This window comes from Pseudomonas sp. KB_15, assembly GCF_052114525.1.
Lineage (GTDB): Bacteria > Pseudomonadota > Gammaproteobacteria > Pseudomonadales > Pseudomonadaceae > Aquipseudomonas.
In genome coordinates this window covers 1-113,659 of sequence record NZ_JBFREX010000009.1, presented here as the reverse complement: position 1 = coordinate 113,659, position 113,659 = coordinate 1, and the positions used below count along the sequence as shown (strand labels likewise).

Here is a 113,659-nt window from a genome sequence, read left to right as displayed (position 1 = left end):
TCCTCGTGGTGCGGCAGAACCAGGACATGGCGCGCAACGCCGTGGCGCTGATGACCGACGGCAAGCTTCAGGCCGAACAGGGCCTGGCACTGGCGGCGGAAGCGGGTACGGTGATTGTCGAGATTCAGGACGGTGCGCAGAAAGTGGTCAATGCGGTGGGGCAGTTTGCCAATCAACTCACTAACTGACCTGCGATCAGCTCTTGGTGGGAGCAAGCCCGCTCCCACAGGGTTACGTGGGCGCTACAATCGGCTTTTTTCCCCTGGAGCAGACTTCCATGAGCGTTTCCCACCGCCGTCCGGTTCCCTTGTCCAAGGCTTATCGTCTGCTCAATCATGGCCCGACCGTGCTGGTCAGCGCCGCCCACGGTGGCCAGCGCAATATCATGGCGGCAGCCTGGGCCATGCCGCTGGATTTCGAACCACCGAAAATTGCCGTGGTGCTGGACAAGTCCACCTGGACTCGCCAGTTGCTGGAAGCCTCGGGCACTTTTGTACTGAACGTGCCGTGTGCTGCCCAGGCCGACATTGTGCAGACCGTCGGTTCGACCTCCGGCCTGGAGTTGACCCAGGGCCAGGGGCGCGACAAGTTTGAGACCTACGACTTGCAGACGTTCACCGGCCAGTCGGTTGATGCGCCGATGCTCGAAGGTTGCGTGGCCTGGCTGGAATGTCGCCTGTTGCCGGAGCCGAACAACCACCAGCAGTACGATCTGTTCCTGGCCGAAGTGATTGCCGCCCAGGCTGACGAGCGCGTGTTCAGCGAAGGGCGCTGGCACTTCGAAGGTCAAGACGCCTTGCGCACCTTGCACCATGTGGCGGGCGGGCACTTCCTGACCATTGGTGAGCCGGTGGACGGCAAGACCTTGCAGGCCTAAGTCGGCCGGTGCTCAGATCCACACATCATTTTCGGCCGTGCGCTCGCCACCTTCGCTGCCCGTGTTGAGCACGCCCTTGGGTTCGATCAGCAGGAGTTTTACCTCCTGCCCGGCACAGGGTTTGTGCTCGACGCCTTTGGGCACCACGTACATTTCCCCGGCGTTCACCAGCACGTGGCCATCGCGAAAGTCGATGCGCAACTGGCCTTCCAGAACGATGAAGGTTTCGTCGGTATCAAGGTGGTCGTGCCAGATAAAGTCCCCCAGCAGCTTCACCACCTTGAACTGGTAGTCGTTCATTTCGGCGATGACCCGGGGCGACCAGTGCGAGTCGATCCGATTGATTTTCTCAGCGAAGTTCAGGCTTTCGTAAGCGTTCATGAAACAGCTCTCGCGGTTGTTTGTGAACCCACGATAGCCAGCGACTCAGCGCGCTTCTTGTACGATTGTGCGTGGCTCAACGGCGCAGCATTTTCATCCAGCGGGCCGGTGACAGGCCGTAGGTTTTGCTGAATTGTCGAGTCATGTGGCTCTGGTCGGTGAAGCCGGCGATCAGCGCGGCACTGACCAGCGTCTGACCCTGAATCAGTAGCGCACGGACCATGTCCAGACGCCGCATGGTCAGGTAACGGTAGGGGCTGGTGCCGAACAACAGGCGAAAATCCCGGGACAGGCTCCAGCGATCCCGACCGCTATGCTGCGCCAGCTCATCGAGTGTCACAGTACGATCGAGGGCGCCGTGGATGTATTCCCGCGCGCGTTGCGCGGCCACGTAATCGAAACCCGAGCGTTTGCCCGATGCACCCGAAACGGTGCTCATGGCTTGCGCCAGATCGAACAGCGCGTCCTGTTCTTCCAGTGGATCGAGCGGGCAATCCAGGCTGCGCAGCAACGCGCCCGTGGCGGCGAAAAGGCGGGGATCGTTCGACAGCCCGGTCTTGATAAATGGCAGTGCTCGCCCGCCGAGCATCTGCTGGATCAGTGCCGGCTCGATGTACATCATCCGGTACTGGAAACCGGACTCGGTACCGGCCTCGCCATCGTGGGCTTCGTCCGGGTGCAGCACGATCGTTGCGCCCGGCAGGCTGTGACGCCAGCCGCCGCGATACTGAAAGCTCTGCACTCCGGCCAGGGTGTGGCCGATGGCATAGGTGTCGTGGCGGTGAAGGTCGTAGCCATGGCCGGCAAAAAACGCCTCGAAACGCTGAAGCCCACCGACATCGGGCGCGCGAAGGAACCAGTCATTTCGAGGCGGACGCTTGGCCATGGTGATGATCGTCTTGAGCTTGATGCACAACACGGTAACCCAGGCAGCGGTTCCCTGTCTTCTGATCGGATTGCGGCTTGCCCGCTAGAAAACCAAGGGCAAATACTGCACTGTGGGGCGCATTCGCTACAGGTCGTTTTTTATTTGTCAGGATGAGGCCAGGTCATGAGCAAGCTGCGCGTGGGGATCATTTTCGGGGGCCGTTCGGCGGAGCATGAGGTGTCGCTGCAGTCGGCGAAAAACATCGTCGATGCGCTGGATCGTTCACGCTTCGAGCCGGTGCTGATCGGCATCGACAAACAAGGCCACTGGCACCTCAACGACCCTTCCAGCTTTTTGCTGAATCAGGAAAACCCGGCGCTGATCGCCCTCAATCAATCCAATCGCGAACTGGCAGTGGTGCCGGGCAAGGCCAGCCAGCAACTGGTGGAAACTTCCAGCCAGGAGCTGCTCGGCCACGTCGATGTGATCTTCCCGATCGTCCACGGCACCCTCGGTGAAGACGGTTGCCTGCAGGGTTTGCTGCGCATGGCCGATCTGCCGTTTGTCGGCTCCGATGTGCTCGGTTCGGCCGTCTGCATGGACAAGGACGTCAGCAAGCGCCTGCTGCGCGATGCCGGCCTGGCCATGACGCCGTTCGTGACATTGACCCGCGCCACGGCGGCGCGTACCGGGTTTGCCGAGGTTCAGTCCCGGCTCGGTTTGCCGCTGTTCGTCAAACCGGCGAATCAGGGCTCTTCCGTGGGCGTGAGCAAAGTCACCGACGAGGCCGAATACACCTCGGCGGTGGAGCTGGCTTTGAGTTTCGATACTAAGGTGTTGGTCGAATCTGCCGTCAGCGGCCGCGAGATTGAATGCGCAGTGCTCGGCAATGAAGACGCCATCGCCAGTGGCTGCGGCGAGATCGTGGTGCGCAGCGGGTTCTATTCCTACGACAGCAAGTACATCGACGACACGGCTGCTGAAGTGGTGGTGCCGGCCAATATCAGCGTCGAGGCCAGCGAGCGCATTCGCGCCCTGGCCGTCGAAGCGTTCCAGATACTGGGCTGCTCCGGCCTGGCCCGCGTCGATGTGTTCCTGACCGACAGTGGGGAAGTGCTGATCAACGAAATCAATTCACTGCCCGGCTTCACCCGCATCAGCATGTACCCGAAACTGTGGCAGGCCACCGGCATGACCTACAGCGAACTGGTAACGCGACTGATCGAGCTGGCGCTGGAAAAGCACCACGTTCGGCAGGGGTTGAAGATCAGTCGATAAGTGAGCGGCTGATTTTCGCTTGCTCATAAACAAAGGGCCTACCAACCGGTAAGCCCTTTCTCATTCCTGCGTGCGACTCAATCCCCCAGCGCTTGCCCCTCACGCCGCGGGTCGGCACCTCCCGTGAGTGACGCTTTCCCCTGGGCGTCCTTCACCCGAACGATCGCCTGGGTGCCGCTGGTCATGTCGATTTCGCTCACGTTGTGCCCTTTGTCTTTCAGCGCCTGAATCAGCATCGGGCTGAACTGTCCCTGTTCCAGTTCGGTCGGGCCGTTGCGGCTGCCGAAGTTGGGCAGGTTGATGGCGGCTTGTGCATCGAGGTTCCAGTCGAGCAGGCCGATGGTGGATTTGGCCACGTATTCGATGATTTGCGAGCCGCCGGGGGAGCCGACGGTGGCGAGGAATTCGCCGCTCTCGCGGTCGAAGATCAGGGTCGGGGCCATGGATGAGCGCGGGCGTTTGCCGGGTTCGACGCGGTTGGCGACTTTCTGCCCGTTTTCCTCGGGGATGAACGAGAAGTCGGTCATCTCGTTGTTGAGCATGAAACCCTGAACCATGATGTGGGAGCCGAACGCCGACTCGATGGTGGTGGTCATCGACACGGCGCCGCCTGCGTCATCGACGGCCACCACTTGCGAGGTGGAAATCCGCAGCGGCGAACGGTCCGGCGCGTAGGCCACTTGAATCCCCGGCGGGGTGCCGGGTTTGGCCGTGCCCATGCTGCGTTCGCCGATCAGGGCGGCGTGGCTGGCCAGGTAAGCCGGTTCGACCAGACCCTTGACCGGCACGGGTACGAAGTCTGTATCGGCGACGTACTGAGCGCGGTCGGCGTAGGCCAGGCGTTCGGCTTCGGAGATCAGGTGCACGGCTTGCGGGTCGGGTTCGATGCCGGCCGGGGCCTTGGTCTTGACCGGTTTCAGCGGCGCCAGCGCCAAGCGTTTATCGCGAGTCTCCAGGGCCTGCAGCGTGCCGAGGATCTGCGCCACAGCGATCCCGCCTGACGAAGGTGGCGGCATACCGCAGACTTGCCAGCGCTTGTAGTCGGTACACAGTGGTGCGCGTTCCTTGGCCTGATAGTTGGCGAGGTCGCTCACGGACAAGCTGCCGGGGTTGGCGTGGCCCTGAACCCTGGCCGCGATTTCCTGGGCAACAGGGCCTTTGTACAAGGCATCCGGGCCTTCATGGGCGATGCGTTGGAACACGGCGGTCAGTGCCGGATTCTTCAAGTTTGTACCGACAGCTTTTGGGCTGCCATCGGCATTGCGAAAATAAGCCATCATTTCCGGGGAACGCTGCATGGACGAGTCCGCGGCGATCAACTGGTGCAGGCGTGGCGAAATGGCGAAGCCTTGTTCGGCGAGCTGGATGGCCGGTTCAAATAGCTGCGCCCAAGGCAGCCGCCCGTGTTTTTGATGGGCCAGTTCCAGGGCGCGCAAAACGCCGGGGGTACCCACCGAGCGACCACCGATTTGCGCCTGGGTGAACCCCATCGGTTGTCCGTTGGCTTGCAGGAAAAGTTTCTCGGTGGCGCCGGCCGGGGCGGTTTCACGGCCGTCGTAGGTGCGCACGGCTTTGCCATCCCAAAGTACGATCAATGCGCCGCCACCGATGCCCGAAGACTGTGGTTCTACCAGCGTCAACACCGCCTGCATTGCAATCGCGGCATCGATGGCAGAGCCGCCCCGGCGCAGCATTTCCCGTCCGGCTTCGGCCGCCAGCGGGTTGGCTGCTGCCGCCATGTATTTTTCGGCGTGTTGGGTGCGCAGGTCGGTGCGGAACCCGGAAGCGCTTTCCGGAGCGAGCGGTAATGTCGGCACCGAAGCGCTGTTGCACGCGGTCAGGGTCAAGGCGCTGGCGAGCAGAACCAGGGCTGGCAAGTGAAAGCGGCGTAAAGGGAAGTTTGAGAACACGTGGGAGTACTCCGTCCATTGGATCTACGATCAATGGACTTTATCGGCCGACCGGGAGGGACGCAAACCAGGTCCCACGGCACCGACGTTTTTGTCCTTCATCAATGGCAGGATTTTCTGTAGGGTCGTTGCCAACAGACAGGCCAGAAAATCAACAAGAGGCAGACATGCAAACCGAGTTTCCAGCCCAACCCGGCTATCGCACCCAGCGTGAACAGTTCCTGGCCGCCGCGACCACGGCAGGCGCAACGCTGACGGAATATCCACACCCGCTCAAAGGTCCGTTCGGCGAATCGCTGAGTACCGATGTGGCGGTGCTCGGTGATCCGGGCGCCAAGCGCCTGTTGATTGCGCTGAGCGGCACTCACGGGGTCGAAGGCTTCTATGGCTCGGGCTGCCAGATCAAATGGCTGCAGGAGTTAGGCAAGCGTTCCCTGCCAGCGGATGTCGCCGTGGTCATGATCCATGCCATCAACCCTTGGGGCATGGCGTGGTTGCGTCGGGTCAACGAAGACAACATCGACCTGAACCGCAATCACCTGGATTTCCAGCGACCGCTGCCAGACAACCAGGCCTACAACGCCCTGCACGAAATCTATGCCTGCCCGCAGTTGCACGGCCCCGCGCGAGATCGCGCCGATGCCATGCTCGACGAGCAGATTCGCCAGCACGGCTGGACGGCGGTGATGTCGATCGTCGAGGGCGGTCAGCATGCTCATCCCGACGGACTGTTTTTCGGCGGGCTGGCACCGAGCTGGTCGAACCGCACGCTRCACCGGATCCTGCAACAGCACGTGGCCCATGCCGAGGTCGCCATGTGCTTCGACTTGCACACTGGCGCTGGCGAGTATGGTCATCCGATGTTGCTGACGATTACCGAGGCAGTCTATCCGGCGCTGGCGGACGCGCAGGCGATTTACGGTCAGTGGCTCTACAGCCTGCAAACCGGCGCCGACACCGTCAGCGAAACCGGCGTGGCGGCAACGGCCACCGGCTACACCTCGCAGGCGTTGATCGATGCGCTGCCGCAGGTACGGTTGATGCCTTTCGTTATCGAGTGCGGGACGTATCCGGGGCCGGACGTTCATCGTCATCTGCGTGATGACCACTGGCTGCATCTGCACGGCAACCCGAGTGACGCCGTAGGGCGCGGGATCAAGTTGAATCTGCTGGAACAGTTCTATCCGGCTGACAGTGATTGGCAGGCGATGGTCTGGTTGCGCACGTGGCAGATCTGGGAGCGGGCGTTGTCCGCTTTGCCGACGGTGTAGGAGCAAGCTCGCTCCTACAGGGATAAAAAAACGAGGCATAAAAAAACGGCCTACCTTTCGGTAAGCCGTTTTTAGTACTTGGTGGCTACACAGGGACTTGAACCCCGGACCCCAGCATTATGAATGCTATGCTCTAACCAACTGAGCTATGTAGCCAAGTGGCGCGCATTATTCACCGGTAACGGGGATGCGTCAAGCACAAATCTAAAATATTTCTCTGCGCTTTCAACCGTTTATCACAATCCCTCCTCTGAGCAGCGGTGAAGGGCAGCGCTGGAACCAGCGACTGGCCTGTTCATAGGCGTGTGCCAATTGCAGGACAGCGAAGTCGGCCTGGTGTCTGCCGATGATTTGCAGGCCCATGGGCAGACCGTTCTGGTTGAATCCCACTTGCACGTTAGCCACCGGGCACCCGGACAAGGTGCCGGGAATCACCACCTCCATCCAGCGGTGATAGGTGTCCATGGTCACGCCTTCGATGGAGGCGGGCCACGGTTGAGTCTTATCGAACGCAAACACCTGAGCGCTGGGCAGCAACAGGTAGTCGTATTGTTCGAACAGCCTGGAGATCGCCCGATACCAGTCGCTGCGCGTCACCGAGGCAGCAAACACGTCGGTGGCCGAGAGTTTCAGGCCGTTTTCGACTTCCCAGCAGGCTTCCGGTTTCAACAGTGCACGTTTTTGCGGGTCGGCATAAGTCGCGCCCAACGAGCCGGCGACCATCCAGTGACGCAAGGTTCGCCAACTGCTCCACAGATTCTCTGGAGCGAATTCGGACTGTACGGGCTCGATATGGCAACCCAGGCTTTCGAAATCGGCAAAGGCCTTTTCGCACAACGAGAGGATGCCTTTTTCCATCGGCAGGTAACCGTTGAAGTCGCCGAGCCAGCCCAAGCGAGTGCCTTTGAAGTCCCGATCCAGCGGCGCCGCAAATGCGCTGCCGGACTCGGCGATGGACAGTGGCGCCCGCACATCGGCTCCGGCCAGCACCGACAACAGCAACGCCGCATCGCGCACGCTGCGCGCCATGGGGCCTTCGTAGCCGAGTTGGTCGATAAACAGGTCGGCACTGTCATCGAACGGCACGCGGCCCTGGGACGGACGGAAACCGAAGATGTTGTTGAAGGCGGCCGGGTTGCGCAGCGAGCCCATCATGTCGCTGCCATCGGCCACCGGCACCAGGTGCATGGCCAGTGCCGCCGCTGCGCCACCGCTGCTGCCGCCAGCGGTCTTGCTCGGGTCGTAGGCGCAGCCGGTCGCGCCGAACAGTGGGTTATAGCTTTGCGAGCCGAGGCCGAATTCCGGCGTATTGCTCTTGCCGATGATGATCGCGCCGGCGGCTTTGATCCGTTCGACCATGATGCCGTCGCGCTCGGGAATGAAGTCCTTGAACAGCGGCGAGCCGAAGGTGGTGCGGATGCCGCGGGTCAGGGACAGGTCCTTGATCGCGTGGGGCAGGCCGTGCATCCAGCCGCGATACTCGCCACGAGCCAGTTCGGCGTCGCGCTGATCGGCCTGGGCCAGCAGGTCTTCCGGCGCTTGCAGGCTCACCAGCGCGTTGACCTGCGGGTTGAAGCGTTCGATATGGGCAAGATAAGTCTGCATCACTTCCCGGCAGGAAACCTGGCGCAGGCGGATACGTTCGGCGAGTTCATGGGCCTGCAACAGGACCAGTTCGCTGATGTTGTTAGAAGTCATTGCAAGCGGCCTTTCAGACGGCTGGAAAAACGCCCCGTCATTGCGCCGGGGCGGCAGGGATCAACGCATCAGGTTGGTCCAGAGACGGTCGGCCAGGCGGATCGCGCCTTCGCCACAGGTCTTGCTGAACACCACCCGGGTGCCTTCGGGAATGTGCAGTTCCGGGGCGTCTTTCAGTCCGGCGTCGAGGAACGGTTCCACACCTTTGATCGGGCTCTGGTGCTTGAGGAAGTTCTGGGTCATTGCCGCATTTTCAGGCTGGCTGAGGAATGCGATGAAGGCCTTGGCGTTCGCCGAGTTCTTGCTGCCGGTCGGGATGACCATGTTGTCGACCCAGGCCAGCACGCCTTCTTTCGGGTACAGGTACTTCAGGCCCGGTTTCATCTCCCGGGCGCGCATCGACGAACCGCCCCAGAAGGTCGACATGTCGATTTCACCCGAGGCGAGGTTTTCGCGGATCGAGCCAGCCTTGGAGCTGTAGGTTTTGACGAACGGTTTCTGCGCCTTGAGCAGGGTCAAAATCTGCTGCATCTGTTTCGGGTCTTCGCTGCACAGCGGAATGTTCAGGTACAGGCTGGCCATGTCCACTACGTCGCTGACCGAGTCGAACATGTTGATCCGCCCTTGCAACTCGGCAGGCGGCTCGTAAAGCACCTTGTAGCTGTCGGCAGGGCCTTTGTAGCGCCCGGTGTCGAGCACCACGCTGGTGGTGCCCCAGATGAACGGCACGGAGTACGCGCCTTCCGGATCCCAGGTGGGTTTTTTCAGATTGTTGACGACGCCGGCGTAGTAGGGCTCGTTGACCGGGTCAAAGCGCTCCAGCAGTTTTTCCTTGATCAGGATCGGAATGAACTGGTGGGACGGGATCGCCACGTCGTAGCCGGCACCGCCCTGTTTCAACTTGGCCAGCAAGGTTTCGTTGGAATCGTAGGAGTCGACGGTGACTTCGATGCCTGTCTGCTTCTGGAATTTGGCGAGAATTTCCGGTGAAAAGTAACCGCTCCAGCTCACCACGTTGAGTTTTTCCGCGGCCTGAACGCTGCCGGCCATGGTCAGCGGCAAGGTCAGGAACAACGAAGTGCCGATGCTTTTAATCCACTTGCTCATGCTATTTCCCCACAGTACGTAGAAGGTTCAGGATTTCTTTTTGCCCAGCAGATAGGAAAGGGTGACGAACAGCACCGAGACGCCCAGGATCAGGGTCGACACAGCGTTGACGTCGGGTGTCACGCCCATGCGCAACAGGCCGAAGATGAAGATCGGCAAGGTCGTGGTGCCGGCCTGGGAGACCATCATCGAGATCACGAAGTTATCCAGCGACACGATGAAGGCGAGCATCAGCCCGGAGAAAATCCCCGGCATCAGCAGCGGCAGGGTGACCTTGCGGAAGGTCCGCCATGGGCCGGCATACAGGTCGGCCGAGGCTTGTTCCAGGGACAGGTCCATGTCGTTCAGGCGTGCCCGTATCGGCAGAAAGGCAAACGGAATACAGAACACCGTGTGAGCGATGATCAGGTTGCCGTAGCCCAGGGACAGACCGATGGTGGAGAACAGCGCGAGGGTGGCGACGCCGACCACGATTTCCGGCAGCACCAGGGGCAACATGATTGCGCCCATGGACAGTTGCAGACCCTTGAACTTCGCACCCCGTGAAGTGCCGAGGGCGGCGAGGGTGGCGATGGCCGTGGCGACCATGCTGGCGCAGACGGCGATCAACAGGCTGTTGCCGGCCGCCTGGCGCAGGGCCTGGTTGGCGAACGCCGCGCGATACCAGTCGAGGCTGAACCCGGTCCACACCGTTGCCGACTGGTTGGCGTTGAACGAGAACACCACCAGCACCACGATCGGCGCGTAGAGGTACAGGTAGAACAGGAGGCTGAAGCCGCCGAAGCCCGGGAAGTCCTGCACGCCCAGCGTATTGCGTTTGAACAGGCCGATCATCACGCACCTCCTTTGGCGATGCGCTGGCGCTCTGCACGCAAGGCATAAACCGTCAGAACCAACATCACCGCCGCCATCAGCACCAGCGACAGTGCTGCACCGAATGGCCAGTTCCGCGCATCGCTGAACTGCCGGAAGATCAGGTTGCCGAGCATCATTCGCGTCCCGCCGCCGAGCAATTCCGGGGCGATCATCGCGCCCAGGCAAGGCACGAATGTGAGGATGGCGCCGGCGAGAATTCCCGGTTTGGCGATCGGCAACACCACTTTGCGCAGGGTGCGCACACGGCCGGCGTAGAGGTCCTGAGCGGCCTCGAGCAAGCGGATGTCCATTTTTTCCAGGGTGGCGTAGATCGGCAGCACGACAAAGGGCGCGTAGGTGTAGACCAGCCCCAGCAGCACCGCGCCGTCGGTGTAGAGCAGTTGCAACGGCTGGTCGATGACCCCGAGGCCCATCAGGCTGTTATTGATCACCCCGGTGTTACGCAGCAGCAGAATCCAGGCGTAGGTGCGAATCAGCAGGTTGGCCCAGAACGGCACGGTGATCAGGAAGATTAGCAAGCCACGGCGATGAGCCGGTTGCATGGCCAGCCACACAGCCACCGGAAAACCGATCAACAGGGTGATGACGGTGGTCAGCCCGGCGATGCCGATCGAGCGCAGGGCAATGATCAGGTAGGAGTCGGCGAAGGCCAGGCTGTCGTCCAGTTGCCGTTCGAACAGCAGCGAGGTGTAGGCATCGCTGCTGAACACTTTGTTCACCCCGCCGTAGGGGTTGGCCTCCATCAGCGAGTAACCGATGACGATCAGGATCGGCACGATCAGAAACAGGCCGATGGCGATCAGCGCCGGGCTGACACCGAGAAAACTCTGGAAGGCCTGCCGACGTTCCAGTGTGTTGGCAATCGGTAAAGCGTGCATGGCAATTCCTCGTGCTCAATCGTGCAGGACGCTGGCGCTACCCTGGTCGAACAACAGACCGGCCTGGCTGCCGACGGCGAAGCGCTTGCTTTGGTCGACGCAGTTAGGCGTGCGCACGGTGAGGCGCGAACCATCGCTCAGGCTGACCTGGTATTGCAGGTCAGTGCCGAGGTAGATCTGCGCTTCGATCCGGCAAGGCAAAGCGCCTTCGGTATTGCCAGGCACCAGATGCAATCGTTCGGGGCGCACGGACAGCGCAACATTGGCGCCGACTCGCACATCGCTGCATGGCTGCGCAGGCAGCGGATGTCCGGACGGGCCGGCGAACCAGGCCAGGCCGTCTTCGACGCGGGTGACCGTACCTTCGATGAAGTTGGTTTCGCCGATGAAGTCCGCGACAAAGCGATTGCGCGGGCGTTCGTAGATGTCTTCCGGGCGACCGACCTGTTGCACTTCGCCTTCGGACAACACGGCGATGCGGTCGGACATGGTCAGTGCTTCTTCCTGGTCGTGGGTGACGAAGATGAAGGTGATCCCGGTTCGCGCCTGGATGGTTTTCAGCTCTTCGCGCATGGCCTGGCGCAGCTTGAGGTCCAGCGCCGAGAGCGGTTCGTCGAGCAGCAAGACTTTGGGATGCGGCGCCAGTGCACGAGCGAGGGCGACGCGCTGTTGCTGGCCGCCGGAGAGTTGCGCCGGCTTGCGGTTGGCGAAGCGTTCCATCTGCACCAGGGCGAGCATCTCGCGCACCCGTTCGGCCATTTGCGTTTTGTTCAGGACTTTGCCCATCGGGTGGGATTCAAGGCCGAAGGCCAGGTTCTCGGCGATGGTCATGTGCGGGAACAGCGCGTAATGCTGGAACACCGTGTTGACCGGGCGCTGGAAGGGCGGGCGGTCGGCGATGTTTTCGCCGTAGAGCAGAATCTCGCCTTCGGTGGGAAATTCGAACCCGGCGATCATCCGCAAGAGCGTGGTCTTGCCGCAGCCCGAAGGGCCGAGAAGGGTGAAGAATTCGTTGTCGCGAATGTCCAGGTCGATGCTTTTCAGTGCCACCGGACCGGTGCGTGGATCACCGTAGACTTTACGCACTGAGCGGATGGACACCGCCAGTGTTTGCAGCGAATGCAGGGCATTCATGCGTTACCTCCGATTCCCCCATCGTCCGCGAGTGCTGTAAACAGCTGAGCCATCGGACCATGGATATTATTTTTCTGGGCAGGATCGAGATTGCGTTCGGGTGTTGTAACCAGCTGTTTTTTTGTTCTGCTGTGGATCGATTATCAGCGAGGGGTTGCGGGGGCGAAACTTCAATTTTAACATAGGGGTTGTTAAAAAATTTAACAGCAAAAGGCGCCCGGAAACCATGCCTGACCACCGTTTGCCGCCGCTCAACGCGGTGCGTGCCTTTGATGCCGCGGCCCGGTTGGGCAGCTATGTCGAAGCCTCCAAAGCCCTGCACGTGACCCAGCCGGCCATCGGCCGTCACGTGAAGTTGCTGGAAGACTGGCTGGGCATCCAACTGTTCGAGCGCACCTCTCGCGGGGTCAACCTGACGGTGGCGGGGGAGAAGTATCACCGCAAGATCACCGCCGCTTTGCAGCTGATCATCGAAGCCGGAAAAGAGGCACAGCCCAAACACGCCGAGCGCTGGCTGCGCATCATGGTGGTGCCGGGGTTCGCCAAGCGCTGGCTGATGCCGCGAATCGAGGCCATGCGTCATCTGCGACCGGGTTTGAAGTTCGCCATCGAACCCAATTCGACCTTCACCGAAGTGGATGGCAAAAGCGCTGACCTGGGCATCGTCTACGGGGTGGATGGCCAATATGCCCACTCCCGCACCAGCCTGATTTGTCCTCGGGTGTTTCCGATCTGTTCCCCCGAATATCTGGCCAGCGTCGCGCCCATTGGCAGCCCCGCGGACCTGGTGAAACACAACCTGATTCACGTCGATGACGGCGAGTGGTGGAACCTGTGGTTCGCCGCCAATGACCTCGACATCCACCTCAATTCGGACATGCTCTACGTCAACAATGACCACGCATTATCGGTGGCCGAGAGCGGGCAGGGCATTGCGCTGGCCAACGAAGTGCTGGTGCGCGAAGAGCTCGATACAGGCAAGCTGGTGCGGGTGGTGGACGCGCAAGTGAAGCTGGAAAGCTATCGGGTGCTGACGCCGTCCGCCGAGCTCTCGGCGGACGTGGCGTGGTTTATCGATTGGCTCAAGACCGAGCTGGAGCAGGACTTCCCGGAAGCGGTCATCCACACCTGAGAAGCACTGCCGGACTCAACTCAAGCGGAAGCGCCCGGTGTTGTCGCTGAGTGCCTTGCTGCCGTGGCTCAAGGTGTCCGCTGCCTGGTTCACCGCACGGGCACCTTCGAGCAGACGCAGCGCCGCTTGATCGACCTGCTGGATATTGCCGCTGACCTCGTCGGCGGTACTGGCCTGTTCCTCCACCGCCGTGGCGATTTGCGCCAGGGTATCGGTGACACTCTGCACCGCACTGGCGATTTCCCCGAGGCGTTCACCGAGGCCGGTGACCGCTTGCGCATCGGACTCTGCCTGACTGCACGCGGCTTGCATCAGGCTGACGGCCTCATTCACGGTATTACGGAGGCTGTCGACCGTGCCGGCAATCTGCGCGGTCGACGATTGCGTGCGTTGCGACAGACTGCGCACTTCATCGGCCACCACTGCGAAGCCGCGCCCTTGCTCTCCCGCCCGGGCTGCCTCGATGGCGGCGTTGAGTGCCAGCAGGTTGGTCTGCTCGGCGACGCCGCGAATGGTGTCGACCACCAGTTGAATCTGCTGTCCCTGCTCGCTGACTCGGCCCAGTGCCGCCGCTGTCTCGTTCAGGCGTTGATTGAGTTGCTGGATGCTCGCGGTGGTGCGCAGGCTGTCTCGGCTGCTGTCGGCGGCAATGCGCCGGGTGTGCTGGGCGCTGCCGGACGCCTGTTCGCAACTGTGGGCCACCCCTTGCGAGGTGGCGGCCAATTGCGTCGCTGCCGCGGCAATCTGGCTGATCTGCAACTGCTGGGCTTCGACTTCGCCCAGAGCGTCGCTGGAGTGATGGTTGAGGGTTTGCACTGCGTTGCTCAGTTGCAGGGTTTCGTGATCCACCCCTTGCAGGCTGCTGCGCAGTTGCACCACGGCGACGTTCAGCGCGGTGCTGATGACTGCCAGTTCGTCCCGCCCCTGAACCGGCACCTGCAGACTCAGATTGCCGTCGCGCAAGGCTTCGGCCAGTACCGTGATGCCGCTGGCGCTACGGCGAATCGAAGCCTGCAAACAGATGAACAGATACAGCGCGGCCAGCAACAGGCAACCCAACACGGTGGCCACCACAGTGAACTGGCGGATCGCCGAGCCGTGGTAGTAATCCAGACGTTGATCCAGCGACACCAGCGACTGCTGGCGCAACGAAGCGAGGTCGGAGAGCAGCGCATCGAGACTGCGCTCGAAGTCATCCGGCTTGAGGTTGATGCTGCCGCCGAACACGCCGTCATCCAGCACCTTCAGGCCGGCGTCCAGGTGCTTGAGGCTGTCATGGTATTGCCCGGCCCAGGTTTGCAGGGCGCTGGGCAAGCGCGCTTCGAGCAAACCTGCGGTTTTAACCAACTGCTCACGGGCGTCGCCAATGCGGCTGCGCAAGTCGCGCAATTGCAGACGGCTTTGCAGGGTGAACTGTCCGGACACCACCGAAGCCTGTCCCACTGCCGCCAGGCGACCAACCCGTTCGATCAGGTCCGGCGCATGTTGAGTGGAGATTTGCGTCAGCAAATAAGTCTCCAGCCACGGCGCCAGTGTCAGACGATTGTCCATGGCGATCTGCTCGCGCAAGGCTTGCAGGGCGCTCAGGGCGTTGGTGAAGCGATCGTAGCCGTCCGGCCACCAGCCGACACTGCTCAGGCTTTTTGAGTCGAGTCCATCGAGGGCGGTTTGCAGGGCCTGGTAACGCGTCAGGCTTTCGCCCTCGGCGCCTTCTTTTTGCAGGGCATTGCCCAGCTCGGAAGTGGCCTGGCTGACGGCGGGCTGAACCGCATCGAAGGCGGCCATCGCAGCGAGTGTGGCTGGTGTTGGCTGGCGATTGGTTTCCGTCGCGCGCCACCGGGCGGCGCGATCACGCTGGGCGGCGAGCAGGTCATCCAGCGTATCAAGAGCCAGCAGTTGCCGCACCCCGGCGCGTTCGCCGGAGATCAGGCTGAGTTTGTCGCGATAGTCCTGGCCGATCATCCACAGGCTGCCCGCCAGCGGCAGGATAAACAGCAAAAACAACAGCTGGAATTTGCGTGCAAAACCAAAACGCCCCAGCAGTCCGATCCCCGGTGATAAAAAAGCCTGCATGCCCCATGACTCCTCTGGACACCACGCACCATTGGCGTGCGTCGAAGGTTGTTGCACCCCCGACTCGTGCCCTCTAAAAAGGCCCCGAAAGTTCACCCATGTCCGCTCTGTAGGCCGACTCTGTGGCGAAACTTCCCATTCTCGGCCTCCTTTGTAAGGGGGCCGCGTTCAAGCAGACAAGCAAGGCAAGATTCAGACCATGGCTTTGCGCTATCACTTTTCCCCGATGGAAATCGAGTTCGTTAGCTGGCTAAGGGGATGGCGCTGTCGCACCGAAAAATGGCACATTGACGCACCTGCCCGTTTGCACCCATCAGTTGTACGGAAAACCCCATGGCTATCAGCAACGCCCAGACCGGCTCAGTGCCGGCGTCCGCTACGCCCCAAAGCAGTCCCCTGGTGATGCGCATCATCGGCGCGGTGGCGCTGGCGCATTTGATCAACGACCTGATCCAGTCTGTGCTGCCGTCGATCTACCCGATGCTCAAGGCCAACTATGGCCTGACCTTCACCCAGGTCGGCCTGATCACCCTGACATTCCAGTTGACGGCCTCGCTGCTGCAGCCGTGGGTCGGTTACTACACCGACCGCCATCCCAAGCCGTGGTTGTTGCCGGCGGGTACGGTCTGCACCTTGGTCGGGATTCTGATGATGTCGGTGGTCGGCAGCTTTCCGTTGATTCTGCTGGCAGCGGGCTTGATCGGCATCGGTTCTTCGACCTTTCACCCGGAAGCTTCCCGCGTGGCGCGACTGGCTTCGGGTGGGCGCTTCGGGCTGGCGCAATCGACCTTCCAGGTCGGCGGCAACGCGGGCTCGGCGTTCGGCCCGTTGCTTGCGGCAGCGATCATCATTCCCTACGGCCAGGGGCACGTGGCGTGGTTCGGGCTGTTCGCGGTGTTTGCGCTGTTCGTGCTCTACCGGATCAGCCGCTGGTACGCCAACCACTTGAACCTGTTCAAGCTCAAGCAAGGTCAGGCGGCGACTCACGGCCTGTCCAAGGGCCGAGTGACCAGCGCGCTGGTGGTACTCGGGCTGCTGGTGTTCTCCAAGTACTTCTACATGTCCAGCCTCACCAGTTACTTCACGTTCTACCTGATCGAGAAATTCGACCTGTCGGTGGCCAGTTCGCAGTTGCACCTGTTCCTGTTTCTCGGCGCGGTCGCGGCGGGGACATTCTTTGGCGGGCCGATCGGCGACAGAATCGGGCGTAAGGCAGTTATCTGGTTCTCGATCCTCGGCGTTGCACCGTTCACCTTGCTGCTGCCCCATGTCGACCTGTTCTGGACCAGCATCCTCAGCGTGGTCATCGGCTTCATCCTCGCCTCGGCGTTCTCGGCCATCGTGGTGTACGCCCAGGAACTGGTGCCGGGCAATGTCGGGATGATCGCCGGGGTGTTCTTCGGTCTGATGTTCGGTTTCGGCGGGATCGGCGCGGCATTGCTGGGCCATCTGGCAGACATTCACGGCATCGAATACGTGTACTACCTGTGTTCGTTCCTGCCGTTGTTCGGGGTGTTGGCGATCTTTTTGCCGCGAACCAAAAAGGCCTGACTCGACACAAATCCCCTGTGGGAGCGAGCTTGCTCGCGATAGCGGTGTATCAGTCAACATCATCGTTGAATGTCATATCGTCATCGCGAGCAAGCCCGCTCCCACATGGGAATGTGGTGTGGCGGATGATTGTTTCAGGCATAAAAAAGCCGCGTATCAAACGCCGCTTTGTACCCGGTTTAGCGTCCGGTATTGAAGCTGCCTTCAATTGCCCGGCAATACCCAATCGCGGAAATATGATTCCGGCGGGGCTGATGCAGAGCGTGTAACACAATGCACATTGGAGGCTCTGTGGGATCTTCACGCAGATACTGCAAGGGCTTTTCGGGCTGGCTCAAACGAGTCGACCATGGAGTGCGAAAAGGTTCAGGCACTGCTGTTGCGGAAGCTGCCGGGTGTGATGCCGACTACTTTTTTGAAGGCCCGGGTCATGTGGCTTTGATCGAAGAAGCCGCAAGTGAATGACGCTTCTGCGAGACTGGACCCGGTGCGCAGCAGTTTTTGGACCTGGGCGATTCTTTTCTGGATTTGAAAGCTGTGGGGGGAGACGCCAACGCTTTTCTTGAATACCCGGATCAGGTAAAGAGGGTCAAGGTTCACCAGTTGCGCCAGTTCTTCCAGAGACAGATGTTTGTCAAACTCGTCTTCGAGCTTCCTCTTGATCTTTTGCACTGCATGCTGCTCAGCTGCACTGGCTGGTTCGATGGGCGCTCCGCTGCGCTCGAAGAGCTGCGTCACCAGATCCAGCAGGATAGTTTCCCGTTCAAGGCTGGAGGGGGATTTTTCAATGATTTGATGTTGATGCAAAAAGGTCCGGGCGAAGTCGGGGGCCTGGCTCAGAGCTGTTTGAAAAAGATGAATATGATCGTCTGAAAAACGCCCTTGAAACACCATCCGATTGACCCATTCGGGGTCGATATAGAGCATTCGATACATCCAGCCCTCATCATGGCCTGGCAAGCCGTCGTGGATCTCCCCGGGAGTAATGGTGACCACACTGCCAGCGACCCCCATGTAGTAACTGCCGCGATAAAAAAGTTTTTCAACACCGCCACTTATAACACCGATAGCATACCGGTCATGTGAATGTCGGCCAAAAGATTGAGTACTGTAACGCGCAGATAGAAACTCACAGTCGCCTTCGGGTATACGCCAGAATTGAACAAAGTCTTTGTCTTTTTGAGGGGCTTTGTTACGGCGATTCTCATCCATGAATTGTCCAGTTTTGTGCAATACGTATGGAAAAAAGGTCGCTAAATTTAGCACCTATTTCATAACACAAGCTAGGGGATGCGATGTCTACAAAATTGGTAGTTGGGGATTTTAATAAGTCTTCATGGTCATTTCGTGCGTGGCTGGTTCTTGTGGCAGCGGATGTTGCATTTGAAACCCTTCAGATCAAACTGGAACAAAGCGACACCCGCCAGCGCATTCTGGAGCTCTCGCCTTCCGGCAAGGTACCGGCGCTGCTGCTTGATGATGTCGTCATCAACGACAGCCTGGCCATCAGCGAATACATTGCCGACACCTATCCGGCCGCCAACCTTTGGCCCCAGGATTCACGGGTCAAGGCCCTGGCTCGAGCTGCTGCGGCAGAGATGCACTCCGGTTTCACCCACCTGCGCACGCAGATGTCGTTTGGCCTGAACACCGGTGACATCCCGGAAAGCCTGACCGCCGAGACCCGAGAGGAAATCATGCGGGTATTCGCTATCTGGAACCAGCTCCGTGAGGTGAGTGGTTCAACACAATTCCTCTGCGGTGACTTCGGCATTGTTGATGCGATGTTTGTTCCGGTAGTGTTCCGCTTCCGTCGTTATGGTATTGCCATCCCTGCACAACTGCAGGGCTATGTCGAAAATATTCTGGCTTATGCGCCGGTACAACAATGGTTGAAGTTGGCCGCGCAAGAAGTTTAAAGAGTTGTGTTGCTGCTAACTTTTAATGCCAGTTAAAAGTTAGTTGTTTTTTTGCACGTGGCAGAAAAGACCTTTGGGGCTTTTCTGCTTTGTCGAGTCTGATATTTGTTGCCCAGAGGGGAAGTTGTGAGTGCTCATAAAGTTAATGCCGGTCTTTATCAATGAGGTTTCTCATGTCGACTAACAACAATCGGGCAATCATTGAATTGACCATCGGTGGACTGATGCTCAGTCTGTCTGCTCTAGCCGTCGCTTTCGCCCATATCGGCGCGGGTGGCGCAGGGTTCTATCGGATGGTGTTCGCCTCGATCCTGTTCTTCCTGCTGCTCAAGGTGCGCAAAACACCGGTACTACTCAAAAGCGCCAAGGCGCAGCTGTACACCGCGTTGGCTGGGGTGTTTTTGGCCATTGACCTGGTGCTTTGGCACCAGAGCATCTATATCGTCGGCCCGGGCATCGGGTCGATCCTGACCAACTGTCAGGTGTTCTTCATGACCCTGCTGGGGTTGTACCTGTTGAAAGAAAAACCTTCGATCTACTTCCTGGTATCCATTACCTTGGCATTTGTCGGGCTCTATCTGTTGTTGCTACCCGAGATGACCAGTGCGGTAGGGATCAAGGGCGTGGTGTATGGCGTGCTCTCGGGGCTGGCGTATGCCATCTGCGTGTACTTCCTGAAGATCAACACCCAGTTGCCTGACGGCGGGGGTGACAAGATCGCACAGATGCTCAATTTGAGTCTTTGGGCGGCACTGGTTCTGCTGACATACGCGCTGGCAACCGGGGAGAGCTTGGCCATCGTGGACGGGCAAACCTTGCTGATGCTGATCATATACGGGGTACTGGTGCAGTTTGTCGGCTGGTTGCTGGTCAACCGTTCGATCGGAGCCATCAGCCTGGGGTTGGCCGGTCTGATCTTGTTGCTGGAACCGGTGATCACTTATTTCATCGATGTCACCTTTCTCGGCAAGACCAGCTCCACGCTACAGATTTGCGGTGCGCTGCTGACTATCTTTGCGGTTTATATCGGTTCAATCAAACCACCTGAGAAAGCGCACCCTTTACCCGAGGCGACCTGACAGTAGGTGTATCACGGCGGTATCGGTCAGCATGCCCTGATCTCCGAATTTCCGTCGTACCCGGTTTTTAAAACCGGCTTCAGGCGTCAATCAACAACCCGGATCACAATGGAGGAGGATGGTGATCCCAAGACGCAAAAATCCCCGTATCAGCGAGTGATTACGGGGATTTTCAGTCTATCGAGTTCCGTGTAAATCCACGGTCACCGTTACACGTTAAAGCGGAAGTGCATCACGTCGCCGTCTTTGACGATGTAATCCTTGCCTTCCAGGCGCCATTTACCGGCTTCCTTGGTACCGGCTTCGCCCTTGTACTGGATGAAGTCGTYGTAGGCGATCACTTCGGCGCGGATGAAGCCTTTTTCGAAGTCGGTGTGGATCACGCCAGCGGCTTGTGGTGCGGTGGCACCGACGCGGACGGTCCAGGCGCGGACTTCTTCGACACCGGCGGTGAAGTAGGTCTGCAGGTGCAGCATTTCGTAGCCAGCGCGGATCACGCGGTTCAGGCCAGGCTCTTCGAGGCCCAGGGCTTCGAGGAACATGTCTTTTTCTTCGCCGTCATCCAGTTCGGCGATTTCCGCTTCGATCTTGTTGCACACTGGTACAACCACGGCGCCTTCTTCTTCGGCGATGGCCTTGACCACGTCCAGGTGCGGGTTGTTGTCGAAACCGTCTTCAGCGACGTTAGCGATGTACATGACCGGTTTGGTGGTCAGCAGGTGGAAGCCCTTGATCACCGCTTTCTCGTCGGTGCCCATGTTCTTCATCAGGCTGCGCGCCGGCTTGCCTTCGGTGAAGTGAGCGATCAGTTGTTCCAGCAGGCCTTTCTGGACCACTGCATCCTTGTCACCGCCCTTGGCATTGCGCGCGACTTTCTGCAGTTGCTTCTCGCAGCTGTCGAGGTCGGCGAAGATCAGTTCCAGGTCGATGATTTCGATGTCGCGTTTCGGGTCGACGCTGTTGGAGACGTGAATCACGTTCTCGTCTTCGAAGCAGCGGACCACGTGGGCGATGGCATCGGTTTCACGGATGTTGGCCAGGAACTTGTTGCCCAGGCCTTCGCCTTTCGATGCGCCGGCTACCAGGCCAGCGATGTCGACGAATTCCATGGTGGTCGGCAGGATGCGCTTTGGATTGACGATGGCTGCCAGGGCATCCAGACGCGGATCCGGCATCGGCACGATACCGCTGTTCGGTTCGATGGTGCAGAAGGGGAAGTTCTCGGCCGCGATCCCGGATTTGGTCAGGGCGTTGAACAGGGTGGACTTGCCGACGTTAGGCAGACCGACGATGCCGCAATTGAATCCCATGGTGTTTTCCCCGAGGAGTGAGTCAGGCCTTCTGGCTGTGCAGGTTTTTCATCGCGCGGTTCCATTCCCCGGCGAGGATATCCGGCAGCACGCCGAGGGCAAAGTCGATGCTGGCATCGAGTTTTTCCTGTTCGGCGCGTGGCGCACGACCCAGGACGAAATTTGAAACCATACTGGCAACGCCCGGGTGGCCAATGCCAAGCCGCAAGCGATGAAAGGTATTCTGATTGCCCAGTTGCGCAATGATGTCGCGCAACCCGTTGTGACCGCCATGGCCGCCGCCCACTTTGAGCTTGGCAACGCCTGGAGGCAGGTCGAGTTCGTCATGCGCCACGAGGATTTCTTCAGGCTTGATGCGGAAGAAACCGGCGAGTGCCGCCACGGCCTGGCCGCTGCGGTTCATGTACGTGGTGGGAATCAGCAGACGAACATCCTGACCCTGATGCGAATAGCGCCCGGTCAGGCCGAAATATTTGCGGTCCGCCACAAGGTTCACACCTTGTGCGTTCGCGATGCGCTCAACAAAAAGGGCCCCTGCGTTATGCCGGGTCTGTTCGTATTCAGCGCCTGGATTTCCCAGGCCAACGATCAGTTTGATGGCAGTCACGATAGGGGCCCTTCATTGGAGTGGTGGATAACATCGCCGCAATCAGGGAGAGCGGCGAAAGTGGACGAAAATTGCTCATTTACCATGATGTAAACTCCGCGTTCTCGCCCGCTTTCTCGCTATGCTCTAGTCCGCGATGTTTCCGGTCACTCCGGCGTACAGAGTAAAATTACTCTGCAGCGCCTTCTGCAGCTTCTGGAGCAACACGTGGAGCGTGAACGTTGGCAACAGCCTTGTCATCGCCGTGTGCCAGGGCCACGAACTCAACGCCTTTAGGCGCCTTGAGGTCCGACAGGTGAATGATCGAACCGATTTCAGCGTTAGCCAGGTCSACTTCGATGAACTCAGGCAGATCTTTCGGCAGGCAGGAAACTTCGATCTCGGCAACAACGTGCGAGATTTCGCCGCCTTTCTTGGTCGGTGCTTCTTCGTTGATGAAGTGCACTGGAACGATAGCGGTCAGTTTCTGGCCAGCTACTACGCGTACGAAGTCAGCGTGCATCACGTGGCCTTTGGCCGGGTGACGCTGCAGGGCTTTGATCACGACGTTCTGCTTGGTCCCACCAACGTTCAGCTCGATGATGTGGCTGTAAGCCGCTTCGTTTTCGAGCAGTTTGGCAACTTCTTTGGCCAGCATGCTGATGGATTCAGGGGCTTTGTCGCCACCGTAAACTACAGCTGGAACCAGGCTTGCGAGACGACGCAGGCGGCGGCTCGCACCTTTCCCCAGGTCGGAACGCACTTCAGCATTCAGAGTAAAATCGTTCATGTTGTATCTCCAAAATAACCACATTCGCCCCAGCGTTTGCGACCAGCGCTAAAGGCGATATGGGCAAAAAAGCCCCGCCCCGACAGGAATGCCGGGGCGGGGCGCTTTTCGTCAACGAGACATTTCGAGAAGGGCAGGGCCCTTAGCGGAACATCGCGCTGATCGATTCTTCATTGCTGATGCGGCGGACCGCCTCGGCAACTACCGGTGCGATATCCAGTTGGCGGATACGCGAACAGGCTTGTGCTGCAGCGGACAGCGGAATGGTGTTAGTCACCACCAGCTCGTCCAGCATGGAATTTTCAATGTTTTCGATCGCCCGACCCGACAGCACAGGGTGCGTGCAGTAGGCGAAAACCTTGGCTGCGCCATGCTCTTTCAGGGCCTTGGCCGCGTGGCACAGGGTGCCTGCGGTATCGACCATGTCATCGACCAGAATACAGGTACGCCCTTCGACATCACCGATGATATGCATCACTTCAGAGTGATTGGCTTTCTCACGGCGTTTGTCGATGATCCCGAGATCCACGCCCAGGGATTTGGCAACGGCACGTGCACGCACGACGCCGCCAATGTCCRGGGACACGATCATCAGGTTTTCGAAGCGCTGATCTTCGATGTCATCCACCAGAACCGGGGAGCCGTAGATGTTATCTACCGGAATATCGAAGAAACCCTGGATTTGGTCAGCATGCAGATCAACCGTGAGAACACGGTCGATACCGACTACGGTAAGCATGTCAGCCACGACTTTCGCGCTGATAGCCACACGTGCGGAACGCGGACGGCGATCCTGACGGGCATAACCAAAGTAAGGAATAACAGCAGTGATACGAGTAGCCGAGGAGCGGCGGAAGGCATCAGCCATCACTACCAGTTCCATCAGGTTATCGTTGGTCGGAGCGCAAGTCGGCTGAATAATGAAGACGTCTTTACCGCGGACGTTTTCATTGATCTCGGCTGTAATTTCGCCGTCGGAAAATTTACCGACAGAGATGTCACCGAGAGGGATATGCAGCTGACGTACGACACGCCGAGCCAGATCGGGGTTAGCGTTCCCCGTAAAGACCATCATCTTGGACACGCGCAGTACCTGAAGGCTGAGGGTAACCTGGATGAGTATAGGAAAATGGCAGGGGCGGCTGGATTCGAACCAACGCATGGCAGGATCAAAACCTGCTGCCTTACCGCTTGGCGACGCCCCTGTATCTGTTGCAACGATTACCCAGTAATCGGTTCCTTTAGAGCAGACTTCGCAGCTTGCGATGCAACATCGAAATGTTGCTTCCTTTTGCTACAAAACCTGTAAGGGTCTCTGTCAGAAGGGCCGAGACTTTATCAGCTTCAGCTTTGCTTGGGAAGCCCCCAAACACACAACTTCCAGTTCCGGTGAGTTTTGCTTCGGTATATTTACCTAACAAATTCAAAGCGTTACGTACCTCTGGATAACGCCTTGTTACCACCGGCAAGCAGTCATTTCGACTGTTTCCCTTGGGAACGGGGCGCACTTTAATGGGAGGAGTGTTACGTGTCAACAACGGATCTGAAAAAATTTCTGCCGTACTTACAGATACTTGCGGCACCAGCACGAGATACCACGGTTCTTCCGGGTCGACAGGGGTCAGTTTCTCCCCCACGCCTTCGGCAAATGCCGCGTGGCCACGTACGAAAACCGGGACGTCGGCACCTAGCGTCAATCCCAGGCCAGCCAGGCAATCTTCATCCCAGCCCAATTGCCACAGATGATTGAGGCCGAGCAAAGTCGTTGCGGCATTCGAACTGCCGCCGCCAATGCCGCCACCCATGGGCMGGATTTTTTCGATCCAGATATCGACGCCCAGCGAGCAAGCGGATTGCTCCTGAAGTTTTTTCGCAGCCTTGACGATCAGGTTGCTGTCGTGGGGGACGCCCGGGAATTCGGTGTGCAGTTGAATGACGCCGTCATCACGCAGGGCATAGGTGATTTCGTCGCCGTAATCGAGGAACTGAAACATCGTCTGCAACTCGTGGTAGCCGTCTTCGCGGCGACCGAGAATGTGCAGCATCAGATTGAGTTTGGCCGGAGATGGCAAAGTCAGGCGATTGGCTGGCATGTCACGACCCCAGTTTGCGCGGTTGCCAGGCCTTGATCACCAGTGTGACGTCAAGGTCGGTGCCGTGCAGCTTGATTCGCTCGGGGAGCCAGTAACCGTTTTGCTGGGTGTAGTCGGTGTATTCGACCTGCCAGCCATCCTGTTCGAGGTTGGCCAGGCGACTGTCGGCATCCAGTGTCAGGTGACTTTTGCTATCCGGAGCCGGAAGCCCGCGGACCCACCAGGCCAGGTTGGACACCGGCAACTTCCAGCCCAGTTGCTCTTCGAGCAACACTTCAGGGGTCGCTGCGTCGTAACGCCCCTGGTTGGCGACTTCCAGCGAAACCTTGCCCGGCCGTCCGGTCAGGCGAGCGGCGCCGCGGCCCAGTGGTCCGGATAGACGAATGTCGTAGTAATCCTGGCGTTGCAACCAGAACAACGTGCCGCTGCCCGAGTCTTTCGGGGCGCGGATGCCGATCTTGCCGTCAATCTGCCAGCCATCGAGGCCGGTCAGTTGCTGTTTGTGCTCGCGCCATTGGGCGGGGTTGCCGTGACCCTCGACTGATTCGCGGGGACCCAGGCCCGCGCAACCGGCGAGCAGGGCAATAAAACTGAAAACGATGAAATGGCGCAAAAACATAATCTTAAAGAGTCTCTGATCCGGTCAGGCGTTTGATGGTGCCGCGCAGGGTCGGGCTATCGGGTTGTTCCTTGAGGAACTTGCCCCAGACTTGTCTGGCTTCACGCTGTTTGCCATTGGCCCACAGGACTTCGCCCAGGTGAGCGGCGACTTCCTGATCGGGGAAGCGTTCCAGGGCCTGGCGCAGCAGGCGCTCGGCTTCGTCGAGATTGCCCATGCGGTAATTCACCCAGCCAAGGCTGTCGAGTACCGCCGGGTCTTCCGGACTGATCTGGTGCGCCTGTTCAATCAGGGCCTTGGCTTCGGCGTAGCGTGTGGTGCGGTCAGACAGGGTGTAGCCGAGGGCGTTCAACGCCATGGCATTGTCCGGGTCACGCTTGATGATCGTGCGCAGGTCTTTTTCCATCTGCGCCAGGTCATTGCGTTTTTCCGCCTGCATGGCGCGGGTGTAGAGCAGGTTCAAGTCGTCCGGGTATTTCTGCAAGGCCTGCTGCAGAACATTCCAGGCCTTGTCGCCCTGATTGTTGGCGGACAGGGTTTCGACTTCGATCAGGTACAACTGGATGGCGTAATCCGGCTGCTCGTCGCGCTCTGCCGCCAGCTTGCGTTGCGCTTCGGCGGTCTTGCCGTTGTTCATCAGGATGTCGGCCTGACGCAATTGCGCCGGCAGGAAATCGCTGCCCGGGCCAACTTTGGCGTATTCGATCAGCGCGCCTTGCGGGTCGTTTTGTTCTTCGGCAATGCGACCGAGGTTCAGGTGCGCCGAGTCGACGTGACTTTCCCGGGCGATCAGGTCTTCCAGATAGCCCTTGGCTTCATTCCAGGCCTTGGCTTCCAGGCAGACCAGTGCCAGCGAGTAACGCAGTTCGTCATCTTCCGGGTACTGCTGAACCAGGCTCGAGAACTCGGCCTTGGCATCGTCCATGCGGTCCTGTTCAACCAGCATGCGTGCGTAAGTCAGGCGCAGGCGCTTGTCATCCGGGTATTTCTTGATGCTTTTCTGCAGCAACGGCAGGGCTTCGTCACCGCGATTCAGGGTTTGCAGCAGGCGTGCACGCAGCAGGATCGGTGCGATTTCGCCGTCGTCGGGCGGATTGTTTTCCAGTAGTTTCAGCGCGCCTTTGGCATCGCCATCCTGTTGCATCAGCAGAGCCTTGCCGAAAATCAGCTGGCCGTTGTTCGGATGGCGTTGCAGCAAACGGTCGAAGCTTTTCATCAAGCCGTTGCGGGTGTCCTGGTCGGTGTCGGCCGCGGACAGCGCGAGGAAGTCGAAATGGGTGTCGCCCTTGCCTTGCAGGACTTTTTCCATATAGACCATGGAGTCGTCGTAACGCCCGGCACGTGCCAGTTGTACGGCGGCGGCGCGTTGCGCTTCGAGGTCGTTGGGGGCGTTTTTGGCCCAGATCAGCGAGGTATCCAGGGCTGCCTGATCGGCGCCCAGATATTCGGCGATACGGAATGCCCGCTCGGAGATACCCGGATCCTGGGTGTTGATGGCCTGGGTCACATAGTTGTCCAGGGCAATGTCGAAACGATTGCGCTGGCCAGCCAGTTCGGCACTCAACAGGCTGAAGACGGTTTCCTCGCTGAATGAGCTGTAGACCTTGGGCTTTTCAGGGGCCGGGGTGCTGTCTTCAACCGGCGACGTACCGTCCGGCGATACGGGTGCCAAGGCCTGGCAGCCGCTGAGGAAGACAAGAGCGAGGAGCAACGCGGAAGATCTATTCATATAGGAGGAGGACGACTAACCTGCGGTCGGATCATCATGACACAAGCTTTCGGCCAAACATAACCGGCCCGCCAATTTACCCGCACAGCGGATCCGTCAACGCCTGGCTGCCTTGTAAACGAGAACTGCTCGCAACGTCGGCGTTGCCTACTGGCGCGATAGATATCGAGTAGTTGTTCTGATTCCGTCGAAGTAGGACAATTGTCGGCTTCACGTCACCATCAGCGACTTTGAATGGCCTTCCTTGCACTCGGTATTAACCACAAGACTGCTTCAGTAGACGTCCGCGAGCGCGTGGCTTTTACCCCTGAGCAGCTGGTTGAGGCCTTGCAGCAGCTCTGCCGACTCACCGACAGCCGCGAAGCTGCGATCCTCTCCACCTGCAATCGCAGTGAACTCTATATAGAACAGGATCACCTGTCGGCGGACACCGTGCTGCACTGGCTGGCCGAATATCATCATTTGAGCTTCGAGGAGCTGCGCGAAAGCGCCTATGTGCATGAAGATGATGCGGCAGTTCGTCACATGATGCGGGTCGCTTCCGGGCTCGACTCGCTGGTGTTGGGCGAACCGCAGATTCTCGGCCAGATGAAGTCGGCTTATGCCGTGGCCCGTGAGGCCGGCACCATCGGTCCATTGCTCGGGSGGCTGTTCCAGGCCACGTTCAATGCGGCCAAACAGGTGCGCACCGACACGGCCATCGGCGAGAACCCGGTGTCGGTGGCGTTTGCCGCGGTGAGCCTGGCGAAACAGATTTTCAGCGACCTGCAACGCAGCCAGGCGTTGTTGATCGGCGCTGGCGAGACCATCACCCTGGTCGCCCGCCATTTGCATGAACTGGGCGTAAAGCGCATCGTCGTCGCCAACCGCACCCTGGAACGTGCCAGCATTCTGGCCGAACAGTTCGGCGCCCATGCGGTGTTGCTATCGGATATTCCGGCAGAGCTGGTGCGCAGCGATATCGTCATCAGTTCCACCGCCAGCCAATTGCCGATCCTGGGTAAAGGTGCAGTGGAGAGCGCCTTGAAACTGCGCAAGCACAAACCGATTTTCATGGTGGATATCGCCGTTCCGCGCGATATCGAGCCAGAAGTCGGCGAGTTGGACGATGTTTACCTCTATAGCGTCGACGATCTCCACGAGGTGGTGGCCGAGAACCTCAAGAGCCGCCAGGGTGCAGCCCAGGCCGCCGAAGAGATGGTCTCGGTCGGGGCCGAAGACTTCATGGTCCGCCTGCGTGAATTGGCGGCGGTGGACGTGCTCAAGGCCTATCGTCAACAGAGCGAACGCCTGCGCGACGAAGAATTGCAAAAGGCCCAGCGCATGCTGGCCAACGGCAGCAGTGCCGAAGAGGTGCTGGTGCAACTGGCTCGCGGGCTCACCAACAAACTGTTGCACGCACCCAGCGTGCAGTTGAAAAAGCTCTCTGCCGAAGGTCGCCTGGATGCGCTGGCGATGGCCCAGGAACTCTTTGCCCTCGGTGAGGGCTCATCGGATAGCTTTTCGGATAAAAAACCGCAATGAAAGCGTCACTGCTCAATAAGCTGGATATCCTCCAGGACCGTTTCGAGGAATTGACCGCCCTGCTGGGCGACGGCGAGGTCATTTCCGATCAGAACAAGTTCCGTACCTATTCCAAGGAGTACGCGGAAGTTGAACCGATCGTGGGTGCCTATAAAGAACTGCTGAAAGTGCAGGATGACCTCGAAGGTGCCCAGGCACTGCTCAAGGACAGCGACCCGGACATGCGTGAAATGGCCGTGGAAGAAGTTCGCGAAGCCAAGGAACGCCTGGTCACGCTCGAAGCCGACCTGCAGCGCATGCTGCTGCCCAAGGATCCGAACGACGGGCGCAACGTGTTCCTCGAAATCCGTGCCGGCACCGGCGGCGACGAGGCGGCGATTTTCTCCGGCGACCTGTTCCGCATGTATTCGCGTTACGCCGAGCGTCGTGGCTGGCGGGTGGAGATCCTCTCGGAAAACGAGGGTGAACACGGTGGTTATAAAGAGGTGATTGCCCGGGTCGAAGGCGACAACGTCTACGGCAAGCTCAAGTTCGAATCCGGCGCGCACCGTGTGCAGCGGGTTCCGGCGACCGAATCCCAGGGCCGCATCCACACGTCGGCCTGCACCGTGGCGGTCTTGCCCGAGCCGGACGAACAGGAAGCGATCGAGATCAACCCGGCCGACCTGCGCATCGACACCTATCGCTCCTCCGGCGCCGGTGGCCAGCACGTCAACAAGACCGATTCGGCGATCCGCATTACGCACTTGCCGTCCGGCATCGTGGTCGAATGCCAGGAAGAGCGTTCGCAGCACAAGAACCGTGCCCGGGCGATGTCCTGGTTGTCGGCCAAGCTGAACGATCAGCAGACCTCCGCCGCGGCCAACGCCATCGCCAGCGAGCGCAAGTTGCTGGTCGGCTCCGGTGATCGCTCCGAGCGCATCCGTACCTACAATTTTGCCCAGGGCCGGGTCACCGACCACCGGGTCAACCTGACCTTGTATTCCCTCGACGAGATTCTCGCCGGCGGCGTCGAGGCGGTGATCGAGCCGTTGCTGGCCGAGTACCAGGCCGATCAACTGGCTGCGATAGGTGAGTAAATGACGATCATCGCCAGTTTGTTGCGCGCCGCCGATTTACCCGACTCGCCGACGGCGCGTCTGGATGCCGAATTGCTGCTGGCGGCAGCGTTGGGCAAGTCCCGCAGTTTCCTGCACACCTGGCCGGAGCGCATCGTSCCGAGCGAAGCGGCGCTGACGTTCGCCGAGTATTTGCAGCGCCGCCGCAGCGGTGAGCCGGTGGCCTATATCCTCGGCCAGCAAGGTTTCTGGAAGCTGGATCTGGAAGTGGCACCGCACACACTGATCCCGCGCCCCGACACCGAGCTGCTGGTGGAAGCTGCGCTGGAACTGTTGCCGGCCACACCGGCCAAGGTGCTCGACCTCGGCACCGGCAGTGGCGCGATTGCCCTGGCCCTGGCCAGCGAGCGTCCGGCCTGGAGCGTCACGGCCGTGGATCGCGTGCTGGAAGCCGTGGCCCTGGCCGAACGCAATCGCCAGCGCCTGCACCTGAACAACGCCAAGGTACTAAGCAGTCATTGGTTCAGCGCCCTGGAAGGTCAGCGTTTTCAACTGATCATCAGCAATCCGCCCTACATTGCAGCGGCCGATCCGCATCTGGTCGAGGGCGATGTGCGCTTCGAACCGGCCAGCGCCCTGGTGGCGGGTGTCGACGGGCTCGACGATCTGCGCCTGATCGTCGCCCAGGCGCCGGATCATCTGGACGCCGGCGGGTGGCTGATGCTCGAACACGGTTACGATCAGGCCGAGGCGGTCCGCGATTTGCTGCTGACCCGCGGGTTCGAAGAAGTCCACAGCCGCACCGATCTGGGCGGTCACCAACGCATCAGTCTGGGGCGCCTGCCGTGCTGAATGATCAGGAATTGCTGCGTTACAGCCGGCAGATTCTGCTGCAACACATCGATATCGACGGCCAGTTGCGGCTCAAGGAGAGCCGCGTATTGATCGTCGGTCTTGGCGGCCTTGGCGCGCCAGTGGCGCTGTATCTGGCGGCCGCCGGCGTTGGCGAGTTACACCTGGCTGACTTCGACACAGTCGACCTGACCAACCTGCAACGCCAGATCATTCACGACACCGACAGCGTCGGCATGACCAAGGTCGATTCGGCGCTCAAGCGCCTGACCGCGATCAATCCCGAGATTCAACTGGTCGCCCATCGTTCGGCGCTGGATGAGGATTCCCTGGCCGAGGTGGTGGCCGGGGTAGATCTGGTCCTCGATTGCTCTGACAATTTCTCCACCCGTGAAGCGGTCAATGCCGCGTGTGTGGCGGCCGGCAAACCGCTGGTCAGCGGTGCGGCGATTCGCCTCGAAGGGCAACTGTCGGTGTTCGATCCGCGTCGGCCGGAGAGTCCGTGTTACCACTGTTTGTATGGGCACGGCAGCGAAGCCGAGCTGACATGCAGCGAGGCCGGCGTGGTCGGTCCGCTGGTGGGGCTGGTTGGCAGTCTGCAAGCCCTCGAAGCGCTGAAGTTGCTGGCCGGATTCGGTGAGCCGCTAGTGGGGCGCCTGCTGTTGATCGATGCCTTGGGTACACGCTTCCGTGAGTTGCGGGTCAAGCGCGATCCGGGTTGCAGCGTCTGTGGGTCGAAACATGCGTGAAGCGCCGATTGGCGTGTTCGACTCCGGTGTCGGCGGGCTCTCGGTACTGGCCGAGATCCAGCGTTTGCTGCCCCGTGAGTCTCTGTTGTACGTCGCCGACTGCGGGAATGTTCCCTACGGTGAGAAAACCCCGCAGTTTATCCAGCAGCGTTGCAGCGTGATGGCTGAATTCTTTCGGCAACAGGGCGCCAAGGCCCTGGTGCTGGCGTGCAACACGGCGACGGTGGCCGGTGTCGCCGACCTGCGTCGCGACTATCCAGAATGGCCCATCGTTGGCATGGAGCCGGCAGTCAAGCCGGCCGCCGCCGCAACCCGCTCCGGCGTAGTGGGGGTGCTGGCCACCACCGGCACCTTGCAGAGCGCCAAGTTCGCCGCGTTGCTCGACCGCTTCGCCACGGACGTGAAAGTAATCACCCAGCCTTGTCCCGGGCTGGTGGAGCTGATTGAAAACGGCGACCTGCATAGCCCCGAATTGCGTCAACTGCTGTCCGGGTATGTCGAGCCGCTGCTGGCCGCCGGCGCGGACACCCTGATTCTCGGCTGCACCCACTACCCTTTTCTCAAGCCGATGCTCCGGCAGATGATCCCCGAGGACATCAGCCTGATCGATACCGGTGCCGCCGTCGCGCGGCAACTCCAGCGGCTTTTGGCCGAAGGCGAACTGCTCGCCGATGGGCCTGCCCGTGAAGCGCAGTTCTGGACCAGCGCAGATCCGGTTCATTTCAGAAATATCTTGCCGATACTGTGGAATACGGCTGGCATTGTGCGAAGCTTCAACAGGTAAGAAAGTCCCGGGGAATCAAACGAAAAATTGGGGTGAGCTTCTGATAAATCGCCGATTTCTATAGCTTTTCAGGGCTGAGCAACAAAAAAAACCATACGAAATTGTTCGGAAAAGGAAGTTTCTAATGAAGCGACTATTCTGCTTGGCCGCGATTGCGGCCGCACTATTGGGGCACACCTTTACCGCGCAGGCGGCAGGCGTGGAGTTCGCGGTTGGTCAGACCAGCGATTCGACCATGACGTATCGACTGGGCATGCAATTCGATTGGGACCAGAGCTGGTGGCAGAGTGACGTCGGTCGCGTGACCGGTTACTGGAGTGGCGCCTACACCTACTGGGAAGGCGACAAGACCTCGAGCAATAACAGCCTGTCGTTCTCCCCGGTATTCGTTTACGAATTTGCCGGCCAGAACGTCAAGCCGTACGTTGAAGCGGGCATTGGCGTGGCGGTGTTCTCCAATACCCGACTCGAAGACAACAACATCGGCAGTGCTTTCCAGTTTGAAGACCGGCTCGGTTTTGGCCTGCGCTTCAACGGCGGCCATGAAGTCGGGATCCGTGCGACGCACTATTCCAACGCCGGGCTCGCCAGTTCCAACGACGGTGTAGAAAGCTACTCGCTCCATTACACGTTGCCGTTGTAATTGCATCCCCCTGTAGGAGCGAGCCTGCTCGCGATGACGGTGTGTCAGTTGCCAGCTTAGTGGCTGACAGTCCGCAATCGCGAGCAGGCTCGCTCCTACAGGAGCTGTGTTGTTTTCCGATTCAGCGATACGCCGTCGAAATCCCCTGGCGTTCGTCGATGCACTCCGGAGCGCCCATCTCAAACTCCCGGCAGATCAGCGGGCGTTTTTCGTAGATGGTGCACATCATCGTGTTGCGATCCAGCGCAGCACACCAGCCGTCGTCCAGGCGCAGCATCACTTCCCCGCCCCAGTCATCGGTATCGATGAACCGTTCAGGCACACCCGTATCGGTGATCAGCATGACTTCGAGCTGACAGCAACAGGCTGCGCAGGTCGAACAGGTGACCGCGGGTTCCGCGATTTGCGTATGGGGGATGGTTTTCATGGCGCGCAGTGTAAGGCAGTCGCCGGGTGCTGTGTGAAAGGTCTGACGGACGCTCAAGTATCGAAACGTCCGGGATACCGCGGCCGATGATGGCGATTTTCACGGTTGATCCTTGATCGGTGGCTGGCTGCGCACCATGCGCTTGCCGATCTCCAGTTTCACTTGTTCCGGCAGTTTGGAGAGCGGCCAGAGGGCGGCCATGAAGGCGGCCGGGAAAGCGATTTCCAGCGGGCGGTCCTTGAGTTTTTCGAAGATGTGCCGCGCAGCTTTCTCCACCGGCCAGCTCAAGGGCATAGGGAAGTCGTTGTTCGCCGTCAGCGGCGTTTCGAAACACCCGGGGCTGACCACCGTGACCTCTATGCCTTCGGGGGCCAGGTCGATACGCAGGGATTCGAACAGATAACGCAGCCCGGCCTTCGAGGCGCCGTAGGCTTCTGCCCTGGGCAGCGGCAGGTAAGTCACCGTACTGGCCATGGCCACCATATGCGGTGCGGTGCCGGCCCGCAGCAAGGGCAGGGCGGCTTCGATGCAATAGCTGCTGGCCAACAGGTTGGTGCGCACCACATGCTCGACAATCGACGCATCGAATTGCTTGGCGTCCACGTACTCGCAGGTACCGGCGTTGAGTATCACGGAGTCCAGCGAGCCCCAGTCCTCGGCAATCTGCTCGCCGATTTCGCGCACGCTCTGGCTGTTGGTCAAGTCACCGGCCACTGCCAGCACCTGCCCCGGATAGCGTTGCGACAAGACTTTCAACTGCGCTACCGAGCGCGAACTGACAGCCAGGTGCGCACCGGTTTTCAGGATTTCTTCTGCCAGGGCGGCACCGATGCCGCTGCTGGCGCCGGTCAGCCAGTATCGTCGTGAGAGTGCACGGCTCATCCCAATCTCCTTTTCAGCCAGGCCATTGCCCGGCCCAATACGGGTAAATGTTCATAAAGCAGTGCCCCGGTATCGCAGTGATCCCGGTGGCGGTCACTCATGACCCAACGGAGGTGTATTGCCGTGACGGCAGATTTTTGAATGCCGCCAACGCGCGTGTACGGGAGGTACTCAAGTCGACGATCGGTGAGGGGTAATCCACACCACCGAAAAGGCCACCGAGATTGGCGGGGTTGTGCACTTGTTTTTTATTCAGCCCGGCCAGTTCAGGCAGCCATTGCTTGATGAACACGCCTTCGGGATCGAATTTTTCCGACTGGCTCAACGGGTTGAAAATCCGGAAGTACGGCACCGAGTCGGTGCCGGTGGAGGAACTCCATTGCCAGCCACCATTGTTCGCCGCCAGGTCGCCATCGATCAGGTGACGCATGAAAAAGCGTTCACCTTCGCGCCAGTCGATCAGCAGGTTTTTGGTCAGGAACATTGCTACCACCATGCGCAGGCGGTTGTGCATCCAGCCGGTGGCCAGCAGTTGGCGCATGGCGGCGTCGATGATCGGCAAGCCGGTGCGTGCCTGTTGCCAGGCAGCAAGTTCTTCGGGGGCGTTTCGCCAGGCCAGCGCTTCGGTTTCCGGGCGAAACGCGCGGTGCCGGGAAACCCGTGGGTAGCCCACCAGGATGTGTTTGTAGAACTCGCGCCACAGCAGTTCGTTGATCCAGGTGACGGCACCGGTGTTGCCGCTTTCGAATTCGCCTTGATTGTTGTGCAGGGCCGCGCGCAGGCATTGGCGAGCAGAGATCACCCCGGCGGCGAGATAAGCCGAAAGCTGACTGGTGCCGGGCTTCGCCGGGAAATCGCGTTCACTTTGGTAGTTGTCGATCTGCGCATCGCTAAAGCTGTCGAGGCGATGTCGGGCTTGCGCTTCGCCCGCCGGCCACAGGCTGCGCAGGTTGTCACCGGGCGTTGCGAAACCGTCGACACTCGAGGGGATCGCATCGCTGGCAATGTTCATCGGCGCTTGTTTCTGCGGTGCGCGTACCAGGCTGGGTAGCGAGTGGTGCAGCCGTTCGTAACAGACTTTGCGGAACTGGCTGAAGACCTGAAAGTAAGTGCCGGACCGGGTCAGCACGCTCCCGGGCTGGAACAGCAACTGATCGAGGTAGCGGCGAACCTCGATGCCTTCGGCCCTTAGCGTCCGGGCGACCGCTGCATCGCGACGGGATTCATGGATGCCGTACTCTTCGTTGAGGTACAGCGCGTCGACCTGCCACTGTCGGCACAGGTTCAGCAACACCGTTGGCGCGTCATCCCAGCGAGGTGCCTGGCGGATCAGCAGGGGAATGTTCAATTGACCCAGTTCGCGGCTCAACTCGCGCAGGTTGCGCAGCCAGAAGTCCACTTTGCAGGGCGCATCGTCGTGTTCCAGCCATTGTTCCGGGCTCAGTAGATAGACCGCCACGCACGGGCCGCGAGCCGCGGCGGCCGAGAGGGCGGTGTTGTCATTCAGGCGCAAGTCGCTGCGCAGCCAGATCAATTGCATTTAGGTATCCACGCGATTCATTTAAATCAGCCCGCGCTGAACGAGTGCCTGATGTGCCGACAATGGATCTTCGGCCAGGTACAAATCAGCGATCCCGGTAGTACTTGCGGACAACTCGGCGTGGTGGATGCATACCGTTGGTCCGGCAATCATTTTTGGGCAACTGACGCCTTTGAAAAGTTTCGCCAGTTGCGCCAGGTTCATGGCCTTGCTGGAGTACAGCAGAACGCCACGGGGTTGTAGCAGTTCGACCGCCAATGTCAGTTCGCCGACAGGCAGCGGCCAGTCGAAGACCTCCACCGGGCAATCGGCACTGCTGATCAGCCAGGCCGTGAGCCACAGGTGGGGCTCCACGGGCAGGTCCGAGTGGTTGATCAGCAGCAGCGGCGCGGTGCGCAACTGACGATTGTTATGGTAGATGCGTGCTCCGAATTTGCTGCGCAGCCAGGCACAAAAAAACACCCGCTCCATCTGCGCACCGAATTGGCCTTGCCAGCGTTGCTCCAGAGTGGCCAGCAAAGGCATCAGCAATTGCGCGCACAGGGTTCGCGGCGGATACAGCGCCATCGCCTGATTGACGCTGTCATCCAGGGAGCGCTCCTGCAGTCCTCTGACTGCCTGCAGCAACGTTTGCAGCAAGGCGTGCCAATCGTTGTCGACGGACTTGCTGAAGGTTTGCGGCGTATCGAGCAATGGCTTGACCTGGCTGACGGCAACGCCACGGTTGAGCCAGGTGAGGATGCTCTGGATGCGTTTTACATGGTCGGCCGAGAACAGCCGATGCCCCTTGGGTGTGCGTTGCGGCACGATCAGGCCGTAGCGTCGCTCCCAGGCGCGCAAGGTCACGGCATTGACGCCGGTTAGCCGCGCCACTTCACGGATCGGCAGCCAGCCTTCGTCCAACGCCTTTTTAAAGTCATCGCCGAGGTCGTCCCGGGCGCTGGTGTCGAGTGTTTTTTTCATCAAATGGCGTTTTGCAGGCTGAGGTTTTCCGGGTGCGGTTGCAGGTAGACCTGCTGTGCGATGTACGGATCGGGGTGTTGGCGAAAGTGATGTTTGAGCAGCGTCAGCGGCACCACCAGCGGCACGATGCCCAGGCGGTACTGGCTGATCACGTGCTGCACTTCCTGCTTTTCTTCATGGCTGATGGCCTGTTTCAGGTAGCCGCTGAGGTGTTGCAGGACGTTGGTGTGGGTCCGGCGGGTGGCGCATTTTTTCAGCGCCGACATCAATTCGCTGAAATAGCGGGGGCCGAGTTCCTGCGGATCGGTATGACCCATGTTGCCCAGCAAGTGGCCCAGGGTCTTGTATTGCACCGGGTTGTGGGCCATCAGCAGGTATTTGTAGCGCGAGTGAAAGTCAATGAGACCGCGCCGGGTCAGGCCTTCCTGGCGTAGCTGTTGCCAGGCACTGTAGGCGAATACGCGGGTGAGGAAGTTTTCCCGCAGCACCGGATCGTTGAGCCGGCCGTCTTCCTCCACCGGCAAGTCCGGGTGCAGGAGGCAGGCGTTGATGGCGATTTTCTGTTTGGCGGGGGCATGGGGCATCGGAGCACCTCGAATCTGAACCTGTGCAGATGGTCGAGTCTGTACAAGATAACTTCATAATAGATTCGAAGTTGTACAAGTCAAATGTTGTGTATAAGTTTTGTGGCGGGCTGCTGTCCATGGCGACAGCAGCGATGTGCTCGGGTTGGTGCTTTTACTGCAGGTGTTCATGCAAGCGGCGGGCGGCTTCCTGACCGCTGAGCCAGGCCCCTTCGACGCGCCCGGACAGGCACCAGTCGCCACAGGCATACAGCCCCAGGTCGGCATCGGCCAGGGTGCCCCATTCGTGACTGCTGGCGGGGCGGGCGTAGAGCCAACGGTGGGCGAGGCTGAAGCTCGGCGCGGGCATGGAGTCGTGCAGCAGTTCGGCAAACGCGCCATGCAACTGTTCGATCACGGCTTCCTTGGACAAGTCGATGTGTTGTCGGCTCCAGGCGCTGGTGGCGTGCAGCACCCAGGTGTCGAGGGTGTTGTCGCGCCCGGGTTTGCTACGGTTGCGGGCCAGCCAGTCGAGTGGGCTGTCCTGTACGAAGCAGCCTTCCATGGGCGTTTCCAGCGGCGTTTCGAAGGCCAGGGCGATGGCCCAGGTCGGGTCCATTTTCACCCCGGCGGCGGCCCCGGCGAGTTTCGGCGCGGATGCCAGCAAAGCCGTGGCCTGTGGGGCCGGTGTGGCAATGACCACGTGGCTGAACGGTCCGTGGGTGAAGCCCTCGGCGTCCTGCAGGTGCCAGTGTTCTTCACCGCGATAGACCTCGGTGATCCGGCAGGCGAAATGCACTTCAAGGTCACCGAGCAGGGCGCGGGTGATGGCGCTCATGCGCGGCGTGCCGACCCAGCGGGTCTGCTCGTCCGGTGACAGGTTGAGCTGGCCGCCATGGTAGGTGTACAGCTGCGGCGTCCACTCGGCGACCCAGCCCTTGGCTTGCCAGCGCTGGACTTCGTTGACAAAGCGGCGGTCACGGGCGGTGAAATACTGCGCGCCCATGTCCAGAGCACCCGCATCGCTGCGCTTGCTCGACATGCGCCCGCCGCTGCCGCGGCTTTTATCGAACAGTTGAACCACATGCCCGAGGTCGGTCAGGGCCTGGGCGGCGGAGAGTCCGGCAATGCCGGTGCCAACGATTGCGATAGGTACAGTCATAGGGGCCTCGTTTGCCTTTCTGTACAGACTACGCCGGGGTTCAAACCTGTACAATGTTGTTTTTTGGTATAACTTTTAGCGTTCTCGTTCTGACAGCTTGGCCTATTGTTAAACATAGAGCCTGTTCGATACCAAAGATCCCTGCTTATAAAAATAGACTAACGGACAAGGTAAAACGCCACGCGAGGAAGAAGTMATGCACATATTGCTGACCGGCGGTACTGGTTTGATAGGACGTCAGCTCTGCCAGCACTGGTTGGGCCAGGGACATCGCCTGACAGTCTGGAGTCGCAAGCCTGAAAAAGTCGCGAAAACATGTGGTGCCCAAGTGCGTGGAGTTTCCCGGCTGGAGGATCTGGGGCAGGAGCCGGTGGATGCGATCGTCAATCTGGCCGGAGCGCCGATTGCCGACCGGCCCTGGACTCACAAGCGTAGAGCCTTGTTGTGGAGCAGCCGGATCACGCTGACTGAAACCTTGCTGACGTGGCTTGAAAGTCGTGAGCAGAAACCACGGGTCTTGATTTCCGGTTCGGCTGTCGGCTGGTATGGCGACGGTGGCGAGCGCGAACTGACCGAGGACTCGGGGCCGGTCAGCGAAGATTTCGCCAGCCAGTTATGCATCGCCTGGGAAGAGACTGCACAGCGGGCTGAAACGCAGGGCATTCGGGTCATCCTCATTCGAACCGGGTTGGTGCTGTCGGCGGAGGGCGGCTTTTTGTCGCGGCTGTTACTGCCGTTCAAACTGGGCCTGGGAGGGCCGATCGGCAACGGCCGGCAGTGGATGCCGTGGATTCATATCGACGATCAAATCGCCCTGATTGATTTTCTTCTGCATCGCAACGAAGGCAGCGGTCCCTATAATGCGTGCGCGCCCAAACCGGTGCGCAACCGCGAGTTTGCCACGGCGTTGGGCAGCGTGCTGCATCGCCCGGCGTTCATGCCGATGCCGGCCTTTGCATTGAAGGTGGGGTTGGGCGAGTTGTCGCTGTTGTTGCTCGGCGGCCAACGGGCCACCCCGGTGCGTTTGTTACAGGCTGGTTTCACTTTTAAGTTCACGGATTTGCGCGCGGCTCTGGACGATCTGTCCGGTCGCCTTTGAAATAGGACGTTGCATGACCGATCACGCGTTGCTTCTGGTCAACCTGGGTTCACCTGCCTCCACCTCGGTGGCGGATGTGCGCAGCTACCTCAATCAATTTCTGATGGACCCGTACGTGATCGACCTGCCATGGCCGGTTCGACGCCTGCTGGTGTCGCTGATCCTGATCAAGCGTCCCGAGCAGTCGGCCCATGCGTATGCCTCGATCTGGTGGGACGAGGGATCGCCGCTGGTGGTGCTCAGCCGTCGCCTGCAACAAGCCATGGCCGGCCAGTGGCAGCATGGCCCGGTCGAGTTGGCGATGCGCTATGGCGAGCCGTCGATTGAATCTACGCTGGTTCGCATGGCTGCGGCGGGGCACAAGCGGATAACCCTGGCACCGCTTTATCCACAGTTCGCCGACAGCACCACCACCACGGTCATTGAGGAAGCCAAACGCGTGGTGCGCGAGAAAAACCTCGACGTGCAGCTGTCAGTGCTGCAACCGTTCTACGATCAACCGGAATACCTCGATGCGCTGGCGGCCACGACCAGGCCCTACCTGGAGCAGGATTTCGATCACTTGCTGATGAGCTTTCACGGCTTGCCGGAACGGCATCTGAAGAAACTCAACCCCGGCCACCACTTCGAGGGTGGCGGTGATTGCTGCGCCGGGGCACCGCCGGAGGTGGTCGCCACCTGTTATCGCGGCCAATGCCTGCGTACGGCGGCAGAGGTCGCCAAGCGCATGGGGCTGCCGGAGGGCAAGTGGTCGGTGTCGTTCCAGTCGCGCCTGGGGCGTGCCAAATGGATCGAACCCTACACCGAGGCGCGCCTCGATGAGTTGGCCAAAAGCGGCGTGAAAAAAATTCTGGTGATGTGCCCGGCATTCGTTGCCGATTGCATCGAGACACTGGAAGAGATCGGTGATCGCGGCAAAGAACAATTCCGCGAGGCGGGGGGCGAGGATCTGGTGCTGGTGCCGTGCCTCAACGATGACCCGCATTGGGCGCGGGCGTTGAGTGTGCTGTGCGAACGAGCACCTTTGGCGCTTTAAAAGCTTCGTCGGAACGCCGCCCGGAGCAAGCCCGCTCCCACAAGCTCAGTGCAAAACCTGTGGGAGCGGGCTTGCCCGCGAATGCTATCTGACTGACAACAAGGATCTCAGGTCTTCACCCAATCAGATCAGCGGCTCATTCGCCTTCTTGTGCTTCCAGCTGTCATTACCCGGCAGGATCAGGTTCAAGCCAATCGCCACCACCGCGCACAGCGCGATGCCCTTGAGGCCGAAATCGTCCGGCCCGGTGCCGGTGCCGATCAGCACGCCACCGATCCCGAACACCAGGGTCACCGAAACAATCACCAGATTGCGCGCCTCGCCCAGATCGATCTTGTGGCGAATCAGCGTGTTCATCCCCACCGCCGCAATCGAACCGAACAGCAGGCAGAGAATCCCGCCCATCACCGGCACCGGAATGCTTTGCAGCAGTGCGCCGAACTTGCCGATGAACGCCAGGCTGATGGCGAAGATCGCCGCCCAGGTCATGATTTTCGGGTTGTAGTTCTTGGTCAGCATGACCGCGCCGGTCACTTCGGCGTAGGTGGTGTTGGGCGGGCCGCCGAACAGACCGGCCGCCGTGGTGGCAATGCCGTCGCCGAGCAGGGTGCGGTGCAGGCCGGGTTTCTTCAGGTAATCGCGGCCGGTCACGCTACCCACGGCAATCACGCCGCCGATGTGTTCGATGGCCGGGGCCAGGGCCACCGGAACGATGAACAGAATCGCCTGCCAGTTGAATTCCGGCGCGGTGAAGTGCGGGATCGCGAACCACGGTGCCGCAGCAATCTTCGCGGTATCGACCACGCCGAAGTAGAACGACATGCCGAAACCGACCAGCACGCCGGAGATGATCGGCACCAGGCGGAAGATGCCCTTGCCGAAAACCGCAACGATCAGTGTGGTGAGCAGCGCGGGCATCGAGATCAACATCGCCGTCTGGTAATGAATCAATTCGCTGCCGTCGCCGGCCTTGCCCATGGCCATGTTGGCGGCAATCGGAGCCATGGCCAGGCCAATCGAGATGATCACCGGCCCGATCACCACCGGCGGCAGCAGGCGGTCAATGAACCCGGTGCCTTTGATCTTCACCGCGAGGCCGAGGAAGGTGTAGACGAAACCCGCCGCCATCACGCCGCCCATGGTCGCGGCCAGGCCGAACTGGCCCTTGGCGAGAATGATCGGGGTGATGAAGGCAAAGCTCGATGCCAGGAACACCGGCACCTGACGCCCGGTGACGATCTGGAACAGGATCGTCCCCAGGCCGGCCGTGAACAGCGCCACGTTCGGGTCGAGACCGGTAATCAGCGGCATCAACACCAGGGCGCCGAAGGCCACGAACAGCATCTGTGCACCCGACAGCACCGTGCGCCAGAGCGGATCGTTGAACTCTTGCTGCATGGTCACGCGTCCTTCTGCTTGGTGCCGAAGATCTTGTCACCGGCATCGCCCAGCCCTGGGATGATGTAACCATGTTCGTTCAGTTTTTGATCAATCGAAGCGGTGTAGATGATCACGTCCGGGTGAGCCTTCTCGACCGCAGCGATGCCTTCTGGCGCAGCGACCAGCACCATGGCGCGGATGTCCTTGCACCCGGCCTTTTTCAGCAGGTCGATGGTGGCAACCATCGAGCCGCCGGTGGCGAGCATCGGGTCGATGATCATGGCCAGGCGTTCGTCGATTTCCGGTACCAGCTTCTCAAGGTAGGTGTGGGCCTCGAGGGTTTCCTCGTTACGGGCCACGCCCACGGCGCTGACCTTGGCGCCCGGGATCAGGCTGAGCACGCCTTCGAGCATGCCGATACCGGCCCGCAGGATTGGTACTACAGTAATCTTCTTGCCGGCGATCTTCTCGACCGATACGGTGCCGCACCAGCCTTCGATATCGTAGGCTTCCAGCGGCAGGTCTTTGGTAGCTTCATAGGTCAGCAGGGCGCCGACTTCCTGAGCGAGCTCACGGAAATTCTTCGTGCTGATGTCTGCACGGCGCATAAGGCCAAGTTTATGACGGATCAGCGGGTGGCGGATCTCATGGATGGGCATGGGGAAAGGCTCCGGCGGCGGGCAAAAAAACCGGCCTAGATTAATCTATCCGAGGGTGTTGTCCTATAGACATACAGTACGTTAGTCCACAAAGGCTTGATCTGGCCTCGGTTGATGCGTACCTTTGCCCGCTTTTCCGAATCCGTCACCCCCTGGAGAGCGCCATGTCCGCTGATCTCGAGCATATCCGTCAAATCATGCGAGAGGCTGACTGCCTGTACACCGAAGCTGAAGTCGAGGCGGCCATCGCCCGCGTCGGTGCACAAATCAACGAACAAATGGCAGACAGCAACCCGGTGGTGTTCTGCGTAATGAACGGCGGGCTGATTTTCTCCGGCAAGCTGCTGACCTATCTGCAGTTCCCGCTGGAAGCGTCCTATCTGCACGCCACCCGCTATCGCAACGAAACCAGCGGCGGCGACCTGTTCTGGAAAGCCAAGCCGGAAGTTTCCTTTATCGACCGTGATGTGCTGATCATCGACGACATCCTCGACGAAGGTCACACCCTGGGCGCGATCATCGACTTCTGCAAACACGCTGGCGCACGTAAAGTGCACACCGCCGTGCTGATCGATAAAGACCACGACCGCAAGGCCCGTCCAGACCTCAAGGCCGATTTCGTCGGTCTGCCGTGCATCGACCGCTACATCTTCGGTTACGGTATGGACTACAAAGGCTACTGGCGTAACGCCAACGGGATTTTCGCCGTTAAAGGAATGTAAGACATGGATACGCCGCGTTTTCTGGATCAGACCTTGTTCGCCGAGCTGGCCGGGAAAGCCGCGGCCAATCCTCGCGGGCGCCAGCATCACAATTTCCATCAGATGGAAGACGCTTGCCATCGCATGGCGGTGGGGTTGCAGCCGTCTACGTATATTCCGCCTCACCGACATTTGGGCGACAACAAGGCCGAAACCCTGTTGGTCCTCAAGGGCCGGCTGGGCGTGCTGATCTTTGACGAGACCGGTACGGTGCTGAGCAAGACCGTGCTTGAGGCCGGTGGCGACTGTGTCGGCGTGGACCTGCCAACCGGTGTGTTCCATGGTTTGGTGGTGCTGGAGGCCGACAGCCTGATGTTCGAATGCAAGGCCGGTCCTTATCGTCCGGTCGGTGAAGGTGAGCTGGCGCATTGGGCGCCGCGCGAAGGCGAGCCCGGTGTTGCCGAGTATCAGGCCTGGATGCGCGCGCAGTTCGACTGATGTTCAACTTGTGGGAGCGGGCTTGCTCGCGATGGAGTGTCAGCTACATAGATGTCGTCTGATACACCATCGCGAGCAGGCTCGCTCCCACAGGGGATGTGTTCACCGATCCAGTCCCGTTAGCTCATGCTAAAGTGCGCGGCCACGCCCTTCGGAGCCCGTCATGAGCTTTTTGATCCGCTGCTGCGCCGCCCTGTTGCTGACCCTCAGCCTGCCTCTGGCCGCTGCGCCGGCGCCCATGCACGCACAGTTCCTGCCGCCCGATGACTTGACCCTGCGTGACAGCGAGCCCGAACAGCAGCAACTGATGCAGGTCACCGATTATTCGGTAGTGGTCGGTGCTCAGCGCCAATCCAATCAACAGCCGATTCCGGTCACGTCGCCGTTGCTGATTCGTCTCAAGGGCAAATCGCTGAACAAGGGCGCCACCATCAGTCAGGTGCTGGTCAATTTCGATGGTGAAAGCAAAAGCCTGAAGAAACCGGTTTACGACGAGTCGAGCAAAACCCTGACCCTCTATTACCCGCTGGCGCAATACCGGGTGGTGATCGATTTGTTGCGCAATGACACGGTGTATTGCCAGTTTCTCAGCTACGCCAATGGCCATGTCTGGGCCGATCTGCACACCGGCAGCACTCGTCCGCGTTGAGCCCTGTGCCTGCACGGGGGTAAACTGCCCGCCCGTGTAATGTCTGCGAGCTGGAGTCGGCAATGCGTAAAGATAAAAAACAAGTGATTGGTGACGAGATCGGCGATGAGCAGATCAGGTTGTTCCTCGATTTCGAGCCGGTCGACGCGACTTCTCCGTCCCTGCACAAACTGGTCAAGGCCTACCGTGGCCTGCGCATCGACGATTTCGAGCGTTTCCTGGCGTTCTTCGTCGAAGCAGGTTACGACGTGAATGGCAAGGATGAGCGCGGTAATGACTTCGTTGCCCTGATCAAGGATCAGCGCAACGCGCCGGATTACATCGAGCTGATCGAAAAAGTTCGCGGCTGAGTCAATTTCAGCCATAAAAAAACGCCCCGCTCTCAGTAAGAACGGGGCGTTTTTCATGGCGCCGAATCAAGCGTAGCTTTCGGTCTCGCTGCTGGCTTCAACCAGTTCCAGGGCAACGTTGTTCTGCGTGTTGATCTTGCGATACAACGCAGCGTCGGTTTCCAGAACCTTTTCACGGGCCGGGAAGATTTCGGCCAGTTTGCTGGCCCATTCGCCTTTGGCTTTGCCCGGGAAGCATTTCTCGATCAGTTCCAGCATGATCGAAACGGTCACCGAAGCACCTGGCGAAGCGCCGAGCAGTGCCGCCAGGGAACCGTCCTTGGCCGCGACCAGTTCGGTACCGAATTGCAGGATGCCGCCTTTTTTCGGGTCTTTCTTGATGATCTGCACCCGTTGGCCGGCCACTTCCAGGCGCCAGTCTTCGGCTTTCGCCTCAGGGTAGAAGCGACGCAGGGAATCCAGGCGCTGCTCCATCGACTGCATCACTTCGCTGACCAGGTACTTGGTCAGGTCCATGTTGTTTTTCGCCACGGCCAGCATCGGGCCGATGTTGCCGGCACGAACCGACATCGGCAGGTCCATGAAGGAACCGTGCTTGAGGAACTTGGTGGTGAAGCCGGCGTAAGGTCCGAACAGCAGGGACTTCTTGCCATCGACCACGCGGGTGTCCAGGTGCGGCACGGACATTGGCGGCGAACCTACGGCAGCCTGGCTGTAGACCTTGGCCTGGTGGTGCTTGACCACTTCCGGGTTGTCGCAACGCAGCCACTGGCCGCTGATCGGGAAGCCGCCGAAACCTTTGCTCTCTTCGATACCCGAAGCTTGCAACAACGGCAGTGCCGCGCCGCCGGCGCCGAGAAATACAAACTTGGCGTCGACTTCACGGGTGTTGCCGCTGTTGACGTCCTTGATGCTGACAGTCCAGCCGCCGTTGCTGCGCTTGAGGCCGGTCACGCGCTTGCAGTACTTGACCTGGGCATCGGGTGCGCTGGTCAGGTGCTTGAGCAACTGGTTGGTCAGGGCGCCGAAGTTGACGTCGGTGCCATTGATCACGCGGGTCGCAGCGAGGGTTTCGCCTGGATCGCGGCCAGGCATCATCAGCGGCATCCACTCGGCCATTTTGGCCTTGTCTTCGGTGTATTCCATGTCGGCGAAGGCGTGGTGCTTGCTCAGCACCTTGAAGCGTTCCTTGAGGAAGGACACGCCGCTGTCGCCCTGCACGAAACTCAGGTGTGGCACCGGGCTGATAAACGATTTGCACGAGCCGAACGTGCCTTTTTTGGTCAGGTACGACCAGAACTGCTTCGACACCTCAAACTGGGTGTTGATGTGCACGGCTTTCTTGATGTCGACGGCGCCATCGGCTGCCTGCGGCGTGTAGTTGAGCTCACACAGCCCGGCGTGACCGGTACCGGCGTTGTTCCACGGGTTGGAACTCTCCGCGGCACCGGAATCCATCAACTCGACGACTTCCAGCTTGATCGCGGGGTCGAGCTCTTTGAGCAGCACCGCCAGGGTGGCACTCATGATGCCGGCCCCAACCAGTACTACGTCGACTGCTTCGTTATGCGCCATTTAACGCGTCTCCAAAATCTGCAGCACCAAATTGTCGGCATGGCTGCCAGGAGTGACGGGGCGTGTCAGTGTTGCCCCAGGTACCCATGGCAGGATCGCCATGTCCGAATCTTCGCAATTTATCGCAACTTCGACGGACGCTACCTGCCGGGCCTATGAGCCATATGAACTCATTTCAGCGCGCGGGAGGCAATTCGACTTATGGTCGATACATCCGTTTGTGCAACCAAATCCGTAGCGGACAGGCTTCAGGCTCCGGTGTTCGAGGAATACTCGGTCCTGTGTCGTTGGGCTGTTGTAGACGCTAATGGTGCATGTTCAGACGCAAAACTATTCATTTGCTCGCCACACTCTTGTGAAGTTGTGAAAACCCGTTTTTTTCACGCTCTTTTGAAGACGTGAACCTCAAAAAGGGCTGTCCCAGCCTGGCACCGTGCCCGGATGGATTGCCGCCATGGGATACAGGGCAGGCAAAACGGGCAAAAAGCTCAGTGACCGAGCGTAATGACAGCTCTGCAGATTCGCGAAAAGTGGAGGTTTTGCTCAACAAAACAGCAAGCACGCCAGCTTCACTCGATCTGTGTGGGCGGCTCTCTGTGGGCGGTGCGGGGTGTCAACACAAGCGCATTGACGATGCTGCGAGGCCCGATCAGGAGACGTCCTTATAATCGGGGGGAGATTGTATCTAAGAAACGCAGGGAAATGGTCGTGTTTAATGACTTTTATTAGGTGTTTGGTCAGGTCGTCATCAGTTGCTGTGCACGCGAGCGTGACTGGTGCTGTTGCGAAACGATGCGGGCGTCGGCAGGCAGCGGCTGATTCAGCCAGTTCAGGCGGATCTCTTCGATTTCAACCCAGCCATCGCCCATGGGCTGGAGGCTGCACTGCTTGAAGGCCTGGCAGTGTCCGTTGCGGTCGAGCAGGGCGAAGCAGCGATGCAGCGGGCGTGGCGCGAACAGAGAAATCAGATGGCGCATGGTGGAGTACCTTGTTGGTTTTCTGGAGAAAACGATAATCGCAAGCCATTACGTGCAAGTGTATGGGCGGTGACAACTGTGTGACAAGAACTGCCTTTCCAAAGGGTTGTCAGAGATTTCATCAAACACTGTGAGGTGCTGGTTCCCCACAGTGGCGCACCGCTATACTGCGGGCCTGTTTGTGCCTGATTCTGGAGAGAAGAGCATGTTGCAACGCCTGTTGTTCGGTTTGATCACTGTGACCAGTTTGACCCTGGTTGGCTGCGCCCACAGCCCGCAACAACTGAGCCCGGAACCCAAGCTGACCGCCCAGTTGGCCCCGGTCGGCCATGGCCAGCCCGTCGTCGTGCGTGTCGTGGACGGTCGTCCGTCGCCGACACTGGGCACCCGTGGTGGTCTGTATCCGGAGACCAGCGCGATTACCGTGCAGGGCGCGCAGATCCTGCCGAAGCTGCAGGCCCAGGCTGAAGCCGCCGTGCGTCTGTTGGGCTTTACCCCGACGAACAATGCCATGAATGCACCGCAACTGACAGTGACCCTGACAGAGTTGAAGTACCAGTCGCCCAAGGAAGGCCTGTACGTGACCGAAGCCACCATCGGCGCGACGTTCCGCTCCGATGTACAGAACGCCAACCGTCGCTACAGCGGCCGTTATGGTTCGTCCCTGGACCAGCGCTTCGGTATGGCGCCGAACCAGGAAACCAACACCAAGCTGGTCAGCGATGTGCTCAGCGATGCATTGACCCGCCTGTTCAAGGACCCGACCGTGGGTCAGATTCTCGGCGAATAAACCTCGCTGGATGTGAAAAAGCCCGGTGCCAGCAATGGCCCCGGGCTTTTTCATGGCTGCTCACTTTCGAGGATGTACACCGGTCTACTGTAGGAGCGAGCCTGCTCGCGATAGCGGTATGTCAGGCAACATCAATGTTGAATGTTAGGCCATCATCGCGAGCAGGCTCGCTCCCACAGGGGAATGGTTGTGTCAGGCCGCTTCTGAGTAGAAATCCAGCACACTCACACCGGTCAGTAAATCCGTTTCAGGCAAATCCGCATGGTGATGCCCGCCCAAGGCGCAATACACCAGCCAATGGCGGTCCTGAACATTGAAGGCGAGGCTGCCGACGAGGGCTTGTTGTTCTTCGCTGGGGGTGATGAGGTAAAGACGATCCTGGTTTTCGGCGTGGAGCATGACGTAGTCCGTGTCGGTTTCGAGGTGCGCATGGTCGCCGATACAGATGACGAAGCCGTGACTCAGGACAGCCATTGATCAATAGCTTCGTTATTTGTCGGAAACAGAGGGCAGGGGCGCAGGCTTTCGGTAGAATCCGCGCCGCGGTCGCCGGTCCGGCACCTGCCACCTGTTTTACTTGAGGTATGTGATGTCGCTGCACTTGATGACGCTGTTTACCGCCCATCCCGCCAAATTGATCAATCTGCTGGCCTTGCTCTTTGCCTTCCCGGGCGGCTGGTTGCTGCACTCCACCCGTCGTCGTGAACTGCGTGCAATGGCCAGTTTGCAGGCGCAGCGCCAGAGCAGCCCCAACGTAGAGCCCACCCTGGATTGGGCGACCTTGCGCATGAACCGGTTTTTCTACATCTTCGGGTTTGCCTGCATGGGGATGGCGCTGCTGGTTTCCTGGATCAGTACTCAAGTCTAAAGTCTTGACTCAGTACCTGTGGTGAACCGATACAAAAGCGGCGCCTCGAGGGCGCCGTTTTTTGCATCTGACCAAAACCGCTTACAGCGGTAACCCCGCCTTCACCCGGTACTGATTGCGCACCGGCGTCGCATATTGCAGCACCAGGAATGGACGATGCTCTTGCGGGCAGGCGTCCAGGCGGCGTTGCCATTCTTCCTGGGCCTTGGCCAGCTCCTCGGCCGGGAACACCTCGGCCGCTTTCGGCACCTGCAACTGCGGATCAGCGTCTTTCCACTGCGCGTAAGCCAGGTAGTGCACCGGGAACAAGCGGTATCCGCTGAGGATTTGCCTGTCCATCTCGACCGCCAATTGCTTGGTGTCTTCGAACAGTTCAGTGATCGGCGCGGCAAAGTTCACATGCACCCGGCCCTTGTAGCCGGTGATGCCCTTGGCGATGCTCACGTCATCCTCGCCCGGTACCTTGGTGTAGCTGCCGGTAGTGGCGCGGATGTACAGCTCGCGGGCCTTGGCCTGATCGCACGGGTCGTATTCGTAGCTGATCGACACCGGGGTCAGGTTCAGCGACTGAATGACTTCGCCGAACGGCTCGTCCTTGCGGCTCATGTGGAACATCTTGAGGATCGCCGATTCGGTACGGTCGTCACCGTCCTTGGCGCGGCCCTCGGCCTGGGCGATCCAGATCGAGGCGCAATCGTTGCGGATCGAATGGTTGATGTACGCCGAAAGCAATTGATAGGCCGCCATTTTCTCCCGGCGACCGCTGATCGAGCGGTGCACGATAAAGCTCTTGTTCAGGCGCATCAGGTCGCTGACGAAAGGCTTTTGCAACAGGTTGTCGCCAATCGCGATGCGCGGGGTCGGCAGGCCGGCGTGGTACACAGCGTAGTTGACGAAGGCCGGGTCCATCACGATGTCGCGGTGGTTGGCGATGAACAGGTAGGCACTGCCGGACTTGAATTGCTCCACACCGGTATAAGTAACACCGTCGGTGGCGCGCTCAATGGTATGGTCGACGTAATGCTCGACTTTGTCCTGCAGCGTGGCCACGGAGTTAATGCCGGCAAACTCACGGCGCAGCCGATGGGCTATAAGAGGTTTGAGTGCCCAGCCTAAAGCGCCGGCGAAGCGCGGGAAGCGAAAGTGGGTGAGGATATCTAGAAACGCCTTGTCGCCGAGCAGTCGTGCCAGCACTGCCGGGACTTCACTGTCGTCGTAAGGTCGGATGGCATCGAATTCGCCCATCATGCTCTCTTGTTAGAAACGGCTAGGGTAAGTAGAGGTTTTCATCGAAAACCGGCGGGGCACGGTCTGAAAAAGTAGCCAGACAAAAATAGCCCTGCAAATAGACCGGCGATTATACGCACAAGTCACCTGGGAGACCGCGATGCTGGAAACTGCGCAGTATGAATGTCCGTATTGTGGTGAGGAAGTCGAGACGACGCTGGATTTGTCCGGTGGCGATCAGACCTACATTGAAGACTGCCAGGTGTGCTGCCGGCCGATAACCTTCGTGTTGCAGGTTCATGGAGAGGAATGGCATCTCGAAGTGTTCAGTGAAAACGAATGAGGGGCGTGTATGCAGCGCATCTACGATCCGGAAAACCTGATGGAAGGCGAGTTGCTGCAAGGCATGCTCGCCAGCGAAGGTATCGAGGCGCATCTGGTGGGCCGTGATTTGCTCGGTGGCAGCGGCGAGTTGCCGATCTATGGCCTGCTCGGGCTGTCGGTCGATAACGACCAGGCCGAATACGCCCGCGAGCTGATCACCGCGTACAATGCCGCGCTGCCGCTGTCCGGCGATGAACCGGACAGCTTTCCCGGCACGCTGGTCTGTTAGGCTGGCGTTCGTTTGATCAAGAGCCGTGTTGCCCCATGTGTGGACGTTATGCCCTGTTTCGCTGGAATCCCGCCTTCGCGGCGCTGCCCGGTTTTCCCGCCGACCAGCAGGCGCAGTGGAACATTTCCCCCAATGATTCGGTGTTGATGCTGCGGGCCGGGCCTGACGGCCAACGCACGCTGGCCCGCGCCCGCTGGGGCCTGACGCCACCCTGGCTGACCGATCTGTCCCGCACCCCGGCCCATGCCCGCGCCGAAACCGTTGCCGAACAACCGATGTTCCGTGAAGCCCTGCGCTTGCGCCGCTGCCTGTTGCCGGCCAATGGTTTCTATGAATGGCGCGGCACGACGCGCAAGCGCCCGTACTGGCTGACACCGGGGGAGGGCTCGTCATTGTTTTTTGCGGCGATCTGGGAGGCCTATCCGGTACAGGAGCAGGTTTGGCTGAGTACCGCCGTGATTACCCAACCGGCGGCAAGCCAGCGGCGGCCGTTGATTCTTGATGAGGCGGGGCAGGCCGCGTGGCTGGACCCCGAGACGCCGTTGCATGCTTTGCAAGCATTGCTGGCCAGTGAACCTGCTGCGTTGCGCGAACGGGTGCTGGCCAACATGGTGAATGATCCGAAGCTCAATGGGCCGGAGTGTCTGACGCCGGGTTGAGTTTTTTGGTGTCAGTGCTGGCCCCTTCGCGAGCAAGCCCGCTCCCACAGTTGAAATGCATTCCAATGTGGGAGCGAGCCTGCTCGCGATAAGGTCCGCAGGACCTTCCGGCAACACTTAAACCCTGAACTGATTGATCAACCGCCGCTGCTGTTCGGCCAGCTTGGTCAGATCCGCACTGGCCGCACTCGACTCATCCGCGCCGCCTGCCACTTCATTGGCCACCTGGCCGATGTTGATCACGTTGCGGTTGATGTCGTCCGCCACCGCACTTTGTTCCTCGGCCGCGCTGGCAATCTGGGTGTTCATGTCGTTGATCACCGACACCGCGTGAGTGATGGTTTCCAGCGCTTCGGCAGCCTTGGCCGCGTGCTGCACGCTTTCATCCGTGCGGTTCTGGCTGTCCTCCATGACCCGCACCACATCCCGCGTGCCTTGCTGCAATTGCTGGATCATGGTCTGGATTTCTTCGGTGGCCTTTTGCGTTTTCTGCGCCAGGTTACGCACCTCGTCGGCCACCACGGCAAAACCACGGCCCTGCTCGCCGGCACGGGCAGCTTCGATGGCCGCGTTCAGGGCCAGCAGGTTGGTCTGCTCGGCGATTCCGCGGATGGCGGTGAGGATCGCGTTAATGTTTTCGCTGTCTTTGGCCAGGGTTTGCACTACGCCGACGGCCCGGCCGATTTCCACGGCGAGGGCGCCAATCGAGTTCGACGTATCACGCACGATCTGCATGCCCTGGCTGGCGGCCTGATCGGCATGGCTGGCGGCCTGTGCGGCCTGGGTCGCGTTGCGTGCCACGTCCTGGGCGGTGGCGGTCATTTCCTGCACGGCAGTTGCCACTTGATCGATCTCGGCCATTTGTTTGTGTACGCCGGTGTTGGTGCGGATGGCGATGTCAGCGGTGTGTTCCGACGAATCGCTGACGCTCTGCACCGACGTCACCACCTGGGTGATCATCGCCTGCAACTTGGCCAGGAAGGTGTTGAAGCCTTTGGCGATCGAGCCCAGTTCATCGGCACGGTCGCTGGTCAGGCGCCGGGTCAGGTCACCTTCGCCCTGGGCGATATCGTCGAGCATGGCCACCATTTGCTTGAGCGGACGGGCGATGCCGTGGCCCACCAGCCAGATCACCAGCAAACCGATACCGGCAATCACCAGGCCGACCATCGCCATGCCGAAGGTGTCGGATTTGCGCTGTGCATTCAGGTCCGCCTGAAGTTTTTGCAGGTCGGCCATGACCGCATTCAATGGCAATTGCAGCATCAGGGTCCAGCGGGCGTCGGTCTGGCCGATGCCGAACGGCAGGTACAACTCGATCCGGCCCCGGGCCTTGTCGACGGAGTAGGTGACTTCGCCGCGCTTGAGGTTGGCCATGTTGGCAATCTGCTTGCTGTCGAGGATGTCGCTGACCTTCTCGCCGAATTTGCTCGGGTCCTTGGTATAGGCAACGATCCGGCCATTGCCACCGATCAGGGCCATTTCACCTGCGCCGCTGTAGAGCTTCTGGTTGGCGCCCAGGAGCATTTCCTGGATGAAGTTGACTGACAGGTCGGCGCCGACGATGCCCTGGAAGGTGCCGTTGAGCATGATCGGTTCAATAAAGGAGGCGAGCATGACGATTTTGTCGCCGACCTTATAAGGCGCTGGATCGATCACGCAGGATTTTCTGGTTTCTTTCGAGCACAGGTAATACTCGCTGGCGCGCACGCCGGTGGACAGGGTTTTCTGGTCGTCGACGTCCACCAGTTTGTCCAGGCCCAGGGTGCCATCGTCGTTACGGAACCACCAGGGCAGGAAGCGCCCGTTGCTGGCGTCGATGCCGACCACCTGGGTGCCGACGTAGGCCGCATCGTTGTGATCCAGTGCGTCTTTTTCCCAGCCGATGTAGGTGCCGAGGATCTTCGGGTTCTTGACCACGTTCTCCTTGATCAGGCCGATCAGTTGCTCGCGGCTGAGGCTCAGGGCGGGCTGGCCATTGGCACCGGGTGTGCCGATCAGGGCGTTGACCCGCACCAGGCCGCCAGCTATCAGCAGCGGTGCTTCGAGTTCACGCTGGATCTGGCTGACCTGGGTTTGCGCCAGGGACGTCAGGCGTTGTTCGATGACTTGTTCGAACTGTGCCTGGGTCCGTTCCTGGACCATGTCTTGGGTCCGGGCGCCGGAAAACAGCGCGTACAGCACCAGTGCTGCCACGACACTGAGGACGATGGCGCCGGCGAGGGCCGCCACGGAAAACTGGATCGACTTGAATTTCATGGTGGCTCCGCACACGAAAGGACATCTGCCCAGGTGTATCGGCAGGGTGGCGGGCGGGCATGAGCACGGGCAGCTGAAATGACTGTTTTTGCGGGCCGGATGTCGCAAATGAATCAATGTGCGGCGTGATGGACTGCGGCTCGTCGCGGATTGTGAATTTTTTCCTGCATCGATGAGAGCTTTGTCCGAATTGTGCGTCTAACGTCCGTTGTATCTGGCGCCGATACATTTCCACGCCTAGGATACGCGGCATGTTTTCAGGGGTTTTTTTGATGAACAAGATTTTGGTTGTCAGTGCACTGAGCGCAGCGCTGCTGCTCACCGGTTGTCAGTCGGTCAACACCACCAGTGGTGGCGCTGTAGGCGTTGAGCGCAAGCAGTACATGTTCAGCATGTTGTCCTCGCAAGAGGTCGACCAGATGTACGCCCAGTCCTATCAGAAGACAGTGGGCGAAGCGTCCAGCAAAGGTGTGCTGGACAAGACCAGCAATGAAGCCAGGCGGGTTCAGGCGATAGCCGACCGGCTGATTGCCCAGGCGCCGACGTTTCGTCCGGACGCGGCCCAGTGGAAGTGGGAAGTCAATCTGATCAAGAGCGATGAACTCAACGCCAACTGTGGCCCTGGCGGCAAGATCATCTTTTACACCGGGCTGATCGACAAACTGCAACTGACCGACGATGAAATCGCCGCGATCATGGGCCATGAAATCGCCCACGCCTTGCGCGAGCACGGTCGTGAAGCGATGTCCAAGGCATACGGCATCGAAATGGCCAAGCAGGGCGCCGGTGCCTTGTTGGGCTTGGGGCAGGACACCATGGCCCTGGCCGATACCGTGGCCAACTACGGCATGACCTTGCCCAACAGTCGCGCCAATGAAAACGAAGCGGACCTGATCGGCCTGGAACTGGCGGCCCGTGCTGGCTACAACCCGAATGCCGCAATCACCCTGTGGAACAAGATGAGCAAGGTCTCGGAAGGTGCGCCACCGGAGTTCATGAGCACTCACCCGGCATCGGCGAGTCGTATTGCGGCGCTGCAGGCGGCGATTCCGAAGGTCATGCCTTTGTACGAGCGGGCCAGGAAGTCCTGACTTCCATGCGGTGAGGCCGCTACTGCCATCGCGAGCAAGCTCGCTCCCACAGGGTTCGGCGTCGAGCACAAAACCAATGTGGGAGCGAGCTTGCTCGCGATGAACGATAACGCGGTCTATCGACCTAAACCGTCAAACCCACCCACTGCTCTGCATCGCCTTGTACACCGCCACAATCGCCAGGATGAAGAACGCCGACGCCGCCAGTCGACGGATCAGGGTCAATGGCAATTTGTCTGCGGCAAAATTACCGGCCAATACCACGGGCACGTTGGCAATCAGCATGCCGAGGGTGGTACCGATGATCACCAGCCACAACTCCGGATACTGCGCGGCCAGCATCACGGTCGCAATTTGCGTCTTGTCGCCGATTTCCGCCAGGAAGAACGCGATCAGCGTGGTCAGGAACGGCCCGAACTTGCGGGCGGTGCTGGCTTCGTCGTCATCCATCTTGTCCGGCACCAGGGTCCACAGTGCGGTCGCGGCGAAGCTCGCGGCGAGGATCCAGTGCAGCATCGTATCCGAGAAGAAACTGCCGACCCAGGCACCGACTGCACCGGCGGCCGCGTGGTTGGCCAGGGTTGCGGCGACGATACCGGCGATGATCGGCCAGGGCTTGCGGAAACGGGCAGCGAGAATGAGCGCGAGCAGTTGCGTCTTGTCGCCGATTTCGGCCAAGGCAACGATTGCGGTAGGTACGAGTAGTGAATCCAGCATCAGGGGTTTTCCTAAGGGGCGGGTCGACACGGCTATGACACGTACAGCCTTCCCGCCCCGGGTAAGGTGTGCGTGTCATAGGTCTTGTCAAACCCTGCGATCCATCTGATGTGGATGCTTGGGTCGCATGCGCCATGGTCTTTTGACCAAGTATGTTGACGCATGCCGGACGAGCGTGGCGCTCGTGGGAGACTACTCCCCTAGGACGGAGCGGATTCTGCCTTTGCAAAACTCATTCGGCAAGCCTTCTTTTGCAAAAGAAGAGCTAGCCGCGTTTGGCCCGATAGATTCTGAAACCCTGTCCTTCGGCCTTGATCGCACACACGCCAAGGTGCTCTTCGATCAGTGGCTGATACTTCAGGAAGCTATTCGCTACCAGGCGAAGTTCGCCGCCGTTTTTCAGATGTTTCGCTGCTTTTCGCAGCAAGTTCTCCGTTGCGAAGTAGTCGGTGTGCACGCCGACATGGAACGGTGGATTGCTCAGAATCGCACTCAAACCCATCGGGGCGGCATCGATTCCGTCACCGGTAATCACCTCGGCTTCCAGGCCATTGGCAGCCAGGGTCAGGCGACTGCTGGCAGCGGCAAAGGCATCCACATCCAGCATCGTGACCTGATTGTGCGGGTAACGACGTTTTACTGCCGCGCCCAAGACCCCTGCGCCGCAACCGAAATCCAGCAAGTGACCGCTGGGCAGTTTGTCCAGGTGTTCCAGCAGCAGCGCGCTACCGCGATCCAGGCGACCATGGCTGAATACCCCCGGCAGGCTGATGACCTTCAACGGGCCTTCGGCCAGCGGTAGTTCGTAGGTCTGCGCCAGGCTTTCCAGCGGCTTGGCTTCAGGCGCGTTGGCCACGGTGACCAGCCAGAGCTGGCAGTGTCGCGCGCTGTCGAGTTTGCGTGGCTTGCCGAACGGGTTGAGTTGTTTGGCGGCACCTTCGATGCCGCTTTTTTTCTCGCCGACCAGGTACAGCTCGCGACCGGCCAGCCGCGAGGCGAGGGCATTGAGAATGTAATCGGTCAGGTCCTTGGCCTTGGGCAGAAAGACCACGGCGGTATCGAACCCGCGCTCCGGCGCATTCACACCAAAATGGCTGCGCTCGGCGAAGCGGGCGTCCAGCGCGGCCTGATCGCCGGCGTGCCAGCACCAGCCATGAGCGTCGGGCAGACGGCCCAGCAAGTCGTCGGCGGGCAAACCGGCCAACAGCACCGAACCCTGGAATAACTCGGCCTGACGAAGCAGTACTTCACTGCGCGGATCCATAACTGCTCCCGTGGAAAAAAGTGCCGCAGTTTATCAACTGACGACTCGCAGCGCCTTACCGCTGAAGTATCCCCGTGCGTTTTCGGTCACTTGACCGACGATCCGCTGGCGCGCTTCACGGCTGCCCCAGGCGTTGTGCGGGGTGACGATCAGGCGCGGAATATCCTGGGCCAGCAGCGGATTGCCGTTGATGGGAGGTTCGACGCTTAGCACATCAGTGGCGGCGCCACCCAAATGCCCGTTGCGCAAGGCGTCGGCCAGCGCCTGTTCGTCGATCAGGCCGCCGCGGGCGGTGTTGACCACGAACGCGCCGGGCTTCATTGAGGCCAGTTCACGGGCACCGATGAAGTGGCGGGTGTGCTCGTTGAGCGGGCAGTGGAGGGTCAAGGCATCGACTTGCGGTAGCAGTTCATTCAGTGGCAGGCGGTCCGGTCGGGCAGGGCGCCCGGGAATTTGCCCCAGCACAACGCGCATGCCGAAGGCTTCGGCCAGCCGTGCGACCGCACCGCCCAATTCGCCATGACCCAGCAGGCCAAGGGTTTTGCCTTCGAGTTCGACAATCGGGTAATCCAGCAAACAGAACTGTTTGGCCTGCTGCCAGCGACCTTCGCCGACGGCTTTTTGATAATCGGCCAGACGCGTGGCCAGGTTGAGCAGCAGCATTATCGTGTGCTGCGCCACCGATGGCGTGCCGTAACCCTGGCAGTTGCACACGGTAATTCCGTGGGCGCGGGCGGCGGCGAGGTCGACGTTGTTGGTGCCGGTGGCGGTGATCAGGATCAGCTTGAGATCAGGGCTGGCAGCCATGGCGGCGGCATCGATCAGGATCTTGTTACTGATGGCAACGGTGGCGCCCTTGAGGTGTTCGATGACTTGATCGGGCAAGGTCTGGGCGAACAGCTGCAAATCGCTGAAACAACTGCGCAGCGGGCTGAGGTCAAGGTCGCCGAGGTCCAGGGACGGGTGGTCGAGGAAAACGGCGCGGCGAGTGTTCGTCATCAACTGTACCTTTTGTGCATTGAACTGAAGGCGTAATCTGCCGAGCCTACCAGATGAAATAAATAGATACGCTTGGCCTGAAGGAGCCCCCATGTACTGGACAGAGTTCTTGACCGTTGCCCTGATTCACCTGCTGGCCGTGGCCAGCCCCGGCCCGGACTTTGCCGTCGTGGTGCGTGAGAGTGTTACCCACGGTCGCCGCGCAGGCACCTGGACCGCGCTGGGTGTGGGTACGGCGATTTTCCTGCACGTGGGCTATTCCCTGCTGGGGATCGGCCTGATCGTGTCCCAGTCGATCGTGCTGTTCAATGCTTTGAAATGGGCCGCTGCCGCTTACCTGCTGTACATCGGTTACAAGGCACTGCGTGCGCAACCGGCCAAGCCTGTGGCGGACGATCTGCACAAGGAAGCCGGTGAGCGCACGGCCCGTGGTGCCTTCACCTCAGGTTTCGTCACCAACGGCCTCAACCCGAAAGCCACGCTGTTCTTCCTCTCGCTGTTCACCGTGGTCATCAACCCGCACACGCCACTGGCCGTGCAGGCCGGTTACGGGGTTTACCTGGCGGCGGCGACAGCGGTCTGGTTCTGCCTGGTAGCGTTGTTGTTCAGCCAGCAGCGCGTACGCGCAGGCTTCGCCCGCATGGGTCACTGGTTCGACCGGACCATGGGCGCGGTGTTGATTGCGATTGGCGTGAAGCTGGCTTTTACCGAGATGCACTGATCAGATACTTATTGCTGTAGGAGCGAGCTTGCTCGCGATGCTCTTCAACGATAACACCTGATATCTGACCCCCCCGCGGTAATCCCGGGTTCATCGCGAGCAATCGAGCGTCGACCGGCTGCTCCTGCAGATGATCAAACCTCACGGATGATGGCGCAACGCTAGCATCTGCGGGGTTCTGCAAATCATTCCTTTGGCTGATTTGGCTGGCGTTCAAGGGCACTACAGTGCGTACTTTCAGTCACGACCGTGCAGTCAGATTAAAGGGATTATTATGTTGCAGACTCGCGTTATCCCCCCGGCCGAAGGCGCTTACCAGTACCCGCTGTTGATCAAGCGGCTGCTGATGTCCGGTGCCCGTTATGAGAAAACCCGCGAGATCATCTACCGCGACAAGTTGCGCTATAGCTACCCGACCCTGATCGAACGGGTGGCCCGCCTGGCCAATGTGCTGATAGCGGCCGGGGTCAAGCCCGGGGATGCCGTGGGTGTGATGGACTGGGACAGCCATCGTTACCTGGAATGCATGTTCGCCATCCCGATGATCGGCGCGGTGATCCACACCATCAACGTGCGGCTGTCGCCGGAACAGATCCTCTACACCATGAACCACGCCGAGGACCGCTTTGTGCTGGTCAACAGCGAGTTCRTCGGCCTCTACAAGGCAATCGAGGGGCAACTGACCACGGTCGAGAAAACCCTGCTGCTGACTGACCTGCCGGAAAAAACCGCGGACCTGCCGAACCTCGTCGGCGAATACGAACAACTGCTGGCCGCGGCGAGTCCGCAGTACGACTTCGAGGATTTCGACGAAAACTCGGTCGCGACCACGTTCTATACCACCGGCACCACCGGCAACCCCAAGGGTGTGTACTTCACCCATCGGCAACTGGTGCTGCACACCATGGGCGTGTCGACCATCATGGGCGCGATCGATAGCGTGCGCCTGCTGGGCACCAACGACGTGTACATGCCGATCACCCCGATGTTCCACGTGCACGCCTGGGGCTTGCCGTATGTGGCGACCATGCTCGGGCTCAAGCAGGTGTATCCCGGCCGCTATGACCCGGAATACTTGGTGGAGTTGTGGCGCAAGGAGAAGGTCACGTTCTCCCATTGCGTACCGACCATTTTGCAGATGGTCCTCAATGCCAAGGCCGCGCAGAACGTCGACTTCGGCGGCTGGAAAATCGTCATCGGCGGCAGTGCCCTGAACCGCACGCTGTACGAGGCGGCCAAGGCCAAAGGCATTCAGTTGACCGCGGCGTACGGCATGTCGGAAACCGGGCCGCTGGTGTCGTGCGCGCACCTCAACGATGAATTGATGGCCGGTACCGAAGACGAACGCACCACCTACCGGATCAAGGCCGGCGTGCCGGGGCCGCTGGTGGAGGCGGCGATCGTCGACACCGAGGGCAACTTCCTGCCCGCCGACGGCGAGACCCAGGGCGAACTGGTGTTACGCGCACCATGGCTGACCGAGGGGTATTTCAACGAGCCGCAGAAGGGCGCCGAGCTCTGGGCCGGAGGCTGGCTGCACACCGGTGACGTGGCGACCCTGGACAGCATGGGCGTGATCGACATTCGTGACCGGATCAAGGACGTGATCAAGACCGGTGGCGAGTGGATCTCCTCCCTGGACCTGGAAGACCTGATCAGCCGTCATGCGGCGGTACGCGAAGTAGCAGTGGTGGGGATCCCCGATCCGCAGTGGGGCGAACGGCCGTTTGCCCTGCTGGTGCTCCGTGAGGGACATGTGATCGGGGCACGGGAACTCAAGGAGCACCTCAAGCCGTTTGTGGAGCTGGGACACTTGAGCAAGTGGGCGATTCCAAGCCAGATCGCCCTTGTTACTGAAATTCCCAAGACCAGTGTTGGCAAACTCGACAAGAAGCGCATTCGTGTCGACATCAGCGAATGGCAAGCCACCAACAGCACCTTCCTCTCGACGCTTTAAGCGCCTCTCGGCGTGCCCGAAAGGGCACGCCAGCCCCACCAAGCAAGCGCTTGGCTTGTCAAATCGAAATTTTCAGCCATTCTTGCCGTGCCGACGGGCGTCGGACTGGCGAAAGGACTGTTCCAGAGTGGCTGGCAGCTGCAAATCACACTTTAGAGGGATCAAGCAAAACTACCTGCTGGCTATAGTCCGCTCAAGGATTTTTAAGAACGGGGCAACCGCACGAACCGGGGCGATGCAACTTTGGAATGACTTTGGGATGCCATGGCTCCCGGTTATCCACAGCGTTTTTAGAAGTGCTCACTGCCATAAAAATAAAATGCACATGGAGTAGGGTCGATGACATCAGTAAACCAGTTCTGGCGCCGGGCGAAACTGCCCCTGGCTGTCAGTCTTGCCTCTACGCTCGCCGGGCCAGCATTCGGCGTCAGTTTCAACGTTGGTGAAATCGAAGGTCAGTTCGACTCATCCCTGTCGATTGGTGCCAGTTGGTCTACTCAGCAGCCGAACAAGAACCTCATCGGCGTCAACAACGGTGGCAAGGGTCTGTCCCAGACCTCTGATGACGGTCACCTGAACTTCAAGAGCGGGGAAACCTTCTCGAAGATCTTCAAGGRCATCCATGACCTTGAATTGAAATACGGCGATACCGGTGTTTTCGTCCGTGGCAAATACTGGTACGACTTTGAACTGAAAGACGAAAGCCGTCCGTTCAAGGACATCAGTGACGACGGCCGCAAGGAAGGCGCCAAGTCCGCTGGCACTCAACTCCTCGACGCCTTCGTCTACCACAACTACTCCATCGCCGATCAGCCAGGCTCCGTGCGCCTGGGCAAGCAGGTCGTGAGCTGGGGTGAAAGTACCTTCATCGGTGGCGGCATCAACTCGATCAACCCGATCGACGTGTCCGCATTCCGCCGTCCGGGTGCCGAGATCAAGGAAGGCCTGATCCCGGTCAACATGTTCTATGTGTCCCAGAGCCTGACCGAAAACCTCTCGGCCGAAGCGTTCTACCAAATTGAATGGGACCAGACCGTCGTCGACAACTGCGGCACGTTCTTCTCCCAGCCAGACATCGTTGCCGACGGCTGCGACAACAACCTGCGCGTGCTGAACAAGCGTTCGCAAATTCCGGCCATTGCCCTGGGGCCTTTGGCCGCCAACGGCGTCGACGTCAACGAAGAAGGTGTTCTGGTGCGTCGCGGCGGCGATCGTGATGCCCGCGACAGCGGTCAGTGGGGCGCGTCCTTCAAGTACATGTTCGATCCGCTGGACACCGAGTTCGGCGCCTACTTCATGAATTACCACAGCCGTGCACCGATCTTCAGCGCCACCGGTGCGCCGCAGTCGGTCTACAACACGGCAGCGAGGCTCCCAGGTCCGTTCGCGGCACTCGGGCCACTGCTGGTGGCAGGCAATTCGCAATACTTCATCGAATACCCCGAGGACATTCGCCTGTATGGCTTGAGCTTCTCCACCACCCTGCCTACCGGTACGGCGTGGAGCGGTGAGATCAGCTACCGTCCGAACGCTCCGGTGCAGCTCAACTCCACCGACATCCTGTTCGCCGGTGTGCGTCCTTTGGGCAATAACAACCCGAATAACCCATTGACCAATGCATCGTTGCTGACCGGTGTGCCGGGTCAGGACCTGCACGGTTATCGTCGCAAGGAAATCACCCAGTTCCAGACCACCCTGACGCACTTCTTCGACCAGGTCATGGGCGCCAGCCGACTGACCCTGGTGGGTGAAGTGGGCGTGACCCACGTTGGCGGCCTGGAAAGCACTTCCGACGTTCGTTATGGCCGCGATCCGGTCTTCGGCCCGGGTGAGTTGCCAGCCTCTGGCGCGCTTGATACCTGCGTGACGCTCAACACCAGCACCATTAACGGTGCCGGTCCGGGTACTCCGACCAACAACCGCAGCCGCAATTGCACCAATGAAGGCTTCACCACCCCGACTTCGTGGGGCTACCGCGGTCGCGCCATCTGGGAATACAACGACGTGTTTGCCGGTGTGAACCTCAAGCCGAACGTTGCCTGGTCCCATGACGTGAGCGGTTATTCCCCTGGCCCTGGCGGCAACTTCGAGGAGGGCCGCAAGGCGGTGAGCCTGGGTGTCGACGCCGAGTACCAGAACACCTACACCGCGAGCCTGGCTTACACCAACTTCTTCGACGGCAAGTACACCACCGTGGATGATCGCGACTTCGTTGCGCTCAGCGTCGGCGTGAACTTCTAAGCACTGCATTTTCTGGACGAACGCACATATGAAAATAACAAAGAGTCTGTTCCACGCCGGTGTTCTGGGCCTTTCGCTGCTGGCGACCAGCGTCATCGCGGCGGTTCCCCAGGCCGAGGCCGACAAGCTGGGCAAGAGCCTGACCCCGATGGGCGCCGAAATGGCGGGTAACGCCGATGGTTCGATTCCGGCCTGGAAACCGATGCCGAAAAACGCCGGTTCGGTCGACAGCAAAGGCTTCCTGTCCGATCCGTACGCCAGCGAGAAGCCGCTGTTCACCATCACGGCGCAGAACGTCGACCAGTACAAGGACAAGCTTGCCCCTGGTCAGTACGCGATGTTCAAGCGCTACCCGGAAACCTTCAAGATGCCGGTGTACCCGTCCCACCGCGGTGCCACCGTACCGGATGACGTGTTCGCCGCCATCAAGCGCAACGCCACCAACACCAACCTGGTGTCCGGCGGCAACGGTCTGGAGAACTTCGAAACGGCCGTGCCGTTCCCGATTCCAAAAAGCGGCGTGGAAGTTATCTGGAACCACATCACCCGCTATCGCGGGGGCAGCGTGACCCGTCTGGTGACCCAGGCCACACCACAGCCGAACGGTTCGTTCAGCCTGGTGTACTTCGAGGACCAGTTCGTGTTCCGCGACAAAATGAAGGATTACGACCCGAAAAGCCCGGGCAACATCCTGTTCTACTTCAAGCAGAAAGTGACCGCGCCGGCACGTCTGGCCGGTGGTGTACTGCTGGTTCACGAAACCCTCGACCAGGTCAAGGAACCGCGCTCGGCGTGGGTTTACAACGCCGGTCAGCGTCGTGTGCGCCGTGCACCGCAAGTGTCCTATGACGGCCCGGGTACTGCCGCCGACGGCCTGCGTACTTCCGACAACCTGGACATGTACAACGGTGCACCGGATCGTTACGACTGGAAGCTCGAAGGCAAGAAAGAGATGTACATCGCCTCCGATGCCTACAAGCTCGACGATCCGAAGCTCAAGTACGCCGACATCATCAAGGCCGGTCACATCAACCAGGACCTGGCTCGTTACGAGTTGCGTCGTGTGTGGCATGTGGTTGCAACCCTGAAGGAAGGTCAGCGTCACATCTACGCCAAGCGTGACTTCTACATTGACGAAGACACCTGGCAAGCTGCGGTGATCGATCACTACGACGGTCGCGGTCAACTGTGGCGCGTCGCCGAGGCGCATGCCGAGAACTACTACGACAAGCAAGTGCCGTGGTATGCCCTCGAAGCCCTGTATGACCTGCAATCGGGTCGTTACCTGGCACTGGGCATGAAGAACGAAGAGAAGTCGGCCTATGACTTCGGCTTCACTGCCACCACCAGCGACTTCACCCCGGCAGCCTTGCGTCAGGATGGTGTTCGCTGACGTGAACTGAATAGAGGCCGCACCCTCTGAAAACGCCCCGACTGGTTCGGGGCGTTTTTTTTTGCTTGTAGACTTTTTGTAGCCATTTGTAGCAATTACCTTCATTCCCTATCCGTTTACGGCTAGTCTGCGGACATCTGCAACGCCGCCACCCGCAATTCAAACAAGAGCCGGCTATGACTGATTTGTCTACACCCCCAGGTTCTGCAAACGTTGCTGTCGCGACACTCGACGGGCGCTTCTTCCGCCCGCCGTTGCCCGACGGCCATGTGCTGCGCCCACGTTTGTGCGAGCGCCTGAGTGCCGGGCTCGGTGGCAGGTTATTGCTGGTCAGCGCACCGGCAGGGTTCGGCAAGAGTTCGTTGGCGGTGGAATTTTGCCAGGGGTTGCCGGCGCACTGGCAAAGTCTCTGGCTGGGATTGAGCCCGCGAGACAGTGACCCTGGGCGTTTTCTCGAGCGCTTGCTGGAAGGCCTCCAGGACTATTTTCCGCACCTGGGCAGGCAATCCCTCGGGCTGTTGAAAATGCGCCAGCGCCATCAGCCGTTCGCGTTCGAAGAATGGCTGGACGGCCTGCTCGACGAATTGGCCGAGCACCTGTCCACGGCGTCACCATTGCTGCTGGTGCTGGATGATTACCATCTGGCCCAGGGGCCGGTGCTGGACCGTTGCCTGCAATTTTTCCTCAATCATCTTCCCGATGGCTTGCTGGTAATGGTCACCAGTCGCCAACGTCCCGACTGGCACCTGGCGCGGCTGCGGCTGTCGCGGCAACTGCTTGAGTTGCATGAGCAGGATTTACGCCTGACCCACGACGAGGCCTTGAGCCTGCTCGATCGGCACAGCAGTTCCTTGCGCGGTGAGGCACTGGAAAACCTGATCCAGCGCAGCGAAGGTTGGGTCGCGGGGTTGCGTTTCTGGCTGCTGGCCGCCTCTGAGGCGGGTACCGATGGCGCGCTGCCGCAATCGTTGCACGGTGGGGAAGGGCTGATCCGCGATTATCTACTCGAAGAGGTCATCGATTGCCTGCCCGCCGAGGTTCAGTCGTTCCTCTATGACACGGCGCCCCAGGAACGTTTTTGCAGCGAACTGTGCGATGCCGTTCGCGACGCCCATGATAGCGGGGAGATCCTGCGCTTCCTGTTGGCTCACCAGGTGTTCCTGGTGCCGCTGGACGAGCATGGCCATTGGTATCGTTACCACCACCTGTTTTCCGATCTGTTGCGCACGCGGCCGACTACCCAGTCGATGGTGCCGGCCGCCAGCCTGCACCTGCGTGCCTGCCGCTGGTTCAATGCCCAGGGACTGCTCGATGAGGCCGTGGAGCAGGCCTTGCGCGCCGGTCACCTGGACGTCGCGGCGAACCTGGTGCAGAACCTCTCCGAAGAGCAACTGCTGGCCGAGCAAAACGTCGGCATGTTGCTGCGCTGGAAAATGGACTTGCCTGACAGCTTGCTGATCAGCACGCCGCGGCTGATCGTGCTCTATAGCTGGGCGTTGGGGATGGCTTGCCAACTGGATGCCGCCGAGGAACTGGCCAGCCATTTGAGCCGCTTCCTGCCTGCGCCGTCGGCCACCGCCCAGAAGTCCATGCTGGCTCAATGGCTCGCGTTGAGTGGCATCATTGCCCGTGGGCGCGGCAACCGCGAACTGACGCAGCGGTACTGCCGCGAAGCGTTGGAAAGTCTTCCGTCCAAGCGTTACGGCCAGCGCCTGATGTGCCTCTCGACCCTGTCCAACCTGGCCATTGCCGACGGTGATTTGTGGCGGGCGCGGGGGCTCAACCGCGAATCGCTGGAGCTGGCGCAACGGGTCGGCAACCCGTTGTTCGAAGCGCTGGCGCACTACGACCGCGCCCGGGTTCTGCAAGCGCGCGGGGAAATCTGTCGGGCGCTGGAAGAGGTCCGTCAGGGATTGCAGCGCCTGCAGAGCTTGTCTGCGCAACGGCTGTATGCGGTTCGCGCCAGGCTGACCTTGTACGAAGGCTTTTTGCTGGCCCTGCGCATGCAGCCGCAAGCAGCGCGGGTGCGATTGCAGGCCGGTTTGAGCGAGGCGCGCGCCTGTCGCGATATCAGCGTGCTCATCGGCCACTGCGTGATTGCCAGGCTGGAAGGCAGCAGTGGCGAATTCGCCAAGGCCTTTGCCGAACTGGCTGAAGCCGAACGACTGATGCACATCTGGGACGTACCGCCGATCTACTACCTGGCGATGATCACCCTGGTCAAATGTGAACTCTGGCTGGCCCAGGGGCGCACCGATCTGGCCGAAGCCTGGCTGGCACGTCTGGGGCAGACCTATAACGGCGAAAACGGGGCCGCACCACCGGAATTCCACCCGCAACTGCCGCTGCACATCGAATTGCAACAAGCCTTGCTGGAAGTCATTCAGGGCCAACCGATGCAGGCCGAAGGGCGTTTGAATGCGCTGCTTGAACATGGCCAGCAAAGCGGTCGGCAGATGCTCAGTGCCATGGCGCTGACCCAGAAAGTGGCGTTATTGCTGGGCAGTGGACGGGAACCGGAAGCACGCAAGGCACTGGCTCAAGCGTTGGACGCCGCTGGCGGAGGAGTGCTGCAACCCTTCGAGTGCTTGCTGGCCGAGCACCCTGACTGGCTGCGTGGGCAACTTCAACTCTGCCCGTCAACCCCCGTTTCCCTGAGCCTCAGTGAAAAACTGCCGGCATTGGCTGCCCGTCCCGGACTGGAGTCCTGCGCGGCCGCGGAGCAGCTCAGCACGCGGGAAATGGCGGTCCTGCGATTGATCGCCCAGGGTTGTTCGAACCAGGAAATCAGCGATCAGCTGTTTATCTCATTGCACACGGTGAAGACCCACGCCAGCCACATCAACAGCAAGCTCGGGGTCGAGCGGCGTACGCAGGCCGTGGCACGAGCCAAGGAATTGGGGGTGTTGGGTTAAGTATTTTTCACGTTACACATCGCGGCCATTGGCTGGATACTCAATTGTGCGAAAATCGCTCGTCCCCGTTTATCGAGCAGGCCCCGATGTCCCAGCATCCCACCCTTATCCGCGAAACTTTCCCCGTCGGCCCTTTGCAGTGCAACTGCACGATCATCGGCGATCCGGTGACGAAAAAGGCCATCGTTGTCGATCCGGGTGGCAATCATGAGCTGATCCTGGCGCGGCTCGACGCCTTGGGGCTGAAAGTGGTCAGCATCATTCACACCCACGCCCACCTCGATCATTTCCTGGCCTCCGGTCAACTCAAGGAGAAAACCGGCGCGACTCTGCATTTGCACAAGGAAGACCAGTTTCTGTGGGACAACCTGGAAATGCAGTGCCAGATGTTCGGCGTTCCTTATACCCCGGTGCCATCCCCGGACCGCTGGCTGGCCGATGATGAAGAACTGGCCTGCGGCTGCGGCGTGGCGCTGCACACGCCGGGCCATACACCGGGTTCCATGAGCTTTTGGTTTTCAGAGGCTAAGCTGCTGATTGCCGGGGATACGCTGTTTCGTCGCGGCGTCGGGCGCACGGATTTGTGGGGTGGCGATCAGGCGACCATCGTGCGCTCGATCAAACAGCGACTGTACACCCTCGACGAAGACGCGACCGTGGTGGCCGGGCATGGTCCGGACACCCGTCTTGGCGACGAGATGCGCGAGAATCCGTTTGTTCGGGGCTGATTTGTAACTGTCGGAATTTTTACTCATTAACATGATCCAACGTCCACAAAGGCTGATGCCTTGGTCCGTTGCACCACAGAATGCAAAAAAGTAGGAGCTTTACATGTTCACCACGCGTCGTTTGATTATTGTCGCTACGGCTGTGGCCGTTTTGTCCGGTTGTGCATCGCCTAACCCTTACGGCGGTCAGGGCCAGGCTCAGGGCCAGGCGGATAGCGGCTCTGAAGGCATGAGCAAGACCGCGAAATACGGTGGCCTCGGCGCTCTGGCCGGTGCGCTGGCCGGTGCTGCCATCAACCACGATAACCGTGGCAAGGGCGCACTGATCGGTGCGGCAGTGGTCGGTGCTTCCGCCGCCGGCTACGGCTACTACGCCGATCAGCAAGAGAAAAAGCTGCGCGCCAGCATGGCCAACACCGGTGTTGAAGTGCAGCGCCAGGGCGACCAGATCAAGCTGATCATGCCGGGCAACATTACATTCGCTACCGATTCGGCGAACATTGCTCCAGGTTTCTATCAGCCATTGAACAACCTGGCGGGCTCGCTGAAAGAGTTCAACCAGAACCAGATCGAGATCGTCGGCTATACCGACAGCACCGGCAGCCGCCAGCACAACATGGACCTGTCCCAGCGTCGTGCCCAGAGCGTGGCAACCTACCTGACCTCGCAAGGTGTCAGCGGTGCCAACCTGAGCGCTCGCGGTGCCGGCCCGGATGGCCCGGTTGCCAGCAACGCTGACGTCAATGGCCGGGCGCAGAACCGCCGTGTAGAGGTCAACCTCAAGGCGATTCCGGGCCAGCAGTACGGTGCCCAGCAGCAAGGTACGGTCCAGCAGTACCCTTGAGCATCTGATTGAACCCCAGGTGTAGAAAAGCCCGCTCGATCTTCTACGGATCGGGCGGGCTTTTTTGTCGTCAGTTCCGGCCCCATCGCGAGCAAGCTCGCTCCCACTGGGTGCTGGGTCGACCACGGATATTGTGGGAGCGGGCTTGCCCGCGAAGGGGGCAGTGTGCGCACCGGAGATACAGGATCAGAAACAAAAAAGCCCCCGGACAAGTGAATGTCCGGGAGCTTTATTACTATGCGGGTCTGATTACTTCTTCAGGCCATAATGCTCATCGAGCATGCCCGGCGCATTCGGGGCTTTCGGTGCGTAGTCGCGAGGCGGCTCCTGATCGCGCGGTGGTGTCAGGCGTTCACGGGGTGCCTGCGCCGCATCGGCGTGCAGGGAGGCCAGCAGGCGTTGGCGAGTCTGTTCGTCCAGGGCCAGGCGGTTGGCGCCCTCGGCGAGATGGTCCTGCACTTCCTGATAGCTCTGAGTCAGTTTCTTGACCAGTGTCGCGGTGCTGTTGAAGTGGGTCACCACCTCGTTCTGATAACTGTCGAAACGTTCCTGAATATCGTCCAGCTGACGCTGCGTGCGGCTGGGCGCGGCGTTCGGTGCAACGCGAGCGATCAGGAACCCAATGGCGACACCCACAACCAGGGCAAGAGTCGGTAACAACCAAACTAAGAGCGAGTGTTCCACGAGTCCTTCCTCTATAAACGGCTTTGCTTTACGTTAACGGCTCGAACCTGCGCTGTATACCGCGATTCACTCGCAATAGACAGCCACAGACAATTTGCTAGACGAGTCGACCCGATTCGAGGTCACGGAGTTCCTTCCTTGCTTATGCGCGAAACCCCTGTAGTGATTGATGGCCCGGTCGGCCAACTGGAAGCACTGCTTCTGGAAAACAACAGCCTGGACAACGAGCAGCCGCGCGGCCTGGCGCTGATCTGCCATCCGAACCCGGTGCAGGGCGGCACCATGCTCAACAAAGTGGTTTCGACCCTGCAGCGCACTGCGCGTGATGCCGGTTTGATCACTCTGCGTTTCAACTACCGTGGTGTCGGCGCCAGCGAAGGCACCCACGACATGGGTACCGGTGAAGTCGATGATGCCCAGGCTGTCGCCGAATGGTTTCGCGCAAGACACCCTGAGTTGCCGCTGACCCTGTTCGGTTTTTCCTTCGGCGGTTTTGTTGCAGCAAGTCTCGGCGGACGCCTTGAGGCCAAGGGCGAGCAAATCAAGCACCTGTTCATGGTCGCGCCGGCGGTCAYGCGCCTCGGCGATCAGGACCAACTGCCGCAACAGGGCGAACTGACCCTGATTCAGCCGGAAACCGACGAAGTGATCGATCCACAAGTCGTTTACCAATGGTCCGACGAGCTCGAACGTCCCCATGAGCTGCTGAAAGTGGCAGAATGCGGACACTTTTTTCATGGCAAGCTGACCGATCTCAAGGATCTGATCCTGCCGCGTCTCTCGAATTGATTGCAGTCTGACAAGCGATTACCCATGACGACTCGTACCCGTATCCTCACCGGCATTACCACCACCGGCACGCCGCACCTGGGCAACTACGCTGGCGCCATCCGCCCGGCGATCGTCGCCAGCCGTGACAGCAATGCCGATTCGTTCTACTTCCTGGCCGACTACCACGCCCTGATCAARTGCGATGACCCGCTGCGCATCCAGCGCTCGCGTCTGGAAATCGCTGCGACCTGGCTGGCCGGTGGCCTGGATGTCGATCGCGTGACTTTCTACCGCCAGTCCGACATCCCGGAAATCCCGGAACTGACCTGGCTGCTGACCTGCGTTGCCGCCAAGGGCCTGCTCAATCGCGCCCACGCCTACAAGGCTTCGGTGGACAAGAACGTCGAGACCGGTGAGGACCCGGATGCCGGTATCACCATGGGCCTGTACAGCTATCCGGTGCTGATGGCTGCGGACATCCTGATGTTCAACGCGCACAAGGTGCCGGTCGGTCGTGACCAGATCCAGCACGTGGAAATGGCGCGGGATATCGGCCAGCGCTTCAACCATCTGTTTGGCCAGGGCAAAGAGTTCTTCACCATGCCCGAGGCGTTGATCGAAGAGAGCGTCGCCACGTTGCCGGGCCTGGATGGCCGCAARATGTCGAAGAGCTACGACAACACCATTCCGYTGTTCAGCAGCGCCAAAGAGATGAARGACGCGATTTCGCGGATCGTSACYGACTCCCGCGCGCCGGGTGAAGCGAAAGATCCGGATAACTCGCACCTGTTCACCTTGTTCCAGGCGTTCGCCACCCCGGCGCAGGCCGACGAGTTCCGCAGCGAACTGTTGCAGGGCCTGGGTTGGGGCGAGGCGAAGAATCGTCTGTTCCAGCTGCTGGACAGTGAACTGGGCGAGTCCCGTGAGCGCTACAACCAGCTGATCGAGCGCCCGGCGGATCTGGAAGACATCCTGCAACACGGCGCGAAAAAGGCCCGTGCGGTGGCGACGCCGTTCCTCAACGAACTGCGTGAAGCGGTGGGCCTGCGCTCCTTCGTTGCCCAGACTCAGGTGGCGACGACCATCAAGAAAAAAGCCGCGAAAGCTGCGCGTTTTGTCAGCTTCCGTGAAGACGACGGCAGTTTCCGCTTCCGTCTGCTGGCGGCCGACGGCGAGCAACTGCTGCTGTCGCGCAACTTCGCCGACGGTAAAACCGCAGGCCAGGTGACCAAGCAACTGCAATCGGGTCAGCCATTGGACGTGCGTAACGAAGACTTGAGCTTCAGCGTCTGGCTGGAAGGTGAGTGCGTTGCCGACAGCCCGGCCTTTGCTGACAGCGCCGCTCGCGATGCTGCCATCGAGACCCTGCGAGTTGCCCTGACGCCAGTTCAGGAATAAATCAGCGGCTTGGCCCGACCAAGGGCCGATTGCCATTCCTCCGGGCCGTCGCTACAGTGTCGGCCCGTTTTTGTTGCCTTGCTAACGAATTATGACGCCCCTAGAACGATATCAAGCTGATCTGAAACGCCCGGAATTCTTCCATGACGCCGCGCAGGAAACCGCCGTGCGTCATTTGCAGCGCCTGTACGACGACCTGGTCGCGGCCGAGCAAAACAAGCCGGGCCTGCTGGGCAAGTTGTTTGGCAAGAAGGATCAGACCCCGGTCAAGGGCCTGTATTTCTGGGGCGGCGTAGGCCGCGGCAAGACTTACCTGGTGGACACCTTCTTCGAAGCGCTGCCCTTCAAGGAAAAGTCCCGTACGCACTTCCACCGCTTCATGAAGCGCGTGCACGAAGAGATGAAAACCCTGGGCGGCGAGAAAAACCCGCTGACCATCATCGCCAAGCGTTTCGCCACCGAAGCCCGGGTAATCTGCTTCGATGAATTCTTCGTTTCCGACATCACCGATGCCATGATCCTTGGCACCCTGATGGAAGAACTGTTCAAGAACGGCGTGACCCTGGTCGCGACGTCGAACATCGTGCCGGACGGCCTGTACAAGGACGGCCTGCAACGCGCGCGCTTCCTGCCGGCCATTGCGCTGATCAAGCAGAACACCGAGATCGTCAACGTCGACAGCGGCGTCGACTATCGTCTGCGTCACCTCGAACAAGCCGAGCTGTTCCACTATCCACTCGACGAAGCCGCCAACGAAAGCCTGCGCAAGAGCTTCCGTGCGTTGACACCGGAATGCACGGCGGCGGTCGAAAATGATGTGCTGATGATCGAGAACCGTGAAATACGTGCCCTGCGCACCTGCGATGACGTGGCCTGGTTCAACTTCCGTGAACTGTGCGACGGCCCGCGCAGCCAGAATGACTACATCGAACTGGGCAAGATCTTCCACGCTGTGCTGCTCAGCGATGTTGAGCAGATGAGCGTCACCACCGACGACATCGCCCGACGCTTCATCAACATGGTCGACGAGTTCTACGACCGTAACGTGAAGCTGATCATTTCTGCCGAAGTCGAATTGAAGGATCTGTACACCGGCGGTCGCTTGAATTTCGAGTTCCAGCGAACCCTCAGCCGACTGCTGGAAATGCAATCCCACGAATTCCTGTCCCGGGCGCACAAGCCGTAAGACAAACCGGAAAATAAAAAAAGGCCTGCGTTTGCAGGCCTTTTTTATGCACTGAAGAAACCTCAATTTCACCGCAATCCCCTGTGGGAGCGAGCTTGCTCGCGATAGCGGTGTGTCAGTCACATCATTGCTGAGTGTGCCGACGCAATCGCGAGCAGGCTCGCTCCCACATTGCAAATGGTGGGCGTTAGGGTTTATGCAGCTTGCTGAAACTGCTGCCGGTACTGGTTCGGCGACAACTCCGTGTGCTGGCGGAACAACCGGGCGAAGAAGCTCGCATCGTCGTAACCGACTTCGTAGCTGATGGTCTTGATGCTCTTGCGACTGCCGGACAGCAAGCCCTTGGCGGTTTCGATGCGCAGGCGTTGCAGGTAATGCAGCGGTTTGTCACCGGTGGCGGTCTGGAAGCGGCGCATGAAGTTGCGGATGCTCATGCCGTGTTCGCGGGCGACGTCTTCGAAACGGAACTTGTCGGCAAAGTGTTCTTCGAGCCAGTGCTGGATCTGCAGGATGATCACATCCTGGTGCAGCTTCTGCCCGCCAAAACCGATGCGTCCTGGCGAGTAACTGCGCTGTACCTCATACAGAATGTCCCGCGCTACGGCCTGGGACACATTGGCGCCGCAGAAGCGCTCGATCAGGTAAATGTACAGGTCGCATGCTGAAGTGGTGCCGCCGGCGCAGTACAGGTTGTCGGCATCAGTCAGGTGCTTGTCCTGATTGAGTTGAACCTGGGGGAAGCGTTCGGCGAAGGCATTGAAGAAGCGCCAGTAGGTGGTCGCCTCCTTGCCATTGAGCAGCCCGGCTTCGGCCAGCCAGAAAACCCCGGTCGCCTCGCCGCACAGTACGGCGCCGCGCGCATGTTGCTGGCGCAGCCAGGGCAGGACTTGCGGGTAACGTTTGCAAAGGCTGTCGAAATCGTCCCAGAACGCAGGAAGAACGATGATGTCGGCGTTTTCCAGTCCGCCATCCACCGGAATCAACACGTCGCTGAAGGTGCTGACCGGTTTGCCATCGGGGCTGACCAGGCGGGTTTCGAACGCCGGTGTCAGGCCCTGGCCCAGCTGTTTGCCGTAGCGCAGGCTGGCGAGATGGAAGAAATCCTTGGCTTGCAGGAGAGTGGAAGCGAAAACCCGGTCAATGGCCAGGATGCTGACGCGCCGCAGGGGCGTGGAGGCTTGGTTAGACATAATTCAACTTTATTTTTATAGGGGGAAGTGGTCACCAGACGGCTGGATCGTCTTATTTTTTGTCGGATGTGTCCAGTGTCCTGTATCGGAAGCGAGGCATAGTCTCTGAAGGTCAACTCCTTCTAAAAACAAAGAAAAGGTGCCGCATGATCCCCAGAACCCTGTTCAGTTCCGAGCACGAGCTTTTCCGCGACAGCGTGCGAACGTTCCTCGAAAAGGAGGCGGTGCCGTTCCATGGTCAATGGGAAAAACAAGGCTATATCGACCGCAAACTGTGGAACAAGGCAGGGGAGGCAGGGATGCTCTGCTCGCACCTGCCGGAAGAGTATGGCGGCCTGGGGGCGGACTTTCTCTACAGTGCGGTGGTGATCGAGGAAGTGGGGCGACTTGGCCTGACCGGCATCGGTTTTTCCCTGCATTCGGACATCGTGGCGCCGTACATCCTGCATTACGGCAGTGAAGCGCTGAAGCAGAAATACCTGCCGAAACTGGTGTCCGGCGAGATGGTTACCGCAATCGCCATGACTGAACCGGGCGCCGGTTCCGATCTGCAAGGGGTAAAAACCACGGCCGTGCTCGATGGCGATGAGTACGTGATCAACGGCTCCAAGACCTTTATCACCAACGGCTACCTGGCCGATCTGGTGATCGTCGTCGCCAAGACCGATCCGAAGGCCGGCGCGAAGGGCACCAGTCTGTTTCTGGTGGAAGCCAATACGCCAGGTTTCGACAAGGGCAAGCGGCTGGAGAAGGTCGGGATGAAAGCCCAGGATACCTCGGAGCTGTTCTTCCAGGACGTGCGTGTGCCCAAGGAAAACCTGCTGGGCCAGGCCGGGATGGGGTTTGCCTACCTGATGCAGGAGTTGCCCCAGGAACGCCTTACCGTGGCCGTTGGCGGGCTGGCTTCAGCCGAAGCGGCGCTGCAATGGACGCTGGACTACACCCGCGAGCGCAAGGCATTCGGCAAGTCGATCGCGGATTTCCAGAACACCCGGTTCAAGCTGGCGGAGATGGCCACGGAAATCCAGATCGGCCGGGTCTTCGTCGACCGCTGCCTGGAACTGCACCTGCAAGGCAAGCTCGACGTGCCGACGGCGGCTATGGCCAAGTACTGGGGCACTGACCTGCAATGCAAGGTGCTCGATGAATGCGTGCAGTTGCACGGTGGCTACGGGTTCATGTGGGAGTACCCGATTGCCCGGGCGTGGGCGGATGCGCGGGTGCAGCGGATCTATGCCGGGACGAACGAGATCATGAAGGAGATCATTGCGCGGTCGCTTTGATCTGAGTTGGGCAGGCCAGACGCCATCGCGGGCAAGCCCGCTCCCACAGGTACAGCGTAGTCCTTGTGGGAGCGGGCTTGCCCGCGAATGGGTTTAGAGATCAATCAAGGTGCCGGATTCGGGTGATCCTTGTGAATCGCCTCGATCCCCTCCAGCACTTCTTCCGACAACTTCAAGTCGAAACTGGCGATGTTGCTTTCCAGTTGCTCCATTGTCGTCGCGCCAATGATGTTGCTGGTCACGAACGGCTGCTGCGTCACGAACGCCAGGGCCATTTGCGCCGGGTCCAGGCCGTGCTCGCGAGCCAGAGCCACGTAACGGCTGCAGGCGGCTTCAGACTGTGGGTTGAAGTAGCGACTGAAGCGGCTGTAGAGGCTCAGGCGAGCTTTTGGCGGGCGGGCGCCACCTTCGTACTTGCCGGACAGGAAACCGAACGCCAGCGGCGAGTAGGCGAGCAGGCCGCATTGCTCGCGGATGGCGATTTCCGCCAGTCCGACTTCAAAACTGCGGTTGAGCAGGTTGTACGGGTTCTGGATCGACACGGCGCGCGGCCAGCCTCGGGCTTCGGCCAGGGCCAGGAAGCGCATGGTGCCCCACGGCGTCTCGTTGGACAGGCCGATGTGGCGGATCTTGCCGGCCTTCACCTGTTCGTCGAGCGCTTCGAGGGTGTCTTCCAGCGGGGTCAGGTTGGCTTCGATCTTGTGCTTGTAGCCCAGTTGCCCAAAGAAGTTGGTGCTGCGTTCCGGCCAGTGCAACTGGTACAGGTCGATGTAATCGGTCTGCAGGCGCTTGAGGCTGGCGTCCACGGCTTCGGTGATGTGCTGACGATTGTGCCGAAGGTTCTTGTCGCGGATGTAGTCGATGGTGTTGCCGGGGCCGGCGATCTTGCTGGCCAGGATCCAGTCGCCGCGGTCGCCGCGGCTTTTGAAGTAATTGCCGATGTAGCGTTCGGTGGTGGCGTAGGTTTCGGCCTTGGGCGGCACCGGGTACATCTCGGCGGTGTCGATGAAGTTGATCCCGGCGCTCTTGGCCCGCTCAATCTGGGCGAAGGCGTCTGCCTCGCTGTTTTGCTCGCCCCAGGTCATGGTTCCGAGGCAGAGGGCACTCACGTTCAGATTGGTTCGGCCTAGCTGGCGATAGTCCATCGGGTGCTCCTTGGGCAAAACAATCATAAAAGCAGGTTGAATTATTTTTCGCAATCTGCATAATTGCGCACCTCTTTCTGCAGTGGAAGTGATGCGCCGCCGCCGAAGAATCTTGCCGTTGAACGGACGCGCCGACCCGAGCCCCCGAAAGCGTCTGTATCCGGCTGCCTTTGACTTGTCAAAGTACGCACTATTCAGTAAGATCCGCCGTCTAATTTACAGGGCGGCCCCTGAGGCTATAAAGAATGAAAACTTTTACTGCTAAACCGGAAACAGTAAAGCGCGACTGGTTTGTCGTCGACGCTGCTGGTCAGACCCTGGGTCGTCTGGCCACCGAAATCGCGAGCCGTCTGCGTGGCAAGCACAAGCCTGAGTACACTCCTCACGTTGACACCGGCGACTACATCGTCGTAATCAACGCTGAGCAGATCCGTGTTACCGGTGCTAAAACCACTGACAAAATGTACTACTCCCACTCCGGTTTCCCGGGCGGCATCAAGTCGATCAACTTTGAAAAGCTGATCGCCAAGGCCCCTGAGCGCGTGATCGAGACCGCGGTCAAAGGCATGCTGCCTAAGAACCCGCTGGGTCGCGACATGTACCGTAAGCTGAAAGTCTATGCGGGCGCTGCACACCCTCATACTGCTCAGCAGCCCCAAGAACTGAAGATTTAACGGAATAGTTCATTATGTCGGCGACTCAAAATTACGGCACTGGCCGTCGCAAGACCGCAACCGCACGCGTTTTCCTGCGTCCGGGTACTGGTAACATCTCCATCAACAACCGTTCGCTGGATAATTTCTTCGGCCGCGAAACTGCCCGCATGGTAGTTCGTCAGCCGCTGGAATTGACTGAGACTGTCGAGAAGTTCGACATCTACGTCACCGTGATCGGCGGTGGTGTAAGTGGTCAGGCTGGCGCAATCCGCCACGGCATCACTCGCGCTCTGATGGACTACGACGAGACTCTGCGCAGCGCCCTGCGTAAAGCCGGCTTCGTAACCCGCGATGCTCGTGAAGTTGAACGTAAGAAAGTCGGTCTGCGTAAAGCGCGTAAGCGTCCGCAGTACTCGAAGCGTTAATTCGCTTTCACGTTCAAAAAAGAACGCCCAGTTTCCTCACGGAGCTGGGCGTTTTTTTGTGCCTGCGATTTATCAAAGAATTGCGCTGTGACAACTTGCCACATCCGTAGACGCCCTATACTACAAGGCTTGGGGGTGATGGGTTCCGGTAATTACCTTGTCAGAATTGGGGCTTTTCATTACCATTCGGCAAAATTTTTATAAGTACACAGATTTACTTAGTAGATGCCTGATTTAACAGGCCACAAAGCTGATGGGAGAGGACTGAATGAGCAATGACGGCGTGAATGCAGGCCGGCGTCGCTTCTTGGTAGCAGCCACATCCGTGGTGGGTGCTGCAGGAGCGGTGGGGGCTGCGGTCCCGTTCGTGGGGTCATGGTTTCCCAGTGCCAAGGCGAAAGCCGCAGGTGCACCGGTGAAAGTGAATGTCAGCAAAATCGAGCCAGGCCAGCAGATGATTGCTGAGTGGCGCGGCCAGCCGGTGTTCATCGTCCGCCGTACACCGGAAATCCTGGGGAATCTGAAGAAGATCGAGGGCCAGCTCGTTGACCCGACCTCCAAGAACTCGACACAACCGACTTACGTTGATCCGGAAACCCGTTCGATCAAGCCTGAGGTTCTGCTGCTGATTGGTATCTGCACGCACCTGGGTTGCTCGCCGACCTTCCGTCCCGAAGTGGCACCTGCGGATCTGGGTAAAGACTGGGTAGGCGGTTATTTCTGCCCTTGCCACGGTTCCCACTACGATCTGGCTGGCCGCGTCTACAAGTCGCAACCTGCGCCTTTGAACCTGCCAGTTCCCCCGCATTCCTATGAGACCGACGACATCATTGTCATTGGCGTCGATACGGAGAAAGCGTGATGAGCAAGTTCATGGATTGGGTTGACGCGCGCTTTCCCGCAACCAAGATGTGGGAAGACCATCTCAGCAAGTATTACGCTCCGAAGAACTTCAACTTCTTCTATTTCTTTGGCTCCCTGGCGCTGCTCGTCCTGGTCAACCAGATCGTTACCGGTGTCTGGCTGACCATGAGCTATAACCCGTCGGCGGAAGAGGCGTTTGCCTCCGTCGAATACATCATGCGCGACGTCGAGTACGGCTCGATCCTGCGTCTGCTGCACTCCACCGGCGCTTCGGCGTTCTTCATCGTGGTCTATCTGCACATGTTCCGTGGCCTGCTCTACGGTTCGTACCAGAAGCCGCGTGAACTGGTGTGGGTCTTCGGCATGCTGATCTACCTGGCGCTGATGGCCGAAGCCTTCATGGGTTACCTGCTGCCGTGGGGTCAGATGTCCTACTGGGGTGCCCAGGTAATCATTTCGCTGTTTGGTGCGATTCCGGTCATCGGCAACGACCTGACCCAGTGGATTCGTGGTGACTACCTGATTTCCGGTATTACCCTGAACCGCTTCTTCGCCTTGCACGTGGTTGCCCTGCCGATCGTTATCCTGGGTCTGGTGGTGCTGCACATCCTGGCGTTGCACGAAGTTGGTTCGAACAACCCGGACGGCGTGGACATCAAGAAACACAAGGACGAAAACGGCATACCGCTGGACGGCATTGCCTTCCACCCGTACTACACCGTGAAAGATATCGTCGGCGTGGTGGTGTTCCTGTTCATCTTCTGCTCGATCGTGTTCTTCTTCCCGGAAATGGGCGGTTACTTCCTCGAAAAGCCGAACTTTGAAGTGGCGAACGCCTTCAAGACTCCAGAGCACATCGCTCCGGTCTGGTACTTCACCCCGTTCTACGCCATCTTGCGCGCGGTTCCGGACAAGCTCTTCGGTGTGATCGCCATGGGCGCGGCCATTGCTGTGCTGTTCGTCCTGCCATGGCTGGACCGTAGCCCGGTCAAGTCGATGCGCTACAAAGGCTGGCTGAGCAAGATCTGGCTCTGGGTGTTCTGCATCGCGTTCGTGATCCTGGGTGTGCTGGGTGTATTGGCCCCAACCCCTGAGCGTACGTTGCTGTCGCAGGTATGTACCTTCCTGTACTTCGCCTACTTCATTCTGATGCCGTTCTACACCCGGCTCGAGAAGACCAAACCGGTTCCGGAAAGGGTGACTGGCTGATGAAAAAACTATTTGCTGTATTGATGCTTGCTGCGCTGCCAGTGTTCGCTTTCGCAGCTGAGCACGGTGGTCCTGAGCTGGAAAAAGTCGACATCGACGTTTCCGATAAAGCAGCCATGCAGGACGGCGCGCGTACGTTCGCCAACTACTGCATGGGTTGCCACAGTGCCAAGTTCCAACGCTATGAGCGTGTTGCCGACGACCTGGGCATTCCCCATGAGTTGATGCTGGAAAAGCTGGTGTTCACGGGTGCCAAGATCGGTGACCACATGAGCATCGGCATGCAGCCGGCGGACRCCAAGGCCTGGTTCGGTGCGGCGCCACCGGATCTGACCCTGGTTGCCCGTGTTCGCGGCACCGACTGGCTCTATGGCTACCTGAGATCGTTCTACGAAGATCCTTCGCGCCCATGGGGGGTGAACAACAAGGTTTTCCCGAACGTGGGCATGCCTAACGTCCTGGCCGGCCTGCAAGGTCGCCAGGTCGTCGGTTGCAAACAGGTTCAGATCGTCGAAGACGGCAAGAAGCAATACGATCCGTTGACTGGTGCGAAGCTGACTCATGAAGCGTGTGATCAACTGACCATCGTGCCGAAAAGCGGTGCCCTGACTGAAGAGCAGTTCGATGAGAAGGTCAAGAATCTGGTAACCTTCCTGGCTTACTCGGCTAACCCGGTTAAGCTGCAACATCAGCGCATTGGTACGTACGTATTGTTGTACCTGGCATTCTTCTTCGTCTTCGCTTACCTGCTCAAGCGCGAATACTGGAAAGACGTGCACTGATAAAGCTTCAAGCTATTGCTGTTAATCGCGCKCGCCCAAGGGCGCCTCTGAAGATGTAGCGAACCTGGTGATCCAGTCGTTACGGGAGGCGCCCTCTGGGCGCGCTCGTTTTTCCGCTTTCGATAATTTTTACAAGCGAGGAGGATCGCCATGGGCGTGACCAATCGGTTGGCCTGTTACTCCGACCCCGCCGACCACTATTCCCACCGAGTGCGCATCGTACTGGCAGAGAAGGGTGTCAGCGCCGAGATCATTTACGTGGAAGCTGGACGCCAGCCACCTAAACTGATTGAGGTGAACCCTTACGGCAGCTTGCCCACCCTGGTCGATCGTGACCTGGCGTTGTGGGAGTCGACTGTGGTGATGGAATATCTGGATGAGCGTTACCCGCACCCGCCGCTACTGCCGGTTTATCCCGTGGCGCGTGCCAACAGTCGCCTGCTGATACACCGCATTCAGCGAGACTGGTGTGGTCTGGTGGACCTGATTCTGGATTCACGGACCAAGGAAGCGGCCCGAGCCGTGGCTCGCAAAGAGTTGCGCGAAAGCCTGACGGGTGTGTCGCCACTGTTTGCCGACAAGCCGTTTTTCCTCAGTGAGGAACAAAGTCTGGTGGACTGCTGCCTACTACCAATACTCTGGAGATTGCCGATCCTGGGTATAGAACTGCCGCGGCCGGCCAAGCCGCTGCTTGATTATATGGAGCGCCAGTTTGCGCGTGAGGCTTTCCAGGCGAGTCTGTCTGGTGTCGAACGCGACATGCGCTAAGGCTTAAGGAGCCGCTATGAACTCCAGTCGACCTTATCTGGTCCGCGCGCTCTATGAGTGGATTGTGGACAACGATTGCACCCCGCACATGCTGGTCAATTCCGAGTATCCGTCGGTGCAGGTGCCTCAGGGTTTTGCCAGTGACGGACAGATCGTCCTGAACGTATCGCCACAGGCCGTGCGCCACTTGCACATGGACAACGAGGCGGTCAGTTTCGAGGGGCGCTTTGGTGGCGTGCCGCACACCTTGTACGTGCCTATTGCATCGATCCTGGGCATCTACGCCCGGGAGAATGGCCAGGGCATGGTGTTTGATCTGGAATCGCCGATGGGCGAGGACGAAGAGATCGAACCGGATGACGATCTTCCACCACCCGACAGTGAGCCACCGCGTCCAAGCGGTCGACCGAGTTTGAAGGTGGTGAAATAAAAAAAAAGGGTGATCCGCAAGGATCACCCTTTTTTTTCACCACCTTCAAACGATGTAGGAGCGAGCCTGCTCGCGATGGGCGTGAACGATGACGCGGGCTGTCTGAATGAGCGCATTCACCGGACGTTTTTCGCGAGCAAGCTCGCTCCTGCAAGATGTGGATCAGTCGATGTACTCGAACAGCTTCACGATCTTCTGCACGCCGGAAACGCCTTGCACCAGGTTGGTCGCCTGCGCAGCTTCCTGTTTGGTCAGCAGGCCCAGCATGTAGACGATGCCGTTTTCAGTGACGATCTTGATGCGCGAGCCGGGGATGTTCGCATCGGCAAGCATCTGGGTCTTGATCTTGGTGGTCAGCCAGGTGTCGTTCTGGCGTGCCAGCAACGAGGAGGGTGGCAGGATTTGCAGTTCGTTGTGCACCTGCTTCACGCGCTGAACAGCGGCAGCGGCCTGTTCGGCCTTGGCCTTGAGGTCTGCGCGTGGCGTTTGCCCGGCGAGCAGCACGACGCCGTTGAAGCTGGTGACAACGATGTGTGAGTCTTTATCCAGGGCTGGGTCGGCCTTGGCGACGTTCACGCCAACCTTGGTGTCGATCAGGGAATCGTCGATCTTGCTGCCCAGCGTGCGAGTGCCGCGGTCATCTTCAATCGGTGCCTCACGGCTGGCAGTCACTACCGAGGTGCAGCCGCTGATGCCGAGGCACAGGGTCAAGGCCAGTAGGCCAAGGCGATTAGGGGTCATTCTTCACTCCCGAACAATTGGCTGTCGATCAAGTCGCAAAGGCAATGGATCGCCAGCAGGTGGACTTCTTGAATACGAGCGGTGACGTTGGCCGGAACGCGAATCTCGACGTCCTCGGGTAACAGCAGCGACGCCATGCCGCCGCCATCACGCCCCGTTAATGCTACGACAATCATTTCGCGATCATGTGCGGCCTGGATCGCTTGAATTATGTTGGCCGAGTTGCCGCTGGTGGAGATAGCCAGCAACACATCGCCCGGTTGGCCGAGTGCACGGATCTGTTTGGAGAAGATTTCGTTGTAGCTGTAGTCGTTGGCGATCGAGGTGATCGTCGAACTGTCGGTCGTCAGGGCGATGGCCGGCAGGCTCGGGCGCTCGCGCTCAAAGCGATTGAGCAGCTCGGACGAGAAGTGCTGGGCATCACCGGCAGAGCCGCCGTTGCCACAGGAAAGCATTTTGCCTTCGTTGAGCAGGGCGTTGACCATGACCTGGCTGGCTTGCTCGATGTGCGGTGCAAGTACTTCCATCGCCTGTTGCTTGGTGTCGATACTGGCCTGAAAAAGCTGGCGAATTCGGGATTGCATGTCCATCTGTGTGACCTTAATTAGCGCGGCTGTTCGGCACATGAATGTGCAGCCCGCAAAGCAAAGAGCAAAAGTGTTGGGTGATAGTGTCCGGTTCGCAATACCGGCGATCAGCCGTCGAAGGCATTCTGTAGCCAGTTCAACTGATCGAGGTTGCTGTCGATGGCAATCACGTCGAAGCGGCAAGGGGAATTGGCCCAGCGCGACTCGCACTGAAGAAAATACTGCGCGGCGAAAATCAGTTTTTGCCGTTTGCGCACATCGATGCTATCGAGCGCGCCACCCCATTGAGTGTTTTTTCTGTAGCGGACTTCAACGAATACTACTGTATCGCCATCTAGCATGACCAGATCAAGCTCGCCGCGTTTACACAACCAGTTCTGCGCCAGCAGGCGCAGACCCTGTTGTTGAAGATGCTCGAGCGCATGGCGCTCGGCATCCTTGCCGCTTTGCTGGCGTGACCTGTCAGGCATCAGCGAGGGGTGTCCGGCAGGCGCTGAACCTGGCCATTGGCGAACTCGGCCCATGGCAACTGGCGCACGACCCGCTGGCTCTGAGACATGCCAAGGCTGCCCGATTCACCGTCGATGCGGCTGTCCGGCAGAGACTTGAGCTGGCCCAGGCGCGGCGCCAGTCGATAGGCGTCCACGCCCATCGCATACAGGCGCCCCAGGCTGCCGGCGGCTTGAGGCCATTGGGCAGTGACCTGGCGGCGCAGTGGATCATTGGCGTCCAGCAACCATGGCGTCTCGCAGAAGCGAATGCCATTCATGTCGTTGTACTGGTTGACGTCACCGCTGGCGCTGAACACGTGAGAAGTGGCGTAGACCGGCACATCGCCTGCGTACTGGAAGTTCAGGGTCGGTTTGATCTGCTGGGCCTGTTGCGGCGTTGCAGCAAGGAAAATGAACTCGATGTCCTGGCGGCGCGATGGCTGGGCGGCTACTTGAGAGCCAACCGTGCTTTGCAGGCTCTTGGCGCGACCTTCGCTCTGACGTAGCTGGAACATGTCGGCAATCTGCTGGGCCAACTGGACCGGTTGATCGACGCGTTCGGTGGCGACGATGGTGCCGCCATTGGCTTGCCAATCCTGGCTGAACGCCTTGAGCACGCGGTCGCCCCATTCACCTTTCGGCACCATGATGGCTGCGCGATGCAGGCCGTCGGCGCGAGCGCGGCGCGAGACTTCGCGGGCTTCGTCTTCAGCGGCAAGACCGAACTGGAACAGCTGCGCCGGGCCTTGATCGCCCTCGCTGTAGTTCAGCGCCAGGGTGGTGATCGGCAATTGCGGGCGAGAGCTCAGCTGTTTCACCAGCGGCTTCTCCAGCGGGCCGACGACCAGTTGCACACCATCGGCCTGGGCCTTGCGGTAGAACTCGTCCATGGAGGTCAGGCGCGAGCTGTCATAAAACTCGATGGCGGGTGGTTTCTGCCCGGCCTGTTGGGCCTGGTAATGAGCGGCCATGAAGCCGTCGCGCAGTGCTTTGCCGACCGAGGCCAACTGGCCGTCCTGAGGCAGCAGCAGGGCGATCTTGTTCAGGGGCTGGCTGGCCAGTTCTTTGAGCTGGGTCAGTGGCTGCGGCAATTGAATGGCTGCCGGGTGTTTCGGATTCTTCGCGCGCCAGTTGTCGATGGCGGCTTGTTGCTGCTCCAGGGTACCGGCGGATTTCACTGCCAGCGCCAGGGCCATCCAGCCGCCGAGATCGTCGGTGGTGTTTGGCTGTAACTGCTCGGTCGGCAGCGAAGCGATCAGGGTCCAGATGGCTTCGTGGTTTTTGCTCGCAGCTTCACCTTTGAGCATCGGGGCGATGAAAATGCGCTCCCGAGCAGCGGCAAGGGTCTGGCCATCGGCCTCAAGGGCCCGGGCGTGAACGGTGCCGGTGCGGACCTGTTGTTCGGCGGGCAGTTCGCTCAAGCGTTGCATGCTCGGATGGCTCAAGGCGGTCAGCGCGGCCTTGGGCTGGTTGCGGGTCATGGCCAATTCAGCCGCCAGGGTGCTGGCGAAAATCTGTTGGCCCGGCTTGAGTTGCTCAATGGGGACCTGTTGCAGGATTTGCGCGGACTGGCCGGCATTGCCCTGGTGATAGGCCAGGTCGGCAGCGCTCAAGCGCAGCAGGGCCGCATCTTCCGGTGACTTGCTTTGGGCAGCCTTCTCAAGCAACTGCTCGATACTGGCGTCCGGTGTCCGTGGAAGTTCGCCAAGGCTGGAGGAGGGCGAGCTGGCGCAAGCCGCCAGCAAGGCAGCAAGGCAGAGGGCAGATAACAGCCGCAGGCAAGCGATCATGTAAGCGTTCCTGATACTCGATCAAATTAGCGTGGAATTGTACCCAAGCACTGGCCGGGGCGCGATGTTACTGGCATGAATCGGTCAATTTAGCTGGTGTAAATGTTGCGCCAGCGCACAATCGGTCGCCGATGCCGCGTTTGCTTGCGCGTATCGCGAGCCTCGCTACGCGCTACAATGGCGACTTTTACCGATCATGAGGTGTGCGCTTTGACTGCTCCAGGTGCTTTGAATTCCGCTGCTGGCTCGCTTTATGTGGTGGCGACGCCCATCGGCAACCTGGATGACATCAGTGCGCGGGCGCTGAAGATTCTGCGTGAAGTGGCCTTGATCGCCGCGGAAGACACCCGCCATTCCCAGCGCTTGATGCAACACTTCGGCATTGCGACGCCATTGGCGGCCTGCCATGAACACAACGAGCGGGATGAAGGCAGTCGCTTTATCACTCGTCTGCTTGCTGGTGACAACGTGGCGTTGATCTCTGATGCCGGGACGCCGCTGATTTCCGATCCGGGTTATCACCTGGTGCGGCAGGCCCGGGCTGCGGGGATCAATGTGGTGCCGGTTCCGGGCGCCTGCGCGTTGATTGCGGCGTTATCGGCGGCGGGGCTGCCTTCCGACCGTTTCATTTTCGAAGGTTTTCTGCCGGCCAAGGCTGTGGGTCGGCGAGCGCGCCTCGAGCAGGTAAAGGAAGAACCTCGCACATTGATCTTCTATGAGGCTCCTCATCGCATCCTTGAATGCCTGCAAGACATGGAGCTGGTGTTCGGCCCCGAGCGCCCGGCACTACTTGCCCGTGAGCTGACCAAGACGTTTGAAACCCTCAAGGGGCTGCCGCTGGCGGAGTTGCGCGAGTTTGTCGAGTCGGACAGCAATCAGCAGCGCGGCGAGTGCGTGGTGTTGGTGGCGGGCTGGTCCGCTCCCGAGGAGGAAGGTGCCGTCAGCAGTGAGGCAATGCGCATCCTCAACCTGTTGCTCGAAGAAATGCCGCTCAAGCGTGCGGCAGCGTTGGCGGCGCAAATCACCGGCGAGCGAAAGAATGTGCTGTACCAGATCGCGCTGGATCAGCAGAAGGGCGAGTAAAACCCGACGCACAGACGTGCTCCAAGGCGCTTAGCGCTTGTTCTTCGGGCGCTCTGCCGGTAACCTTCGCAGCGGAGAGTCGATCGGACAGTCGCTGCCCTCTATGAAAATTAGGGGGGGGAGGAAAGTCCGGGCTCCATAGGGCGAAGTGCCAGGTAATGCCTGGGAGGCGTGAGCCTACGGAAAGTGCCACAGAAAATAACCGCCTAAGCGCTTCGGCGCCGGTAAGGGTGAAAAGGTGCGGTAAGAGCGCACCGCACGTCTGGCAACAGTTCGTGGCTAGGTAAACCCCACTTGGAGCAAGACCAAATAGGGTCCCAAGGCGTGGCCCGCGCTGGGACCGGGTAGGTTGCTAAAGATGTCCAGTGATGGCCATCGTAGACGAATGACTGTTCAAGACAGAACCCGGCTTACAGATCGACTCTCCACCTTTTTCTCCCCTCTGCTTAAATCATTGAGCAAGGGGGATGGTGATAGGGATTTCCCTCCTTGCACAAACGTCGGGAGAAGCGGTTTTGTGATATCGATTAGCCCGCGCTTGTAGGAATCACACAAACTCCACGCAGCACCGGTTTCCCTCCTTACACATTCATCCGCAGAACCTCTTTTGTAATACCAAAAAAATCTTACTCTTAATAAATTACTTTAACTTCCGAACGCAGCCTTCCGTGCTGATTCAAGTTATCGGACAGTTTCATCTGCCGGATTCTCGTTGCTCCTCCTTCAATGCTCCTAAATCTCAGTTCTGTAAGGGTTTTCCTTTAACCCGCGCCTTGACGGTGTGGTGGGCGCATTCCTATAGTGTGCACAAGTGGCGAAAAGTGGCATGAAGTGGGTTTTTTGAACTCAAAACGCTAGAATTTGGAGAAACGCTGACGTGTTTCGCGGAGCCAACGCTATCAGTCTCGATGCAAAGGGCCGTCTCGCCATGCCGAGCCGGTACCGTGACGAGCTCGTTTCGCGTAGTTCCGGTCAGTTGATCGTCACGATTGATGCCGTTGATCCATGTTTGTGTGTTTACCCGCTCGATGAGTGGGAAATTATTGAAACCAAACTGCGCGCACTGCCTTCGCTTCGTGAAGAGAACCGCCGCCTGCAACGTTTACTGATTGGTAATGCCGTCGACCTCGAGCTCGATGGCAGTGGTCGTTTTCTGGTTCCGCCGCGTCTTCGTGAATATGCCAAGTTGGATAAACACGCGATGTTGGTAGGCCAACTGAACAAGTTCCAATTGTGGGACGAGGATGCCTGGAACGCGGTTTCTGCCGCTGACCTGGCTGCCATTCAACAACCGGGCGCGATGCCTGATGAACTGCGTGATTTGATCCTGTGACTATTGATAGCGGCTTTAACCACATCACCGTACTGCTTGACGAAGCCGTCGAGGCTCTCGCCGTACGTCCTGATGGCTGCTATCTGGACGGCACGTTCGGGCGCGGCGGGCACAGCCGGTTGATCCTCAGTCAGCTCGGTCCCGATGGCCGGTTGCTCGGATTCGATAAAGATCCACAAGCGATTGCCACCGGGCAGACGCTAGCGGCCGAAGACGGCCGCTTTGTCGTTGTGCAGCGCAGCTTTGCCGAACTCGGTGCCGAAGTGGCCGAGCGTGGCATGAACGGCAAGGTCAGCGGTGTGTTGCTCGATCTGGGCGTGTCTTCGCCGCAACTTGACGATCCTGAGCGCGGTTTCAGTTTCCTCAACGATGGTCCGCTGGACATGCGCATGGATCCGTCCCGCGGAATCAGCGCTGCCGAATTCGTCAACACCGCTCCCGTGGAAGAAATCGCCCGGGTGTTCAAGGAATACGGTGAAGAGCGTTTTTCCGGTCGCATGGCCCGTGCCGTGGTCGAGCGCCGCGACATCAAGCCATTCGAACGCACCGGTGACCTGGCCGAAGTCCTGAAAGTCGCCAACCCGGCATGGGAAAAGGGCAAGAACCCTGCAACCCGTGCATTCCAGGGATTGCGTATTCACGTCAACAACGAACTGGGTGATCTGGAAACCGGCCTCGAAGCCGCACTGGATTGCCTGGAAGTGGGCGGTCGCCTGGTGGTGATCAGCTTCCACTCGCTGGAAGACCGTATCGTCAAACTGTTCATGCGCAAACTGGTGAAAGGCGAAGCCGATAACCTGCCGCGCAACCTGCCGGTTCGGCATGTCGCCTTCGAACCGAAAATCAAAGTCCATGGCAAAGCGCAGACGGCCTCTGACGCCGAACTCAAAGCCAACCCACGTTCCCGTAGCGCTGTCATGCGTGTGGCGGAGAAGCTGCGGTGAGCAAGCTTTTCGCCAAGCCACTGCCCGGCGGAAGCTTCTTCATGCTGCTGCTGTTTGTCGGCGTGCTCGTGTCGGCTATCGGCGTGTCTTACAGCGCACACTGGAATCGCCAGTTGCTGAACTCGCTGTACAACGAGTTGAGCGTGCGCGACAAGGCCCAGGCCGAGTGGGGCCGGTTGATTCTGGAGCAGAGCACCTGGACGGCCCATAGCCGTATCGAAGTGCTGGCTACCGAACAATTGAAAATGCACATTCCCGGCGCCGCTGACGTGAAGATGGTGGCACCATGATGAAACTCGAAGGCGCACTCTTTCCTTGGCGGTTCCGCGTGGTGCTGGGGTTGCTCGGCATCATGGTAGCCGCGATTGCCTGGCGCATCATCGACTTGCAGGTGGTCGACCGTGACTTCCTCAAAGGTCAGGGCGATGCGCGCAGCGTCCGTCATATTCCGATTCCGGCTCACCGTGGCCTGATCACCGACCGTAACGGCGAGCCTTTGGCCGTCAGTACCCCGGTGACTACGCTGTGGGCCAACGCCAAGGAAATGCAGCTGGAAAAAGACAAGTGGCCAGCACTGGCCGCCGCGCTGGGGCAAGATCCCAAAGCCCTGACCGAGCGTCTTGAAGCCCAGGCCAACAAAGAATTCATTTACCTGGTGCGCGGGCTGACGCCTGAGCAGGGTCAGGCCGTGCTCGACCTGAAAGTACCAGGCGTCTACGGCATCGAAGAGTTCCGGCGCTTTTACCCTGCCGGCGAAGTCACCGCCCATATGGTCGGGTTTACCGACATTGACGATCACGGTCGTGAAGGCGTCGAACTGGCCTACGACGAATGGCTGGCCGGGGTCCCCGGCAAGCGTCAGGTGATCAAGGACCGGCGCGGCCGGCTGATCAAGGATGTCCAGGTCACCAAAAACGCCAAGGCCGGCAAGCCCTTGGCGTTGTCCATTGACCTGCGCCTGCAATACCTGGCCAACCGCGAATTGCGCAACGCGATCATCGAGAACGGCGCCAAGGCAGGCAGCCTGGTGATCATGGACGTGAAGACCGGCGAGATTCTCGCAATGGTCAACCAGCCGACCTACAACCCGAACAACCGTCGCAACCTGCAACCGGCGATGATGCGTAACCGCGCGATGATCGACGTGTTCGAACCGGGTTCGACCATGAAAGCGATTTCCATGAGCGCCGCGATTGAAACCGGGCGCTGGAAACCGAGCGATACCGTCGAGGTGTACCCGGGCAGCTTGCAGATTGGTAAATACACCATCAAGGACGTATCCAAGACCGAAGGCCCGGTGCTCGACCTGACCGGCATTCTGATCAACTCCAGTAACGTCGGGATGAGTAAGGTCGCATTCGACATCGGCGGTGAAACCATTTTCCGTCTGGCACAGAAGGTCGGCCTCGGTCAGGACACTGGCCTGGGCTTCCCGGGCGAGCGCGTCGGCAACCTGCCGAACTACCGCGAATGGCGCAAGGCAGAAACTGCCACGCTGTCCTACGGCTACGGTATTTCCGTGACTGCGATCCAGCTGGTCCACGCCTTCTCGGCCCTGGCCAACAACGGCCGCCTCGCGCCGCTGACCCTGATCAAGACCGACAAGGCGCCGCAAACCACCCAGGTGTTGCCGGAGGCGGTCGCGAAAACCATGCAAGGCATGCTGCAACAAGTGATCGAGGCCCCGCGCGGCGTGTTCCGCGCGCAAGTGCCGGCGTATCACGTGGGAGGCAAGTCGGGTACTGCACGTAAAACGTCGGTCGGCACCAAGGGTTACGCCGAGAACTCGTACCGCTCGTTGTTCGCCGGTTTCGGCCCGATGAGTGATCCGCGCTACGCCATAGTGGTGGTGATCGATGAGCCGACCAAGGCCGGTTACTTCGGTGGCCTGGTTTCCGCGCCGGTGTTCAGTCGCGTGATGTCGGGCACCCTGCGCCTGATGAACATTACGCCGGACAACCTGCCACCCACTCAACAAGCGAACGCAACACCGGTCGTTCCGCTGAAAGCTAATGGAGGGCGCGGCTGATGTCACTGAGCCTGAACAAAATATTCCCCCACGCCGGCCACGATCTGCTGATTCGCGAACTCGCCCTGGACAGCCGCAATGTGCGCGCGGGCGATCTGTTCCTCGCCGTGCCGGGCGGGAAATTCGATGGGCGCGCGCATATTGCCGACGCCTTGCAACGCGGCGCTGCTGCGGTGGCCTATGAAGTAGAAGGCGCCACGGTCTTGCCGATCACTGAAGTGCCGTTGATTCCGGTCAAAGGTCTGGCCGCGCAACTGTCGGACATCGCCGGGCGTTTTTATGGCGAGCCGAGCCATCACCTGAACCTGGTGGGCGTGACCGGCACCAACGGCAAGACCAGCGTGACGCAATTGGTCGCCCAGGCACTGGACCTGCTCGGCCAGCACTGCGGCCTGGTCGGCACGCTCGGTTCCGGTTTTTACGGCGCGCTGGAAAGCGGTCTGCACACCACGCCGAACCCGATTGCCGTGCAAGCGACCCTGGCGGACCTGAAAAAGGCCGGGGCCAAAGCCGTGGCGATGGAGGTTTCTTCCCATGGCCTGGACCAGGGCCGCGTGACCGCTTTGGCCTTCGATGTGGCGGTGATGACTAACCTGTCCCGCGATCACCTGGATTACCACGGCACCATGCAGGCTTACGGCGAAGCCAAGGCCCGGCTGTTTGCCTGGAATGATTTGAAATGCCGCGTGGTCAACCTCGACGACGAGTTCGGTCGGCAACTGGCCGCCGACAAGTGCGAGTCGCGGCTGATCACCTATAGCCTGGAAGATTCCAGCGCCTACCTGTATTGCCGCCAGGCGCAATTCGACGACGAAGGCGTGCGCGCCACGCTGGTCACGCCACAGGGCGAGCACCACTTGCGCAGTACCTTGCTCGGTCGCTTCAACCTGAGCAATGTCCTGGCGGCGGTCGGCGCGTTGCTCGGTCTGGATTACGCCCTGGACGAAATTCTCAAGGTGCTGCCGAAGCTCGAAGGCCCTGCCGGGCGCATGCAGCGTCTGGGCGGTGGCTCGCAACCATTGGTGGTGGTCGACTACGCCCACACCCCGGATGCGCTGGAGAAAGTACTGCTGGCCCTGCGTCCACACGCCAAGGGCCGGTTGCTGTGCCTGTTCGGTTGTGGCGGTGACCGCGATCGCGGCAAGCGTCCGTTGATGGCCGAAGTGGTCGAGCGCCTGGCCGATGGCGTGCTGGTGACCGATGACAACCCGCGTACGGAAGATCCGTCAGTGATTTTCGATGACATCCGTGCCGGTTTCGCGGCTGTGGATAAAGTGGAGTTCGTTGCCGGTCGTGGTCAGGCGATTGCCCGTTTGATCGCCAGCGCTTCGGTGGACGACGTGATTGTCCTGGCCGGCAAAGGTCACGAGGACTATCAGGAAATCAACGGCGAGCGTCACGCCTTCTCCGATCTGGTCGAGGCCGATCATGCCTTGACCTCGTGGGAGGTGGCCCATGCTTAAGGCCTTGAAGCTGAGCGAACTGACCGGCGCGCTGAATGCTCGCCTGGTATCCGTCGATGCCGGTTTCGACGGTGTCAGCATCGACAGTCGTGCGATCAAGCCGGGTCAGCTGTTTATTGCCCTGACCGGGCCACGTTTCGATGGCCATGATTATCTGAATGACGTGGCGGCCAAAGGCGCCGTCGCAGCGCTGGTCGAACGTGAAGTCGCCGACAGTACGCTGCCGCAACTGCTGGTCAAGGACACCCGTCAGGCACTGGGGCAACTGGGTGCGTTGAATCGTGCCGCGTTCACCCAACCCGTTGCAGCCATCACCGGTTCCAGCGGCAAGACTACGGTCAAGGAAATGCTGGCGAGCATCCTGCGCACGCGCGGCGCAGTGCTGGCGACCCGTGGCAACCTGAACAACGACCTCGGCGCACCGCTGACATTGATCGAGCTGGCGCCGGAACACACTGCGGCCGTGATCGAACTGGGCGCCTCGCGCCTGGGCGAAATTGCCTACACCGTCGGCCTGACCAAGCCGCACGTGGCCATTCTCAATAACGCCGGGACCGCCCACGTCGGCGAGTTCGGCGGCCCGGAAAAGATCGTCGAGGCCAAGGGCGAGATTATCGAAGGGCTGGATGCCGATGGTGTCGCCGTTCTCAATCTCGACGACAAGGCATTCGGCATCTGGAAGGCACGCGCCGGTGATCGCAAAGTGCTGACGTTTGCGTTGAGCAACACCCGCGCCGATTTCTACGCCAGTGACCTGGCCACTGATGCCCGTGGCTGCCCGGCGTTCAACCTGCACAGTCCTGAAGGTGTGGAGCGCGTTCAACTGAACCTGCTCGGCACCCATAACGTCGCCAATGCCATGGCCGCCGCCGCTGCCGCCCATGCCCTGGGTGTGTCGCTGTTCGGTATCGCCACCGGCCTTGGCGCGGTGCAACCGGTCAAGGGGCGCACCGTTGCGCAATTGGCCAGCAATGGCATGCGCGTGATCGATGACACTTACAACGCTAACCCCACCTCCATGTGCGCTGCCGTTGATATACTGGCCGGCTTTTCCGGTCGCACCGTCCTGGTGCTCGGGGATATCGGCGAGTTGGGCGAGTGGGCGGAGCAGGGGCACCGCGACGTGGGCGAGTACGCCCGTGGCAAGGTTTCTGCGCTGTACGCCGTCGGGCCAATGATGGCTCACGCCGTGAACGCATTCGGTCCACAGGCTTTTCATTTCAGCACGCAGGCTGAACTGATCAAGGCCCTGGGCGCCGAGCAAGACACAAACACCACCATTTTGATCAAGGGGTCGCGCAGCGCTGCGATGGAAAACGTCGTCGCCGCCTTGTGCGGGTCCAGTCTGGAGAAACATTAATGCTGCTGCTGCTAGCGGAGTATCTGCAACAGTTCTACAAAGGCTTCGCGGTCTTCCAGTACCTGACCCTGCGCGGGATTCTAGGTGTACTGACCGCGCTGGTTTTGTCGCTGTGCTATGGCCCATGGATGATCCGCACGTTGCAGAACCGTCAGATCGGTCAATCCGTTCGCAATGACGGCCCGCAGTCGCACCTGTCAAAGTCGGGTACACCGACCATGGGCGGCGCGCTGATTCTGTCGTCCATCGGTGTCAGCACCCTGCTTTGGGCTGACCTGAGCAACCGTTACGTCTGGGTCGTACTGCTGGTGACCCTGCTGTTCGGCGCCATCGGCTGGGTCGACGACTACCGCAAGGTGATCGAGAAGAACTCCCGTGGCCTGCCAAGCCGCTGGAAGTATTTCTGGCAGTCGGTATTTGGCCTGGGCGCGGCGATCTTTCTGTATGTGACAGCCGCCACTCCGGTGGAGACCACGCTGATCCTGCCGATGCTCAAGGACTACAGCATTCCGCTGGGCGCAGGCTTCATTGTCCTGACCTATTTCGTGATTGTCGGTTCGAGCAACGCGGTCAACCTGACCGACGGCCTCGACGGCCTGGCGATCATGCCGACGGTGATGGTTGGCGGCGGCCTGGGCATCTTCTGCTACCTGTCGGGTAACGTGAAGTTCGCCGAATACCTGCTGATCCCTTATGTACCGGGCGCTGGTGAACTGATCGTGTTCTGTGGCGCACTGATCGGAGCCGGCCTGGGTTTCCTCTGGTTCAACACCTATCCGGCACAAGTCTTCATGGGTGACGTCGGCGCACTGGCGCTGGGCGCAGCCCTGGGCACCATCGCGGTGATCGTCCGCCAGGAAATCGTCCTGTTCATCATGGGCGGCGTGTTCGTGATGGAAACCCTGTCAGTCGTCATTCAGGTCGCCTCTTTTAAACTGACCGGTCGCCGCGTGTTCCGCATGGCGCCCATTCACCACCACTTTGAACTCAAGGGCTGGCCCGAGCCACGTGTGATCGTCCGTTTCTGGATCATCACCGTGATTCTCGTGCTGATTGGCCTTGCCACCCTGAAGCTGAGGTAGAAACTCGTGTCTCTGATCGCTTCTGACCACTTCCGCATCGTTGTCGGCCTCGGCAAGAGCGGCATGTCCCTGGTTCGCTTCCTGGCGAACCGGGGCGTGGCGTTTGCCGTGGCCGATACGCGGGAAAATCCACCGGAACTGGCCACGCTCAAGCGTGACTATCCGCACGTGGAAGTGCGTTGTGGCGAGCTGGACGTCGAGTTCCTGTGCCGTGCCGACGAACTCTACGTCAGCCCCGGCCTGGCGCTGGCGACCCCGGCCCTGCAGGCTGCCGCTGCCCGTGGCGTGAAACTGTCCGGCGACATCGAGCTGTTCGCGCGTAACGCGAAGGCGCCGATCGTGGCCATCAGCGGTTCCAACGCGAAAAGCACCGTGACCACGCTGGTCGGCGAAATGGCGGCGGCGGCTGGCAAGCGTGTTGCCGTCGGCGGCAACCTCGGTACCCCGGCGCTGGATCTGCTGCGCGACGACGTCGAGTTGTACGTGATGGAGTTGTCGAGTTTCCAGCTGGAAACCACCGATCAACTCAACGCCGAAGTGGCGACCGTGCTCAACGTCAGCGAAGACCATATGGACCGTTACAGCGGTCTGCCGGCCTATCACCTGGCCAAGCACCGGATTTTCCGTGGTGCCAAACAGTTCGTGGTCAATCGTCAGGATGCCCTGAGCCGTCCGTTGATGGGCGAGGGCCAGCCGTGCTGGACCTTCGGTCTGAACAAGCCTGATTTCAAGGCATTCGGTCTGCGCGAAGAGAATGGCGAGAAGTACCTGGCCTTCGAATTCCAGAACCTGATGCCGGTGCGCGAATTGAAGATTCGCGGTGCCCATAACCAGTCCAACGCCCTGGCGGCCCTGGCCCTGGGCCATGCAGTCGGCCTGCCGTTCGATGCCATGCTGTCGAGCCTGCGCACCTTCGCCGGTCTCGAGCATCGCTGCCAATGGGTCCGCGACCTCGACGGCGTGGGCTACTACAACGACTCCAAGGCCACCAACGTCGGTGCTGCACTGGCGGCCATCGAAGGCCTGGGCGCGGACATCGACGGCAAGGTCGTGCTGATCGCCGGCGGCGACGGCAAGGGTGCCGAGTTCAAGGACCTGCGTGACCCGGTGGCGGCCAACTGCCGCGCCGTGATCCTGATGGGCCGCGACTCCGACAAGATCGGCGAGGCCATCGGCGATGCCGTACCGCTGATCCGCGCCGGCTCCCTGGTCGAAGCTGTCGAGCAATGCCGCGCAGCAGCCCAGCCGGGCGACGTGGTGCTGCTGTCGCCTGCCTGCGCCAGTTTCGACATGTTCAAGAACTACGAAGACCGTGGTCACCAGTTCGTCCAAGCAGTGGAGGATCTGGCATGAGCCTGAGAGGCATCATCAAGCCGTATCCATCGCCGCTCATCACCGGGCGCGGTATCGACCTTGATTTCCCGATGCTCGCCGGTTGCCTGACGCTGCTCGGCCTGGGGCTGATCATGATTGCCTCGGCATCGACCGAAGTGGCGGCCGTGCAGTCGGGCAGCGCCCTGTACTACATGATTCGCCACCTTATTTATGTGGTGCTGGGCCTGGGTGCCTGCATCGTCACCATGATGATCCCGATCGCCACCTGGCAACGCCTGGGCTGGCTGATGCTGCTGGGTGCATTCGGCTTGCTGGTGATGGTGATCATTCCGGGGATCGGCCGTGAGGTTAACGGCTCGATGCGCTGGATCGGCTTCAGTTTCTTCAACGTCCAGCCTTCCGAGATCGCCAAGGTGTTCGTGGTGATCTACCTCGCCGGTTATCTGGTGCGTCGCCAGAAAGAAGTGCGTGAAAGCTGGATGGGTTTCTTCAAGCCGTTCATCGTTCTGCTGCCGATGGCGGGCCTGCTGCTGATGGAGCCGGACTTCGGTGCCACCGTCGTGATGATGGGGGCGGCGGCGGCGATGCTGTTCCTTGGCGGCGTCGGGCTGTTCCGTTTTTCCCTGATGGTGGTCCTGGCTGTCGGCGCGGTGGTGCTGTTGATTCAAATGCAGCCCTATCGAATGGCGCGTCTGACCAACTTTGCCGACCCGTGGGCCGACCAGTTCGGTGCCGGTTATCAGTTGTCCCAGGCATTGATCGCTTTCGGTCGCGGCGAATGGCTGGGCGTTGGCCTGGGCAACAGCGTGCAGAAACAGTTCTACCTGCCGGAAGCCCACACTGACTTCGTGTTCTCGGTCCTGGCCGAAGAGCTGGGTGCGGTGGGTTCGTTGTGCACCGTGGCACTGTTCGTCTTTGTGTGTATCCGTGGCATGTACATCGGTTTGTGGGCAGAAAAGGCCAAGCAGTTTTTTGCAGCTTACGTGGCATACGGGCTGTCGTTCCTGTGGATCGGCCAGTTCCTGATCAACATTGGTGTAAACGTCGGTCTGCTGCCAACCAAGGGGCTGACCCTGCCGTTCCTCAGTTATGGCGGTAGTTCGTTGGTGATCTGCTGTGCCTGTCTCGGTTTGTTGCTGCGTATCGAGTGGGAAAGTCGAACCCACCTGGGCAGTGAAGAGATTGAGTTCCATGAGAGCGACTTCGCCGAGGAGCCGCACCATGGGCGCTAACGTCATGATCATGGCTGGCGGCACCGGTGGCCACGTGTTCCCGGCGCTGGCCTGTGCTCGCGAATTCCAGGCGCGCGGCTATACCGTGCACTGGCTCGGTACCCCGCGTGGCATCGAAAACGATCTGGTGCCGGCGGCCGGTATCGAGCTGCATCGGATCAACGCCAGCGGTCTGCGCGGCAAGGGCAAATTGTCCCTGCTCAAGGCACCGTTCATGTTGTTCAAGTCGGTCTGGCAGGCGCGGGCGATCATTCGCCGTCTGCGACCGGTCTGCGTCGTGGGATTTGGTGGTTTTGTGACCGGTCCTGGCGGTGTCGCGGCCAAACTGGCCGGCGTGCCGGTGATCGTTCACGAGCAGAACGCCGTGGCCGGTACCGCCAATCGGTTGCTGGTGCCGTTGGCCGCCCGAGTCTGTGAAGCGTTCCCCGACACCTTTACCCTGTCGGACAGCCGCCGGACCACCGGTAATCCGGTGCGCACCGAGCTGTTCCTCGAGACATCGCGACCTGCCCTGGCCGGTCGCAAGGCGCGTTTGCTGATCCTGGGCGGAAGCCTGGGAGCAGAACCGTTGAACAAGTTGCTGCCTGAAGCCCTGTCGCAAGTCGTTGCCGACTTGCGTCCGGAAGTGTTCCATCAGGCCGGCAAAAACCACGATGAAGTGACTGCAGAGCGCTATCGCGCGGCTGGCGTCGAGGCGCAGGTGCAGCCCTTCATCAAAGACATGGCCCAAGCCTACAGCTGGGCCGACCTGGTGGTATGTCGCGCAGGCGCGCTGACCATCAGTGAACTGGCCGCTGCCGGTCTGCCCTCGATGCTGGTGCCTTTGCCTCACGCCATCGACGATCACCAGACCCGCAACGCCGAATATTTGGCCCGTGAAGGCGCAGCCTTCCTGATGCCGCAAAGAACGACTGGCGCAGCGGATCTTGCCGCTCGCCTGACAGAGGTCCTGATGCAACCACAACGACTCAACGAAATGGCTACCGCGGCACGCCGCCTGGCCAAACCCGATGCCACCCGTAACGTGGTCGATAGCTGCCTGGAGGTGGCCCATGGTTGAGAGTCAGAAAGCCATGCCACAACCGGAAATGCGCCGCATCCGTCGCATCCACTTCGTCGGTATCGGCGGTGTAGGCATGTGCGGGATTGCCGAAGTGTTGCTGAACCTGGGTTATGCCGTGTCCGGCTCCGACCTGAAGGCGTCCCCGGTCACCGAGCGCCTGGAATCCTTCGGGGCGCAGATCTTTATCGGCCACCGCGCCGAGAACGCCGCTGCCGCCGATGTGCTGGTGGTGTCGAGCGCGGTGAACACCTCCAACCCGGAAGTCGCTACCGCGCTGGAACGCCGTATCCCGGTGGTGCCGCGTGCCGAAATGCTGGCTGAGCTGATGCGCTATCGCCACGGCATCGCCGTTGCCGGTACCCACGGCAAAACCACCACCACCAGCCTGATCGCTTCGGTGTTCGCCGCCGGTGGCCTGGACCCGACGTTCGTGATCGGTGGCCGCCTGAATGCCGCGGGCACCAATGCCCAGCTCGGCACCAGCCGCTACCTGATCGCCGAAGCCGACGAAAGCGATGCAAGCTTCCTGCACCTGCAGCCGCTGGTGGCCGTGGTCACCAACATCGACGCCGATCACATGGCGACCTACGACGGCGACTTCAACAAACTGAAGAAAACCTTCGTCGAGTTCCTGCACAACCTGCCGTTCTACGGTCTGGCTGTGGTGTGCCTGGACGATCCGGTGGTGCGTGAAATCCTCCCGCAGGTCAAACGCCCGACGGTCACCTATGGCTTCGGCGAAGACTGCGACGTGCGTGCCATCAACGTGCGCCAGCAAGGCATGCAGACCTTCTTCACCGTGCTGCGTCCTGACCGCGAGCCGCTGGATGTTTCGGTGAACATGCCGGGCAACCACAACGTATTGAACGCGCTGGCGACCATCTGCATCGCCACCGACGAAGGTGTCAGCGATGAGGCGATCGTCCAGGGCCTGTCCGGGTTCCAGGGTGTCGGCCGGCGCTTCCAGGTCTACGGCGAACTGCCGGTGGACGGCGGTAACGTGATGCTGGTCGATGACTACGGTCACCACCCGACGGAAGTCGCGGCGGTGATCAAGGCCGTACGCGGTGGCTGGCCGGAGCGCCGTCTGGTGATGGTCTACCAGCCGCACCGCTACAGCCGCACCCGCGACCTGTACGACGATTTCGTCAATGTGCTGGCCGATGCCAACGTACTGCTGCTGATGGAAGTCTATCCGGCTGGCGAAGAGCCGATTCCGGGCGCCGACAGCCGCAAGCTGTGCAACAGCATCCGTCAGCGTGGCCAGCTCGACCCGATCTACATCGAGCGTGGTGTCGACCTTGCGCCAGTGGTCAAGCCGCTGCTGCGCGCCGGCGACATTCTGCTGTGCCAGGGCGCCGGTGATATCGGCGGTCTCGCACCAAAACTGTTGAAAAGTGAGTTGTTCGCCGGTGCCGTTGCCGCGCCGGAGAAGGGGACGTTGAAATGACTGCTGCCTACGCCAACCTGGTCTCCACGATCGCGCCGAAAGACTTCGGCCGCGTCGCCGTGCTGTTCGGCGGGAAGAGTGCCGAGCGCGAAGTGTCGCTGAAGTCAGGCAACGCCGTTCTCGATGCGCTGCAAAGCGCCGGTGTGGATGCGTTCGGTCTCGACGTGGGCGATGACCTTCTGCAGCGTCTGCTCAATGAAAAGATCGACCGTGCCTTCATCATCCTCCACGGTCGTGGCGGTGAAGACGGCAGCATGCAGGGCCTGCTCGAATGCCTGGGCATTCCGTACACCGGCAGCGGCATCCTGGCTTCGGCACTGGCCATGGACAAACTGCGCACCAAGCAGGTCTGGCACAGCCTGGGTATTCCGACGCCACGTCACGCGGTCCTTTGCAGCGAGGCCGATTGTATTTCGGCAGCGACGGAACTGGGCTTCCCTTTGATCGTCAAACCGGCCCATGAAGGTTCAAGTATCGGGATGGCCAAAGTGAGTTCCGCGTCTGAATTGATCGACGCCTGGAAAGCGGCCAGTACCTACGATTCGCAAGTGTTGGTCGAGCAATGGATTCAAGGTCCGGAGTTCACCATCGCCACCCTGCGTGACCAGGTGTTGCCTCCGATTGCCCTGGGCACGACGCACAGCTTCTACGACTACGACGCCAAGTACATCGCCAACGATACCCAGTACCGCATTCCGTGCGGTCTGGACAGCGCCAAGGAAAAGGAACTCATGGACCTCACGGCGAAAGCCTGTGAAGCGCTGGGTATCGCCGGTTGGGGCAGGGCAGACGTGATGCAGGACGCCGAAGGGCAGTTCTGGTTCCTGGAAGTCAACACCGCACCGGGCATGACCGATCACAGCCTGGTGCCGATGGCGGCCCGTGCTGCCGGTCTGGATTTCCAGCAACTGGTTCTGGCCATTCTGGCCGAGAGCGTTGCCGGCAACACTGCCGGTAACCAAGAGTCGACGAGAGGTTAAGGCCATGCAAGGCGCTCAGCTCAGACATCAGCCTCCCGCACCCGGCCGCAAGCCGGTGCCACGGGGTGCCAGCCGAATGGTGGCCAAAGAGCCGATGTCCGTGCGCCTGCCGAAAGCCAACTTCGGTTTTCTCAAAGCATTGTTCTGGCCGGTGCTGCTGGTGGCTTTGGGGTTCGGTACTTACGAAGGCGCGACACGGTTGTTGCCGTATGCCGACAGGCCGATCACCAAAATCAACGTGCAGGGCGACCTGAGTTACATCAGCCAGCAAGCAGTGCAGCAGCGGATCGCCCCGTACGTGGCGTCGAGCTTCTTCACCATCGACCTGGCGAGCATGCGCACCGAGCTGGAAACGATGCCATGGATTGCCCACGCCGAAGTGCGCAGGGTGTGGCCGGATCAAGTGGTGATCCGCCTGGAAGAACAACTGCCGGTGGCCCGCTGGGGCGACGAGTCGCTGTTGAACAACCAGGGCCAGGCCTTCACTCCGCGTGAGCTGGCGAACTACGAACACCTGCCTCAGCTGTTCGGCCCGCAGCGGGCTCAGCAGCAAGTGATGCAGCAATACCAGGTGCTGAGCCAGATGCTCAGGCCGCTGGGCTTCTCGATTGCACGCCTCGAACTGCGTGATCGCGGCAGCTGGTTCCTGACCACCGGCCCCGGCAGTGCGGGTCCCGGGATCGAACTGCTGCTGGGACGCGGCAACCAGGTGGAAAAGATGCGCCGTTTCATCGCCATCTATGACAAGACGCTCAAAGAACAGATTACGAACATTGCGCGCATCGATCTGCGCTACGCCAACGGCCTCGCTGTTGGCTGGCGGGAACCTGTAGCGCCCACGGCAGCCCAACCCGCTGTCGCGAAGAATTAAGAAGAGGCAGGACCCATGGCAAACGTGCAAAGCGGCAAAATGATCGTCGGTCTCGATATCGGCACCTCCAAGGTGGTGGCGCTGGTAGGCGAGGTCGCGGACGACGGCACGCTGGAAATCGTCGGAATCGGCACCCATCCGTCCCGTGGCCTGAAAAAAGGCGTGGTGGTGAACATCGAGTCCACCGTGCAATCGATCCAGCGCGCCATCGAAGAAGCGCAGCTGATGGCTGGTTGCCGCATTCACTCGGCGTTCGTCGGCGTGGCCGGCAATCACATCCGCAGCCTGAACTCCCACGGCATCGTGGCGATTCGTGATCGCGAAGTCAGCTCGGCCGACCTTGAGCGTGTGCTCGACGCCGCCCAGGCCGTGGCAATCCCGGCTGACCAGCGCGTGCTGCACACCCTGCCGCAGGATTACGTGATCGATAACCAGGAAGGCGTCCGCGAGCCGCTGGGCATGTCCGGCGTGCGCCTGGAAGCCAAGGTCCACGTGGTCACCTGCGCCGTCAACGCCGCACAGAACATTGAAAAGTGCGTGCGTCGCTGCGGCCTGGAAATCGACGACATCATTCTCGAACAACTGGCTTCCGCGTACTCGGTGCTGACCGATGACGAGAAAGAGTTGGGCGTGTGCCTGGTGGACATCGGTGGCGGCACCACCGACATCGCGATCTTCACCGAAGGCGCGATCCGTCACACCGCGGTGATCCCGATTGCCGGTGACCAGGTGACCAACGACATCGCCATGGCGTTGCGCACCCCGACCCAGTACGCCGAAGAAATCAAGATTCGCTACGCCTGCGCCCTGGCCAAACTGGCCGGTGCCGGAGAAACCATCAAGGTGCCAAGCGTTGGCGACCGTCCACCGCGCGAGCTGTCCCGCCAGGCCCTGGCCGAAGTGGTCGAGCCGCGTTACGACGAGCTGTTCACGCTGATCCAGGCCGAACTGCGCCGCAGCGGCTACGAAGACCTGATCCCGGCCGGCATCGTGCTGACCGGCGGTACGTCGAAGATGGAAGGCGCGACCGAACTGGCCGAGGAAATCTTCCACATGCCGGTGCGCCTGGGCGTGCCGCATGGCGTGAAAGGTCTGGATGACGTGGTACGCAACCCGATCTATTCCACCGGCGTCGGCCTGTTGATGTACGGCCTGCAGAAGCAGTCCGACGGCATCTCGTTCTCGGGCATCGGCAGCCGCGACAGCTACAGCAACGAAGAGCCACAGGCTCCGCTGCTGGACCGCCTGAAGAAGTGGGTCCAGGGCAATTTCTGAAGATTTACCGCAACACCGTTACACCGAAGCACGCAGTAGGCGAAAAAACTAGAGAATGTAAAGGAGAGGGAAAATGTTCGAACTCGTAGACAACATCCCCGCAAGCCCGGTAATCAAAGTTATCGGTGTCGGCGGTGGCGGCGGCAACGCTGTCAACCACATGGTCAAGAGCAACATCGAAGGCGTCGAATTCATCTGCGCCAACACCGATGCTCAAGCGCTGAAAAACATCGGCGCGCGCACCATCCTGCAACTGGGCACCGGCGTGACCAAGGGCCTGGGCGCTGGCGCCAACCCTGAAGTCGGCCGTCAAGCCGCTCTGGAAGACCGTGAGCGCATTGCCGAAGTGCTGGCCGGCACCAACATGGTGTTCATCACCACTGGCATGGGCGGCGGTACCGGTACCGGTGCTGCGCCGATCATCGCCGAAGTGGCCAAGGAAATGGGCATCCTCACCGTTGCGGTGGTGACCCGTCCGTTCCCGTTCGAAGGCCGCAAGCGTATGCAGATCGCCGACGAAGGCATCCGTATGCTCTCCGAAAGCGTCGACTCGCTGATCACCATTCCCAACGAGAAGCTGCTGACCATCCTCGGTAAAGACGCAAGCCTGCTGTCGGCTTTCGCCAAGGCTGACGATGTACTGGCCGGTGCCGTTCGCGGTATCTCCGACATCATCAAGCGTCCGGGCATGATCAACGTCGACTTCGCCGACGTGCGTACCGTGATGAGCGAAATGGGCATGGCGATGATGGGCACTGGCTGCGCCAGCGGTCCGAACCGTGCGCGCGAAGCCACCGAAGCGGCCATTCGCAACCCGTTGCTGGAAGACGTGAACCTGCAAGGCGCTCGCGGCATCCTGGTGAACATTACCGCCGGTCCGGATCTGTCCCTGGGTGAATACTCCGACGTGGGTAGCATCATCGAGGCATTCGCTTCCGAGCACGCGATGGTCAAGGTCGGTACCGTTATCGATCCGGACATGCGCGACGAGCTGCACGTGACTGTCGTCGCTACCGGTCTGGGCGCAAAAATCGAGAAGCCTGTGAAGGTCATCGACAACACCGTCCACACTTCTATGGCTTCGCAGCCACAACAACAGGCCCCTGTTCGTCAGGAAGCTCCAGCGGTGAACTACCGTGACCTGGACCGTCCGACCGTCATGCGCAACCAGGCCCAGGCCGGTGCTGCGACTGCCGCGAAGATGAATCCGCAAGATGACCTGGACTACCTGGACATCCCGGCATTCCTGCGTCGTCAGGCCGATTGATGAAATGTATCAGGGCTATGAAGGTGATTGGTGTTCAGCAAAGGCGTGGTCTGCTATCATCGCCAGCCTTTGTTGATACCAGTTCGCAATTTGCGCTGAAGCGGCCCATGCCATGATTAAACAACGCACCCTGAAGAATATTATCCGTGCCACAGGTGTCGGCCTGCACTCCGGGGAGAAGGTCTACCTGACCCTCAAGCCAGCGCCTGTCGACACCGGCATTGTGTTTTGTCGCGCCGACCTCGACCCCGTGGTGCAGATTCCTGCCCGCGCGGAAAACGTTGGTGAAACCACTATGTCGACCACGCTCGTTAACGGTGACGTCAAAGTGGACACGGTAGAGCACCTGCTCTCGGCCATGGCAGGCCTGGGCATCGATAACGCCTACGTCGAGCTCTCCGCGTCCGAAGTCCCGATCATGGATGGTAGCGCTGGACCTTTTGTATTCCTGATTCAATCGGCTGGCCTGGAAGAACAGGACGCTGCCAAGAAGTTCATCCGCATCCTGCGTGAAGTGACAGTGGAAGATGGCGACAAGCGCGCTACTTTCGTCCCTTTCGAAGGATTCAAAGTGAGCTTCGAGATCGATTTCGATCACCCGGTTTTCCGTGACCGCACACAAAGTGCAAGCGTGGATTTTTCCAGCACTTCGTTCGTAAAAGAAGTCAGCCGCGCCCGTACCTTTGGTTTCATGAGTGACATCGAGTACCTGCGCAAGCACAACCTCGCACTCGGCGGCAGTGTTGAAAACGCAATTGTGGTCGACGCCGATGGCGTACTGAACGAAGACGGCCTTCGCTATGAAGACGAATTCGTGAAGCACAAGATCCTCGATGCAATCGGTGACCTCTACCTGCTGGGCAATAGCCTGATTGGTGAGTTCAAGGGCTTCAAGTCCGGCCACGCACTGAACAACCAGCTGCTGCGCAAGTTGATTGAGCAGACAGATGCCTGGGAAGTCGTGACGTTCGAAGACGCCAGCACTGCACCGATCTCTTACATGCGCCCGGTTGCGGCGGTGTAAGCAAAAAACCTCTCTAGTTTTTTAAAGGCTACCTTCGGGTGGCCTTTTTTTATGCCCTGATTTCTATGGTGGCAGTGAAGGCCCCTTCGCGAGCAAGCCCGCTCCCACATAGGAATGCAGCCTACTGTGGGAGCGGGCTTGCTCGCGAAGGGGCCGGTCGGTTCAGCATAAAATTCAGCCGGCACACACCACCCGGTTACGCCCCCCTTCCTTGGCCTGATACAACGCCTTGTCCGCGTTGAACAGCAACTGCTCCAGTTTGATATCGCTGGCCGCCGTCCAGGTGGCAATACCGATACTCACGCTCATTGGCGACTCATCGGCGTCCACCAGTGGCAGTTTTTGCACCGCCTCCCGGATATGTTCGGCGATCTGCTGCGCGCCTTCACTGCCAGTTTCGGCCAGGACCACCGAAAACTCTTCGCCACCATAGCGAGCCACCAGGTCCGCCGGGCGATGGACACTGGCGCGGATGACTTCGGCCAGTGCCCGCAAGGCTTCGTCACCCGCCTGATGCCCGTGCCGATCATTGAAGGCCTTGAAGTGATCGGCATCGATCATCAGCAACGACAACGGCTTGCGGCTGCGCTGCGCACGAAACCATTCATGGCGCAGGGCCTGATCAAGGGATCGGCGGTTGGCCACGCCGGTCAAGGCATCGGTAGCCGCCAGTTGCGCCAATTCCTGCTCGGCACATTGGCGCAGGCGCAACTCGCGGCAAAGCAGCCAGGTCAGCCACAACAGACCGATGCACAAAACCCCGGTTGCGCCGCTGATCACATAGGCCGTGCGGTTCCAGGTGGCGAACACTTCATCGATGGAAAGGGCCACGATGACGGTCAGCGGCAGATTGCCGACCCGGGAGAAGGTGTACAGGCGCCGTTGATGGTCGACGCTCGACACGCTTTCGAAGGTGCCACTGCGCTCCTGTAGCATGCGTACGACGTTGGGGCGGCTGGAGAAGCTTTTGCCGATGGAATTTGGTTCCCGGTACGGTTTCTGCGCCAGGAGAATCCCGTCATTGTTGATGATGCCCAGCGTACTGCCGGTGCCGATGTCGAGGCTGTTGAACAACTGATCGAAGTAGCTCATGCGCATCGAAGCTACCGCGACTCCCATAAACTCACCCGTGGGCGAAGAAATGCGCCGGCTGAAACTGATGCGCCATTCGTCGCGGTCATCGCAGTCGCAGCTCGGCTTGAACGGTCGGCTGATAAACATGCCGGTATCGCGATTGAAGACATGGGCCAGGAAATAATCGCGGTCAGCGAAGTTGCCCGGTTTCGGTTCGATCAGTGATGAGTCGGCCAGCACGTCGCCGTGCTTGTCCAGCAGCAGGATGTCGCCCTTGTAGCGCGCGGTGGTGGAGCGATCGAACAGCACCAGATGGCGGATCTGCGCAGAAACCTGTTTCAGGTCGTCCCGTTGGGCGGCGGCGATCAGGCCCTGCAAGGTCAAGTCATAGAGCTCGACCGTACGCAGGACATCGGCATCGATCAGTTGTGCAATGGTGGTCGCACTGCGTGTAGCGGTTTGCTGGGCGTAGGCGTGTTCGCGGATCAGCAGAAAAGTGACGATGCACAGGATCGAGATGACTGTCAGGGTGCTGCCGACGATCACCATGATCTCGGGTCGCCCGGGCGGGCCTTGAAAATGTGGGGTGCGGCTTGCGGTCATAGGGCTGACGTCTGCTAAAGGGACGTTGTAAGCGTAGTTGCATAAACGTAGCAGCCGAGTGAATCGCTTCTGTTGCTCGAACGATTGATCATTGGTGTGGGTGTCAGTGACTTTCGTTGCAAAAATTGCAAAGAAGGTTGAGTCGCCACTATAAAAAAAGCCGCTGACAGCAGCGGCTTTGAGGACAACTTTTCAAAGGGAAGAGCCGATGAAAAGTGTCGAGGGAAACAGGCGTGACAGGTACGGATCAGCTGTCATTCTCGGCCCGTGGCTGGGCCTGAGTGCTGGATGCTTGCGGGGCTTGGGCGTCTTGCGCAGCCTTGGCTGTCATCTCGATCTGATGCTCTTCGAGCGTTGCAGCGCGTGCGGCGTTATGCGCGACGAAAGTCTGCGATTCTTCCGCCATCGCCAATGGCGACAGGAACAAAGAGGACAAAACGAAAGCGCTGGCAATACCCATACTGTTGGACATCTTTAAAACCTTCTTGCTTGGCAAGTGCTGTTTGGTGCGGGCAAAGATAAGGATATGGGGCTAGGGGAAAAAGAGCGGATTCATGAAAGGACGATAGCAGCACCGCGGTCCTTGAGTTGCACCGCGTTGCCTGCATCGCGAGCAAGCTCGCTCCCACAAAGGAAGAGGGGGTCAGACGGGCAGGTGTATGCCGAAGGTATTCATCCCATGGTCACTGCGCACGAACACATCGCCGCCATGCATCAACGCAATCGCCTTGACGATGGCCAGACCCAGGCCGTGATTGTTGCCGCTGTTGCTGCGCGAAGCATCGACCCGGTAGAAGCGTTCGAACAGCCGTGGCAGGTGTTCACGGGCAATCGGCGAACCGGGGTTGGCGACGCCGATGCTGACTTGATGCTCCCGGGCTTCGATCCGCACTTGAATCACCTGCCCGGGCCCGGTGTGCTGCACCGCGTTGTTCAGCAGGTTGATCAATGCCCGGCGCAAATGGGCAATCTCGATGCGTACTTGCGCGTCACCACTGACCTCAACCCGGACCTGAGCGTCTTCGAGAATGAAATCCAGATATTCCAGGGTCGTGGCCACTTCGTCCGCCAGCGATGTGGACGTCAGTTTGGTCGCCTTGCTGCCCTGATCGGCACTGGCGAGGAATAGCATGTCGTTGATGATCGACCGCAGTCGCTCAAGCTCTTCGAGGTTCGATTGCAGCACTTCGAAGTAGTGCTCGGCGGAGCGTCCGCGGGTCAATGCGACCTGGGTCTGGCCGATCAGGTTGGTCAGTGGCGAGCGCAGTTCGTGGGCGACGTCGGCGTTGAACGATTCAAGGCGCGAGTAGGCCTGCTCGACCCGTTCCAGGGTCGAGTTGAACGAGCTGACGAACTGATCAAGCTCCGGTGGCAACGGTGACAATCGCAAGCGCCCCGAGCGCAGCGGCGGGGCCAGGCGTTGGGCTTCCTGGGACAGTTTGATCAGCGGTTTGAGCCCGATCCGCGCCACCCAGTAACCCAGTGCCGAGGCCAGCAACACGCCGACAATCGCCAGGCTGATCAGCGCGATCAACAGTTGATGCTGGGTCTGGAAAAACGTCTCGGTATCGATGGCGATCATGAAGCGCAGCGGTGGGCGCTGGTCCTTGGCGGGAAATTCGCTGACCAGCACTTTCAGCGGATACGGGTGATCCGGCAGTTGCATGTCGCGCGTGCCCTGCGGCCCTTGGGCAAAGGCGCGGATCGGCGGGGTCAGGTTGCCGTATTCGTAGTGCGGATCGCCGCTGATGATCCAGAAACTGATGCGCTTGTCTTCTTCGCTCAGCAGATTGAGCTTGTTGTTGATCTTCACCCAATGCTCGGGCGTGCCGTATCGGCCGACCGTGGATTCGAGCACGCTGTAGCGCGCGTCGAGCTCGGCTTCGGGGAGCAGGCCCAGGCCTTTGTCGACCTGCTGGTAAAGCGCCCAGCCGATCAGCAGGAACACCAGCAGCGCCACCAGCGTGAACATGCCGCTGAGGCGCAGGGCGATGGAGTTACTGGACACCACGGCTCTCCAGCACATAACCCATGCCGCGAATGGTGTGCAGCAGCTTCTCTTCGAACGGCCCGTCGAGCTTGGCCCGCAGACGTTTGATCGCGACTTCAACGACGTTGGCGTCGCTGTCGAAATTGATGTCCCAGACCATCTCGGCAATGGCGGTTTTCGAGAGGATTTCACCCTGGCGCCGGGCCAATACACTGAGCAGCGAGAACTCCTTGGCGGTCAGGTCCAGCCGTGCACCGCCTCGGGTCGCCTTGCGGCTGATCAAATCTATCCACAGGTCGGCGATGCTCACTTGCACCGGTTCATGACCGCCGCTGCGTCGGGTCAGTGCTTGCAGGCGTGCCACCAGTTCAAGGAAGGAAAACGGTTTGCCCAGGTAATCATCGGCACCGTCACGCAGGCCTTTGATGCGATCTTCCACACGCTCGCGGGCGGTCAGCATGATCACTGGGGTTTGCTTGCGCGCACGCAAGGCGCGCAGCACGCCGAAGCCGTCGAGGCCCGGCAACATCACGTCGAGGACGATCACCGCGTAGTCGCTCTCCAGCGCCAGGTGCAGGCCTTCGACCCCGTCCCGCGCCAGATCCACGGTGTAACCCTGTTCCGTCAGGCCGCGGTGCAGATAATCCGCGGTTTTTTCCTCGTCTTCGATAATCAGAACGCGCATGACCCCGCCTCAGTCTGTGGTTGCCAGCGCCGGTACTGGCGAGGGTTTTGGCCGATGGAACAGCCGCTCCAGCCACAAGTATATGACCGGCGTGGTGAACAGCGTCAGCGCCTGGCTCACCAGCAAGCCGCCGACCACCGCGATCCCCAGGGGCTGGCGCAACTCGGCGCCGGTGCCGTAGCCGAGCATCAGCGGCAGGGCGCCGAGCAGGGCGGCGAGAGTGGTCATGATGATCGGCCGGAACCGCGTGATACAGGCCTTGAAGATCGCTTCCTCAGGCGACAGTCCGCCATTGCGCTGCGCTTCGAGGGCGAAGTCGATCATCAGGATGCCGTTTTTCTTGACGATACCGATCAACAGCACCAGCCCGATCAAGGCCATGATCGAAAAGTCCTGGCCGCAAATCCACAGCATGATCACCGCGCCGAGGCCCGCCGAAGGCAAGGTCGAAATGATTGTCAGCGGGTGCACGAAGCTCTCGTAGAGCACGCCGAGAATGATGTACACCGCCACCAGCGCCGCCAGGATCAGCCACGGCTGGCTGGCCAGCGAACTCTGGAACGCCTGGGCTGCGCCCTGGAAATTGCCGCTGATGGCGCTCGGCATGCCGATGTCGACCTTGGCCTGGTTGAGCATGATCACCGCATCGCCCAACGCCACGCCGGGCGCCAGGTTGAACGACAGGTTGGCGGCCGGGAACATGCCGTCATGGGCGATGGACAGCGGGCCGATGGTCGGTGCATCGAACCTGGCCAGGGCTGACAGCGGCACCATTTCCCCGCTCAGGGGCGAGCGCAGGTAAAAATAGTTGAGGCTTTCGGCCTTGCCGCGCTGCTGGGTGTCCAGTTCCAGGATCACGTTGTACTGGTTGATCTGGGTCTGGAATTCATTGATCTGGCGCTGGCCGAATGCATCGTACAGCGCTTCGTCGACATCGCTCGCGGTCAGGCCGAAACGCGCCGCCGCGCTGCGGTCGATGCTGATGTGGGTGATGCTGCCGCCCAGTTGCAGGTCGTTGGAAATGTCGCGGAAGGCCGGGTTGGCACGCAGTTTTTCCGTCAGGCGCTGGGTCCAGGTGCTGAGGGTGCCGCCGTCATTGCTCTTGAGTACGTATTGATACTGGGCACGACTCGGGCCGGAGCTGAGGTTGATGTCCTGGCCAGCACGCAAATACAGCACGATGCCCGGCACCTTCATCAGTTGCGGGCGAATCCGGTCGATGAACTGGCTGGCCGAGACGTCGCGGTCTCCGCGTTTTTTCAGGGTGATCCAGAACCGTCCGTTGGCGATGGTCTGGTTGCTGCCGGAAACCCCGACCGAGTGCGAGAACGTTTCCACGGCAGGGTCGGCGGCGACGATTTCCGCCATTGCCAGGTGTTTTTTCACCATGTCGCCGTAGGAAATGTCCGCTGCCGCTTCGGTGGTACCGAGGACGAAACCGGTGTCCTGAATCGGGAAGAAGCCCTTGGGGATAAAGATGTAACCGGCGACGGCCAGGCCGAGGGACAGGCCGAACACGCCGATCATCAACTTCTGGTGGGCGAGGGCGTGGCGCAGGCCTTTTTCATAGAGCGCCAGCAGGCGTTCGCCGAAGCCCGGTTTGGCGTGGGCGTGATGTACCGGCGCGCGCATGAACAGCGCAGCGAGGGTCGGCGCCAACGTCAGGGACACCACCACCGAAATCATGATGGTCGAGGTGGCGGTCAGGGCGAACTCCTTGAACAACCGCCCGACCACGCCGCCCATGAACAGCAGCGGAATGAACGCCGCCACCAGCGAGAAACTGATCGACACCACGGTGAAGCCGATTTCCCCGGCACCTTTGATCGCTGCTTCGCGCATGCCGTCGCCGGCCTCCAGGTGGCGGTGAATGTTCTCCACCACCACGATTGCATCGTCGACCACGAAGCCCACGGCGACCACAATCGCCACAAGAGTCAGGTTGTTCAGGCTGAAACCCATGATGTACATCAAGGCGAAACTGGCGATCAGCGACACGCCGAGTACCGCCGAGACAATCAGCGTGGCCGACAGTTGGCGCAGGAACAGTGCCATCACCGCCACCACCAGCATGATCGCGATCAGCAGGGTGATTTCCACTTCATGCAGCGAGGCACGAATGGTCTGGGTGCGGTCGATCAGCGTCTTGACCTGCACCGAGGCGGGCAGCATCGCTTCCAGCTCCGGCAGCGCTGCCTGAATACGGTCCACGGTCTCGACGATGTTGGCCCCTGGCTGGCGGAAGATCACCAGGTTCACCCCCGGTTTCGAGCCCGCCCAGGCCTGGACATAGGCATCTTCCGAGCCGTTGACGACTTTGGCCACGTCCTTGAGGTGGACCGGTGCACCGTTTTTGTAGGAAACAATCAACTGACTGTAATCCTCGGGGTGGAACAACTGATCGTTGGTGGACAGGGTTGAAATGCTCGACTCCCCGTACAACGCTCCTTTGGCCAGGTTGAGGCTGGTTTGCTGGATCGCCAGACGGATATCGGCGAGGGTCAGGCCGATGGCCGCGAGTTTGTCCGCCGAGACCTGGACGCGGATCGCCGGACGTTGCTGACCGGTGATGGCGACCTGGCCTACACCGTCAATCTGGCTGATCTGACGCGACAGCAGGGTTTCCGTCAGGTCACTGAGTTCCGGGCCGGGCATCAGCGACGAGTTGACGCTGAGGATCAGCACCGGACTGTCAGCCGGATTGACCTTGCGCCACGTCGGCAGGTTCGGCATGTCCTTGGGCAGCTTGCCGGCGGCGGTGTTGATCGCGGCCTGCACTTCCTGGGCGGCGGTGTCGATGCTCTTGTCGAGGGTGAATTGCAGGGTCAGGTTGGTCGAACCGAGGGCGCTGCTCGACGTCATCTGGGTCACACCGGGGATGGCGCTGAACTGCACTTCCAGGGGCGTGGCCACCGATGAGGCCATGGTTTGCGGGCTGGCACCGGGCAGTTGCGCCGCCACCTGGATAGTCGGGAATTCCGCCTCGGGCAAAGGCGCCACCGGCAGGCGTGGAAAGGCGATGGCGCCCAGCAGTACCAGGGCAAACGTCAACAGGACCGTCGCCACCGGGTGGTCGATGCACCAAGCGGATATTGAGCCATGGCCTTTCATTGCGCGGCCTCCGATTGCACCACTTGCGGCGGCTCGGTCACCACCTGCACCGTCGACCCCGGCTTGAGCCGCGACTGACCATCGCTGACCAGCACATCACCTGGCTTCACGCCTTTAATGATGTCCTGGCCGCTGCCTTGATAGACCATCTGCACCTGCACGGCTTCGACCTTGTCGCCGTTGACCCGGTACACGAAGTGCTGATCGAGGCCGCGTTGCACGACTGTCGGTGGCACCACCAGCGCATCTTTCTCCAGCGCTGTCTGAATCTTTACCGTCACCAGCAGGCCCGGCCAGAGCTTCTGCCCCGGATTGTCGAACTCGGCCTTGGCGCGGATGGTGCCGGTGTTGGCGTTGATCTGGTTGTCGATCAGGGTCAGGTGGCCTTCGCCGAGCAGGTTGCCGGTTTCGCCGTCGGTGTCGGCACCGATGTAGGCCTTTACCTGAGCATGTTGCGGGTCGTTGATCAGGCCTTGCAGGGTCGGCAGCATTTGCTGCGGCAGGGAGAACTCCACGGCGATCGGGTCGATCTGGGTCACGGTGAACAGTCCCTGGGTGTCGGTCATGCGCAGGAAGTTGCCTTCATCCACGGTGCGAATGCCGACGCGACCAGTCACTGGGGAACGAATCTGTGTGTAGGAAAGTTGTACCTGAGCTGCGTCGATTGAAGCCTGATTGCCTTGGGCGGTGGCTTTGAGTTGGTTCACCAGCGCCTGTTGCTGGTCGTAGGTCTGCTTGGAAACGCCGTCGTCAACACTCAGCAGTTTGTAGCGTTTAAGGTTGACCAGCGCCACTTGCAACTGCGCCTGGCTTTCGCCCAGCTGTGCCCGGGCCTGGTCGAGGCTGGCGCGGATCGAGCGGTCGTCGATGGTGGCCAGCAGGTCGTCTTTTTTCACCAGTTGGCCTTCCTTGACCATGATTTTGGTGAGGATGCCGTCGATTTGCGGGCGAACCACGACGCTGTGCAGGGACAATACCGAACCGATGCCGCTGACATAGCGGGGCACGTCTTTTTCGGCGACGGCGACCACGCGCACGGGGATGGCGGTGGGGCTGGCGAGTTTGGCCTTGGCTGGTTTGGCTGCATACCACAGGCCCAGCGCTGCCAGGACGATCAGAAGGGCGACGAGCAGGGCGGGTTTGGTCTGGATTCGCATGCGAGTGGGGCGCCGGGGCTGGGTTTTTGGTCGAAGGGTAGTTTCCTTTATAAACCTGTTTGGTGGTCAGGAGGGTGACGGCTAACTGACGGCACTGTCAGTTTGGTTTGGTCTTGGCGGCCTCTGGGCCGACCATGTACTTGGTTGTCCGTGTACATATTCGTTTCTTCGGAAACGGCCACCTATGGTTTCGCCCTTACGGCGACTCACTTTTTTTACAAGCGCCTAAAAAAAGTAAGCAAAAAAACGCTCGCCCCTTACGTACGGCCCCTCGCTTAGGCTCGGGGTTCCTTCGCTCCGGCATTCATCCGGGGGCATCGCCTCCGGTCGGC

At 60.0% G+C, this 113,659-nt stretch carries 106 protein-coding genes, 2 tRNA genes, 1 other RNA gene, 3 pseudogenes and 1 riboswitch (1 of these 113 cut by a window edge); of the genes and pseudogenes, 62 read left to right on the top strand and 50 right to left on the bottom strand.

Annotated features, from left to right (window positions below):
* Both AB4Z35_RS11930 and AB4Z35_RS11925 read left to right on the top strand, forming a co-directional pair.
* A protein-coding gene (locus tag AB4Z35_RS11930) for a methyl-accepting chemotaxis protein (protein ID WP_442097191.1) crosses the window boundary here: on the top strand, positions 1–188 show its end. 421 nt of this gene lie to the left of the window's left edge; only the last 188 of its 609 coding nucleotides appear in the window; its start codon lies beyond the left edge, outside the window; its stop codon occupies positions 186–188.
* A gap of 89 nt (positions 189–277) precedes the next feature.
* A complete protein-coding gene (locus tag AB4Z35_RS11925) occupies positions 278–877 on the top strand; it encodes a flavin reductase family protein (protein ID WP_007997143.1) in 600 nt (199 codons plus the stop codon).
* 12 nt (positions 878–889) lie between these two features.
* On the opposite strand, the gene AB4Z35_RS11920 is transcribed toward AB4Z35_RS11925, so the two are convergent.
* Positions 890–1,258, bottom strand: a complete 369-nt coding sequence (locus tag AB4Z35_RS11920) for a cupin domain-containing protein (RefSeq protein ID WP_007997141.1) — start codon at positions 1,256–1,258, stop codon at positions 890–892.
* A 76-nt stretch (positions 1,259–1,334) separates the two neighbouring features.
* Positions 1,335–2,144: an AraC family transcriptional regulator gene (locus AB4Z35_RS11915; protein ID WP_442097176.1), complete on the bottom strand. Its 810-nt coding sequence runs from the start codon at positions 2,142–2,144 to the stop codon at positions 1,335–1,337.
* Positions 2,145–2,309: 165 nt separating this feature from the next.
* Here AB4Z35_RS11915 and ddlA point away from each other — a divergent pair, with 165 nt between their 5' ends.
* On the top strand, positions 2,310–3,404 hold the full coding sequence (gene ddlA / locus AB4Z35_RS11910) for a D-alanine--D-alanine ligase (protein WP_442097174.1): 1,095 nt from the start codon (positions 2,310–2,312) through the stop codon (positions 3,402–3,404).
* 77 nt (positions 3,405–3,481) lie between these two features.
* On the opposite strand, the gene ggt is transcribed toward ddlA, so the two are convergent.
* Positions 3,482–5,314: a gamma-glutamyltransferase gene (gene ggt / locus AB4Z35_RS11905; protein WP_442097172.1), complete on the bottom strand. Its 1,833-nt coding sequence runs from the start codon at positions 5,312–5,314 to the stop codon at positions 3,482–3,484.
* Between the two features lie 167 nt (positions 5,315–5,481).
* Between ggt and AB4Z35_RS11900 the strand changes: the two genes are divergently transcribed.
* On the top strand, positions 5,482–6,585 hold the full coding sequence (locus AB4Z35_RS11900; RefSeq protein ID WP_442097170.1) for a DUF2817 domain-containing protein: 1,104 nt from the start codon (positions 5,482–5,484) through the stop codon (positions 6,583–6,585).
* Positions 6,586–6,664: 79 nt separating this feature from the next.
* Here the strand turns inward: AB4Z35_RS11900 and AB4Z35_RS11895 are convergent.
* The 6 genes from AB4Z35_RS11895 to AB4Z35_RS11870 form a co-directional block, all read right to left on the bottom strand.
* Positions 6,665–6,741 (bottom strand) — tRNA-Met (locus AB4Z35_RS11895).
* 69 nt (positions 6,742–6,810) lie between these two features.
* The gene (locus AB4Z35_RS11890) at positions 6,811–8,283 is read right to left on the bottom strand and encodes an amidase (RefSeq protein WP_442097168.1); all 1,473 of its coding nucleotides are present in this window, start codon (positions 8,281–8,283) and stop codon (positions 6,811–6,813) included.
* A 60-nt stretch (positions 8,284–8,343) separates the two neighbouring features.
* The gene (locus tag AB4Z35_RS11885) at positions 8,344–9,390 is read right to left on the bottom strand and encodes an ABC transporter substrate-binding protein (protein ID WP_442097167.1); all 1,047 of its coding nucleotides are present in this window, start codon (positions 9,388–9,390) and stop codon (positions 8,344–8,346) included.
* A gap of 27 nt (positions 9,391–9,417) precedes the next feature.
* Positions 9,418–10,224: an ABC transporter permease gene (locus AB4Z35_RS11880; protein ID WP_442097166.1), complete on the bottom strand. Its 807-nt coding sequence runs from the start codon at positions 10,222–10,224 to the stop codon at positions 9,418–9,420.
* Entirely contained in the window at positions 10,224–11,144 is a 921-nt protein-coding gene (locus AB4Z35_RS11875; protein ID WP_442097165.1) for an ABC transporter permease, read from the bottom strand. The genes AB4Z35_RS11880 and AB4Z35_RS11875 overlap by 1 nt, the downstream gene beginning before the upstream one ends.
* A 15-nt stretch (positions 11,145–11,159) precedes the next feature.
* Positions 11,160–12,278: an ABC transporter ATP-binding protein gene (locus tag AB4Z35_RS11870; protein ID WP_442097164.1), complete on the bottom strand. Its 1,119-nt coding sequence runs from the start codon at positions 12,276–12,278 to the stop codon at positions 11,160–11,162.
* 226 nt (positions 12,279–12,504) lie between these two features.
* Between AB4Z35_RS11870 and AB4Z35_RS11865 the strand changes: the two genes are divergently transcribed.
* Entirely contained in the window at positions 12,505–13,410 is a 906-nt protein-coding gene (locus AB4Z35_RS11865) for a LysR substrate-binding domain-containing protein (RefSeq protein WP_442097162.1), read from the top strand.
* Positions 13,411–13,425: 15 nt separating this feature from the next.
* Here the strand turns inward: AB4Z35_RS11865 and AB4Z35_RS11860 are convergent, their stop codons facing one another.
* Positions 13,426–14,961: a methyl-accepting chemotaxis protein gene (locus AB4Z35_RS11860; RefSeq protein ID WP_442097190.1), complete on the bottom strand. Its 1,536-nt coding sequence runs from the start codon at positions 14,959–14,961 to the stop codon at positions 13,426–13,428.
* A gap of 855 nt (positions 14,962–15,816) precedes the next feature.
* Here AB4Z35_RS11860 and AB4Z35_RS11855 point away from each other — a divergent pair.
* Positions 15,817–17,034, top strand: coding sequence for an MFS transporter (locus AB4Z35_RS11855; RefSeq protein ID WP_007997122.1), 1,218 nt, complete (start codon positions 15,817–15,819; stop codon positions 17,032–17,034).
* Between the two features lie 366 nt (positions 17,035–17,400).
* Here AB4Z35_RS11855 and AB4Z35_RS11850 read toward each other — a convergent pair whose 3' ends face one another.
* Entirely contained in the window at positions 17,401–18,246 is an 846-nt protein-coding gene (locus tag AB4Z35_RS11850; RefSeq protein ID WP_442097161.1) for a helix-turn-helix domain-containing protein, read from the bottom strand.
* Between the two features lie 83 nt (positions 18,247–18,329).
* Here AB4Z35_RS11850 and AB4Z35_RS11845 point away from each other — a divergent pair, with 83 nt between their 5' ends.
* Together AB4Z35_RS11845 and AB4Z35_RS11840 are read left to right on the top strand one after the other, a co-directional pair.
* Entirely contained in the window at positions 18,330–18,953 is a 624-nt protein-coding gene (locus AB4Z35_RS11845; RefSeq protein WP_442097159.1) for a glutathione S-transferase family protein, read from the top strand.
* A 173-nt stretch (positions 18,954–19,126) separates the two neighbouring features.
* Entirely contained in the window at positions 19,127–20,032 is a 906-nt protein-coding gene (locus AB4Z35_RS11840) for a DMT family transporter (RefSeq protein WP_442097158.1), read from the top strand.
* A gap of 209 nt (positions 20,033–20,241) precedes the next feature.
* Here the strand turns inward: AB4Z35_RS11840 and ychF are convergent, their stop codons facing one another.
* The 8 genes from ychF to AB4Z35_RS11800 form a co-directional block, all read right to left on the bottom strand.
* Positions 20,242–21,342 carry a redox-regulated ATPase YchF gene (gene ychF, locus AB4Z35_RS11835; protein ID WP_442097157.1) on the bottom strand — a complete coding sequence of 367 codons (1,101 nt, stop codon included), beginning with the start codon at positions 21,340–21,342 and terminating at the stop codon, positions 20,242–20,244.
* A 22-nt stretch (positions 21,343–21,364) separates the two neighbouring features.
* Positions 21,365–21,949 (bottom strand): aminoacyl-tRNA hydrolase, encoded by a 585-nt coding sequence (gene pth, locus AB4Z35_RS11830; RefSeq protein WP_007973893.1) that lies wholly within the window; start codon positions 21,947–21,949, stop codon positions 21,365–21,367.
* A gap of 169 nt (positions 21,950–22,118) precedes the next feature.
* Positions 22,119–22,718, bottom strand: a complete 600-nt coding sequence (locus AB4Z35_RS11825) for a 50S ribosomal protein L25/general stress protein Ctc (protein ID WP_007973891.1) — start codon at positions 22,716–22,718, stop codon at positions 22,119–22,121.
* A 142-nt stretch (positions 22,719–22,860) separates the two neighbouring features.
* Positions 22,861–23,802 carry a ribose-phosphate pyrophosphokinase gene (locus AB4Z35_RS11820; protein ID WP_442097189.1) on the bottom strand — a complete coding sequence of 314 codons (942 nt, stop codon included), beginning with the start codon at positions 23,800–23,802 and terminating at the stop codon, positions 22,861–22,863.
* 46 nt (positions 23,803–23,848) lie between these two features.
* Positions 23,849–23,923, bottom strand: a tRNA-Gln gene (locus AB4Z35_RS11815).
* 36 nt (positions 23,924–23,959) lie between these two features.
* Positions 23,960–24,811 (bottom strand): 4-(cytidine 5'-diphospho)-2-C-methyl-D-erythritol kinase, encoded by an 852-nt coding sequence (gene ispE, locus AB4Z35_RS11810; RefSeq protein WP_442097156.1) that lies wholly within the window; start codon positions 24,809–24,811, stop codon positions 23,960–23,962.
* A 1-nt stretch (position 24,812) separates the two neighbouring features.
* Positions 24,813–25,430, bottom strand: a complete 618-nt coding sequence (lolB, locus tag AB4Z35_RS11805) for a lipoprotein insertase outer membrane protein LolB (RefSeq protein ID WP_442097154.1) — start codon at positions 25,428–25,430, stop codon at positions 24,813–24,815.
* A gap of 4 nt (positions 25,431–25,434) precedes the next feature.
* Entirely contained in the window at positions 25,435–27,159 is a 1,725-nt protein-coding gene (locus AB4Z35_RS11800) for a tetratricopeptide repeat protein (RefSeq protein ID WP_442097153.1), read from the bottom strand.
* Positions 27,160–27,393: 234 nt separating this feature from the next.
* Here AB4Z35_RS11800 and hemA point away from each other — a divergent pair, with 234 nt between their 5' ends.
* The 6 genes from hemA to AB4Z35_RS11770 all read left to right on the top strand — a co-directional run bounded on the left by hemA (position 27,394) and on the right by AB4Z35_RS11770 (position 32,769).
* Positions 27,394–28,683 carry a glutamyl-tRNA reductase gene (gene hemA / locus AB4Z35_RS11795; RefSeq protein WP_442097151.1) on the top strand — a complete coding sequence of 430 codons (1,290 nt, stop codon included), beginning with the start codon at positions 27,394–27,396 and terminating at the stop codon, positions 28,681–28,683.
* The gene (gene prfA, locus AB4Z35_RS11790; RefSeq protein ID WP_007981853.1) at positions 28,680–29,762 is read left to right on the top strand and encodes a peptide chain release factor 1; all 1,083 of its coding nucleotides are present in this window, start codon (positions 28,680–28,682) and stop codon (positions 29,760–29,762) included. Before hemA ends, prfA begins: the two co-directional genes overlap by 4 nt.
* The gene (gene prmC / locus AB4Z35_RS11785; RefSeq protein WP_007973878.1) at positions 29,763–30,593 is read left to right on the top strand and encodes a peptide chain release factor N(5)-glutamine methyltransferase; all 831 of its coding nucleotides are present in this window, start codon (positions 29,763–29,765) and stop codon (positions 30,591–30,593) included.
* Entirely contained in the window at positions 30,587–31,342 is a 756-nt protein-coding gene (locus tag AB4Z35_RS11780) for a molybdopterin-synthase adenylyltransferase MoeB (RefSeq protein ID WP_442097149.1), read from the top strand. Before prmC ends, AB4Z35_RS11780 begins: the two co-directional genes overlap by 7 nt.
* Positions 31,335–32,126 carry a glutamate racemase gene (murI, locus tag AB4Z35_RS11775; RefSeq protein WP_442097147.1) on the top strand — a complete coding sequence of 264 codons (792 nt, stop codon included), beginning with the start codon at positions 31,335–31,337 and terminating at the stop codon, positions 32,124–32,126. The genes AB4Z35_RS11780 and murI overlap by 8 nt, the downstream gene beginning before the upstream one ends.
* Before the next feature lie 124 nt (positions 32,127–32,250).
* A complete protein-coding gene (locus AB4Z35_RS11770) occupies positions 32,251–32,769 on the top strand; it encodes an acyloxyacyl hydrolase (protein ID WP_442097146.1) in 519 nt (172 codons plus the stop codon).
* Positions 32,770–32,890: 121 nt separating this feature from the next.
* Here AB4Z35_RS11770 and AB4Z35_RS11765 read toward each other — a convergent pair whose 3' ends face one another.
* The 7 genes and pseudogenes from AB4Z35_RS11765 to AB4Z35_RS11735 all read right to left on the bottom strand — a co-directional run bounded on the left by AB4Z35_RS11765 (position 32,891) and on the right by AB4Z35_RS11735 (position 38,306).
* On the bottom strand, positions 32,891–33,196 hold the full coding sequence (locus AB4Z35_RS11765) for a YkgJ family cysteine cluster protein (RefSeq protein ID WP_007981864.1): 306 nt from the start codon (positions 33,194–33,196) through the stop codon (positions 32,891–32,893).
* Between the two features lie 99 nt (positions 33,197–33,295).
* Positions 33,296–34,078: an SDR family NAD(P)-dependent oxidoreductase gene (locus tag AB4Z35_RS11760; RefSeq protein WP_442097144.1), complete on the bottom strand. Its 783-nt coding sequence runs from the start codon at positions 34,076–34,078 to the stop codon at positions 33,296–33,298.
* Positions 34,075–34,173: pseudogene (locus tag AB4Z35_RS11755) on the bottom strand (transcriptional regulator); the annotation flags it as partial. The pseudogene AB4Z35_RS11755 and the gene AB4Z35_RS11760, both read right to left, overlap by 4 nt.
* Positions 34,174–34,175: 2 nt before the next feature.
* A complete protein-coding gene (gene phrB, locus AB4Z35_RS11750; RefSeq protein WP_442097142.1) occupies positions 34,176–35,618 on the bottom strand; it encodes a deoxyribodipyrimidine photo-lyase in 1,443 nt (480 codons plus the stop codon).
* Between the two features lie 21 nt (positions 35,619–35,639).
* A complete protein-coding gene (locus tag AB4Z35_RS11745; RefSeq protein ID WP_442097141.1) occupies positions 35,640–36,581 on the bottom strand; it encodes a MerR family transcriptional regulator in 942 nt (313 codons plus the stop codon).
* Positions 36,581–37,123: pseudogene (locus AB4Z35_RS11740) on the bottom strand (YbgA family protein); the annotation flags it as partial. The pseudogene AB4Z35_RS11740 and the gene AB4Z35_RS11745, both read right to left, overlap by 1 nt.
* Positions 37,124–37,319: 196 nt before the next feature.
* A complete protein-coding gene (locus tag AB4Z35_RS11735) occupies positions 37,320–38,306 on the bottom strand; it encodes an NAD(P)/FAD-dependent oxidoreductase (protein ID WP_007997100.1) in 987 nt (328 codons plus the stop codon).
* A 196-nt stretch (positions 38,307–38,502) separates the two neighbouring features.
* On the opposite strand from AB4Z35_RS11735, the gene AB4Z35_RS11730 reads away from it, so the two are divergent.
* Positions 38,503–39,405, top strand: coding sequence for a TIGR01777 family oxidoreductase (locus tag AB4Z35_RS11730; RefSeq protein WP_442097138.1), 903 nt, complete (start codon positions 38,503–38,505; stop codon positions 39,403–39,405).
* 13 nt (positions 39,406–39,418) lie between these two features.
* Complete coding sequence (gene hemH, locus AB4Z35_RS11725; RefSeq protein WP_442097136.1) at positions 39,419–40,441, top strand: ferrochelatase; 1,023 nt, start codon at positions 39,419–39,421, stop codon at positions 40,439–40,441.
* Between the two features lie 123 nt (positions 40,442–40,564).
* Here hemH and AB4Z35_RS11720 read toward each other — a convergent pair whose 3' ends face one another.
* Both AB4Z35_RS11720 and upp read right to left on the bottom strand, forming a co-directional pair.
* Entirely contained in the window at positions 40,565–41,839 is a 1,275-nt protein-coding gene (locus AB4Z35_RS11720; protein WP_442097135.1) for a uracil-xanthine permease family protein, read from the bottom strand.
* 2 nt (positions 41,840–41,841) lie between these two features.
* Positions 41,842–42,480 carry a uracil phosphoribosyltransferase gene (gene upp, locus AB4Z35_RS11715; protein WP_007997094.1) on the bottom strand — a complete coding sequence of 213 codons (639 nt, stop codon included), beginning with the start codon at positions 42,478–42,480 and terminating at the stop codon, positions 41,842–41,844.
* A gap of 164 nt (positions 42,481–42,644) precedes the next feature.
* Here upp and AB4Z35_RS11710 point away from each other — a divergent pair, with 164 nt between their 5' ends.
* The 4 genes from AB4Z35_RS11710 (at position 42,645) to AB4Z35_RS11695 (ending at position 44,678) form a co-directional block, all read left to right on the top strand.
* Positions 42,645–43,202, top strand: coding sequence for a hypoxanthine-guanine phosphoribosyltransferase (locus AB4Z35_RS11710; RefSeq protein WP_007981338.1), 558 nt, complete (start codon positions 42,645–42,647; stop codon positions 43,200–43,202).
* 3 nt (positions 43,203–43,205) lie between these two features.
* Positions 43,206–43,679 (top strand): WbuC family cupin fold metalloprotein, encoded by a 474-nt coding sequence (locus AB4Z35_RS11705; RefSeq protein WP_007997093.1) that lies wholly within the window; start codon positions 43,206–43,208, stop codon positions 43,677–43,679.
* 163 nt (positions 43,680–43,842) lie between these two features.
* Positions 43,843–44,328, top strand: a complete 486-nt coding sequence (locus AB4Z35_RS11700) for a hypothetical protein (RefSeq protein WP_442097133.1) — start codon at positions 43,843–43,845, stop codon at positions 44,326–44,328.
* A 62-nt stretch (positions 44,329–44,390) separates the two neighbouring features.
* Positions 44,391–44,678: a PA4642 family protein gene (locus AB4Z35_RS11695; protein ID WP_442097131.1), complete on the top strand. Its 288-nt coding sequence runs from the start codon at positions 44,391–44,393 to the stop codon at positions 44,676–44,678.
* 66 nt (positions 44,679–44,744) lie between these two features.
* Here AB4Z35_RS11695 and mqo read toward each other — a convergent pair whose 3' ends face one another.
* Both mqo and AB4Z35_RS11685 read right to left on the bottom strand, forming a co-directional pair.
* Positions 44,745–46,253, bottom strand: coding sequence for a malate dehydrogenase (quinone) (mqo, locus tag AB4Z35_RS11690; RefSeq protein WP_442097130.1), 1,509 nt, complete (start codon positions 46,251–46,253; stop codon positions 44,745–44,747).
* Between the two features lie 737 nt (positions 46,254–46,990).
* A complete protein-coding gene (locus tag AB4Z35_RS11685) occupies positions 46,991–47,230 on the bottom strand; it encodes a hypothetical protein (RefSeq protein ID WP_442097129.1) in 240 nt (79 codons plus the stop codon).
* Positions 47,231–47,435: 205 nt separating this feature from the next.
* On the opposite strand from AB4Z35_RS11685, the gene AB4Z35_RS11680 reads away from it, so the two are divergent.
* Complete coding sequence (locus tag AB4Z35_RS11680; protein WP_007981326.1) at positions 47,436–48,020, top strand: YajG family lipoprotein; 585 nt, start codon at positions 47,436–47,438, stop codon at positions 48,018–48,020.
* A gap of 192 nt (positions 48,021–48,212) precedes the next feature.
* On the opposite strand, the gene AB4Z35_RS11675 is transcribed toward AB4Z35_RS11680, so the two are convergent.
* Positions 48,213–48,419, bottom strand: coding sequence for a hypothetical protein (locus AB4Z35_RS11675; RefSeq protein WP_033063016.1), 207 nt, complete (start codon positions 48,417–48,419; stop codon positions 48,213–48,215).
* A 190-nt stretch (positions 48,420–48,609) separates the two neighbouring features.
* Between AB4Z35_RS11675 and AB4Z35_RS11670 the strand changes: the two genes are divergently transcribed.
* Positions 48,610–48,888, top strand: coding sequence for a hypothetical protein (locus tag AB4Z35_RS11670; RefSeq protein WP_007997088.1), 279 nt, complete (start codon positions 48,610–48,612; stop codon positions 48,886–48,888).
* An 81-nt stretch (positions 48,889–48,969) separates the two neighbouring features.
* Here AB4Z35_RS11670 and AB4Z35_RS11665 read toward each other — a convergent pair whose 3' ends face one another.
* A complete protein-coding gene (locus tag AB4Z35_RS11665) occupies positions 48,970–50,136 on the bottom strand; it encodes a 1-acyl-sn-glycerol-3-phosphate acyltransferase (protein WP_442097127.1) in 1,167 nt (388 codons plus the stop codon).
* 139 nt (positions 50,137–50,275) lie between these two features.
* Between AB4Z35_RS11665 and AB4Z35_RS11660 the strand changes: the two genes are divergently transcribed.
* The 3 genes from AB4Z35_RS11660 to AB4Z35_RS11650 are packed head-to-tail and all read left to right on the top strand — an operon-like array spanning position 50,276 to position 51,387.
* Positions 50,276–50,458, top strand: a complete 183-nt coding sequence (locus tag AB4Z35_RS11660; protein WP_007981317.1) for a CPXCG motif-containing cysteine-rich protein — start codon at positions 50,276–50,278, stop codon at positions 50,456–50,458.
* A gap of 9 nt (positions 50,459–50,467) precedes the next feature.
* Positions 50,468–50,728, top strand: coding sequence for a putative signal transducing protein (locus tag AB4Z35_RS11655; protein WP_007997086.1), 261 nt, complete (start codon positions 50,468–50,470; stop codon positions 50,726–50,728).
* 35 nt (positions 50,729–50,763) lie between these two features.
* Positions 50,764–51,387: an SOS response-associated peptidase gene (locus AB4Z35_RS11650; protein ID WP_007981312.1), complete on the top strand. Its 624-nt coding sequence runs from the start codon at positions 50,764–50,766 to the stop codon at positions 51,385–51,387.
* Positions 51,388–51,504: 117 nt separating this feature from the next.
* Here AB4Z35_RS11650 and AB4Z35_RS11645 read toward each other — a convergent pair whose 3' ends face one another.
* Together AB4Z35_RS11645 and AB4Z35_RS11640 are read right to left on the bottom strand one after the other, a co-directional pair.
* Entirely contained in the window at positions 51,505–52,248 is a 744-nt protein-coding gene (locus AB4Z35_RS11645) for a methyl-accepting chemotaxis protein (protein WP_442097188.1), read from the bottom strand.
* A gap of 111 nt (positions 52,249–52,359) precedes the next feature.
* Positions 52,360–52,557, bottom strand: a pseudogene (locus tag AB4Z35_RS11640) (HAMP domain-containing protein); the annotation flags it as partial.
* A gap of 1,361 nt (positions 52,558–53,918) precedes the next feature.
* On the opposite strand from AB4Z35_RS11640, the gene AB4Z35_RS11635 reads away from it, so the two are divergent.
* Positions 53,919–54,737 carry a M48 family metallopeptidase gene (locus tag AB4Z35_RS11635; RefSeq protein WP_442097125.1) on the top strand — a complete coding sequence of 273 codons (819 nt, stop codon included), beginning with the start codon at positions 53,919–53,921 and terminating at the stop codon, positions 54,735–54,737.
* 132 nt (positions 54,738–54,869) lie between these two features.
* On the opposite strand, the gene AB4Z35_RS11630 is transcribed toward AB4Z35_RS11635, so the two are convergent.
* The 3 genes from AB4Z35_RS11630 to AB4Z35_RS11620 all read right to left on the bottom strand — a co-directional run bounded on the left by AB4Z35_RS11630 (position 54,870) and on the right by AB4Z35_RS11620 (position 57,717).
* Complete coding sequence (locus tag AB4Z35_RS11630; protein ID WP_008016665.1) at positions 54,870–55,454, bottom strand: TMEM165/GDT1 family protein; 585 nt, start codon at positions 55,452–55,454, stop codon at positions 54,870–54,872.
* 89 nt (positions 55,455–55,543) lie between these two features.
* Positions 55,544–55,668: riboswitch (yybP-ykoY riboswitch) on the bottom strand.
* A 51-nt stretch (positions 55,669–55,719) separates the two neighbouring features.
* Complete coding sequence (locus tag AB4Z35_RS11625; RefSeq protein ID WP_442097123.1) at positions 55,720–56,718, bottom strand: methyltransferase; 999 nt, start codon at positions 56,716–56,718, stop codon at positions 55,720–55,722.
* Between the two features lie 33 nt (positions 56,719–56,751).
* Positions 56,752–57,717, bottom strand: a complete 966-nt coding sequence (locus AB4Z35_RS11620) for a 2-hydroxyacid dehydrogenase (RefSeq protein ID WP_442097121.1) — start codon at positions 57,715–57,717, stop codon at positions 56,752–56,754.
* A gap of 91 nt (positions 57,718–57,808) precedes the next feature.
* Here AB4Z35_RS11620 and AB4Z35_RS11615 point away from each other — a divergent pair, with 91 nt between their 5' ends.
* The 7 genes from AB4Z35_RS11615 to AB4Z35_RS11585 all read left to right on the top strand — a co-directional run bounded on the left by AB4Z35_RS11615 (position 57,809) and on the right by AB4Z35_RS11585 (position 68,516).
* Positions 57,809–58,438 carry a LysE family transporter gene (locus AB4Z35_RS11615; protein WP_116264362.1) on the top strand — a complete coding sequence of 210 codons (630 nt, stop codon included), beginning with the start codon at positions 57,809–57,811 and terminating at the stop codon, positions 58,436–58,438.
* 274 nt (positions 58,439–58,712) lie between these two features.
* Positions 58,713–60,395, top strand: coding sequence for a fatty acid--CoA ligase (locus AB4Z35_RS11610; protein WP_442097119.1), 1,683 nt, complete (start codon positions 58,713–58,715; stop codon positions 60,393–60,395).
* A 339-nt stretch (positions 60,396–60,734) separates the two neighbouring features.
* Positions 60,735–62,636 carry a DUF1302 domain-containing protein gene (locus tag AB4Z35_RS11605; protein WP_442097117.1) on the top strand — a complete coding sequence of 634 codons (1,902 nt, stop codon included), beginning with the start codon at positions 60,735–60,737 and terminating at the stop codon, positions 62,634–62,636.
* Between the two features lie 28 nt (positions 62,637–62,664).
* Entirely contained in the window at positions 62,665–64,029 is a 1,365-nt protein-coding gene (locus AB4Z35_RS11600) for a DUF1329 domain-containing protein (protein WP_442097116.1), read from the top strand.
* Positions 64,030–64,205: 176 nt separating this feature from the next.
* Positions 64,206–66,944: a LuxR C-terminal-related transcriptional regulator gene (locus tag AB4Z35_RS11595; protein ID WP_442097115.1), complete on the top strand. Its 2,739-nt coding sequence runs from the start codon at positions 64,206–64,208 to the stop codon at positions 66,942–66,944.
* Positions 66,945–67,030: 86 nt separating this feature from the next.
* A complete protein-coding gene (locus AB4Z35_RS11590; RefSeq protein WP_442097113.1) occupies positions 67,031–67,672 on the top strand; it encodes an MBL fold metallo-hydrolase in 642 nt (213 codons plus the stop codon).
* Between the two features lie 103 nt (positions 67,673–67,775).
* Positions 67,776–68,516 carry an OmpA family lipoprotein gene (locus tag AB4Z35_RS11585; RefSeq protein WP_007998219.1) on the top strand — a complete coding sequence of 247 codons (741 nt, stop codon included), beginning with the start codon at positions 67,776–67,778 and terminating at the stop codon, positions 68,514–68,516.
* A gap of 249 nt (positions 68,517–68,765) precedes the next feature.
* Here AB4Z35_RS11585 and AB4Z35_RS11580 read toward each other — a convergent pair whose 3' ends face one another.
* Positions 68,766–69,200, bottom strand: coding sequence for a YhcB family protein (locus tag AB4Z35_RS11580; protein WP_007998221.1), 435 nt, complete (start codon positions 69,198–69,200; stop codon positions 68,766–68,768).
* A 144-nt stretch (positions 69,201–69,344) separates the two neighbouring features.
* Between AB4Z35_RS11580 and AB4Z35_RS11575 the strand changes: the two genes are divergently transcribed.
* The 3 genes from AB4Z35_RS11575 (at position 69,345) to zapE (ending at position 72,555) form a co-directional block, all read left to right on the top strand.
* On the top strand, positions 69,345–69,989 hold the full coding sequence (locus AB4Z35_RS11575) for an alpha/beta hydrolase (protein ID WP_442097111.1): 645 nt from the start codon (positions 69,345–69,347) through the stop codon (positions 69,987–69,989).
* A 24-nt stretch (positions 69,990–70,013) separates the two neighbouring features.
* Positions 70,014–71,369: a tryptophan--tRNA ligase gene (locus tag AB4Z35_RS11570; RefSeq protein ID WP_442097109.1), complete on the top strand. Its 1,356-nt coding sequence runs from the start codon at positions 70,014–70,016 to the stop codon at positions 71,367–71,369.
* 91 nt (positions 71,370–71,460) lie between these two features.
* On the top strand, positions 71,461–72,555 hold the full coding sequence (gene zapE / locus AB4Z35_RS11565; protein ID WP_007998226.1) for a cell division protein ZapE: 1,095 nt from the start codon (positions 71,461–71,463) through the stop codon (positions 72,553–72,555).
* Positions 72,556–72,749: 194 nt separating this feature from the next.
* Here zapE and AB4Z35_RS11560 read toward each other — a convergent pair whose 3' ends face one another.
* Positions 72,750–73,745, bottom strand: a complete 996-nt coding sequence (locus AB4Z35_RS11560; protein ID WP_007989851.1) for a GlxA family transcriptional regulator — start codon at positions 73,743–73,745, stop codon at positions 72,750–72,752.
* A 146-nt stretch (positions 73,746–73,891) separates the two neighbouring features.
* On the opposite strand from AB4Z35_RS11560, the gene AB4Z35_RS11555 reads away from it, so the two are divergent.
* The gene (locus tag AB4Z35_RS11555) at positions 73,892–75,028 is read left to right on the top strand and encodes an acyl-CoA dehydrogenase family protein (RefSeq protein WP_095965544.1); all 1,137 of its coding nucleotides are present in this window, start codon (positions 73,892–73,894) and stop codon (positions 75,026–75,028) included.
* A gap of 104 nt (positions 75,029–75,132) precedes the next feature.
* On the opposite strand, the gene AB4Z35_RS11550 is transcribed toward AB4Z35_RS11555, so the two are convergent.
* Positions 75,133–76,173, bottom strand: coding sequence for an NADP(H)-dependent aldo-keto reductase (locus AB4Z35_RS11550; RefSeq protein WP_442097107.1), 1,041 nt, complete (start codon positions 76,171–76,173; stop codon positions 75,133–75,135).
* A 245-nt stretch (positions 76,174–76,418) separates the two neighbouring features.
* Here AB4Z35_RS11550 and rplM point away from each other — a divergent pair, with 245 nt between their 5' ends.
* The 7 genes from rplM (at position 76,419) to AB4Z35_RS11515 (ending at position 81,307) form a co-directional block, all read left to right on the top strand.
* Complete coding sequence (rplM, locus tag AB4Z35_RS11545; RefSeq protein ID WP_003228062.1) at positions 76,419–76,847, top strand: 50S ribosomal protein L13; 429 nt, start codon at positions 76,419–76,421, stop codon at positions 76,845–76,847.
* A gap of 14 nt (positions 76,848–76,861) precedes the next feature.
* Positions 76,862–77,254 carry a 30S ribosomal protein S9 gene (gene rpsI, locus AB4Z35_RS11540; protein WP_003228056.1) on the top strand — a complete coding sequence of 131 codons (393 nt, stop codon included), beginning with the start codon at positions 76,862–76,864 and terminating at the stop codon, positions 77,252–77,254.
* Positions 77,255–77,522: 268 nt separating this feature from the next.
* Positions 77,523–78,116 carry a ubiquinol-cytochrome c reductase iron-sulfur subunit gene (gene petA, locus AB4Z35_RS11535; RefSeq protein ID WP_007998242.1) on the top strand — a complete coding sequence of 198 codons (594 nt, stop codon included), beginning with the start codon at positions 77,523–77,525 and terminating at the stop codon, positions 78,114–78,116.
* Positions 78,116–79,327, top strand: a complete 1,212-nt coding sequence (locus tag AB4Z35_RS11530; protein ID WP_007998244.1) for a cytochrome b — start codon at positions 78,116–78,118, stop codon at positions 79,325–79,327. The genes petA and AB4Z35_RS11530 overlap by 1 nt, the downstream gene beginning before the upstream one ends.
* Positions 79,327–80,109 carry a cytochrome c1 gene (locus AB4Z35_RS11525; protein WP_442097105.1) on the top strand — a complete coding sequence of 261 codons (783 nt, stop codon included), beginning with the start codon at positions 79,327–79,329 and terminating at the stop codon, positions 80,107–80,109. Before AB4Z35_RS11530 ends, AB4Z35_RS11525 begins: the two co-directional genes overlap by 1 nt.
* 150 nt (positions 80,110–80,259) lie before the next feature.
* A complete protein-coding gene (locus AB4Z35_RS11520; protein WP_007972581.1) occupies positions 80,260–80,877 on the top strand; it encodes a glutathione S-transferase N-terminal domain-containing protein in 618 nt (205 codons plus the stop codon).
* A gap of 16 nt (positions 80,878–80,893) precedes the next feature.
* Positions 80,894–81,307 carry a ClpXP protease specificity-enhancing factor gene (locus AB4Z35_RS11515; RefSeq protein WP_085715923.1) on the top strand — a complete coding sequence of 138 codons (414 nt, stop codon included), beginning with the start codon at positions 80,894–80,896 and terminating at the stop codon, positions 81,305–81,307.
* Between the two features lie 162 nt (positions 81,308–81,469).
* Here AB4Z35_RS11515 and AB4Z35_RS11510 read toward each other — a convergent pair whose 3' ends face one another.
* From AB4Z35_RS11510 to AB4Z35_RS11495, 4 genes are all read right to left on the bottom strand, one after another.
* Complete coding sequence (locus AB4Z35_RS11510; protein WP_103396238.1) at positions 81,470–82,048, bottom strand: BON domain-containing protein; 579 nt, start codon at positions 82,046–82,048, stop codon at positions 81,470–81,472.
* Entirely contained in the window at positions 82,045–82,638 is a 594-nt protein-coding gene (locus AB4Z35_RS11505; protein WP_007972584.1) for a phosphoheptose isomerase, read from the bottom strand. Before AB4Z35_RS11505 ends, AB4Z35_RS11510 begins: the two co-directional genes overlap by 4 nt.
* A 104-nt stretch (positions 82,639–82,742) precedes the next feature.
* Entirely contained in the window at positions 82,743–83,105 is a 363-nt protein-coding gene (locus AB4Z35_RS11500; protein WP_007998249.1) for a YraN family protein, read from the bottom strand.
* On the bottom strand, positions 83,105–84,916 hold the full coding sequence (locus tag AB4Z35_RS11495; protein WP_442097103.1) for a penicillin-binding protein activator: 1,812 nt from the start codon (positions 84,914–84,916) through the stop codon (positions 83,105–83,107). Before AB4Z35_RS11495 ends, AB4Z35_RS11500 begins: the two co-directional genes overlap by 1 nt.
* A gap of 177 nt (positions 84,917–85,093) precedes the next feature.
* Here AB4Z35_RS11495 and rsmI point away from each other — a divergent pair, with 177 nt between their 5' ends.
* From rsmI to lpxC, 18 genes are all read left to right on the top strand, one after another.
* Positions 85,094–85,999 (top strand): 16S rRNA (cytidine(1402)-2'-O)-methyltransferase, encoded by a 906-nt coding sequence (gene rsmI / locus AB4Z35_RS11490; RefSeq protein ID WP_167362876.1) that lies wholly within the window; start codon positions 85,094–85,096, stop codon positions 85,997–85,999.
* Positions 86,000–86,074: 75 nt separating this feature from the next.
* Positions 86,075–86,428: RNase P RNA component class A (gene rnpB, locus AB4Z35_RS11485), an RNA gene on the top strand.
* 448 nt (positions 86,429–86,876) lie between these two features.
* Positions 86,877–87,332, top strand: a complete 456-nt coding sequence (gene mraZ, locus AB4Z35_RS11480) for a division/cell wall cluster transcriptional repressor MraZ (RefSeq protein WP_007989875.1) — start codon at positions 86,877–86,879, stop codon at positions 87,330–87,332.
* Positions 87,329–88,276 carry a 16S rRNA (cytosine(1402)-N(4))-methyltransferase RsmH gene (gene rsmH / locus AB4Z35_RS11475; protein ID WP_007989877.1) on the top strand — a complete coding sequence of 316 codons (948 nt, stop codon included), beginning with the start codon at positions 87,329–87,331 and terminating at the stop codon, positions 88,274–88,276. Before mraZ ends, rsmH begins: the two co-directional genes overlap by 4 nt.
* Entirely contained in the window at positions 88,273–88,566 is a 294-nt protein-coding gene (gene ftsL, locus AB4Z35_RS11470; RefSeq protein ID WP_007998257.1) for a cell division protein FtsL, read from the top strand. The genes rsmH and ftsL overlap by 4 nt, the downstream gene beginning before the upstream one ends.
* The gene (locus AB4Z35_RS11465; protein ID WP_177318981.1) at positions 88,566–90,305 is read left to right on the top strand and encodes a peptidoglycan D,D-transpeptidase FtsI family protein; all 1,740 of its coding nucleotides are present in this window, start codon (positions 88,566–88,568) and stop codon (positions 90,303–90,305) included. Before ftsL ends, AB4Z35_RS11465 begins: the two co-directional genes overlap by 1 nt.
* Positions 90,305–91,768 (top strand): UDP-N-acetylmuramoyl-L-alanyl-D-glutamate--2,6-diaminopimelate ligase, encoded by a 1,464-nt coding sequence (locus AB4Z35_RS11460; RefSeq protein ID WP_442097102.1) that lies wholly within the window; start codon positions 90,305–90,307, stop codon positions 91,766–91,768. The genes AB4Z35_RS11465 and AB4Z35_RS11460 overlap by 1 nt, the downstream gene beginning before the upstream one ends.
* Complete coding sequence (locus tag AB4Z35_RS11455; RefSeq protein ID WP_442097101.1) at positions 91,761–93,128, top strand: UDP-N-acetylmuramoyl-tripeptide--D-alanyl-D-alanine ligase; 1,368 nt, start codon at positions 91,761–91,763, stop codon at positions 93,126–93,128. The genes AB4Z35_RS11460 and AB4Z35_RS11455 overlap by 8 nt, the downstream gene beginning before the upstream one ends.
* On the top strand, positions 93,128–94,210 hold the full coding sequence (gene mraY / locus AB4Z35_RS11450; protein WP_007998264.1) for a phospho-N-acetylmuramoyl-pentapeptide-transferase: 1,083 nt from the start codon (positions 93,128–93,130) through the stop codon (positions 94,208–94,210). The genes AB4Z35_RS11455 and mraY overlap by 1 nt, the downstream gene beginning before the upstream one ends.
* A gap of 6 nt (positions 94,211–94,216) precedes the next feature.
* Positions 94,217–95,563 (top strand): UDP-N-acetylmuramoyl-L-alanine--D-glutamate ligase, encoded by a 1,347-nt coding sequence (murD, locus tag AB4Z35_RS11445; RefSeq protein WP_007998265.1) that lies wholly within the window; start codon positions 94,217–94,219, stop codon positions 95,561–95,563.
* Positions 95,560–96,777: a putative lipid II flippase FtsW gene (ftsW, locus tag AB4Z35_RS11440; protein WP_442097100.1), complete on the top strand. Its 1,218-nt coding sequence runs from the start codon at positions 95,560–95,562 to the stop codon at positions 96,775–96,777. The genes murD and ftsW overlap by 4 nt, the downstream gene beginning before the upstream one ends.
* On the top strand, positions 96,767–97,837 hold the full coding sequence (murG, locus tag AB4Z35_RS11435; RefSeq protein WP_442097099.1) for an undecaprenyldiphospho-muramoylpentapeptide beta-N-acetylglucosaminyltransferase: 1,071 nt from the start codon (positions 96,767–96,769) through the stop codon (positions 97,835–97,837). Before ftsW ends, murG begins: the two co-directional genes overlap by 11 nt.
* A complete protein-coding gene (gene murC, locus AB4Z35_RS11430) occupies positions 97,830–99,290 on the top strand; it encodes a UDP-N-acetylmuramate--L-alanine ligase (protein ID WP_046041927.1) in 1,461 nt (486 codons plus the stop codon). Before murG ends, murC begins: the two co-directional genes overlap by 8 nt.
* Positions 99,287–100,270: a D-alanine--D-alanine ligase gene (locus tag AB4Z35_RS11425; protein ID WP_442097098.1), complete on the top strand. Its 984-nt coding sequence runs from the start codon at positions 99,287–99,289 to the stop codon at positions 100,268–100,270. The genes murC and AB4Z35_RS11425 overlap by 4 nt, the downstream gene beginning before the upstream one ends.
* A 4-nt stretch (positions 100,271–100,274) precedes the next feature.
* Positions 100,275–101,141: a cell division protein FtsQ/DivIB gene (locus AB4Z35_RS11420; protein ID WP_007998276.1), complete on the top strand. Its 867-nt coding sequence runs from the start codon at positions 100,275–100,277 to the stop codon at positions 101,139–101,141.
* Positions 101,142–101,156: 15 nt separating this feature from the next.
* Complete coding sequence (ftsA, locus tag AB4Z35_RS11415; protein WP_007989901.1) at positions 101,157–102,416, top strand: cell division protein FtsA; 1,260 nt, start codon at positions 101,157–101,159, stop codon at positions 102,414–102,416.
* Positions 102,417–102,489: 73 nt separating this feature from the next.
* Positions 102,490–103,683 (top strand): cell division protein FtsZ, encoded by a 1,194-nt coding sequence (gene ftsZ, locus AB4Z35_RS11410; protein WP_007989903.1) that lies wholly within the window; start codon positions 102,490–102,492, stop codon positions 103,681–103,683.
* Positions 103,684–103,795: 112 nt separating this feature from the next.
* Positions 103,796–104,707, top strand: a complete 912-nt coding sequence (lpxC, locus tag AB4Z35_RS11405; RefSeq protein ID WP_007939852.1) for a UDP-3-O-acyl-N-acetylglucosamine deacetylase — start codon at positions 103,796–103,798, stop codon at positions 104,705–104,707.
* Positions 104,708–104,881: 174 nt separating this feature from the next.
* On the opposite strand, the gene AB4Z35_RS11400 is transcribed toward lpxC, so the two are convergent.
* From AB4Z35_RS11400 to AB4Z35_RS11375, 6 genes are all read right to left on the bottom strand, one after another.
* The gene (locus tag AB4Z35_RS11400) at positions 104,882–106,384 is read right to left on the bottom strand and encodes a GGDEF domain-containing protein (RefSeq protein WP_442097096.1); all 1,503 of its coding nucleotides are present in this window, start codon (positions 106,382–106,384) and stop codon (positions 104,882–104,884) included.
* A 247-nt stretch (positions 106,385–106,631) separates the two neighbouring features.
* Positions 106,632–106,856, bottom strand: a complete 225-nt coding sequence (locus tag AB4Z35_RS11395) for a hypothetical protein (protein ID WP_033052397.1) — start codon at positions 106,854–106,856, stop codon at positions 106,632–106,634.
* A gap of 171 nt (positions 106,857–107,027) precedes the next feature.
* Positions 107,028–108,392, bottom strand: a complete 1,365-nt coding sequence (locus tag AB4Z35_RS11390) for a heavy metal sensor histidine kinase (RefSeq protein ID WP_442097095.1) — start codon at positions 108,390–108,392, stop codon at positions 107,028–107,030.
* A complete protein-coding gene (locus AB4Z35_RS11385) occupies positions 108,382–109,059 on the bottom strand; it encodes a heavy metal response regulator transcription factor (RefSeq protein ID WP_007989910.1) in 678 nt (225 codons plus the stop codon). Before AB4Z35_RS11385 ends, AB4Z35_RS11390 begins: the two co-directional genes overlap by 11 nt.
* Positions 109,060–109,068: 9 nt before the next feature.
* Positions 109,069–112,170, bottom strand: coding sequence for a multidrug efflux RND transporter permease subunit (locus tag AB4Z35_RS11380; RefSeq protein WP_442097094.1), 3,102 nt, complete (start codon positions 112,168–112,170; stop codon positions 109,069–109,071).
* Positions 112,167–113,327 carry an efflux RND transporter periplasmic adaptor subunit gene (locus AB4Z35_RS11375; protein WP_007998290.1) on the bottom strand — a complete coding sequence of 387 codons (1,161 nt, stop codon included), beginning with the start codon at positions 113,325–113,327 and terminating at the stop codon, positions 112,167–112,169. The genes AB4Z35_RS11380 and AB4Z35_RS11375 overlap by 4 nt, the downstream gene beginning before the upstream one ends.
* Positions 113,328–113,659 lie beyond the last annotated feature (332 nt).

Bases quoted from the DNA above. Each gene is read 5' to 3' on its own strand.
- AB4Z35_RS11925 (WP_007997143.1), top strand. From the start codon at position 278: ATGAGCGTTTCCCACCGCCGTCCGGTTCCCTTGTCCAAGGCTTATCGT.
- AB4Z35_RS11920 (WP_007997141.1), bottom strand. From the start codon at position 1,258: ATGAACGCTTACGAAAGCCTGAACTTCGCTGAGAAAATCAATCGGATC.
- AB4Z35_RS11915 (WP_442097176.1), bottom strand. From the start codon at position 2,144: ATGGCCAAGCGTCCGCCTCGAAATGACTGGTTCCTTCGCGCGCCCGAT.
- ddlA (WP_442097174.1), top strand. From the start codon at position 2,310: ATGAGCAAGCTGCGCGTGGGGATCATTTTCGGGGGCCGTTCGGCGGAG.
- AB4Z35_RS11890 (WP_442097168.1), bottom strand. From the start codon at position 8,283: ATGACTTCTAACAACATCAGCGAACTGGTCCTGTTGCAGGCCCATGAA.
- AB4Z35_RS11885 (WP_442097167.1), bottom strand. From the start codon at position 9,390: ATGAGCAAGTGGATTAAAAGCATCGGCACTTCGTTGTTCCTGACCTTG.
- AB4Z35_RS11880 (WP_442097166.1), bottom strand. From the start codon at position 10,224: ATGATCGGCCTGTTCAAACGCAATACGCTGGGCGTGCAGGACTTCCCG.
- AB4Z35_RS11875 (WP_442097165.1), bottom strand. From the start codon at position 11,144: ATGCACGCTTTACCGATTGCCAACACACTGGAACGTCGGCAGGCCTTC.
- AB4Z35_RS11870 (WP_442097164.1), bottom strand. From the start codon at position 12,278: ATGAATGCCCTGCATTCGCTGCAAACACTGGCGGTGTCCATCCGCTCA.
- AB4Z35_RS11865 (WP_442097162.1), top strand. From the start codon at position 12,505: ATGCCTGACCACCGTTTGCCGCCGCTCAACGCGGTGCGTGCCTTTGAT.
- AB4Z35_RS11860 (WP_442097190.1), bottom strand. From the start codon at position 14,961: ATGGACAATCGTCTGACACTGGCGCCGTGGCTGGAGACTTATTTGCTG.
- AB4Z35_RS11855 (WP_007997122.1), top strand. From the start codon at position 15,817: ATGGCTATCAGCAACGCCCAGACCGGCTCAGTGCCGGCGTCCGCTACG.
- AB4Z35_RS11850 (WP_442097161.1), bottom strand. From the start codon at position 18,246: ATGGATGAGAATCGCCGTAACAAAGCCCCTCAAAAAGACAAAGACTTT.
- AB4Z35_RS11845 (WP_442097159.1), top strand. From the start codon at position 18,330: ATGTCTACAAAATTGGTAGTTGGGGATTTTAATAAGTCTTCATGGTCA.
- AB4Z35_RS11840 (WP_442097158.1), top strand. From the start codon at position 19,127: ATGTCGACTAACAACAATCGGGCAATCATTGAATTGACCATCGGTGGA.
- lolB (WP_442097154.1), bottom strand. From the start codon at position 25,430: ATGTTTTTGCGCCATTTCATCGTTTTCAGTTTTATTGCCCTGCTCGCC.
- AB4Z35_RS11800 (WP_442097153.1), bottom strand. From the start codon at position 27,159: ATGAATAGATCTTCCGCGTTGCTCCTCGCTCTTGTCTTCCTCAGCGGC.
- prfA (WP_007981853.1), top strand. From the start codon at position 28,680: ATGAAAGCGTCACTGCTCAATAAGCTGGATATCCTCCAGGACCGTTTC.
- murI (WP_442097147.1), top strand. From the start codon at position 31,335: ATGCGTGAAGCGCCGATTGGCGTGTTCGACTCCGGTGTCGGCGGGCTC.
- AB4Z35_RS11770 (WP_442097146.1), top strand. From the start codon at position 32,251: ATGAAGCGACTATTCTGCTTGGCCGCGATTGCGGCCGCACTATTGGGG.
- AB4Z35_RS11765 (WP_007981864.1), bottom strand. From the start codon at position 33,196: ATGAAAACCATCCCCCATACGCAAATCGCGGAACCCGCGGTCACCTGT.
- AB4Z35_RS11760 (WP_442097144.1), bottom strand. From the start codon at position 34,078: ATGAGCCGTGCACTCTCACGACGATACTGGCTGACCGGCGCCAGCAGC.
- phrB (WP_442097142.1), bottom strand. From the start codon at position 35,618: ATGCAATTGATCTGGCTGCGCAGCGACTTGCGCCTGAATGACAACACC.
- AB4Z35_RS11745 (WP_442097141.1), bottom strand. From the start codon at position 36,581: ATGAAAAAAACACTCGACACCAGCGCCCGGGACGACCTCGGCGATGAC.
- AB4Z35_RS11735 (WP_007997100.1), bottom strand. From the start codon at position 38,306: ATGACTGTACCTATCGCAATCGTTGGCACCGGCATTGCCGGACTCTCC.
- AB4Z35_RS11730 (WP_442097138.1), top strand. From the start codon at position 38,503: ATGCACATATTGCTGACCGGCGGTACTGGTTTGATAGGACGTCAGCTC.
- hemH (WP_442097136.1), top strand. From the start codon at position 39,419: ATGACCGATCACGCGTTGCTTCTGGTCAACCTGGGTTCACCTGCCTCC.
- AB4Z35_RS11720 (WP_442097135.1), bottom strand. From the start codon at position 41,839: ATGCAGCAAGAGTTCAACGATCCGCTCTGGCGCACGGTGCTGTCGGGT.
- upp (WP_007997094.1), bottom strand. From the start codon at position 42,480: ATGCCCATCCATGAGATCCGCCACCCGCTGATCCGTCATAAACTTGGC.
- AB4Z35_RS11710 (WP_007981338.1), top strand. From the start codon at position 42,645: ATGTCCGCTGATCTCGAGCATATCCGTCAAATCATGCGAGAGGCTGAC.
- AB4Z35_RS11705 (WP_007997093.1), top strand. From the start codon at position 43,206: ATGGATACGCCGCGTTTTCTGGATCAGACCTTGTTCGCCGAGCTGGCC.
- AB4Z35_RS11700 (WP_442097133.1), top strand. From the start codon at position 43,843: ATGAGCTTTTTGATCCGCTGCTGCGCCGCCCTGTTGCTGACCCTCAGC.
- AB4Z35_RS11695 (WP_442097131.1), top strand. From the start codon at position 44,391: ATGCGTAAAGATAAAAAACAAGTGATTGGTGACGAGATCGGCGATGAG.
- mqo (WP_442097130.1), bottom strand. From the start codon at position 46,253: ATGGCGCATAACGAAGCAGTCGACGTAGTACTGGTTGGGGCCGGCATC.
- AB4Z35_RS11685 (WP_442097129.1), bottom strand. From the start codon at position 47,230: ATGCGCCATCTGATTTCTCTGTTCGCGCCACGCCCGCTGCATCGCTGC.
- AB4Z35_RS11680 (WP_007981326.1), top strand. From the start codon at position 47,436: ATGTTGCAACGCCTGTTGTTCGGTTTGATCACTGTGACCAGTTTGACC.
- AB4Z35_RS11675 (WP_033063016.1), bottom strand. From the start codon at position 48,419: ATGCTCCACGCCGAAAACCAGGATCGTCTTTACCTCATCACCCCCAGC.
- AB4Z35_RS11670 (WP_007997088.1), top strand. From the start codon at position 48,610: ATGTCGCTGCACTTGATGACGCTGTTTACCGCCCATCCCGCCAAATTG.
- AB4Z35_RS11665 (WP_442097127.1), bottom strand. From the start codon at position 50,136: ATGATGGGCGAATTCGATGCCATCCGACCTTACGACGACAGTGAAGTC.
- AB4Z35_RS11660 (WP_007981317.1), top strand. From the start codon at position 50,276: ATGCTGGAAACTGCGCAGTATGAATGTCCGTATTGTGGTGAGGAAGTC.
- AB4Z35_RS11655 (WP_007997086.1), top strand. From the start codon at position 50,468: ATGCAGCGCATCTACGATCCGGAAAACCTGATGGAAGGCGAGTTGCTG.
- AB4Z35_RS11650 (WP_007981312.1), top strand. From the start codon at position 50,764: ATGTGTGGACGTTATGCCCTGTTTCGCTGGAATCCCGCCTTCGCGGCG.
- AB4Z35_RS11645 (WP_442097188.1), bottom strand. From the start codon at position 52,248: ATGGCCGAGATCGATCAAGTGGCAACTGCCGTGCAGGAAATGACCGCC.
- AB4Z35_RS11635 (WP_442097125.1), top strand. From the start codon at position 53,919: ATGAACAAGATTTTGGTTGTCAGTGCACTGAGCGCAGCGCTGCTGCTC.
- AB4Z35_RS11630 (WP_008016665.1), bottom strand. From the start codon at position 55,454: ATGCTGGATTCACTACTCGTACCTACCGCAATCGTTGCCTTGGCCGAA.
- AB4Z35_RS11625 (WP_442097123.1), bottom strand. From the start codon at position 56,718: ATGGATCCGCGCAGTGAAGTACTGCTTCGTCAGGCCGAGTTATTCCAG.
- AB4Z35_RS11620 (WP_442097121.1), bottom strand. From the start codon at position 57,717: ATGACGAACACTCGCCGCGCCGTTTTCCTCGACCACCCGTCCCTGGAC.
- AB4Z35_RS11615 (WP_116264362.1), top strand. From the start codon at position 57,809: ATGTACTGGACAGAGTTCTTGACCGTTGCCCTGATTCACCTGCTGGCC.
- AB4Z35_RS11600 (WP_442097116.1), top strand. From the start codon at position 62,665: ATGAAAATAACAAAGAGTCTGTTCCACGCCGGTGTTCTGGGCCTTTCG.
- AB4Z35_RS11595 (WP_442097115.1), top strand. From the start codon at position 64,206: ATGACTGATTTGTCTACACCCCCAGGTTCTGCAAACGTTGCTGTCGCG.
- AB4Z35_RS11590 (WP_442097113.1), top strand. From the start codon at position 67,031: ATGTCCCAGCATCCCACCCTTATCCGCGAAACTTTCCCCGTCGGCCCT.
- AB4Z35_RS11585 (WP_007998219.1), top strand. From the start codon at position 67,776: ATGTTCACCACGCGTCGTTTGATTATTGTCGCTACGGCTGTGGCCGTT.
- zapE (WP_007998226.1), top strand. From the start codon at position 71,461: ATGACGCCCCTAGAACGATATCAAGCTGATCTGAAACGCCCGGAATTC.
- AB4Z35_RS11560 (WP_007989851.1), bottom strand. From the start codon at position 73,745: ATGTCTAACCAAGCCTCCACGCCCCTGCGGCGCGTCAGCATCCTGGCC.
- AB4Z35_RS11555 (WP_095965544.1), top strand. From the start codon at position 73,892: ATGATCCCCAGAACCCTGTTCAGTTCCGAGCACGAGCTTTTCCGCGAC.
- AB4Z35_RS11550 (WP_442097107.1), bottom strand. From the start codon at position 76,173: ATGGACTATCGCCAGCTAGGCCGAACCAATCTGAACGTGAGTGCCCTC.
- rplM (WP_003228062.1), top strand. From the start codon at position 76,419: ATGAAAACTTTTACTGCTAAACCGGAAACAGTAAAGCGCGACTGGTTT.
- rpsI (WP_003228056.1), top strand. From the start codon at position 76,862: ATGTCGGCGACTCAAAATTACGGCACTGGCCGTCGCAAGACCGCAACC.
- petA (WP_007998242.1), top strand. From the start codon at position 77,523: ATGAGCAATGACGGCGTGAATGCAGGCCGGCGTCGCTTCTTGGTAGCA.
- AB4Z35_RS11530 (WP_007998244.1), top strand. From the start codon at position 78,116: ATGAGCAAGTTCATGGATTGGGTTGACGCGCGCTTTCCCGCAACCAAG.
- AB4Z35_RS11520 (WP_007972581.1), top strand. From the start codon at position 80,260: ATGGGCGTGACCAATCGGTTGGCCTGTTACTCCGACCCCGCCGACCAC.
- AB4Z35_RS11515 (WP_085715923.1), top strand. From the start codon at position 80,894: ATGAACTCCAGTCGACCTTATCTGGTCCGCGCGCTCTATGAGTGGATT.
- AB4Z35_RS11510 (WP_103396238.1), bottom strand. From the start codon at position 82,048: ATGACCCCTAATCGCCTTGGCCTACTGGCCTTGACCCTGTGCCTCGGC.
- AB4Z35_RS11505 (WP_007972584.1), bottom strand. From the start codon at position 82,638: ATGGACATGCAATCCCGAATTCGCCAGCTTTTTCAGGCCAGTATCGAC.
- AB4Z35_RS11500 (WP_007998249.1), bottom strand. From the start codon at position 83,105: ATGCCTGACAGGTCACGCCAGCAAAGCGGCAAGGATGCCGAGCGCCAT.
- AB4Z35_RS11495 (WP_442097103.1), bottom strand. From the start codon at position 84,916: ATGATCGCTTGCCTGCGGCTGTTATCTGCCCTCTGCCTTGCTGCCTTG.
- rsmI (WP_167362876.1), top strand. From the start codon at position 85,094: ATGGCGACTTTTACCGATCATGAGGTGTGCGCTTTGACTGCTCCAGGT.
- AB4Z35_RS11465 (WP_177318981.1), top strand. From the start codon at position 88,566: ATGAAACTCGAAGGCGCACTCTTTCCTTGGCGGTTCCGCGTGGTGCTG.
- AB4Z35_RS11460 (WP_442097102.1), top strand. From the start codon at position 90,305: ATGTCACTGAGCCTGAACAAAATATTCCCCCACGCCGGCCACGATCTG.
- AB4Z35_RS11455 (WP_442097101.1), top strand. From the start codon at position 91,761: ATGCTTAAGGCCTTGAAGCTGAGCGAACTGACCGGCGCGCTGAATGCT.
- mraY (WP_007998264.1), top strand. From the start codon at position 93,128: ATGCTGCTGCTGCTAGCGGAGTATCTGCAACAGTTCTACAAAGGCTTC.
- ftsW (WP_442097100.1), top strand. From the start codon at position 95,560: ATGAGCCTGAGAGGCATCATCAAGCCGTATCCATCGCCGCTCATCACC.
- murG (WP_442097099.1), top strand. From the start codon at position 96,767: ATGGGCGCTAACGTCATGATCATGGCTGGCGGCACCGGTGGCCACGTG.
- murC (WP_046041927.1), top strand. From the start codon at position 97,830: ATGGTTGAGAGTCAGAAAGCCATGCCACAACCGGAAATGCGCCGCATC.
- AB4Z35_RS11425 (WP_442097098.1), top strand. From the start codon at position 99,287: ATGACTGCTGCCTACGCCAACCTGGTCTCCACGATCGCGCCGAAAGAC.
- AB4Z35_RS11420 (WP_007998276.1), top strand. From the start codon at position 100,275: ATGCAAGGCGCTCAGCTCAGACATCAGCCTCCCGCACCCGGCCGCAAG.
- ftsA (WP_007989901.1), top strand. From the start codon at position 101,157: ATGGCAAACGTGCAAAGCGGCAAAATGATCGTCGGTCTCGATATCGGC.
- ftsZ (WP_007989903.1), top strand. From the start codon at position 102,490: ATGTTCGAACTCGTAGACAACATCCCCGCAAGCCCGGTAATCAAAGTT.
- lpxC (WP_007939852.1), top strand. From the start codon at position 103,796: ATGATTAAACAACGCACCCTGAAGAATATTATCCGTGCCACAGGTGTC.
- AB4Z35_RS11400 (WP_442097096.1), bottom strand. From the start codon at position 106,384: ATGACCGCAAGCCGCACCCCACATTTTCAAGGCCCGCCCGGGCGACCC.
- AB4Z35_RS11395 (WP_033052397.1), bottom strand. From the start codon at position 106,856: ATGTCCAACAGTATGGGTATTGCCAGCGCTTTCGTTTTGTCCTCTTTG.
- AB4Z35_RS11385 (WP_007989910.1), bottom strand. From the start codon at position 109,059: ATGCGCGTTCTGATTATCGAAGACGAGGAAAAAACCGCGGATTATCTG.
- AB4Z35_RS11380 (WP_442097094.1), bottom strand. From the start codon at position 112,170: ATGAAAGGCCATGGCTCAATATCCGCTTGGTGCATCGACCACCCGGTG.
- AB4Z35_RS11375 (WP_007998290.1), bottom strand. From the start codon at position 113,327: ATGCGAATCCAGACCAAACCCGCCCTGCTCGTCGCCCTTCTGATCGTC.